This is a genomic window from Campylobacter hominis ATCC BAA-381, from assembly GCF_000017585.1.
Lineage (GTDB): Bacteria > Campylobacterota > Campylobacteria > Campylobacterales > Campylobacteraceae > Campylobacter_B > Campylobacter_B hominis.
This window is the reverse complement of record NC_009714.1, coordinates 692,059-807,401: the sequence shown is the minus strand read 5'-3', so window position 1 is coordinate 807,401 and position 115,343 is coordinate 692,059. Positions and strand designations below refer to the sequence as shown.

Here is a 115,343-nt window from a genome sequence, read left to right as displayed (position 1 = left end):
CCTTAAAATCAAGTCTAACACCTTTTTCTCCGTTAAAAAGCAACGCATTTTGCAGCAAAATTTCAGCACTTTTACCATATAAAATTTGCGCGCAAATTTCGAAAATCGTGTAAAAATTTGGCGTATCATCAGCAATTTCACCTTTTGGAAAATCAAAATCAGCGCTAAAATTTTGAAATAATTTCTTGCCGGTTTCACTTGAAACAATTTTTTCTTTGATGGCTTCAAAATTTTTAGGAATAGATATTTTTAAGAAAGATTTCTCGCTATTTTCATCGTAAATTAAAATTTTATCCGCATTTTTTTTACTTAAAAAAACGCGTAAGATTTTTCTATCAAGAGCACCCAATTCCGCACTTTTCAGTCCAAAAAGAGCAAGATTTTTATCGTTTTTGCCGTTTATAAAATCGACGTTGCTTTTGCTTAAAAATTTTCCGTGATTTATAATAATCTGCGAAGTTTTTGTAAGTGCAATCTTAAAAATTTCACTGTCAAAATTTGCGCATAAAAAGAAAATATCATCATTATAAAGTTTCGCACAAAGTGCATAAGTAAAGATATCTTCAGGTAATTTTACATCAAAAAAACAAGGCGCTTCGCTGTGGTTTTTGCGAAAAATCGCGTTTAATTTTAGATTTACAACCGGCTTTTCGTAACTTGCAAGCGCATTTAAACTTGATTCGTCCGGAGCAAACATTTTAGAAATACTAAGAGGATTTGTAGGAATTATAACGCGCGATTTATTAAAGTTTATATCGGCGCTTAGTGCGATTTCATCATCATTGTATTTTATTATTACGCTTTGATAATGTGATAAATGTTTATACGCAAAAGTTAAAATTTCTGTAAAATTATCCTTATTTACAGCTACAAATTTTCCGCTATAAAAAATAGAAACTTGGCTTAAAATTCCAAACTCATTTTCAATTAAAGCGCCTTTATTATCCGCAAAATTATAAACTACGCTCGGTGTTATATTTGGAAATTTTACACCGCTGCTTTTAAAATTATTTTTATGCATTTTTTCTACGACTTTTACGCTTGGTTGCTTTAAAAATACGGAAGTCGGAATATATTTCATATAATTATCGGCAAAATTAAGACACTCTTTTTCTTCGCCTTCTATAAAAAGAGTAATTTTTTTTCCATCATCAAATATGCTGAATTTCATACCGCTTTTAAGCGCATAAATTTCTAAAAAATCACCTAAAATTCGGTTTTTATGCATATAAATAAACTCAAAACTAACAATCATTTTTTACCTTTTTTATCAAATTCATCAGCGATATCCTGTAAAGTTAAATTAGGTTCAACAATTTTATATTCAAATCCAAGATCATGTAAAAATGAAACTGCCTTTTTTTCCATTGTTTTACTTGCTTTTAAAATTTCATCGCTTAATTTAAAATTCATAGGCACAATTCTTTTTGGTATAACACCTAAAATTTGTGTTAAAGGACGATCTCCTGAAAGATCCAACATTTGAAGTGTTTGAAGCATCTCTATTTCGTGAGCCGAACCGCTCCAGGAAATTGATTTCGGCATAACTTCATAATTGAAAAAATAAACATCTCCGACTGCTCCGTTAGATGCATCCAAACAATCAATAAGCAAAATTTGGTCGTATTCTACCATAATGTGCATAAGATACATAGCAAGTGTCCCGCCATCCATAAAATCAACACTATGCTCGTTACTTTTGAATTTATATTTTTGTGAAAGTAATTTTACGAGATGAACTCCGACACCTTCGTCGGAGAACATCACATTTCCAATTCCAAGAACCAGAATTTTCAACTATACTTCTTTTGGAAATTTATAACCGCTGACAATAGCATCAAGTGCACCTTCTTTTCCTTTTATAGCATTAAATACAGCCATATAAACATGAATAGGTACAAAAACAATGATACAATCAGTACAAATATGATGTATCATTCTAACTTCACTAAGACCGCCCATATAAACTTCCAACGGTCTTAAAATGTCATAAACAAAACCGCCAAGTCCTTCGTGATAAACATGCATATATAAAATCATACCTGTAATTAAAATAAAAGCAAGTATGAGATAAAACGCGATATATGCCGCGAATTGCAACGGATTATAAACTCCACGAAGCTTTGGGTGCTTGCCTAAAAATAAATAATATTTTATTTGTTCAAACCATATTTTCGGACTCAAGAAATCAGCTACACTAATAAGCTCTTTACGACTTTTCTTATCGAATATAAAAAGGTAACATTTAAAAATAGTAGCACCTATCAAAAGAAATCCCGTAACCAAATGCACAAAACGAATCTTAGCTTGCAAAAAGACGTTCGGTTCACTGCTTGGCTCCGGAGCTATAAATACATAAGCTATATAGTATCCGGTTATAACAAGTGCAAAAATACACAATGCTCTTATCCAGTGAGTAAGCCTTAGTCCAATAGAAAATTCATATTCAGTAGATCTTTTCATATCTTATCCTTTTTTGATTTTCAACAATAACTTGGATTAACTCTATATTCACTGAGATCATTGCCTTTTGTATCCATTACATGAACAGCACAAGCGATACAAGGATCATATGAGTGAATTTTTCTAATTATTTCAAGAGGTTGTTTCAAATCAGCAATTTTAAGACCGATAATACATGCTTCATAGCTTCCCATTTGACCTTTGTTATCTTTTGGAGACGCATTCCATGTTGATGGAACTACACATTGATAATTTTCAACTATACCATTTTTAATTCTTATCCAGTGGCTAAGAGCACCACGAGGAACGTGCCCCATATAACGACCTTTATACTCTTTATTTTTATCAATTGTGTATTTTGCGCATGTTTCAGTGTCGCCCGATTTTATATTTGCAACCAAATTATTTAATGCCATTAAAGCATTATCAGCAATAACTTTTGCTTCTATCATACGGCAAGCTGTTCTTCCAAGTGTAGAAAGTACAGCAGTTAAAGGCAATCCGGTATCTTTTAAAACTTTTTCTACTACAGGAACTACAAATTTATTACCTTTTGCATAATTTACAACGACATTAGCCAAAGGTCCTACTTGAAGCGGCATACCTTTATATCTAGGAGCTTTTATCCAGCTATATTTTCCTTTCGTATCCAAAACTTTTGAGTTTTCCATTTCACCTTTTGCGTTTAATGTCTGTTCATCTTTGAATCCTGTGTAATTTGGCTCTTGTTCGCCTTCATAAGGATGAAGCGGTTTATCATTTTTATACCAAGAGTGAGTTGCTTCTTCAGTAATTTGACTCTCATCTAAATCTTCAACTTTTGATATATCGCCGTTTAATATTACACCGCTATCAAATAAAAATTCATTTGATGAATACTGCATTTCTTTATGTGTCCAAAGATTTGCTACACCTAAGTCATTTAATACACTAGGTTCTGTTGCATAAGCTTTTCCTGCCATAATAATATCAGGATAATATGCTCTATTTACGAAGTCAGCAACTTCTTTAAATTTAGACACATATTCGCCAAGTCTAGAAGGATTTAATATATCCATTACGCAAGTTACACCGCCAACTACCAAGCTTTGCGGATGTGGTTGTTTACCACCGAAAATTGCCATTAGTTGCGCTGCTGTTCGTTGAACGCGTAAACATTCCAAATAGTGGCTGAGAGCGATTAAATTTTGTTCCGGTGTAAAATGATATGTAGGATGTCCGTAATATGCATTTGCAAACGGTCCAAGTGCGCCTTTATTTACAAAAGCGGTTACTTTGTCTTTTACGGCTTTTAAATGATCCGCTCCGCATGCATAAGGAGTTTCACAATATTTAAAAGATTCTTCTTCAGCTGCTCTTACATCTGCACTTAATGCACTTACAATATCCACAAAATCAAGTGCATGTAATTGATAGAAATGAACCGGATGGTCGTGTAAAAAAAGCGCTGCATTCATTAAAGTTCTTGTTAAAATTGCATTTAACGGAGGTGTAATACCAAGAGCATCTTCAATTGCTATTGTGCCTGCTCTATAGTGTGAACTTGTGCAAACTCCACAAATTCTTTGTACAAAAAAAGGTACATCTCTCGGATCTCTTCCTTTTACTATTGTTTCAATTCCGCGCCAAAGCGTAGAACTTGCATAAGCATCCGTTACTACATTATTATCATCAACTATAACTTCTAATCTTAAATGCCCTTCTATTCTTGTTATAGGATCGACTATTATTTTTTGTGCCATTTTTATTCTCCTTTCTTAACAGAAGCTATTGTGGCGTGAGCTGCGATAGCAACACCTGTTAAAGCTAAAATTCCAAGACCTATCTTATCTGCAGTTGCGTCAGCGCCAGCTCCTTTAAAAACACTATTATAAAGTCTATCAGTCAATGGTTCCTCAAACGGTCCCATATTATCCCAAAAATCAGGTTCAGAACAACCTATACAACCATGACCCGCTTGTATTGGCCAGCTTGTATGCGAATTAAATCTCTCTCTTGAGCAATTGTTAAATGTATAAGGACCTTTACAACCCACTTTATAAAGGCAATAGCCGTTTTTAGCACCTTCATCACCAAAACTTTGGACAAACTCACCGGCATCAAAGCGTCCGCGTCTTTCACAAAGATCGTGTATACGAAGTCCATAAGCCCATTTTGGACGGTTATATTTATCAACAGGCGGAAGTGTTCCAAAAAGTATAAAATGAAGTACATTTCCAACGATATTTTTTTCACTAGGAGGGCAGCCCGGAACATTTATTACAGGTTTATTTGTAATTTTACTAAGAGATTTTGAATTTGTAGGATTTGGAGCTGCCGCCTGAACACCGCCAAAACTTGAACAGGTTCCTATTGCAAAAATCGCCATAGCTCCATCACAGGCTTTTTTTACAGTTTTTGCACCAGGTGTTCCATGAGGTCCGACAGTAAGATAAAATTCACTCTCTCCACTTGGAATTCCGCCTTCTACCATAAGTATATATTTTCCGTTGTATTTTTTTATGGATTCTTGAAGTGTATCTTCTGCTTGCCAACCGCTTGCCGCCATAATTGTTTCGTGATATTCAAGACTGATATAATCAAAAATCAAGCTATCTATCGTAGGTGTTTCCGATCTTAGCAAACTTTCGCTACAACCTGTACATTCCGCCATATGAAGCCAAATTACAGGAAGTCTGTCCGTTAATTCGGCAGCTTTTGCAACACTTGGAATCATCGTGCTTGGAAGCCCGATCATAGCAGTCATCATTCCTGCCCACTTCATAAAATCACGCCTTGAAATGCCTTTTTTTGTGAGCATATCGGCAATAGAGTCATTTTTCATCTTAGGAAGTTTAGCAACACTTTCTAACCTCGCACTTATTTTGGCTAAAATTTCATTTTTTGCCATTTCTACTCCTTAATAGAAACTAATATTAAATATTTATTTTACATTTTAATCGATTAAAATCGCTTTAAAATAGATATTTACTTTCTTTTTAAAGAAATGTTTAAATTTTATTTATTCTTTTAAAATTCCTGCTTAAATTTTAACTTATTGAGCCTGAAAAGTGCATTTTCTTGTGCGATTTTTAATTTATTTACATATTTTTGATTATTTTCGCTTGCAGTTAAAATACCATCTTTTAAATCCTTAACGGCTCTTTTTATAAACGCACCGTTTCCCAAAAAATCGTTTTCAAACTCATAATAGTGCAAATTATTCAGCAAAGCGTTGTTAAAATCATCAAATTTCGGATAATAAAGCGAATATGCAAGACTGTCGCTTTTATAATCACTCAAAGATTTTTGAATTTTATTTGAAATAAAATCCGCTGTCAAAATAATTGCATTTTCATAATTTGTAATAATTTTGATTAAAATTTTTTCGAAAAAAAGACGTGTTTTTTGACAAAATTCAAAAAATTCAATCTCGTAATTTTTTAAAAACAGCTCATAAACTTCGCCTGCAATTTTATTTAATTGCGAACTTTCTTCTATGGAAAACATTTCATTATCGCGCGTAAAACTTTCATACCTGCCCTTAAAAAGCATCATTTCGTTTTGCATTTTAAGATATGTAGAGTTTGCGTCAAAAATGATTGAATTTTCAAATTTTGTAAGAGCATTTTTAAAACTGCGAAAATTGTCGCTTAATTTATTATCATCGTAAATCAGCTTTGAAAGCGCCTCATCCTTATTGAATTCAGGAGCTTCAAAGTCTATTTTTTCAAAATTTTCACCGGTAAAAAATCCTTTTTTCTTGCGAAAATACGACTCGGTTTTGCTTTTTACGGAATTCATAAAAATTTCACAAATATTGTTTGACATCTCTTTGATTCTAGCATAAAATTTTTCAAAATCAGCGCTGTATGCGCTTAAATTCTGCTCAAAAGATGTAAAAATTTCTGCATTGTTTTCTATGATATTTTGCAAATTTTCATAAATTTTTATATAATTTTCCCGCTCACTTTTTAACGCTTCCAAAATTTCGCCAAGTTTCATTTTTGCATAATTTTGACGCGATTTTTGAATATTTTTTAAAAATTCTTTAATAGGTGTAAAACCGCCGTCCATTCCGCTTTTTTCAAGTTTGGATGAAACTGCTGAAATTTTAGAAAAATATTTACCTAAAGTTTTATTTGAATGTTCTAAAACGCGCAAAATTTCATCATCTTTTAATTTATCTTTTTGGCTAAGCAGCATAATTGAATTTTTTCTTAAAATAGACGGTAAAAGCTCTATTTGCGCTTTTTCACTGGCGCGCGCGGCATTGTCTATCAAACTTATCCAAAGCACACCGAAAGCCTCTTTTAAAATTCTTAAAGTCTCTTTTGTATCGGCGCTGCTTCTTGAATTAAGTCCAGGCGTATCTATAAAAGTTATATATTTTAAAATTTCATTTGAGCTGTAAATTGTAATACTTTTGATTTTTTGTAAATCTTTTCTTTGATCTACAAAATTCCCAAGTTCGCTAACGCCTAAAATTTCGCTTCTTCCGTCGCTGTAAATTACATTCAAAAACTCATGTGGCGCATATTTGATATATGTCACCTTTGCTGTAACAGGAACAACTCCTGTTGGCAAAATTTCACTTTTTAAAAGCGTATTTAAAAGAGTGGATTTTCCGCTGCTGAATTGCCCTATTACAGCAATTTTAAGCGGTTCGTTTTCAAGAGCCGAAAACTCGCTTAAAATGGCTTTTAATCTCATTGAAGGATGAAAAGTAGGATCTTTCAGTGTTTCACAAATTGCCTCTATTTCGCCCCAAAATCCGCTTTTAAAATTTTGTGAAAATTTTTCTTTATACTCTTTTATAAAATTTTTTAGAAGCACTTTAGAATCCTTTCTTTTACAGCGTTTAATTTTTCAATTTTTTCTTTTAAATTTTTTCTTTGAAGTCCGATATTTTCGTCATTTATTCCACTTTGCAAAAGTGCTTCCTTTAAAATTTTTTCTTTTGTATCCAATTCATTTTTTTCAGTTTTAAAATTTTCGTTTATACTTTGCAAAAAGTTATCCGTGCATGATACGGCGATTTTTTCAAACTCATTTTTCAAATTTAAATCTTTTAAAAAAGCGGTAAAAAATTTATCAAACTCGCTTGAAAATTTAACCAAGTCACCGAATTTGTTTATCAGCTCTGTAAATTTTATATCAAATCCCATAAAATTCGGCTTTTTAAAACTTTCATTCATAAATTTTTGCGTATCGAAGCTGAAATTTGAAATTTCTCCGAATTTTTCACCCAAAATCATTTTGTAATTTTGGATATCTTTTGAAATTCTTTGTGAAAATGTACGGAAAATATCAGTTATAGCATCATTTATTCCACTTTGTGCGATTATTTTGAGACGATTTAAATCAAGATTTTCTCTGTATTTTTTAGCATATTTCATATCGCTTATTATTCTGTCTTTTATAATTATTCCGGCCGATTTTAATGCGCTGAAATCATAAAAATCGCTGTAATCGAATTTCGTTTTTATTTCGGCAAGCAAAACTTGAAGCTCTTCTGAATTGTGCTTTAGAACTTCAATTTTTTCTAAAATTTCAGCATTTTGCACTTTTAATTCATTTTTGTTTCCTAAAAGATTAAGAGATTTAAATTCGCATTCTTTTAGCGCCCCGTCGCAAACTAAAGCCAAATTTTTCGCGTAAGAGTTCAAAATAGCGTTTGCCTTTTTGGAATTTGCGCCGAAAAAACTTTCATAAAGAAAATTTTTAAGATCATTTATGCCGTTTTTACTTATGCTGTCGATACAAAAGAAATTTACATTTGAACTTAAATCTTGTGAAAAACCAAAATTTTCAAGCTCTTCTTTTATGCTTTTTTGCGCGTATTTAAGCGCATCCAAAAGATCTTCTTTGCTTAGCATATCAGCATGAGTAAGCACAATGATAAGTTCGCTGTTTTTTGAATTTGCTAAAGTTTCAACGATAAAACTCATATCTTTTTTAGTGGAACTTTGAGCTGCATTCATAAGATGGATAATCGCATCACTTTGGCCCATAAAGCTTTTTGTAAGCTCTTCGCGCAAAACTACGGCATCATCAAGTCCCGGGGTGTCAACGATTTTAATATTATCTTTTAAAATTCCGGCTTCCACGCCAAGCTCGACCATTTTTATGAATTTTGAAATTTCATTTTTAGCCGAAGTATAATTTATAAGTTCGTCAGGCGAAATTTCGATATCGCTGTAATTTTCATGAAATCCTAAAATTTTCATCTCATCGGGCGTATAAAATTTCACTTTCGCATATGGAGTTTCGGAAAACTTTAAAAGCGTAAGATTGGCGGTTTCAGGGATATTTGAAGTGCCTAAAACTGACGCATTTAAAAAAGCGTTCAGCATACTTGATTTGCCGGCATTTATAACGCCGGTTACAGAAATAACGAACTCATTTTCATTAGCACTTTTTTTAGATTTTTGTATATTTTCAGCACTTTGCGGCGCAAGAGTTATAAGCTCGTCGGCACATTTATTTAACGTCTCAAGATTCTTGCCGAAAGTAAAGCTTAAAGCACTGAAATCTTTATCTTTTCTCTCTTCTCCGTCATTTAATGTTTGAATAAATGATACGATTTTACTTAGTTCCGCTTCATTTATAATTTTAGCTTCTTTTAATGTCTGCAAATTTAAAATCAGTGAAAATTTTGAAATTTTATGTTTTATAAGCGCGTTTATAATTCCTGTTTGAAGTGCTTGAATGCCGTAAATTTGAGCTTTCAGACCAAAATTTGCAAAAATTTCCTTAAAGCTTTCGATATTTATAAATTTCTCAAAATTTTTTTCATTGGCACTCATTACAACGGCTGAAATTTCAGCGTCCGGTGTGAAAAGCAAATTTTTATCTATATAAAGTCTATGAATTCCCCAAATTTCATTTAAAAATTCATCCATTCTTTGCCTTTTATAAAAAATAATATTTAAGTTTATCGAAATTTCATTTAAAGATTTCGAAATTTTAAAAGTTAAGTTCTGAAATTTCGATAGTTTTTATTTATTATTTTCATCTTTTTAAAATAAGTTATTTATACTTTTAAAAGAGATTTTTTAATTAAAAATATATAAACGCAAATGTCTAAAAATTTAAGTTAAATGCAAAAAATTTTTAATTTTAAATTGATAGTTGAAATTTAAAAACTATATGGTTTTAAAAATGAAAAAATATACAAAGCGGCGCACTTTTAAATTTTAGTTGAACGTTTAGTGTTATAAATTTTTTGATGAAATTTTAGTTTGAATTAAAAGTAAGCGGGAAAAATTCCCGCTTATTATTATTTTTTATTGCCGTTTGCAGTAGCAAGTTTGCGACGGACGTAAGCGATTTTACTTTGAAGAGGAAGGTGTTTAGGACAATTGTCTTCACAACCCAATAAACTCATGCAGCCAAATACGCCGTTATCATCACCGACCAATTCGTAAAAATCATCGTCGGTTCTTTGATCGTGCGCATCGACTTTGAATCTTGCAATTCTATTTAAGCCTACAGCGCCTACAAAATCTTTTCTCATTACAGCAGTTCCGCAACTTGCCACGCAGATACCGCACTCTATGCAGCGATCAAGTTCAAAAGTTTCTTCAGCTGAACTCGGTTCAACAGGCTCTTCTATTCGCGAAATATCCACTTTTTTATCCGAATGAACCCAGCTTTCAACTCTTTCGTTCATATGTGCCATCCACTCACCTGTATTTACGCTCAAATCTTTTATAAGTTTAAAAACAGGAAGAGGCATAAGCTCGATTACGCCATCAGGATAATCTTTAGTAAGTGTACGACACGCAAGTTTCGGTGTGCCGTTTATCACCATAGCGCAACTTCCGCAAATTCCGGCCCTACATACAAAATCAAAACTCAAACTTGGATCCAAATGTTCTCTTATATAATTAAGTGCAATAAAAATAGTCATTCCGTCAGTTTCTTCAAGCTCATAAGTAGCAAAATGCGGTTTTGAAATTTTGCTGAGCGGATTATATTTAAATGCTTTTATTGTAATTTTTCTACTCATCACCAACTCCTACTCTTTGATTTGGTTTTTTATATTCAGGTTGAAGTTCATAATGCATTAAAGCGTCTTGAATTTCATATCTTGATTTGTTTTCGCTTTGCATTTTCTCACGAATTTCATCAACTTCTTTTTGGCGAATTTCGCTTTTCGGATTTTCTATTGTGTTTCCTTTAGCACCATATCCGCGGAATGCAGGCGGCATTTCCATTTGCATTATATCAAGATCTTCATAAATGATAGTAGGCAATGTATCGCCCTCATGCCACTCTGCAAGTGTTCTTTTTAGCCAATTTGCATCATCTCTTTTCGGGAAATCTTCACGATAATGAGCGCCTCTGCTCTCTTTTCTTAAAAGAGCGCCGTAAGCCACGCAAAGTGCAATTTTAATCATTTTTGGTGTGCGATATGCATCTTCAAGTTCAGGATTGCCGAATTTCTCTTTATTTTCAACTTTGATATTTTTGCACTCGTTAAGAAGTTTTTCAAGTTCGTCAACAGCTTTTTGCAAACCTTCTCCGGTACGGAAAATAGCTACGTGTTCCCACATAATCTCTTTCATTTTATTTTTAATTTCATAAACATTATATTTTCCGTCTTTTGCTAAAATTTCATCTATATATTTTTCTTCTTTTTCTACAAATTTTTTAATAAGCTCTGTTTCAATATCCAATTCGTGAGATTTGCAATAATCAGCAAAATAATTTCCCACAATCATTCCGCTGACAGCCGTTTCGCCGCATGAGTTTCCGCCAAGTCTGTTAAAACCGTGCAAATCCCAGCAAGCAGCTTCACCACAACTAAATAAACCTGAAAGTTTTTGACTTTCGCCTGTAGGTTTAACGCGAATTCCGCCCATTGAATAGTGTTGCATAGGAAGAACAGGCGCCCAACCTTTCGGACCTTCATCAGCAGGATCTATACCGTTGAATGTTTTACAGATATCTTGAACATCACGTAAATTTTTCTCGATATGTTCTCTTCCTAAAATAGAAATATCAAGCCAAACGTGCTCACCATAAGGGCTTTTTACGCCTTTTCCATTTCTTATGTGTTCCATTATACGACGACTTACAACATCACGGCTTGCAAGTTCTTTTTTTTCAGGCTCGTAATCCGGCATAAAGCGGTATCCATCAACATCTCTTAAAATTCCGCCATCTCCACGACATCCTTCAGTAAGTAAAATTCCACTTGGAACGATTGGTGTAGGGTGAAATTGAACAGCTTCCATATTTCCAAGTTGTGCCACGCCTGTTTCAAGCGCTATTGCAGCTCCGGTTCCTTCACAATTTACGGCATTTGTTGTATGTTTGTAAATTCTACCATATCCGCCTGTTGCTATAAGTGTGCCTCTTGCAACGTAAGCCGATATACTTCCATCAATCAAATCACGCACAATTGCACCGTAACATCGATTGTTTTTATGAATTAAAGCAATTGCTTCTTTTCTATCTCTAACATCCACATGCCTTTTAGCGCACTCATTTGCTACACCGTAAAGTATAACGTGACCTGTAACATCAGCTGAAAAACAGGTTCTCCATTTTTTTGTTCCACCGAAATTTCTGCTATTGATTAAACCGTGAGTTTCATCTCTTTCTACAATTTTTGTTTTTTGAGCATTTATTACAACAGTTCGCTCGCCTTTTGTGATTCTAGTCCAAGGAACGCCGAAACTTGCAAGCTCTCTTACAGCTTTTGGTGCTACTTGACAATACATTCTGGCTACTTTTTGGTCACAACCCCAATCGCTTCCTTTTACCGTATCCGCAAAATGCACATCCTCATTATCGCCCTTGCCCATTATAGGATTGGCAAGACTTGCTTGCATACCGCCTTGTGCAGCGGCTGAATGCGAACGACGAACCGGGCATAAACTTAAAACTATTGTGCTGTTTCCTTTATCTGCAGCAGCCATAGCGGCCCTTAAGCCGGCAATTCCGCCACCGATAATCAATGAATCGCAATATATTATATTCATATTTCATTACCCCTTAAATTTATAAACTTATCCATTTTATATCTGCAATTATAGATAAAATAAATAAAATACCCCAAACTGCAAAAATAATCTTTTTAACGGTTTGTCTTTTTGCTTTTCTTTCATCCTCTTTTCCGTCTATACTTATCCATTTAACATAAAGTCTATAACAGCCTATGCTTGCGTGCGTAACAACAAAAATAAGCAAAACAAAATAAAACAGATGAAGATCGGCAAATCTTGTTATTGAAAGATCGGCTGAAATTTTATCTCCAAAAACGATAGCTATAATGTGGGCACTGGCGAAGAAAAACAACAAAAATCCTGTCCAGAATTGAAACCACCAAAGTGTTGTATCGCAATGCTTCATACGAATTTTGTGAGCTTTAAAAGCTAAATAAGCTTTATAGTTGCTTGGAAATTTTCTCATCGCCAAAAAGCCGTGAATCATAAAAATAATCAAAATAACAAACGCGACAATATTTGTTATTTGGTGAATGCCAAACGGTTCGGCAAAACTTACAACTCCTTCATAAGCGTCTTTACCTATAAGAATACTACCGGTAAATAGCATATGGCATACCATAAACAGCGCTAAAATTAAGCCGGTTATGCTTTGCCATCTATCTTGCAACGCAGGAATCTTACTCTTTTTGACATCTGAACTGACGCCCAAAAAACCTTCAATTCGATCAACCATTAGGTCCTCCATATATTGAATTTTAGTTTTTTTCAAACAAGTAATTTTAAAATGATTTAGCTTTTGTTTTGGTTAAATTTTTGTTCAGTTTGAGAATTTTTTAATAATTTAATATAAGCCGAAAAACCAAGAATAAGCATAAAAACAGACAGAATTTGCCCCAAACTTAAACCAAAACTAAAATATCCTATTTGTACATCAGCTTCTCTTAAGAATTCTGTCAAAAATCTAAATATAGCATATAAAATCACATAAACGCAAATAAGCTCACCGTCAAATTTTTTATATTTTCTATAAAAATACAGTATCAAAAATATTGTAATTCCTTCAAGACAAGCTTCATAAAGTTGGCTTGGATGACGAAGTTCGCCATTTACCAAAATTCCCCAGGAAACGTCTGTTATGCGCCCAAAAAGTTCTTGATTTAAAAAATTTCCGATTCGTCCGAAAAAATATCCTAAAGGAATACTTAAGGCACATAAATCAAGCAAAGACCATAAATTTTGTCTCTTTTTGCGACAAAATAAAATAGTAGCAATTATGAAACCGATAACGGCGCCGTGATAACTCATACCGCTAATTCCTACGAATTTTCCATTATAAAAAGGATTAAAAATTTCCCAAGGATGCGTTAAATAAAAAATTTGTGCATTTGAATATATCAAAATATAACCGAATCTTGCACCCAAAATAACGCCGATTTCAACCCAGATAAAATAATTTTCAAGCACTTGATTACTGAATTTCAAGCGGTCTTTTTTAACGAAAAATTTCGCCATATAAAGTGCAACCAGAAGCGCAAGCACATACATAAGCCCATACCAATGCACTTTAAGTCCAAAAATGCTGAAAGCTACGGGATCAAAATGCGCGTAAATTTCATTCCAAAACGTCAAATTTTAAGTCCTAAACTATCTTTTATCATTTTATTAAAATCAGCTAAAAACCAGCCGAATGCTTTATAATAATCGCTTTTTGCCTCAGTTTGCAAAGTGTTTGCGAGCGCTCTAAATGACGGCATATAAAATTTCGTCAAATAAAGACCGAGCAGATTATGCGTTTTTTCATCATTATCGTGTTTTAAAACAGCTGCCAGAAATGCAAGCATATTCGCAGCGTGACAAGCTTTTAAATTTGCAAAAGGTCTTTTGTATCTGAACTTTTCAAAAAAAAGCGTAATATCCGTTTCGCTGATAAGTTTAAAAGTATCAATATCGAAACTCGGCTTTAAAAGCTCAAAATCAGCACCGATTTTTTTTAAAGTTTCATCTGAATTTTTATCTCTGTTTTCTAAAAATTTAGCCCAAAACTCGTGACCTGTTTTATTTTGCGGATTTTGGTTGACTACAACCCAATTTTTCGCAAGTTTATCAAAATGCTCCTTATCAATTACGCCTTTAAAATTTGACGCAAATATAATACAAACAACACTATATAGTTCTTTTAATTTCATTTTTCTACCTTATAAAATTTGTTAATTTTCCGATATTTTCTATTTCACATTCGATTTTATCACCGGATTTTAAGAATTTTGGCGGTGTAAAACCCATTCCGACACCACTTGGCGTCCCCATAGAAATAACGCTTCCAGCTTTTAAAGTAATTCCTGCACTAAGCTCAGAGATGACAAAATTTTTATCAAAAATCATATTTGAAGTATTTGAATTTTGGCGAAGTTCGCCGTTTACAAAGCATTTTATAACTAAATTTTCAGTATCTATTTCATCTGATGTTACTATGCAAGGGCCGATTGCCGTAAATGTATCAAGGCTTTTGCCGAAATACCATTGTTTGTGATTGTTTTGTAAATCTCTTGCAGAAAAATCATTTAAAATAGTGTAACCGAAAATGTAATTTTCAGCTTCATCGGCACTTACGTTTTTTGCATCTTTGCCGATAATTACGGCAAGTTCAGCTTCATAATCAAGCTTTTGCGTCAAATCAAAATGTGGTTCAATCTTGCCGAAATCGCCTGTCGCTTCATTTACGCGTTTGCTAAAATAAACGGCATATTCGCGCTTTCCGTCAAATTTAATGTTTTTAAATTTATATGATTCAATTGCGTGCTCCAAATAATTTATTCCCAAGCAAATGACATCTTGTCTTGGCGTGATAGATGGACATTTACTGCTGTTTTTCAACTTCAATCCGCCGCTTTTTTTGGAGAATTTTTTCAATTTTTTTAAATCGCTTTTTTTATGTTTGACGATAAATTCATGCATATCGGCAAAATTTAATCCCGCCAAACTAAAATCAAAAACCGTGTCGTCACATCCTAAAACTCCTAAAGAACGATTTTTGCCGTTTTTATAAGTTATCAGTTTCATTTATTGCTCTTTGATTACTCTTTTTTTAAGATTATCAGCAATTAAAAATGCAAGTTCCAAAGCTTGATCTGCATTTAAGCGCGGATCGCATTGTGTTTCATAACGCTTTTTAAGCGTTTCTTCAGTAACATTAAATGCTCCACCCGTGCATTCTGTAACATCAAGACCGGTCATTTCAAGATGAATTCCGCCTGCATAAACGCTTTCGGCTTCGCAAATTTCAAAAAAGCTTTTAACTTCGCTTAAAATTTGATTAAATTTACGTGTTTTATAGTTATTTGCGGTTTTAATCGTATTTCCGTGCATAGGATCTATACTGAATAAAATTGCCCTATTTTCCTTTTTTAATTCGCGTAAAATTTTTGGAAGTCTATCGCCGATTTTGTCGGCTCCCATACGAATTATAATATTCATTTTACCGATTTCATTGTTTGGATTTATTTTATCGCAAAGCGCCAAAATTTCAGAAGCGGTACCGTTCGGTCCTATTTTTATACCGACAGGATTTTTAATTCCGCTAATAAAATTCACATGCGCATCGTTTATTCCGCGTGTGCGCTCGCCTATCCAAAGCATATGCGCAGAGCAGTCATAAGGATCGCCCGTTAAACTGTCAATTCTTGTCAAACACTCTTCATAATGAAGTAAAAGCGCTTCATGGGATGTATAAAGCACTGTTTCTCTTAAATTTTGTGTATTAGCCGAATTTATTCCGCAAGCTTCCATGAAATTCAAAGTTCGGGTAATTTCATTTGCTAAATTTTGAAATTTTTTGGCAAGCTCGCCGCGTTTTAAAAATCCAAGATTCCATTTATGGACTTCATGTAAATCAGCCAAACCGCCGCGAGAAAAAGCACGCAAAAGATTTAGCGTAGAAGTGCTTTGATTATATGCTTCAATCATTCTGTTCGGATCAGGTTTTCTTGCCTCTTTTGTAAATTCAAAACCGTTTATTATATCGCCTCTGTAACTTGGCAACTCAACACCGTCAATTTCTTCAAAATCACTGCTTCTAGGTTTTGCAAACTGTCCTGCTATACGACCTATTTTTACAACAGGTACACCTCCTGCAAATGTAAGAATAATTGCCATTTGAAGCATAAGCTTAAACATATCTCTGATATTGTTCGCACTGAAATTTGAAAAACTTTCAGCACAATCTCCACCTTGAAGTAAAAAAGATTTACCTAAAGTTGCACTTTTAAGTTCATCTTTCAAAGCTCTTACTTCACCTGCAAAAACGAGCGGTGGAAGCTTTTTTAATTGATTTTTACAAGATTGCAATTTATCCGAATTTTCATAAATCGGTTGTTGGAGTATATTAAAATTTTGCCAACTTTCTCTATTCCACTGCATTTTAGTCCTTTCCTTTTTGTGTTAGAATTTTGTAATTCTACCAAAAATAATCTTTTATTAAACAAAAAAAAATATAATTTCAAGAAAAATTAACTTATAAATGGCGGTAAAATGCAAAAAAATCCGAACACATTGGCTCTAATTACCGGTATAGCTACATTTATGATGTGGGGACTTTTTCCGATTTATTTTAAATTACTTGAAAATGTCCCTGCTATTGAAGTTTTAGCGCACCGCGTAGTTTGGTCGTTATTATTTTTATTTATGATAATTGCATATAGGAAAAGAATTAAAAATATTATTCGCTATACCGGCAATAAAAAACTTATGAGAGCTCTTTTTTTAACAGGGGTATTAATTGCTTCAAACTGGGGAATTTATATTTATGCTGTAAGCACAGATCGAATACTTTATGCAAGCCTTGGTTATCTTATAAATCCGTTGTTTTCAATACTTTTGGGAGCTATATTTTTAAAAGAAAAACTTAGCAGACCTACTAAAATTTCAATTTGTTTAGTCGTAGCGGCAATAGCAAATGAGATGTATGCACTTGGAGAAATTCCGTTTATTTCATTGCTTTTACCTGGAACTTTCGCAATTTACGGACTTTTAAAAAAACAAATTCAAATCGCTGCCATAGACGGACTTTTTTTTGAAACTATGCTGATTTTTCCACTTGCAATTATTTATCTTTCATTCTTGGGAATTAGCGGCAACGGCGCGTTCAGCTTCTCCAAAACAGGTTTTCTTTTGGCTTTTAGCGGTATAGTTACCGTTTTACCGCTTATCACATTTAACTTTGCTGCTGTGCATTTAAAATTGCAAACAATCGGTTTTTTACAATATATCAGCCCTATAATTGCGGTTTTGCTTGCGGTTTTTGTTTATGGAGAACACCTTGAAATGCATAAAATTATAAGTTTCGCCATTATTTTAGCCGGTCTTGCGATTGTCAGTTTAAGCGGAATTTTAAGGAGAAAAGATGATTAATTATACTTTGATGTTTGTTGTAGCCTGCATTGTAGGCTTTATATTGTATAGACAAATCCAAAAAATAAGCGATAGAGCGGACGAAGAGGAAATAATGCGAAATGATCCGGCACGTTACGTAAAATTTTGCGACACGATAGATAGAAATTTGCGAAATTTAAGCGACTCTATAAAAAACGAAGATGTTCTTGAACAAAATGCAAATGAAGATGAAATTTTAAACCAAATAGCAAATTTCAGCCGTGAAATCACGTTTATACAAACTTCTCATTCAACAAATGAAAACCCCAAAATTTGGGAAAATAAATTGTTTGAATTTTTAAATAAAGTAGATAATTTTATTTCTCAAAATTTTAAAAATGGCGATGAGGTAGCAGACAAATTTCGTCAAAATTTAATGAATGAATTTCAAAATTTGTAAAATTTTATAGAATATTTTAAATTTTGTTTTTTAAAAATTCTCTTGCTTTATCAGCGATATAAATTTAAAAATTTTAAATATCAAAAATTTTTAAATTTATAGATGTTTTTCGTAAAAAAGCGTGAAATCATAAAAATTTCACGCTTGAAAAATTATTTCTCCACTGAAATTTCGATTTTTTCACCATTTGAGTCTATTTTTATATTATCGCCGCTTTTTATTTCGTCGCTTAAAATCATATCTGCGATTTTATCTTCAACCAAATCATAAAGTGCGCGTCTTAACGGTCTTGCACCATATTGGATATCAAATCCGGCGCTTGCTATGAATTTTTCGGCATTTTGCGTTAAAACTGCTGAAATTCCACGATTTTGCAATGTTTTTGATAACTTTTTAAACATAATTCCAACGATTTCAATAAGATTATTTTTATTTAAAGGGTTAAAAACTACAATATCATCCAAACGGTTTAAAAACTCGGGCTTAAAATACTTTTTTAACTCCGATTTTATAGCGCTTTCTCTATTTTTTTCATCCAAATTCATAATTATATCGGAGCCTATATTTGAAGTTAAAATAATAATGGTATTTTTAAAATCGACTGTAACGCCTTTGTTATCGGTAGCTCTGCCGTCATCTAAAATTCCAAGTAGGATATTAAAAACATCTTTGTGAGCTTTTTCTATTTCATCAAAAAGCAGCACCGAATACGGCTTTCTTCTGACCGCTTCTGTTAATTGTCCACCCTCTTCATATCCGACGTATCCAGGAGCCGCTCCAAGAAGCCTTGAAACGTTGATTTTTTCCATATATTCACTCATATCAAATCTTATAAGAGCTTTTTCGTCGTCAAAAAGAAACTTCGCTAAAGCTTTGGCGCTTTCGGTTTTACCGACTCCTGTAGGTCCTAAAAATAAAAAACTTCCTATCGGACGATTTTCGCTGTTAAGCCCTGCACGATTTCGTTTTACCGCTTTTGCAATTGCCCCGAGAGCCATATCTTGTCCTACTACACTTTCTTTTAAATGGTTTTCTATATTTAGGTATTTTTCTTTTTCGCTTGTTAGCATTTTTGATACTTGGATTCCTGTCCATTTGCTTAAAATTCCTGCGACCATCTCCTCGTCAACTTGATTTTTCAAAAGTACACCGGCTTCTTTCATATTTTCCCATTTTTGTTCCAACTGCGTTACTTTTGCACTTTGAGCCGGAATTTTTCCGTATTCTATTTCGGCAGCTTTATTTAATTCACCGTTTCTTTTTGCGTTATTGGCTTCATTTTTAAGGCTCTCTATATTTTTTTTAGCCTCGCTGATTGCATTAAATACACTTTTTTCATTTTCAAATTTAGCTTGTAAATCTTTTTGTTTTTCAGTTAAATTTTCTATTTCTTTATCAATTTCTTCGAGTCTTGGTTTATTTTTATCGTTTTCTTCCATTTTTAATGCTTCACGTTCGACTTGAAGAGTAATTATGTCGCGTTTTGCTTTTGCAAGTTCAAACGGTTCGCTTTCTATTTGCATTTTAAGCTCCGCCGCAGCTTCGTCAATCAAATCAATTGCTTTATCAGGCAAAAATCTGTCTGAAATATATCTGTCACTTAGCTTAGCAGCCGCCACAAGAGCACTATCAGTAATCGTTACATTATGATGAACTTCAAGCTTTTCTTTTATTCCGCGCAAAATTTGTAAAGCTTCAGCTACACTTGGCTCAGGCACATTTATCGGTTGAAAACGCCTTCCCAATGCTGAATCTTTTTCAAAATATTTTCTATACTCTTTTAAAGTAGTAGCTCCTATAGTATGAAGTTCACCACGTGCAAGAGCCGGTTTTAAGATATTTGCCGCATCCATACTTCCTTCACTTGCTCCGGCTCCTACAATAGTATGAATTTCATCAATAAAAAGTATAACGTTTCCGGCTTGTTTTACCTCTTTAATAACGGCTTTAAGACGATCTTCGAATTCTCCTCGATACTTTGCACCGGCAATCAATGCACTCATATCAAGTGCCACTACGCGGTAATTTTGAAGACTTGTAGGAACTTCTTTTTTTGCGATAAGTTCGGCCAAACCTTCTACAACGGCAGTTTTACCGACACCTGGTTCTCCTATAAGAATAGGATTGTTTTTTGTTTTGCGAATTAAAATTTGCATAAGTCTGGTTATAATTTCATCTCTGCCTATTACCGGATCCAATTCTCCGTTTATGGCTTTTGCAGTTAAATCAATTCCAAATTTCGACAAACTTTCAAGTGTTTCATCGCCTGTTTTAGAATCTATTTTTTTGCCAGATCTTAAATTTTCGAGCTCTTTTTTAAATTCCAAAATATCGCAAAATTTACTCAAAATTTCCTTAATTTCAGCGTTTTCAAGATTAGCTGAAATCCATGTATCAACGGCTATAAATTTATCTCCTGTAGCGCTCATCAACCCTTTTGCATTTTCCAAAGAATTTGCAAGTTCGTTTGAAATTTTGATATTTTCTTTACTTACATTTGAACTTGTGGGTAAATTTGAAATTTTACTTTTTATTTCAAGCTCGACGGCTTTTGCATTTATATCGAATTTATTAAAAATTTGATTTAAAATCGAACTGCTATCGACGGTAAGTGCCCAAAGCAAGTGTAAATTTCTTATTTCACTATTTTTGCTATGAATAGCTAAAGACGCGCTGCTTTCAATCAGCCCGGTCATTTTATCTGTTAAAATTTCCATTATACTTTGCATTTTTTCCTCCAAAGTTAAATTTTATATATTATATTATTTTAGTCTATCTATGTCAAGTTTATTGCAAGAAATTTTTTAATTTAAAAATTTATATGAATTTAGTGCAAAATTTTGAAATTTTTACCTAATTTTTAGGCAAAAAATTATAGAATTAGAGCCATTTTATTTTGAGGTCAAAAGTGAAAAAAAAATTTCTTATTATTTTTACAATTTTTTGCGTATTCGCTAATGTATTAAATGCAAAAGACAGCGAAAAAAGTAGACTTGAGGCACTTGCAAAATTAACCAAAACAATGGCAATAGTTGAAAATAACTATGTTGATGAACTGAGTTTTTCTCAAATCGTAGATAAAGCCATAAGCGGGCTTATGAGTAATCTTGACGCACATTCTAGTTTCATGGATGAACAAGCTTTTAATGACACCAAAATTCAAACTGAAGGTGAATTCGGCGGACTTGGAATAACAGTCGGAATGAAAGACGGCGCATTAACAGTAATCGCACCGATTGAAGGCACACCTGCCGATAAAGCCGGACTTAAAGCAAATGACGTAATTTTAAGAATTGATAATAACGCCACTTTTGGAATTTCAATAGATGAAGCCGTTAAAAAAATGCGCGGCAAACCAAAAACTTCAATAAACTTGACAATCGTTCGAAAAGGCGAAATGAAGCCATTTGATGTAAAAATAGTCCGCGATATGATAAAAGTGGAATCCGTATATGCTAAAATGATTGAAAAAGATGATATATTATATCTTAGAGTTACAAATTTTGACCAACATGTAACGAATGACGCCAAAAAATTCATACAGGAAAATGCAAAAGCAAAAGGCATAATTTTGGATCTTAGAAATAATCCTGGCGGACTTTTGGAGCAAGCTATCGGTCTTGCAAATCTATTTATAGGAAAAGGCACAATCGTATCTCAAAAAGGTCGAAATAAAAATGAAAATATATCTTACGAAGCGGATCCTAAGAAAAAAATTACAAACTTGCCTTTGGCTGTTTTGATAAACTCAGGAAGTGCAAGTGCAAGTGAAATCGTAAGCGGAGCTTTGCAAGATACTAAAAGAGGTATCATTATCGGAGAAAATAGCTTTGGAAAAGGCAGCGTGCAAGTAATTTTGCCTATTGAAGACAAAGAGGCTCTTCGCCTGACAATTGCAAAATACTATTTGCCAAGTGGTAGAACTATACAAGCTGTCGGTGTCGCTCCGGATTTAGTAGTATTTCCCGGAAAAGTTCCTGCCGATCAAAATGAATTTTCAATAAAAGAAGCCGATCTTAAAAAACATTTGGAGGGCGAACTTGCCAAAATAGAACCGGTTAAATCTGATAGTAAAAATGATGATAAAATAATAACTCAAAAACAAGTAAATGATGATATACAATTAAAAACAGCTATTGATACAATAAAGGTTTTAAATATACATTAACAAATTTCTAATAAGGGAGAGAGAATGAAAGTTACAAAAAAAGATATGATTTATGAAGGCAAAGGCAAAAAAATGTGGTCTGTTGCCGAAGATGAAAATCTTTTGATTGCTGAATTTAAAGATGATTTAACCGCTTTTAACGGAATCAAAAAATCAAGTGAAAAAGGAAAAGGAGCGCTAAATAATAAAATTTCAACTCAACTTTTCCATCTTTTGGAAAAAAACGGTATAAAAACCGATTTGGTTGAAACTATCAACGATACAGAGCAAGTTGTAAAAAAAGTTAAAATTTTTCCACTTGAAGTAATTGCAAGAAATATTGCCACAGGCTCACTTACAAAGCGACTTGGCATAAAAGACGGCACTGTTTTACCTTTTACTTTAGTTGAGTTTTGCTACAAAGACGACGATTTGGGAGATCCTATTTTAAATGACGATCATGCACTACTTTTAGGCGCTGTAAAAGACAAAAATGAGCTTGAAAATTTAAGACAAACAGCAATTAAAATAAATAAAATTTTAAAAGAATTTTTCGCAACAAAAAATTTAAAACTTGTTGATTTTAAAATTGAGCTTGGCAAAGACAAAGACGGAAATATCTTGCTTGCCGATGAAATAAGCCCTGACAGCTGCAGATTTTGGGACGCTAAAACAAACGAAAAACTAGATAAAGACAGATTTCGCCAAAGTATAGGCAACGTAAAAGTAGCGTATGAGGAAGTTTTAAGACGAATCTTATCGTAAAAGGCAAAAAATGAAAGTAATTGTAAATGTAAAACTGAAAAACGGTGTGCTTGATCCTCAAGGAAAGGCGGTTAAGCACGCCTTAAATTCTCTTGGTTTTGATGAAGTCGGCAATGTGCGAATCGGAAAACAAATCGTGCTTGATATTGCAGGAGACGATAAAGAAAAAATCAAAGCAGACACTCAAAAAATGTGTGAAGAGTTATTAGCAAATCCTGTTATAGAAGATTTTGAGATAATTTTATGAAAGTAGCAATTATAAATTTTCCAGGCACAAACTGTGAACGCGACACAAAATTCGCTTTTGATTTACTTAAAGCCGAAACTAAAATTATTTGGCACAAGGATGATAGCGAAATTTGTGCCGATTTGGTTGTGCTTCCGGGCGGTTTCAGTTATGGAGATTATTTACGCACTGCCGCAATTGCAAAATTCAGTCCTGCTATGAAATCTGTAGTCAACTTTGCAAAAAAAGGCGGATACATATTAGGTATTTGCAATGGCTTTCAAATGTTGCTTGAATTAGGTCTTTTAGATGGAGCTATGAATAAAAATATGAGTTTAAGTTTTATTTCAAAATTTCACTATCTAAAAGTAATTTCAAATGATAATAAATTTTTACACCTTTGCAAAAAGGATGAAATTTTAGAAATTCCGATAGCGCACGGTGAAGGAAATTATTATGCCGATGAGAACGTTTTAAAAAAACTTTATGATAATGAGCAAATTATTTTAAAATATTGCGATAAAGATGGAAATTCGTTAAATCCGAACGGTTCTATTGACGATATTGCAGGTATTTGCGATAAAAATCACAAAATTTTCGGTCTTATGCCTCATCCCGAACGCGCAATGCAAAAAATCTTAGGCTCTGATGATGGAGTAAAAATGCTTAAAGGCTTTTTTTGCTAAGATTTTTTACTATTTTATTTCTTATTTTTTCATTTTTAAACGCAGAAGAAGTAAATGTAAATTCCATTGATGATATTTTAAAATATGCACCTAAAAATGAAAAACCTGCCGGTAAAATTTCAAATAACAAAAGAGTTCCGGTAAGACTTAGCACAGGCGAGCTGGAAAAAAAGACAAACTTAAGTTTGGACGATCTTTCGGCTCTTGCGCCAAGCGATGAATCGGAATTAAAAGCCGGTGAAAAACTCTATGAAGAAACACGTGTAAAACAATTAACTATAAAAATTACTAATATACCGAAAATCGTATATGAAAATGAACTTTTTAAAGTTGATTTCAAAGCCGATATCGGTCAAGATATTTTTGCCGAACCGAATCTTGAAATTATAACAAACGACAAAATAAAATGGATAAATAAAGAAAAAATAAATTGGATAAAAGGAAACGGAATTTTTGAAACTCCGCTTTATTTCGAAGCTCTGCAAGGTGCCGATTTAGAAAATATCACAATGCGACTGACAAGAAACGACGAAGTTTTTGCCGAAGCGAATGCAAGCATAAAACTACCTGCTATTAAGCCTTTAAATGCAAAGGATAATTTTTCAAACATTGTAGCGGACAGTTTTGAATTAAAAAGCTATAAAACATCAAAATTTGATGACAATACAAATCTCATGACGCTGAATTTAAGCGTAAAAAATGCGAATCTAGGCTCATTTCATATAGATAACAAATCAATAATCAAGCAAGGCGTAGATTCGGCTCACGGAGATTTTACAAATCAAAACGGTTTTTATTTTGCCGTGATAGACAATAAAGTTAAATCGTTAAATTTCAGTTATTTTAATCTTAAAACCAAAAAATTTGAAAATTTTGTTCTTAATATAAATGTGGAACCGGAAGATCTTAGCACACAAACAGGATTAAATCCAAAAGAGAGTAAATTTAAAGTTTATAAAAATATATTTATTTATGCTCTTGCAGCATTTTTGCTCGTATTATTTATTGCAAGCAAGAATATAACGCCTTTAATTATAGCAGTTATAATACTGATATCAAATTTTTTACTCCAAAAACCTTACGGCAACGGCACTTTATCGCAAAATGCAGTAATTAGAATTTTGCCTGTTGGAAATTCAAGCGTTTTTTATGTTTCAAAAGGCAGTGAAAATGTCGAAATTTTGAACGCAACCGATAAATATTTTAAAATTTTACTGAAAAACGGCAGAATCGGTTGGGTTGAAAAAGATAAATTAAAACGGGACTAGGAGTTATTTTTTTGGGAAAAATAAAAGCAATTATTTATTATATTTATTTTGTTTTAAGCGTTTTTGTAGTCGTATTTTTTATGGCTATAAAAAACAGTTCTCATCGCCATTTTAGACGTATTTGGGCCAAATTTCAAAGATACTTTTTGAGATATAAAATCGAAATTATAGGCACACCTGATGAAAATGCTAATATGGTAATTTTAAATCATCAAAGTATAATTGATATAGTAGTAATGGAAGAAATTCATAAAGCAAATTTGAGTTGGATTGCAAAAAAAGAGATTGCCAGAATACCGATAATAGGCAAAATTATAACTCTTCCAAAAATGATAGCAATTGATCGTTCAAATCCAAGAGATTTGGTTAGAGTACTTCACGAGGTAAAAGATCGCATTGAAAACAACCGCGTAATTGCAATGTTTCCGGAAGGCACAAGAAGAAAAGGTGATAAACTGTTAAAATTTCAGACAGGTGCAAAAGTAATAACTGAAAAATTAAAACTTAAAGTCCAACCTGTTGTGCTTTTAGGAACAAGAGAAATTTTGGATTCGCATAATTTCTGTGCCAATTTCTTCGGTAATGTCAAAGTTGTTTATCTTCCATTAGTGGATACTACGGATAAAGATTGGCTTGAAAAAACTCGTTCTAAAATGCAAGAAATTTTGGATGAAAATTTACATGAAGATTCAAATGAATTACCGGACACAAACGAAAATTTAAATGAAACAAAAACGGATAAAATTTCAGAAAAATGATTAAAACATTTGGTGAATGGCATAAACAAAGTGCTCTTTTTGTAGCGCTTCCACATGAAAATACGGACTGGAAAGCTTATTTGGACGAAATTTCACTTAGTTATAGAAAATTTATAAAAGCTGTATCGAAATTTCAAAAAGTCATCACAATAGCTCCAAATTTTACTGATTTTGAAAGAATTTGCTCCGATTTACAAAATGTGGAGTTTGTCAAAATAGATACTAACGACACATGGATTCGTGATTTTGGAGCTATAGATATAAAAGAAAACGGCGAAATCGTAGGATTAAATTTTATTTTTAACGCGTGGGGCGACAAATTTCAAAGCAGTAAAGATAATGCCGTAAATAAAACGCTTTTTAAAAAAATCGGCGGAAATTTAAAAGATATAAACTTGATTTTAGAAGGCGGTAGTATCGATTTTAACGGCAACGGATATATGCTTACGACAAAAACCTGCCTTTTAAATAAAAATAGAAATAATCTTACTCAAGACGAACTTGATCAACGTTTGCGCGAAATTTTCGGACTCAAAAAAATTTTTTGGCTGAATCACGGCTTTATACAAGGCGACGATACAGATTCTCATATCGATACGTTAGCAAGATTTATAGATAAAAACATAATTGCATTCTCTGTTTGCGAAGATAAAAACGATCCGCATTATGATGAGCTGAATAAAATGAAAGATGAAATTTTAAGTTTCGGTTTTGACTGCGTAGAGCTTCCGATTCCAAAGCCGATTTTTTATGAAAATATGCGTTTACCTGCTACTTATGCAAATTTTGTATTTGTAAATGACGCTCTAATCGTGCCGACATACAATGATAAAAATGATAAAATAGTGCTGAATAGTTTGCAAAAAGCTTTGCCAAATCGCGAAATTATAGGAGTTGACGCAAGAGTTTTTATTCGCCAACATGGAAGTTTACACTGCTCGTGCCAAAATCATTTTGAAATTTAGAATTTTAAAAAACAAGTAAAAATACAAAATTTAAAATATTTCTTAAAAATTTAAATAAATTATAAAATAAGGAAAAATATGCAGACCGAAACAACACCGAAAGCCAAAAAGCAACGTGAAGGCGGAATTGAGCTGCTTAGAATTTTTGCGATTTTTCTAATAACTTGCGTTCATATGTTAAATTTCGGAGGATTTTTAGGACATGCCGCAAGCGATTTTGAACTCTCTATATTGCGCCTTTTATATGCTTTTTTTATGATTGCCGTAAATATTTTTGTAATAATTACCGGATTTTTTATGATACATTCGAAATTCCGTCCCGCAAAACTTATTCCGCTTTGGTTTAGCGTCCTGTTTTATGGATTTTTCTTGGAAGCGGTGGCTGTTTTTTATTTTGGAGCCGATCTTAAATTTTATGATTTTTTAGTTACATTTTTTCCGATTACAAGCAACAGATATTGGTTTTTTACAAGCTATGCACTTCTGTTTTTAATTTCACCGCTTTTAAATTTAATTTTACTAAATTCAAGTAAAAGACAACTGAACTGCATTCTTATCGGTGTTTTTATATTTTCATATGCCGCAAAACGCTTCAATGTTGATGAAATTACGCAACTTGTAGGTGGATATAATCTGATATGGTTTATATGCTTATACTTCGTCGGCGGATATTTAAGCCTGAATGCACCTCGTTATAAAAAATGGCAAAGTGTCGGCATATATCTGCTTGCAACGTTTGCACTTTGGGGATGTTTTTATATTAGAGATATTTCGTGGTTTATAGATAAATTTATTGTAAACAAATGCGAATATACAGCTCCTCTTGCGCTAATTGCCAGCATTGCAATATTTTTAAGCGTAAAAGGAATAATTTTTAGTGAAAAAACAACAAAAACAATTATGTTTTTCAGTTCCGCCGTTTTTGGAATTTATCTTTTCCAAGAGGCATTTTTATTTAAACCGTTTTTATACGGTGAAATTTTGCATACGAACGATTTTTGGGGCAGAGATGACAGCATTTTGTATCTTTTCAGATCTGTTTTTATCGTTTTCTTTTTAGGATTTTTTACGGATATGATTCGCCAAATTCTGTTTAAAATTTTTAAAGCTGAAATTTAGTCAAAAAAAGATATAATCCACACTTTATTTCACACGCATAAATCCTAAATTTCGGTTGCGAAATTTTTAAATTTTATAAAAAAATTTCGTTAATGTATGCGGAGGAATTAAACTAAATTTCGGGCTAACGCCCATAAGGAGAAACTCATGGTAACAATGAGAGATTTATTGGAATGCGGTGTGCATTTTGGCCACCAAACTCGCAGATGGAATCCAAAAATGAAGAAATTTATTTTTGGCGAGAGAAAAGGTATCTATATTATAGATTTGCAAAAAACAATCCGCTATTTTCGATATACTTACAATATCGTTCGCGATGCGGCCGCTGAAGGTAAAACAATACTTTTTGTAGGAACGAAAAAACAAGCTGGTGCAGCTATAAAAGAGTTTGCAGAAAAATGCGAAATGCCTTATGTAAATCACAGATGGCTTGGTGGAATGCTTACAAATTTCGACACAATAAAACAATCAATCAGAAAACTTGAAGTTATAGAACAAATGGAAACAGACGGTTCAATGGATCTTTTAACAAAAAAAGAAGCAGGAATGTTAAAAAGCAAAAAAGCAAAATTAGAGCTTTATCTTGGTGGAATTCGTAATATGAAAAACTTGCCTGATATGGTTTTTGTGATAGACTGCGTAAAAGAAAAAATTGCCGTAAAAGAAGCAAATCGTCTAGGTATGCCTGTAATAGCACCACTTGATACAAATTGTGATCCTGATGTTGTAGATTTCCCTATTCCAGGTAATGATGATGCGATTCGTTCAATTCAACTCTTCTGTCAAGAAATGTCTGAAGCTATAAATGAAGGAAAAGCATTAAGAGATCAAGATAGTGAAGAAGAAATTCAAAATAAAGAACAGGATGAAGTTTCACAAGAAGAAAAAGACGACATTTTAGACGAGGCAATGAACGAAGAAGATTTCGAAATTCCGGAGGATAAAGAATAATGCAAATAACAGCAAAAATGGTAAAAGATCTTCGGGAATCAACCGGAGCTGGAATGATGGATTGCAAAAAAGCCCTTGTTGAAGCTAATGGAGATATGGAGCAAGCGATTAAAGTTTTACACGAAAAAGGACTTGGTAAAGCTGCTAAAAAAGCGGACAGATTAGCTAGTGAAGGTTTAGTTTGTGTTTTAGTTAATTCAGATTTCAGCAAAGCTACAATCAGCGAAATAAACTCTGAAACGGATTTTGTAGCCAAAAATGATAAATTTATAAATTTTGTAAACAACACTACAAAACATATTCAAGATAGCAATATAACAAATGTAGAAGCTTTAAACAACAGCCTGATAAACGGTGAAAAATTCAGCGATTTTATTACAAATCAAATAGCGACAATAGGTGAAAATTTAGTAGTTCGCAGATTTAATACAATAAATGCAAACGGCGGAGTGTTAAATGGATATTTACACTCGAACTCACGCGTAGGCGTTATAATAAGTGCGACTTGCGAAAATGTCGATCGTAAAAAAGCGGCTGATTTTATATATCAACTTTGCATGCATGCAGCAGCAATGAAACCAAGCGTAATCAGCTACAAAGAATTTAATCCTGATTTTTTAAAAAGCGAGCTGACCGCGCTAAAAGCTGAACTTGAAAAAGAAAATGAAGAATTAAAACGACTTGGAAAACCGCTAAATCATATACCTGAATTTGCAAGCAGAGCTCAAATAAGCGATGAAATAATCGAAAAAGAAAAAGAAAAAATTAGAGCCGAACTAAAAAAAGAAGGCAAGCCTGAAAAAATTTGGGATAAAATAATACCTGGAAAACTGGAAAGATTTTTGGCGGATAATACCTTACTTGATCAACGTCTTACACTTCTAGGACAATTTTTTGTAATGGACGATAAAAAGACAATTGAACAGGTTATTGATGAAAAAAGCAAAGAATTTGGCGGTAAAATCACTATTACAAATTATATCCGTTATGAAGTAGGAGAAGGTTTGGAGAAAAAGTCAGAGGATTTCGCAGCTGAAGTCGCTGCTCAAATAGGCTAGAAATGGAACTTTTAAGGGGCGTAAATTTAACCCATGCGTTTGAATATACGCTCTTTGAAAATATAAATATCACTCTTCACAACCGCGAAAGTATAGCAATTCTTGGCGTCAGCGGTTGTGGAAAATCGACTATGCTTCATATTTTATCTACACTTTTAAAACCGAACTCAGGCGAAGTTTTTTATAATGAACGCGAAATATATTCACTCAGTTCTGATGAACGCCTTAAAATCAGAAGAAATGATTTTGGTATAATTTTTCAATCACATTACTTATTTAAAGGTTTTTCCGCCTACGAAAACATAGAGTTGGCTGCAAAACTTGTAAATAAAAAAATTGATAATGAAATTTTGGATAAACTTCAAATTTCACAAATTTTAAAGCAAAAAATCGGCGAACTTTCAGGCGGACAACAACAACGCATATCAATCGCAAGAGTGCTTCACAAAAACCCAAATATAATTTTTGCGGACGAACCGACCGGAAATCTTGATAAGGATACTGCAAATGATGTATTTGACGTATTGTTCGATTATATCAACAAAAAAGATGGCGGTTTGATTTTAGTTACTCATGATGAAAATTTGGCACAAAAATGCTCCAGCGTTTATCGCTTGGTTGACAAAAAGCTAATAAAAATCAGATAAATCTCTAAATTTCAATTAAAAAATATTTTGCATATCAAAAAAAACATAAATTTAATTTTTATAATAAACACCGATTTTTTTAAATTTATGAATTTTTAATTCACATAATGCGATATTTAAGCAAACTTTTAAAAAACTTTACGTTTATTGTGATAAAATACCCGAAAAATTTTATAAATTTGGAGTCTTGAATGATACGACAAGCAAAAATAGAAGACGCAAAAGCCGCAACAAAACTTTTGTATTTGGCAATGGACGATATGATATATGATCTCACTGGACAAAAAGATCTTAAAAGCGCTTTTTTAGTATATGAAGATTTTTTTAAAATGCAAAAAAATCGTTTAAGTTTTGAAAACACTTACGTATATGTGAAGAATAACGAAATAGTTGGAGCCATCGTCATTTATGACGGCAATGAAATTAAATCGTTGGATAGCACATTAAATGAAAATATACAAAAACTTGGTCTGAAATATAAAATTATTCCGGAATGCGACAGTAGCGATGTTTATTTGGATTCGCTTGCTGTAGACGAAAGATTTCGCGGACGTGGCATTGCAAAAGAACTTATAAATTTCGCATTTGAGATTGCTGTAAAAAGACATAAACCACTTTCGCTTTTAGTAGAACAAAATAATAAAACAGCACAAGCGGTTTATGATAAATTAGGTTTTAAATTTTCAAAAAATAAAATTTTATATTCTCACTTATATTTTTATTTGAAAAAAATAAATTAAAATTCTTTATTATCAAATTTTTTAAAGTTTCCGGCTTTCCAATTTTTTTCAATTGCTTCTGCACGGTTATCGCTGATAAAACCTGTTTCAGGCTGAACTGCAATCTGTATAGATCTGCCGCCCGAATCTGTAAAAGTTATTATACATGGTGTATGTAACACCTTATCGTAAGGATTCTTTGCATTTTGCGGCGCACCGTGCGGACGACCTTTACTGTCAAATGCAATAGTTTGACCTCCACAGTTTTTATCAAAATCTATTTTTTGTATATCATAGGTATTTTTTAGATTTAATTTTTTATTCATTTTCTTTGAATCTGTATTTGCCGAAAAACCGCTTGCTCCTGAAGTAAGAAATCTTTGTTCATTTTGCGGATCGCGAGCAACTTCTCTTTCGCTATTTAAATTTCCGCTATAACCAGGTAAATCTTTATAAACAGAATATTTCCAGCCATCCCCACCATCTGCCGAGTCGCTAAACTGAATTCTCCAATACCCTCTATACCAATGTTCATCAGAGCCGTCATATACATTATCCATCATTGCAAGTTGTTGAGTATATCGTATATGTGTAGTAACCTGATCGACAAGTTCAATCAAATTATCGCGATCAATCCTAGGAATCGCAACAGCTGCTAAAATTCCGACTACCACGATGATAAATATAAGTTCAATCATTGTAAAAGCTTTTTTCATTTTTTAAACCTTACTTATAAAATTTATTTTATCATTTTAACATAAAATTTTGCAATTCGCACATTATATTTTGAAATTTCAATTGTTTTATCAAAATTCTCTATAAATTTTTGTGAAATTTCAACTTTTTCACATTTGTTTATACCGTAAAATTTAAGCCTTAAATTTAATTCCTCATCGCCCGAATTTACGCAATTTACGTTTATATCTTGCAAGGATTTTGCCAAATCTTTTGCAACATCATATTTATAAATAAAATGTTTTTGCGGCTTTTGCGAAAAAAATATCATATATAATGATTGATTGAAAATTATAAGAGCAGAGCTGATAAGCAGTACCGATAAAGCCAAAATAGCAAAAAATTTGTGTGCTTTGCGAAATACAGGAAGCCGCACGCGATAAGAATTAAAAAACGCGCGAATAATCAAAGGTGTAGAAATAATGCAATATGGCAAAATCATTTCAAGAGCTGTTTTTTGACGAATAGATAGAAGAAGAGTCGCGCAGAATGTCGTAGTAGCTATAAAAAACAATAAATTTTTACTGTCTTTCAACCAAATTCTATAGATCGTATAGACAAAAAACAAAAATACTATAGGCGAAAAAGTCGCTGCAAAAACGCCTAAAGTATCCAAAAAATAGTCTTTCGGTTTTCCTTCAAATCCCAAATTATAAAAAGAAATCATAAACGCAAAAAGCCCTATTGAAACTATTGCCATAAAAGTTTTTTTATAGAAAAATGCATAAATAAAAAAGCAAAAATATAAAATAAAAAAGCTTTTATCTATAAATGCCGTTATAAAAAGTATTATATAAAATGGAATTTTTAAATTTTTTTCTTCAAAAAATATAAGTAAAAGTGTAAAAAATATAATGATTCCTGCCATATTTACCAAAATCGAACTGGCTAATGTTCCTGGTAAAATCATATAAAGCATTACACTGATAACGCGATCAAAACGGCGTTTTAGCAAATATTTACTCACTTTATAAAGTAAAATACAATTTATAAAATGCAAAATTATAAAAGGTGCTCTAACTGCATAATCATTTTGTCCAAAAAGTTTTGTAAAAGCCCTTGTTATAATGCCTACCAAAGAATCGCTTTCATAAAAAATTTCAGCCTCATAAAAACTGATGCTGAGATTACTGATCGCATATATCAGAAATAAAGCTTCAAAAGCGCACAAAATCGGTAAAACTATATATTCATTATGATAAAATTTCTCGTTTTTCATATTTTTTCAACTTATAAATACAAAATATAGCGCAAAACAGTACGACAGTTAATACACTCAAAAATAATCCCCAACCGCCGATTCCATAAAAAAATCCAGGCACAAATGTTCCAAGTGCGCCGCCTGCATAATAAAAACTTATATAAAGTCCATTGCAAATCGCCTTATGAGATAGCGCTCGTTTATTTATAAAGCCGTTTGCAACGGAATGTGCGATAAAACTGCCAAGGCAAAAAATAAGCATTCCAGTAAAAATTACGCCGTAATTTTCAATGCGTAAAATTTGAATCGAAACAGTAAAAATTATCGCGCCGACCATTATGGCTTTTATTTCGTTTCCAAAAAATTTGACAATTTTAGCCGCGTTAAATGAAACCAGAATTCCTATGATATATCCGAAATACATAAAACCGATTTTTGAGCCGCTAAAATTTCCGTCCAATCTTAAAAGTTCAAAAGGCATAATATTTAAAACGCCTTGAAACACAAAAAAGATGCAAAAAATGGCTAAATATGTATAAAAATTATGACGAATTTCAAAAATTTGTAAAATTGTCCTGAATTTCGGTTTTGAATATCCGGAAACCGCATCCCCTTTTATACGACAAAGCAAAAAAACAGCCAAAGCAAGCATAAGAGAAATAAAATAAAAAAATACTCTCCAGCCAAATAAATCGGAGCAAATTCCGCTTAAAAGTCTGCCAAAAAAACCGCCTAAAATAGTAATTCCTACATATGCACTGACTGCACTTGCGATTTTTTTCGAAGATGAGTTTTGCGAGATAAAACTGACAATTCCTGTCAGCGCCACAGGCACGATAAATCCCTGTAAAACACGAATACTAAGAAGCAAAGTATAACTTGAAGTGCTAGCAAATATAAACTCCAGCACCGAAAAAGCGCCAAAAGCGACAATAAGAGCCTTTTTAATCGTAATTTTTTCAAGTAAAAATCCGTAAAAAATTGATGCAAAAGCCAAAGGAATCAAAGTCGCCGTCATAAAAAGAGAAGCTTGAAATTTGCTGATTTGCAAAATTTCTTCAAAATGCGGTTGTAAAGGTTGCGTCGCATACATAACCGACATCGTAAGAACGACGCAGAAATACATTACAAAAAGCTCTTTTTTATCCATCATTCACACTCATAATTTTCCCAGAAAAAATTTATCCACTCATCCGTTTTATTAATTTTAAAATCAGGCTTAACCAGTGCACGAGATTTATAAAAAATAACCGCTGTTTTAAATGCAGTTTCAGGAAATTTCCGCTTTAAAATTTCAATAATCTCAGCTAAACTTTCGCCGCTATCTACGATATCATCAACAAGCAAAATTTTTCTGAATTTCGTTAAATCCGGAATATTAAAAACCTCAATGGTATCAAGTTTTTGATTTTCATTGTAATGGATGGAATTTATGCTGAAAATTGTGCGCAGATGGAGCGCGTTTGAAATCGCATGAGCGAAGCTAAGCCCGCCGCGCGCTATTCCAACGATAGCATCAGGCGAAAATTCATCTCTTATTTGCGTTGAAATTTTACGCACATCCTTATTAAACTCATCAAAACTATAAAATTTCATCAAAATGTCCTGATTTCATTATACATACTATCGCGCTCAACAGGAATAAATCCTGCATTTTTAATAAGCTCTATAAATTTATTTGCGCTGGTTCCGTTTGCACTTTTTGCTCCTGCACTGCTTTGAATGCTCTCTTTTTCAATTGTGCCGTCCATATCATCGCAACCGAATTCCTGAGCTGTAATTGCAAGCTTTAACGTAGTTGTCGGCCAATATGCTTTTATATGCGCGATATTATCCAAAAGCAGACGCGCTATCGCATAAGTTTTTAAAATTTCAACCGAACCGGGAGATTTTTCGATATGCAAAAAATTATTATAAATTTGATAAACACAAGGAATAAACGCATTAAAACCGCCCGTTTCATCCTGTAAATCACGCAAACGAAGCATATGATCGATTCTATGCTCTCTTTTTTCAATATGCCCGAAAAGCATATTTGCGTTACTTTTATGTCCCATTTTGTGCCAAATTTTGTGAATTTCAAACCACTCGTTTGATTTTACCTTTCCGTCACAGATTTTTTTTCGAATTTCTTCGTCAAAAATTTCAGCGCCTCCTCCAGGCATTGAATCGACGCCGTATTCTTCGATAAGTTTAAGAGTTTTTTCGTAAGTAAAGCCGAATTTTCTACTCAAAAAATCAACTTCTGCAGCCGTCATCGCTTTGATATGTAAAAACGGATATTTATCTTTTATCATTTTAAAAATTTCCAAATACCACTGCCAGCTTACATTAGGATTATGCGCCGATACGATGTGAATTTCCTTTACACCATGTTTTACGCTCTCATCTACGATGGACATTATCTCTTCGTGGCTCATAGTGTAAGCTTTTTCGTTTTTACGGTGCGCTGAAAATGCGCAAAACAGGCAAACATCACTACAAAGATTTGTAGGATTTATGTGGCGATTGACATTAAAAAAAACTTTTTTTCCGTGCATCTTTTCCCGTTTCGCATTTGCAAAAGTGCCTAGTTCAAACAGATCCATATCATACATTTTCACGCCATCGTTGAAATTCAGTCTATCACCGCTTTTTAACTTTTCTATCAAGCCCATCTTTAACCTTAAAATTTTAAAATATCTGCTATTATAATATTTTAGACTTAAATATAGGTTTTAAAATGGATTACAGCGAATTTAAAAGAGCTTTTAAAAGTGAAAATTTCGTAGAAAATTTAGAAGAATTTTGCGATGTGAAATATTTGCGAAATTTAGGAAATTTCAATGATTTTTTTGCAAATGCGGTATATTTTGATTTGTGCCAAAACAGCAAGGATTTGCTTAAAGTTTTGCTTATTTCAAAAGATGAAAACGAATTTATTAAATTTTGTAAAATTTTAGGAATTCGGAGCGAATTCGGTCTTAAAATTCTTAAAAACGAGAAAATTAGCTTTGAAAATAAAATTCAAATTAAAATTTTATATATTTACAAAACTGCACTTTTCCCACAAAATTATAAAAAAGAGCGCGAATTTTACGAAAATTTGATAAAAAATTTCGATTTATCAGTTTAAATTGCTATAATACAAAGTTAAAAAATATAAATTGAAATTACATGTGAAATTTTTTGAAATATAAAATAGTTAAAAAGGATAATAAATTTATGTGCGGAATCGTAGGCTATATAGGAAATAAAGAAAAAAAAGAGATTATATTAAATGGTTTAAAAGAGCTTGAATATCGTGGTTACGATAGCGCCGGAATCGCTGTAATGTGCGGCGAAGGCGGACGTGACATCCATTATTTTAAAGCAGTCGGTAAACTTGAAAATTTAAGAAATAAAACCAAAGACTTCACAAGCAGCGGTTTTGGCGTAGCCATAGGACACACCAGATGGGCGACGCACGGCAAACCTACTGAATTAAATGCTCATCCGCATCTTGGCGAATACAGTTTTGTTATACACAACGGAATCATCGAAAACTATGCAGAGATAAAAAAAGAGCTTGAAAATGACGGCGTAAAATTTCTTAGCCAAACAGATACCGAAGTAATCGTTCATCTATTTGAAAAAATAAATAAAAAAGAGAAAAATGCATTTAAAGCTTTTGGTGAAACCGTAAAAAAATTAAAAGGCTCTTTTGCAATTTTGCTTATCACAAAAGTTGCGCCTGAATGTATATTTTTCGCCAAAAACGCAGTTCCTTTGATAATCGGAAAAAATAGCGAAAATGAAGTGATTTTCAGCTCTTCTGACGCTCCTTTAATAGGAATAGCGCAAAATGTTACTTATCTTGACGACGGTGTTTACGGTGTGGCGAAGATGGGCGAAATCGAAATTTTTAACAACACAAAAAAAATTACACCTAATTTTATAGAACTCAAACAAGACCGAAGTTTCGCACAAAAAGAGGGATACCGCTTTTTTATGGAAAAAGAGATTTACGAGCAGTCACAAGTTATAAGCGAAACTTTAATGGGAAGAATAAGAGAAGACAAAATTTATTTTGAAGAGTTGAAAGACGCCGATTTCAGCGGTATAAACGAAATCATTTTATGTGCTTGCGGAACCAGCTATCACGCAGCTCTTACGGCAAGTTATATGCTTGAAAAAATTGCAGAAATTCGTGCAAAAGTTGAAATAGCAAGCGAATTCAGATACCGTAAACCTCTTATGAATAAAAATTCGCTTTTTATTGTAATAAGCCAAAGCGGCGAAACGGCAGATACTCTTGAAGCACTTAAAATCGCTAAAAAAGCTGGTGTAAAAACGCTTGCAATTTGTAATGTCGATAACAGTTCAATCGTTCGAACGGCAGATTTTACTATATTAACAAGAGCCGGAATTGAAAAAGGCGTAGCCTCTACAAAAGCTTTTGCAACGCAAGTTATGGTACTTTGGATGTTTTGCGTATATCTTGCAAATGAGCGCAAAGTTTTAAGTATGGAAGATAAAAACAGTGAAATTTTGGCAATGCGTAAAATTTCACAAATTTTAAACGTTGATCGAAAACTTCAAGATAAAATTTTTAGAATGTCAAAACACTATTTACACGGTCATGGCTTCTTTTTTATCGGACGGGACATTTTTTATCCTTTAGCGCTTGAGGGTGCTTTAAAACTGAAAGAAATAAGTTATCTTCACGCGGAAGGTTATCCAAGTGGCGAAATGAAACACGGTCCTATCGCGCTTGCCGATGAAAAACTTTTTACAATCGCACTTATGCCTAAAAACTCTCTTTATGATAAAACAAAAAGCAATGTAGAAGAGCTTGCGGCACGTGATAGTTATATTTTGGCAATTTCTCCGTTTGAGTTTGATTTAGCGGATGATTTTATAAAAACAAGAGATTTCAACCATCCTATGTGCGAATTTTTCGAGATGATGATAATTTTACAACTTTTAGCTTTAGAAATTTCAATCCGTCTTGGAAATGATGTGGATATGCCTAGAAATCTTGCAAAAAGTGTTACAGTGGAGTAAAAAATGGTTTTAACAGGGACAATAACAGCAGAAAATATAATTACATCAGGCGGAAAAGAGTATTTTTTCTCACCTCTTGATTTACTAAGTCCAAACGCTTCAATCGGCGATGAAGTCAGTTTTGAAATGGCGGGCGTAAAAGCGGTAGAGGTGCAAGTCACAAAAAGTAAAAACGAAAACCGGTTAAATAAATCAAAACAGCAAAATTTGAAAGCTGAATCTATCTCAAATGATAAAACTTCACAAATAAAAGAAAACAAAAAATCAAATTCATGGTTCAGCTTTGATATGCTTAAAACGGATAAACAAAAAGAGCAGGAAGCATACGAAGCCAAAAAAAAGGCTGAAGAAGAGGCGAAAAAAGCTGCCGAAGAAGAAGCACGAAAAAAAGCTGCACAAAAAGAGGCTGAAAGAAAGGCTGAAGAAGAACTTATAGCAGCTGCAAAACGGGCAGAATATGAATCAAAACACGCAAAAGATAATCTAGCTCGTTATTCTCTTAATTTCGGTAAAAACAAAAAAAGAAATGAAAATATTAAAAATCAGACTGGCGGTAGTGAAAAACAAAATTTTGAAAGTACTTCAAAAACAAAAATAGCCGAACTTTTTGCCCAAAAAAAAGCTCAAGAAGCAGATAAAAAAGAAACGGTTTCAACGCAAAACACGCAAAATTTGGAATCAAATAGAAATATAGCGCAAAATACATCAAATAATCAAAATTTTGCAGGCGCACAAAATTCCGGTTTTTCTCAAGATTTTAAAGCTGATACAGTCAAAAATACAAACGAACCGAAACATGAAATGTCGGACGTGGCTAAAAAATTTGAAGAAATGCGTAAAAAAATGCAGGCTAAAGCGGCTGAAAACGAAAAGTCGAAATATTCAGCATTTTCACATAATCCTAATGTCGCTTCAAACGAACAGATAAATCAGACAAAACCGAAATTTGACGCTAATGCATACTTTGCTAAAGCAAGAGAAAACTCAAAAAAATCATATCAATCTCAAAATGTTCCATCATCAAAAACAAACGGTATGAATAAACAAAATATGCCGCTTTTCGAGTTTGCCACAAATAGTGGTAAATCAAGTATAGAAACACAAATTTATGCAGGAAAAATTAGAAAAGCCGGAATTTTGGCTTATGCGTTACCGCTTATATTTTTTGGAATTTTCGGAATGCTTAAAATTTTCGCACCGCAAATTTTAAATCAAATAATTATATTTATTTTGAACTTGCCTTATGTAGATACAATAACTGCAAGCCCGCTTTATTCAGGACTTAGTTTGATTATTATAATAGGCGCTTTGGTCTATTTTTTACATATTTCACCGCTTTTAAAGGCATTTTATTTGGCTGCTACAGCTTCAAATCGCCCTACTCTTTTTAGAAATGCCAAACTATACGCCTGGTCATTATTTTTAATGATTTTATGTTTACTGTTTTTACTTTTTCCGCAAATTGGAACTTTTATTCCACTGAATGCAGATTTTTTTATGAAAGTCGCTTTAATTTTAATTTCAATATTTGGAATTTGCTGGCTTATTTTTGAAATTTTAATATATTTTACTCTATTTAAAATTTCAGGCGTCTGGCTATTTTTAGTTGCGGTTTTTGTACATATTGCCATCGCGATACTTAGTATATTTATAAGCATATCTCAGATTTTTTCACTTGCTTTTTATATACTGTTTATAATAGGTTTTGCACTTTTTAGAAAAATAAAATAATATTTAAAATCAGCGCAATTTATTAAAATAATTTAATAAATTTTTGTCTTATTTTTTATAAAAAATAGTGCTATTTAATAATAATTTAATATATTTACAAAATTTAAAAAATTCATTTTAAAGGTGATTTTATGAAAAATTTTCTGCAAGAGAGAGAAACAAAGGTCTTTTTATAATTTAATCTGTACTCAAAGCAATTCTTCCAAAAAAAACAATTAAAAGAGCGTAATATAAAAAATTTAAAATTTAATTATTTAGGCAATTCAATATTCAAAAAAAGTTTTATATCTATGAGTTTTATATTGGCACTTTTTAATAGTGCTGCTTTTGGATCAGAGAGTGAATTTAAAGTTATAAATCCACCATTTATGTTTCCTACATTTAATCATAATGCAGGAAATTTGTCGACCAAAGAAATAACTCTTGATAAAGTAAGCATAAAAGAAAATGTTGTCTATGCTGCAGGTGCAAATAGAAATAATGAAATAAAAGGCTATACTCTAAATGTAGAATTATCAGGTATTGCCACAAGTAACTATGTAGTAAATCTAATCGGTGGAATGTCTGAAAATAGTGATGCTTCATATAATAATATAAATATTACAAAAATGCCCAGTACAATAACAAGGGACATTCGTATATTTGGAGCAGATAGCTGGGAAGGAAATACAAATTTTAATAAAGTAAATATTGATTCTATTTCAACAAATATAAGTAAATTAACTATAGTAGGTGGAAGAACAATCAATGAAAACAAAGGAAATAGCTCAAATAATAGAATAAATATATCTTCATCAAAATTAATATCTGATAACAAAATTTTGGATTTTCAAATAATAGGTGGAACAGCACTAGGAAAAGCCCAAAACAATGAAGTAATAATAGATAAGTCAAACATAATCAACGCTACGATTATCTCCGGAGTAGCAGCATCAGACGAAGAACCTATAGTCACTGAAGAAAATATAGTAAAAATTACTTCATCAAATGTAAAAGGTACGATTATTGGCGGAGATTCATGGCTTTTTGGCTATGGTAATGATGCCAATAAAAATGAAGTAGAAATAATCTCATCAAAAATATCTAAACAAGATCATCCCTATATAGATTTTGCAATTGCCGGCGGAGCATCAACAAATAATGCAACTAATAATACCGTTTCAATAACTTCATCAAATATAGATGGTGATGTTTATGGTGGCTACTCAAATGAAAGCACTGCTATAAATAACACTGTAAATTTATTTCATAACTCAGCAAGAGATTTAGCTTTAGGTAAACACTTTTTTAGTTAAAGGTGTAATCCATGGTGGATTTTCAGATGGTGTTAATAAAGAAGCAATTTTAGGCAATACCTTAAATGTTACCGGTAAGGATCTGATAGCAGGAAATATTAAAAACTTTGATGAAGCAAATTTTAATCTTCCACAAGGTTTAAAAGCGGATGATATAGTGCTTCAATTAACAGAAGATGAAGATACAGTTTTAAACAGTGTAAAAGTAAATCCTTATGTAAAACAAGGAGAAAGTCAAGCTGTTATAAAAAATCTTAAACCAAAAGAAAAAATTTACATTATTAAAAAAGCTTCTATTGATGAAGATACTTTAGAAGAAAAACAAGCTATAGATAAAGACCTTGAAATAGAAAGTAAAGAGTTAACTAAAGTTACTAAATCAATTGTATCTGAAGTAGGAGCTAGTACAATTTATAATGTAGAGTTAAACAAAGATAAAAGTAATTTATATTTAGAAGTTGGAGAAATTGAATCAACAACTCCAACTCCAACACCAGAGCCTAGTAAGCCTATCACTCCTAAAGTTAACCCTAAGATAAATCATACATTAATACCGAATTCGGTAAGTTCTCATGTTGTAAATCAAATGAGTGATTTAATGAGTGATAATATATCAAACATAGCAATGCTTGATAATAACGTATCTGCAAATACCGATAATATCATAAGCTTTGGATATGTAAAAGGATATAAAAGTAATATCGGTAAAAGCGATACTGATGTAAATGGAGCAATTATAGATGTAGGTGTTGCAAGTAGAGCTGATAATGCATTAATGGGTGGATTTTTTGAATAATCTTATGCAGATTATGATGGAAGTATAAACTCTTATAAAAATGATGGTAAAATAAAAGCTTATGCAGTAGGAGCATTGGCAAGATTTGATTTAAGAAATAACTTCTTTATAGACTCTTATACAAAAATAGGTAAGTTAAATAACAAATATACCTTAAAAGGCTACGATAATCTAAATATTAATAAAGACTCTACATTTTACTCTCTTGGAGCATTTTTAGGACATGATTCTTACTTTGATAGATTTATGCTAACAAATAGACTTGGCTATGCTTATTCAAATGTTGATGGTTATGATTTAGACATAAATGGTGAAACTTTAAATATCAAAGATGTCTCATCAAAAAGAATTAAATTTGATAGTATAGCTTACTATAAGACAAATACAGATACAAATCTATATGCAAGAGCAAGACTTGTATATGAGCTTGATGGCAAAAGTAGTACCTATGCACCTAATATAAATAAAACTATAGAAAGTACAAATAAAGGCTTTAGTGGTGGAGGTGAACTTGGTGTTATTTATAGCATAAAACCTCTATCAAATATAAGCTTTGGTGTTGGAGCAATGGGCGGTAAGATAGATGAACTTAGTGCAAATCTTAGATTTGTATGGATGGTAAAAATTTGCACTCCACATTTACTTTTAAATGTTGTCTGTTTTTTGATTATATTTTAAACGTTTCTTACTTCAATGTTTAAAATTTTCAAACATTTCCCCTTAAAATTAAGGGGAAATGTTTATTTTAATTGTTTAAAATTTCAACTTTTTTCTTTTTTTGTTATTTTTTTAATTTAAATTAAAAAAATTATTTATCTTTTTTAAATTTTTAAAATTCTTAAATTTTAAACTGTAATAAAACGAAATGTGAAATTATCTTTTATTTACAAATACAGCGTCTAAAAACAAAAAATAAAAATTTATAATAATTCACAGGCGAATTCTTATAAATAAACCGAAATTCTATAAGCTTTACAAACTTTATTCAAGAGCGGATAAGTATCAAACAAACATTGGCAATTTAAAAACAGCATTTAATCATAAAAATCATTTTACAGTTTAAAATCATTAAAATTTCAAACTGTAAAATCGAAATTTAAATTTTAAAAAAGTTTAAAATTTCTTTTAGTTCAAAAACAAAATTCAGTTTGAAATTTTTTAAATTTAACACCTCAAATTTAAAGAAAATATCCGAAATACCTTATAAAAATTTAAATATTTTTTGCGACCATTCGTTTATCAAATCATCAAGCGAAACTCTAGCATTTGCGCTGCTTGTGGAATTTAGAAGCATTAGCCTTTTATCATTGTTTAAAACTTTTTTAGCAACTTCATAAGATTTTTTACCATTTGCAAAAATGGCTTTAATATCTGCTATTTCTAAAATTTCATCCAAATCATTTGCTCTGTAATTTTTAATTGAAGCGTCCGCTGATCCTTTTATATCGGCGCTTTTTACAGTATCATAAAGTGCGATTTTTTCACGTAGCAAAAAGTCGATTTTATATTTTATATGCACATTTATTTTTCCGTTTATTGCAAATTTCGCATAAATTTCGCTGTTTTTAGACTCTGTTTGTTTAAAATTTTGTTGTGCCGAAAATTCAGTACTTTGCAAATCCAAAATCATAATTTGCTCCAAATTTCGCGATCCCAGAAGTTTATCATCAAAAATTGCAGCCAAAGTTTTCCAAAATCTGTTATTTTTATGCCCGTAATAAAATCCGAATTTTATAGAAGCTATCGAAGGCATACTTCCAAGAATCAAAATTTTTGAGTTTTTATCAAAAATAGGCGCAAAGCCCCTTTTTATCATTATTTACCTTTTTTTTAATATTTCAAAATATTAAATTATAAAAATCAATTTATATTTTTTGAAGTGTTATTAAATTTTACTTATTTTTAATTTTTTCAATCCACTCATTTAGAGTTTTTTCAAAGCCTATTCCTTTACTTTCATAAAATTTTACAGGTTTGCTTGTATAATTTTGTTTGACCCAACCGCCAAAATCATGTGGATAAAGATAGTTTTCACGCTCTTTGGAAGTATTTATCAAATAGCTTGGAACAGCAAAATTTTCGTTATTTCTAACAAAATCAATCGCGCCGTTTATCGCTTTATAGCTTGAGTTTGATTTAGGCGAACTTGCCAAATAAACCACGCATTGAGCCAGAATAATTCCGGCTTCCGGCATACCTATTTTTGAAACAGCGAAAAGCGTGCTTGCAGCTATATTTAAAGCATGTGGATTTGCATTGCCGACGTCTTCTGCGGAAAGTATCATAAGCCTGCGCGCTATAAAATCAGGACTCTCTCCATTTTCAAGCATACGGGCCAAATAATAAATCGCAGCGTCTATATCACTTCCTCTGATACTTTTTATAAAAGCGCTGATTATTTGATAATGCGTATCATCGCTGTTTGCGCCTTCAGCAATACTATTTGCACGAAGAGTTTTTAATGTCTTTAAGCTTATATTTTCATCAATTAAAAGTGCAAAATCAAGCAAATTAAACATAGCTCTTGCATCGCCGCCGCTTGAAGAGATCAAATAATTTTTCGCCTCTTTATCGATGGTAAAATTTAAAGATTTCTGCACCTTTTCAAAAAGTTCGCACAAATCGGCATTTGTAAGCGCCTTGAACTCAAAAAACATACAGCGCGAGCGAATACCGCTTGTTAAAACAAATTGCGGATTTTCAGTGGTAGCGCCTATAATCACGGCTTTTTGATTTTCAAGTGGAATAAGCAAAATTTCTTGTTGGTTTTTACTTAAGCGATGAATTTCATCAATAAAAATCAGCGGCTTGTAAAGACTATTTTCATGCATATTTAAAATTTTACGAATATCTTCAACTTTCAAATTTGACGCATCAAGTTCATAAAATGTATAATTAAGCTCATTAGCCAGAACCTTGGCAAGAGTGGTTTTACCACTTCCGGCAGGTCCAAAAAAAATAGAGTTCGGTATTTTTTCCTTTTTTATAAATTCTCTAAAAATTGCTTTAATTTCGTGTTGTCCTGATATATCGTCAATTTTATCCGGTCTGTAATCTAAAGCTAAACTCATAAAATTTTCCTTTTTTAATATTTTTAGAGAAATTTAAATTATGTTTAAAAAATAATTTTTTATAAAATTTTCGCTTTTGCACTCAGTTCATAAATTTTAAATTCGTAAATATTTATTTTACTTAGCGCAGGAATTGCGGCAGTTGCGAAAAAATCCATATATTTTGGTGTATATTTTTCGCAAAGAAGTTTTAAAATTTCAATTTTTTTATTTTCGTTTTTTATTTTATATACTTTTGTTTTTGCTACTACACTTTTATATTCTGTTGTAAAAACTTCACCAGCAAGTCTTTTATAATCTTTTTTTATATCTTGAAGATAAGAAATATCGTGTTCAGGAACATGCGCATAACTAACACAAACAAAACTAACAGGAGTGTTATCTTTAAAAATTTCAGCTTTGCTTCCAAGTTTCGCACCGTGAACAAAGATACTTTTGCCTCTTCTAACGATTAAAATCGGAATTGTAAAAATTTCAGGTTCATTTCTGAAATCAAAACATGAAAGTACTGCAAATTGAGATTTATCTATAATTTCAAAAGCTTCAATATCAGTTAAATTTCTATCTTGTCGTCTCATTTTAACTCGCAAAATTTCAGCCCGTAAAGAGCTGAAATTTTATAATTTTTAATCCATTCTATTTCGTGTATAAGCAGGCTCTCTATCCATCTCATCATAATCATCGCTTGTAAAATCACTACCGCTTGCAGCTCTCATTTTTTTTATAAAATCTTTTCTGAAATCATGCGGCTCTTCTTTGCCTCCGTCATCTTTTTCGCCTGCTTTAGGAGGTTCAAAACCTGTAGCAATCAAAGTAACCTCTACGCGGTTATTTTCAATACTTTCATCCGTTGTAGTTCCAAATATAATATCCGCTTCATCGCTTGCAGCGGCTTGAACCATAGTCATAGCTTTGCTTATTTCCAAAAGAGAACATTTAGTGTTAATTCTAAAATGTACTAAAACACCCATTGCGCCGTCAATTGAAATATCATCCAAAAGAGGTGATTGAAGAGCATCTTTTAACGCTTCATTTACAGCTTCATCTCCTTCACTTACGCCTACACCCATTATAGCGATACCGCGATGTGACATTACTGTTTTTACATCTGCAAAATCTACATTTACGTCACTTTTACCTGAATTCATAATGACCGAAACCATACCGTTAACGGCTCTCATCAATACATTATCTACGAGTTTAAAGCAATCCTTTATTCCTGCTTCTTTCGGGTTAACCAGGCTTAAAAGTTTTTCATTAGGTATTACTATTATAGAATCACACTCTTTTTTAAGTTCTTCAATACCAGCTTTGGCTTGTTTCATACGTTTTAAGCCTTCAAAAGCGAAAGGAGTTGTTACAATGCCGATTGTTAGAGATTTATTTTCTTTAGCAGCTCGTGCTACAACAGGAGCCGCGCCGGTGCCTGTTCCACCACCAAAACCTGAACCGATAAACACAATATCCGCATAATCAAGTTGATTTTTAATTTCATCATAGCTTTCTTCAGCAGATTCTTTTCCAACTTCAGGCTTTCCGCCTGCTCCAAGACCTTTGACTTTTGTTTCGCCTAATTGAATTCTTGTTTTTGCTTCTGATTTATCAAGTGCTTGAGCATCAGTATTTGCAACGATAAGCTCTACTTTATCATAAACAAAACCTTCGCGAATCATATGGTTTATCATATTTCCGCCGCCGCCGCCTACACCGATTACTTTCATCTTAGCACCATAAACACTGCTATTTTCTTCCACGCTAAAACCTTTCATTTAAATTTCTCCTAACAATACAAACTTTTTATATAATTCCAAATTCGCTTTACCGTATTAGGTCTATCCTGTTTATCAGGCAATGACAGTTTCGAATTTTCTTTTGTATTTTCATCACTTTTACTATCATTTAAAGCACCGTTCAACTCATTTTCCACATCGTTTCCAAAAAGTATTTTATTATCACCTTTAAATTTCAAATCTCCATTTGAATCAATTTCATAAGGTGTAAAATTTCCGCTTCCATAAAGACAAAGTCCTATAACGCAAGAATTTGATAGATCTTGAGAAATTTCATGCAAACCTTCTAAATTACGCGGTTTTGCCACACGAATTGAAAATCCGCTAAAAATCTCTCTTGTCAACTCTTTTACATCAGGCAGTTTTGCCATACCGCCGGTTAAAACAATACCGGCACCGATTTTGTTTTCATAACTGCTTGCTGATATTTTTTTATAAATTTCCACCAACATCTCTTGAATGCGAGAAAATAAAATTTGAGTTATAACTTCCAAACTGACATTTCTTGTTTGTCCGTTTTCACCAAGCTCAGGTAAGTTTATATCGCTTTGTCCGTTGACTGAGAGATCGTCAAAGTTAAGTTTAATCTTTTCAGCATAATCAAGAGAAGTATGAATTCCGCTTGATAAATCGCTTGTAATATTAGCTGAACCGAATGGCAAAATGTCATTATACATAAGCGAATTGCCCAAATGTACGACTATATCACAAACAGCTCCACCCATATCTATTAAAGCAACTCCCAACTCTTTTTCATCTTCATTTAACGTCGCAATTGCTGAAGCATAACCTGAAAGAACTATATTATCAATATTTATTCCGGCCATCTCGACCGATTTTGTAAGATTTTTTATGGAATTTTCAGGCACTATAATAACGTGAGTGCTAACTTCAAGTCTCATTCCACTCATTCCAAGCGGATCTTCTATACCGTCTTGTTCGTCAACTTTGAATTTATAAGGTAAAATTTGAAGCTTTACATAATTATTCGGAACATTAGCAGTATCTTTCGCCACTTCCATAGCTCGTCTTATTTCATTTATACTGATTTCATTATCAGGCACTGTTATAACGCCTTGAGATTTTACACTTTTTGTATAAGCTCCGGAAATAGAAACTACAACTTTATCGTAGTGTCTTCCAGCCGTATTTGTAGCATCAAAAACAGCTTTTCTTATACAGTTTGAGGCTTGTTCTATATTTGTTATAACGCCTTTTTTGACACCGGTTGTTTTCGCTAAGCCGAAACCGCAAATTGACAATCCGTTTGTATCGGATTTGGCAATTACGGCTTTTATATCAATAGAACCGATATCAAGCCCAAGAATATAACTACTCAACGCCGCCACCTTTATAATATCTTTGTATTTCGTATCGTTTTTGTAAAACGGAAATAAGATCTTCTTGTAATTTTGTATTGATTAGTTTTGAAAGTGAACTTTCAAGCGCACTGATATATTTTGCACTCATAGGATTATCAAGCGTTTGGCTCGTGATTTTATAAATAAGAGCTTTATTATCATATAACACATATCCATCTTGTTTATCGCTTGCAAAGAGTGAACCAATAAATTTTGCAAATTCTTCGTTGCTTAGAATTCCGTTGGTTGTATTTTCGCTTGCTTTTGAAACAAAACCGATATCTTTCATCGCAACTTTTCCTAAGCTGTTTTCTGCTAATTTTTTTAAATCTTCAGCTTTTTTAGCTTTAAATAAATCACTACCTGCTAATTTTTTAGCTGCATCAAACTCCATAATTTGCGGCTCATTTATTTTTGTAAGTTTTGTTATTAAATTTCCATTTTTATATTTTACAGGTTTATTAAACTCCCCTATTTTCATATTTTGCAAATTTTTTATAATTTCATCGTTATCGTTTAAGACTAACTTCTCGTTAGTAAAAATTTTGCCTTTTTTTACATCTAAATATTTTTTAATAGCTTCGTCTTTATTAAAATCTGTCAAATAATCATTTAAAACGCTTGCATTAGCTTCTTCAAAACTCATAAGCTTATCATTTTCGTTTCTGTATAAATCACGATTTTTTTCAAAAAATTCACGCAAAGTTTTTTCATCAACATTTTTATTTTCCGGTTCTACAAAATAAGCGTCCATTTCGTAAGTTTTTTGCGTTAAATATTTACTTTTATTTTTTTCCCAAAAATCTTTAAGTTCATCATCGTTAAAAGTTATTGTGCTTACATTTTGATCCACAATAGCGATTTCTACTTTATCTTGCATAAATTCGCTTGCTGTCAGCATTTCTATATCATCGGCATTAGGTTTTATACTGATTGCTTTTTTAAGTTTATCTAAAATAATTACTTTTTTAAGCTCTTTTTCATACTCATTTTGGCTTAATCCGGCATTTTTCATAGCGTTTTCATAAAGTTTTTTGCTGAATTTGCCGTCTGTTTTAAAATTATCAGAATTTATAATCTCGCGCGCAACTTCTTCGTCACTCGCATTTATGCCTAAATCTTTTGCAAAATTTAACAAAATCGCATCTTGTATTAAAGCATTTATTGCCATTTCATCAAGATGCATTTTTTTGGCTTGTTCATCCGTAAATTTTCCGTCACTGATACTTTTTAAATAATTATATACTTCACTATATTTATTTTGAAATTCTTTTATACTAATTGCCGTATCGCCGACTTTTGCTACTGAAGTTGAACGGCTTTTATTTAAATCATAAGCACCCCAACCGACAAATCCCGCACCTACGAAAGCTATCGTGCTGATCCAGACGGTAGGAATTAAGGATTTTTTGTGCTTTTGCATCCAATTTATCATTATAATTACCTTTTAATAACAAAATCGCTGATATTATACTAACAAAAAACTTAAATTTTCCTTGAAAACACCAGCATTTCAGCATTTTTTACTAACAATTTTTAAATTTTTGTTAGCAAAAAATTTAAATTTATTTAAAAATTTTCTAAATTTAAAATATAACAGCTATTTTCAATTATTGCTATTTTTTTTGCAAGTTCGCCTAAATTTCTTGCATAAGCGTAAATTCCATAGCCTTTTATTACCATTACATCAGTATTTTCTTCAAACATATAGTGAGAAATTTCACTTGGAGCGCGCTCATACCAATCATCAAATTTTTTAATATCATAAATTTCGACTTTTCCGAATTCTGCAAAACCGAAATAATCTTTCGGAATTACAAAATCATGTTTAAGCGTATAAGCAACTGTTTGAGGTGGCATAGCATAACAAACACATTTAGCTTCCTTTATAGTTTTATATATGTTCAAATGTATGTCGCTATCGATACTGGCGTCATTCCAGCGATAGTCTTTTTTTGTGTATAGCAGCACCATATCATCTTTTGAAAAATTATCAAAAATAGCATTTTTTTTATTTATTAAAAATTGATTATCCGAAATTTTTGCAGAAATAGAGCCATGAAAAATACCAAAAAAACTTTTTCTAAACATAGAAAGAGAAATTTTTTGCATCTTTTCCGCGTAATAATCAATATTCATTTTTGACCTTTTTTACAAGAAATTTTGATATTATACTAAAAATAAAATTAAAAAGGATGAAAATTTGGAAATTCCGCATATTCCTGTTTTAAGGAATGAAGTTGTAGATATTTTTAAAGATTTGCAAGGTTTATTGATTGATTGTACATTGGGTTTTGCAGGGCATAGCAGCGCGATTTTATCCGCAAATGAAAACATACGGATTTTTGCTTGCGATAAAGATGACGAGGCTTTAGATTTCAGTAAAAAAAGAGTTGAAATTTTTAAAAATAGAATTAAAATTTTTAAATCAGGCTTTTCAAATTTTTTACCTTTTTTGGAAACAAATGAAATTTTGAATTTATCAAATGTCGTTGGAATTTTAGCCGATATCGGCGTTTCAAGTCTTCAGATCGATAATAACGATCGCGGATTCAGTTTGAAAAGCGATGCGCTTGATATGAGAATGGATAAAAATGCGAGCCTTGATGCGAAATTTGTAGTAAATCATTACAGCAGGTCAGATTTAGAACGTATATTTTATGAGTTTGCAGAACTAACAAACGCAAAACAAATTGCTGCCAAAATAGCGAATTATCGAGCTGACAAAGAGATAACAAGCGCAAAAGAGCTTGCAACAATAATCGGAACATCAAACTTTAAAAATCGCAGTATAAGCACAGCTACACTTGCATTTCAAGCAATCCGCATAGAAGTAAATAAAGAGCTTGACGAGTTAAATAAATTATTGGATTCAATAGAAAATTCAGCGATACAAAATGCAAAAATAGCTATAATCACTTTTCATTCACTTGAAGATAAAATTGTAAAAAACAGGTTTAAAAAATGGGCGCAAAGCTGCATTTGTCCGCCATTTTTTGAGCGTTGCGAGTGTGGAAATAATCACGCAATAGGAAAAATTTTGACTAAAAAACCAATTACGGCAAGCGCTGATGAGCTAAAACAAAATTCTCGCGCAAAAAGCGCCAAATTACGCGTCTTTGAAATAAAAAGGTAAAAATGCAAGCAAATAGCGAAATTTTAGAAAATATTGACAAGGCAAGAAAAAAACAAAAAAATCTTACATTTTTTGAGCTGATAAATGCATATTTAATTGCCGGTGTAATTTTTTTGATTACACTTCCTACGATTTACATTAGAAATGAAATTTATTATTTAAGCCGTGATATAGGAGATTTGCATATCAAACACGATGTTCTTACGGAAGAAAACGGAGCATTGAAAAATAAACTTGAATTTTTACGCTACAAACATGAAATTCTGGATCCTTTTAAACTTAAAAACGTATTACCGAAAGATGAAATTTTGCCTGAAAAATTCTCGCAAAAAGGCAAAATGGTGGTAAAAACCGACGCAAAAAGCAAGAAACAGTAAAAATGCAAAATTTAATTTATATTATTTTAGCTTTACTTATTTTAATTTTAATTATTTTCGCCATTTTTATATTTTTACAAAAAGAGCAGATAAATAGACAAAATATCGCGTTAAATTCTATGTTTTTAAACTTAAATAAAAATCTAAATCAGATAATTTCTCAAAATAGTCAAAATTTAAATTTTAACTTAAAAACAATAAATCAAAATTTTATAGATATGACGCAAAAAGTCGCCAAAATAGATACTTTTACGCAAATAAGCGAAAATTTACAAAAAGAAATTGTAAATTTTAATAAAATAATCAATAATCAAAAACTTCGTGGAAATTTTGGAGAGTTCAGACTTGAAAATGTCATAAAAATCGCTTACGGAGAAAACAGCTCATTTTACGAAATGCAAAAAAAACTTCCGACAGGCGTAATTTGCGATTGTGCTTTCAAAATTTCAAACACAAAAATTCTTGCAATTGATTCAAAATTTCCGCTAAGCGGCTACGAAAAAATAATAACGGCTAAAGATGAAAACGAGCTGAAAAAAGGACAAAATGAGTTAATTAAAAATATGAAAAAACATATCGACGATATATCTTCAAAATACATTTTGCCACCTCTTACTGCAGAATACGCGGTTTTATTTTTACCGAGCGAAGCTATTTTCGTTTATGTTTGTGAAAATTTTACAGAAATTTTAGAATATGCAAACGCTAAAGCCGTATTTTTGAGCTCGCCGACAACGCTGCTTGCAATGCTTTTTAATATAAAATTATTTTTAAAAGACGAAATGATAAGTCAAAATTTAAATGAAATAAAAAATGCAATTACCACTCTTTCGTCGTAATTTACAATGCAAAACGAATTAATAAATAAACTTGTGAAAATTTCGCAAAATTTCAACGATATATCAAATAAAATCGCTCAAAATTCCGCAAAAATCAAAGCGAATTTCGACAAAATAAGCGAAATTTAAAAAACTTTAATAAATACAACCGCATTATATTGTTAATAAAAAAGTATCTGTCTTTATAGTATTGGGGGTTTAAAAATTAAAGCCTGATTTTCACATCGTTAATAAAAGTTTTAGATTTATTTTAAAAACATTTTTCCAAACTCGCACTGCTAAAATATTTGTGAATTTGTGTTACCTATATTTTCACATCAAATACATTTGCGTTAGTTATCGTTTTCAAATCGTTAAATGTAAAGCTTCTAAAAATTGCAGCTAAATACCATCAAAAAAGCTCTATTGTCTTTTAAAATTTATAACAATTTTTTATGGTTTCGTATCTATAGAAATCTTTTTTTGCCGTCTGTTAAGAAAATCATTTTTACAAAAAAAACAAAAAATCTTTATTTATTACAGCCTGATTTATTTTATATCCAAACCGCCAAATTTGAAAAATTGTATACCATAAACGGCTAAGATAAATTTTAAACTATTTCATCTTATATGTGTAGCATTAATTATTATTGATAATTTGTGAATATTTTTATGCAAATGGCGTTTATCATTAATTTCTGTTATAGATATTAATGATAAGCCGCCTTGCTGTAAAATTTAAATTCTTTTTATCGAACTTTTGTGTGTTTTAAAAAAGCATCTATAAATTTTATAAGAAAAATTTATAGATGTCGTCCAGTAAAAAGTATTTTTTATCGGCTAAACCATGATAAAATGTATTTATTTGATTATCAAAAAGCTTTTTAAAATATTCTTCTTTACTCAATTTTATAAGTTCATCATTAACTACATTTAAAAGTTCTTTATTTCCTTTTTGTACACCGATACCAAGAAAATCACTTGCACCCAAATTTTTAACATTTACTTCAACGCTTTTGTCTATCACGGCATATGCAAGTGCTACTGTAACGTCATCTGCAAAACCTATGGCGTTTGGAGTTTGCTTTAAAAGTTTATAGCAACCTGCAGCTCCGTTGTCGCAAGTCATTACATTAAAACCCAAATTTTTAAAATAATCCTCGGCAGTTCCGCCTTTTTGGGTAATTATAATTTTATTTTTTAATTGGGAAAATTCTTTTATTTCATCATCTTTACGCGTCAAAACCCCAATATTTACAGCAAAATAAGGATTTGAGAAATCTACCAGTTTTGCCCGTTCATCAGTGATTGTTAATGTAGCTATGACTAAATCAACGCTATTATCTTGCAGGAATTTTATCCTATCGTTTGCTGATACAGCTTTAAATTCGACATTTCCACCGCTTTCTCCGAAAATACCTTTTGCAATCTCTTTTGCAAAACCGATTTCAAATCCTTCAAACTCACCGCTACTTTTTAATTGTGAAAAAGGCGGTTGAGCATCATAAACGCCAACACGTAATGTTTTACTTGATCTGATTTCATTAAGTGAGTTGGCGTTTAATAAACTAAACGCAAGAACCAAAAAAATTAAGAATTTTTTCATTTTTTATCCTTATCAAAAATTTTTAAAAATGTATTGTATCACAAAAAATTATTTATAGCAAACATTTAAAAAGCGTCTTAAAATACCTTAAAACAGTAATTATAAGATTTTATTTTTTATAAAATAATCTATTTTTAAGTTATATTTTTACACTATTTTTCTATAAAATTATAAAATTTTGATACTTGGCTGTAAAAATATAATTCAATATTTATCTTAACAGACAAAATTTTAACTGCTTTTCTACAAACTTTGGAATTTTACAAAAATTTTATAAAAAATTTATAAATTTTATCATTTATTTTTACAAAAATACATTTTTTCACAATAAATAAAAATTTTTGCAATTTTAAAAATATAAAAATTCATTAAATTTTTATATTTGAAAGAAAAAATGAAATTCACATAAATTATTTTTGCAAAACGGAAGTTATTTAAAAATTTTATCATCGCACATAATGCGAATGAAATAAAATTTAAATTTTAACCCTTACATATACACGTTTTGGCGCAGGATAACCTTCTATAGTGCGCGTTTTATCAAACGGATCTAAAAAATCGCCCAAACTTTGTCCGTAAATCCAATCGGTTTTTCTTTGTTCATTTTCGTCCGTCGCTTTTACGGCTAAAATTTCAAAATCTTTAAATTTCGCCCTTTCACACCAGTTTTGCAAAGTCCTGATAGTCGGCAAAAAATAAATATTTGAAATTTTTGCGTAACTTAAACGTGGAAAAAGACAAATTTCGTCGTCGCCATCTATAAACATAGTATCCAAAAATACTTCGCCACCGCTATTTAACGAACTTTTAAGTTCTTTTAACGCACGCACCGGATCGCTTCTATGATAAAGCACACCAAGACAAAAAATGCTGTCAAATTTCTCACCGTAATCAGGCAAATTTTCAACGCCTAAAAGCTCGTAAATCACACCGCTTTTTAAAAAATGTTCCAAAAAACGAAACTGCAAAAAAGTCCGCACGCCCGGATCAAATCCTATAAGCTTTTTTGCTCCTAAATTAGACATTCTAAAAAGATAATAACCGTTATTACAACCGATATCGGCTACTTTTTTTCCTTGTAAATCCATAAAAGGCTTTAAAAGATTAAATTTCATAAAACTTTGCCACTCGCTATCAATGAAAGTTTCTAAAATTTCAAATGGTCCTTTTCGCCACGGACGCAAATTTAGAGCTATTTGTCGCACTTTAAATTTTAATTCGTCATTTATCTTATAATCCGCAAAAGCTCGCACAATATCGCCAAAATCGCATTTACAATCAACATTCGGCAAACATTCAATATCACTTAAAAGTTTTTTTTCATTTTCGTTCATAAAATTTCCTTTTTGCGTTATACTATCATTTTAAAAATTTTAAAAGGATAAATAATGAATGTAATTGATTATTTTCTTAAAATTTGCAAAATCCCGCATGCCAGCCGAAATACAAAAGAGCTTGCAAAATGGCTGATTGACGAATGTAAAAAAAGAAATTTTATAACACAGATTGATAAGAGCGGAAATATTTATGCAAAAAAAGGCGAACCCGAAATTTGCATTCAAAGCCACTACGATATGGTAAAAGTCGGCTCAGAAAATACGGTAAAAGTTATATTCGAAGATGATTTCATAAAAGCAGAAAACTCAAGCCTCGGTGCAGATGACGGAATCGGCGTAGCAATAAGTTTAAAAATGATGGATGAGTTTGAAAATCTTGAAGTAATTTTCACAAATGACGAAGAAGTCGGACTTTGGGGCGTGCAAAATTTTGATTATAAAATCAAAAGTGACAAAATTTTAAATCTTGACAGTGAAAATGATGAACAAGTATGCGTAGGATGTGCAGGTGGAGTTGATATTTTGGCATTTTGCGATACTTACCGTAAATTAAAAAAAGGTTTTTGCTACGAATTTAAAACAAAAAATTTTCCGGGCGGACACAGCGGAAGCGAAATAGATAAAAACTTACCGAATGCAATAAAATCTTTGGCTAAGTTTATCCGCGAAAATAGCGGAAGCATAGTAAATTTTAAAGGCGGTGAAAGAATAAATTCAATTCCTGTAAATGCAATGTGTAAAGCAGTTTTTGATAACGAAATTTCAAAAGTACCTGAATTTTTAGAAGCGGAATTTTTCGATTTTGACGAATATGAAATTTATGAAAAAAGTACTGAAATCTTAGATTTTATCTGCATTTTTTCTCAAGGCGTTCGCGCTTGGAACAATACATTAAACATACCGGAAAGTAGCGCAAATATCGCACTTTGCGAAGAAATAAAAAGACAATTTAAAATTTCAATTTTCGCAAGAGCTATGAATGAACTTGAAAATTTACAGTTTGAAACAAAAATTTTAGGTGAAAGACTTGGTTTTAAAGTATGTTTTGAAAATTTTTCAAAACCTTGGAAACCGCAAATTAACGATTTTTCGCATTTAGTTTTGAAAAATTTACAAAAATTTTCGCCTAATGCGAAATTTTATGCGATTCACGCAGGACTTGAATGTGGCGTATTTATCACAAAAAATAGAAATCTTAAAGTAGCTTCCATAGGTCCGAATATCTTTGGTGCGCACAGTATAAATGAAAAAGTGCAAATAAGCTCAATCAAAAAAATAGAAAATACAGTACGAGAAATAATCAAAAATATCTAATTTTTCGTTAAAAGAAAATTTTAATGCAAAATTGAAATTTTCTTTTGATAAATCTTTAATAAATAGAACCGAGCGATAAACTTTGTAAAAATGCAGTTCCTATTATAAAAAATATCTATTAAAAAACTTTATAAGAAAAACATTTAATAACGGTGGAAAAAAGATTAAAAATATGAATTTAAATTTCACTTTATAACATTTTTATATAAATTTTATAATTTAAATTATAGTTTTTAAAGAAACAAAATTTTTTGTTAAAATAAAAATATTTTAACAAAAATGCCTTTAAACCATATTTTGTAGATATTTATATTTTATTTAAATATCAAAAAATTCACAAAAATACATTTCAAATTTTTAAAATTTTAAACAAAATTTAAAAATTTAATTTAAATAATATTATTAAGTGTTTTAAATTCAAAAAAATGTATAATAACGAAAATTTTGAAAGGAGTTAAATTGAGTGAAATAATCGAAAAGCCTGTAGATCCGAATGCACAACTAAGCGATATGCAATCGTTTCCGCTTCGTGGTGTGATTATTATTTTGATTGCTGCAGTGCTTTCTTTTGGACTTTTTTACGTGCTGCCTTATGAGGCTAACACAAATAAAGGTCTTTGTATGCTATTTTTTATAGCGATTTTATGGGTCAGCGAAGCCGTTCACATCACAATTACAGCACTTATGGTGCCGATAATTGCGATTTTAATCGGCATAGGCTCATATGCCAAAGACGGAAGCTTTAAAGCTTTAAGCTTCAAAGATGCACTTGCCGGTTTTTCAAGCCCTACGATTTATCTATTTTTCGGTGGTTTTGCATTAGCTACTGCTTTGCACATCCAAAAATTGGACAAAAAAATCGCCGTTAAAATAATATCGCTTGCCGGAAACAATCTTGGAATTGCCGTAATTTCGCTTTGTGTTGTAACTGCACTTTTATCAATGTGGGTTTCAAATACTGGCGTAGCGGCAATGATGCTTCCACTTGCACTTGGACTTTTAGGCGCGGTTGACAAAGAAAAAGACAGAAGTACATTTGTATTTGTGCTTTTGGGCGTAGCATATTCTGCAAGTATAGGAGGACTTGGCACTATGGTCGGTTCACCGCCAAATGCTTTGGCAGGACAAGCTTTAAATTTTACATTTGTTGATTGGATGAAAATCGGACTTCCTATGGTAATAATATTTATGCCGCTTATGTTTATTATTTTGTATTTCGTGCTTAGACCTAATCTAAACCGCAAAATAGAATTTGAAGCGGAATATATTCCATGGAACAGAGCCCGAATTTTAACCACAATCGTATTTGTATGTACAGCGTTGCTTTGGCTTTTAGCTAAACCTATTTCAGGGCTTGTCGGCTTTAAAATAGCTGATGGATTGGTTGCGCTTTTAGCGGCTGCATTTATAGTAGTTTTAGGATTAGCTACTTGGAGAGACATCGCTGAAAATACAGACTGGGGCGTATTGCTACTTTTCGGTGGCGGTTTAGCGCTAAGTGCGATACTTGAGATGTCAGGTGCTTCTAAAGTACTTGGAGAAACTGTAGCTGGCGTAGTTGCAGGTCTTCCAAAAATAATTATAATTTTTATAGTTGCAATTTTTGTAATTGCACTTACCGAATTTACAAGTAATACCGCAAGTGCGGCACTTTTGTTACCTGTTTTTGCATCGGTTGCCGCAGAAGTCGGACTTCCGAAAGAAACATTGACTATTATCATTGGAATTGGCGCAAGCTGCGCATTTATGATGCCGGTAGCTACACCGCCGAATGCGATAGTCTTTGGAACAGGACACATAAAACAAATAGAAATGATTAAGTGTGGAGTAGCGCTTTGTCTTTCATGCGCTGTCATTTTGACACTTGTCACTTATCTTTTTTATGCGTAGTCTATAAGATGTGTGCTTTTTGCGCACATCTTTTTGCAAGTTTTTTAATGTTTATATTTAAAATATATTGCAAAAAATACTTTTTAAAAATTAAATTTCATTGTAAAACTATAAAATTTTATCATCAAATATGAAAAGTTGAAATTTTATTATGTCAGGATATTTTGAAATTTCATAATAAATTTATTTTATATGAAATTTGTAAATTACAGTGTAGAATTTAAAATTTCATCTCATCATTTTGTGAAATTTTAAATTTTTTAAGACGTTCTTTTGCTTTCAGTGCGATATCTTCATCGTAATCGAAATAGTTAAATGTTTCGCCGTGTTGAATTGTGCCGTCAAGTAAATCTCCGGCCTGACGATTTTTTAAATCGATTTCCGCTACTTTAAATCCATCAAGCGTTGCTGCAAATTCTTTCAGACGTTCAGGAATACTTTCTAATTTAGTATAAAGATAACAATATCCGATGCCGCCATTTCGTCCTACACGACCGCGAAGCTGATGAAGTGAAGCAAGTCCCATTTTTTCAGCTCCTACAATTACAATAATACTAAGGCGTGGAAGTGAAATTCCTACTTCCACTACAGTAGTAGTCAAAAGTAAACTTCCGCTATCTCTGAAAATTTCAAGTTTTTTGTCTTATACAGCAAAATATAAAATTTTTTATTTAATAGGATAATTTAAATTTTATGTATTAGATTGTTACAATTTTTAATTTTCAAAAACTGTGAATTATAATTCCAGACTAAACAATGTAATAATTTTAATTATACAATTTATAAAAATTGGTAAAATATCGCAACTCTCAGAGCTATACATATGAAAGTTTAATTTAAAAATTTTAAATGCTTTAATATAATATGAGTAAAATTTTATATATTTTTAAAATGCAAGTATATAATAAAATAATATAAGTTTGACTTATAGGAGATTTGAACTCCTGTTGCCGGCGTGAGAGGCCAGTGTCCTAACCACTAGACGAATAAGCCACGCTTTTGCGCTGAAAATAACGCAATCTCGCAATTTTCGTTTAAATTTTAAAACGAAAATAAATGGTAATTATACGAATTTTAACTTATTTGCTGCTTAAAAATTTTAATTTTTCAAATATCTTTTATAATCAATTTAGATATTTTTGCATTACTAAAATATCAATAAAAGTAACGAATGACAAAGATAAAAAATTTATATCCAAAATTTTTTTGACAATAAATAAAACATTATTTCAAATTTACTTTTAAAATTTTAAATCAATAAAATAATAATAAAAAATTCAAAAAAAGTTTTTAAATAATTCGCTTCGCGTTTTAAAATAATGTTACAAAATTATGTATTCTACCTGCACTTTTTTTAAGAAGAAAATGAAGAAGTTTTACAGAATGCATTAAAATATAAATTTATATGCAAAAAATTTAGAAATTCATAATAAAATTAAAAATTTAACTAAAAACTCAAAAAAATCTCTCTAACTAAAATTTTTATATTTTTTGTGACAGAAACTAATTTTTATTTTCATCAATATCTTCGATTTTTTCAGCTGTTGAATTTGTAGTTTCAGCTTCTTTTATTGTTTCAAAATTTTCATTTTTGTTACCGGAAGTTTTTAAAATTCTCCAACCGATAAAAGCTGCTAAAAATGAAGCTATTAAAATAGCTAATTTATCAGCATAAGCAAACTGATCACTATCCATAAATGCTATAGAATCGATAAATAAACTCATACTGGCGCCAATTCCCGTCAAAAATCCAAGCCCTAAAAATTGCTTAAAATTTGATCCAGTAGGAAGCGAACATAATTTAAATTTTATCGCCACATAAGAAAAAATAAAAACTCCGAAAGGTTTGCCGATTAGTAGTCCCAAAATTATACCGATTGAAACAGGATGAAGCAAATTTGAAAAAGCATCACTGTTTAAGGCGATTCCGGCATTTACAAAGGCAAAAATCGGCATAATAAGATATGTAATAAACCCTTCTAATTTATGCTTTACATCGTCAAGCATACAATAGCCTTTTATCGGCTTTAAAGGTATAAAAAATGATGCTACGATTCCTGCAATTGTAGAGTGAATTCCTGATTCCAAAAAACTGACCCATAAAAAACTTCCGGCGGCAATAAAAAATGAAATTTTATTTACTTTTAAAATATTTAAAACTAAAAAAATCAAAATTCCAATTCCTGCCATAAAAATTGCAAAATTCGAAAGCTCGCTTGTATAAAAAAATGCCACGATTACAACCGCGCAAATATCGTCAATTATCGCCAAAAGTAGTAAAAATATCTTCAAAGATGACGGAACCTTGCTTCCTAAAAGCAGCAAAATCCCAACAGCAAAAGCCGTATCACTAACAGTGGTAATCGCCCAACCGCGTCTTGCAAACTCATCGCCAAAATTTACAGCCAAAAACAAAAGTGCAGGAATTACTACGCCGCCGATACCGCCAATTACCGGCAAAGCAACTTTTTTAGGCGAACTTAATTCGCCGATTAAAATTTCTTTTTTTACTTCAAGACCGATAAAAAAGAAAAAAACCGCCATAAGTCCGTCATTTACCCATAAAATTATCGGTTTTATTATTTTATATTCACCAAAAATAATGCCTGATTCTATACGCAAAAAATGGTTGTAAAAGTCCGTTAAAATCATATTTTGACAAATTAATGCAAGAATCGTTGCGATAATAATTAAAATTCCGCCGCTTGCTTCGTGGTTTAAATAAAATTTAAGTTTTTGCATAGATGATTTACCTTGGGAAAATTACAGAATTATAATAAAATTTTGCTTATTAAAGGCTTTTGAAATTATAAATTTATCTAAAATCAAAAATACACACATTAAATAACCAGCGATTATTTACTTTACAGTGAAGTTATAACGCAAAATTTTAAGGTATAATTACGACAAACGATTTTTAAAAATTTTACATAAAGTAAAGCGTTGTAGTGCATTTTATGCAATGATAATTCATATCGAATTCTGCAATTTGATGAATTATAAACCGTTATCATATATATTTTACTAAATGAGTTTTTTAAAAAATATAAAAAAATTAATTACTCCAAATATAAAAAATTTCATCTTGTCGAAATAATAAATAATCAATACTCTTAAAGTTTATTGTAATTTATATTAGCAATATAATACTGAAGTTATCTTAAATTGAAAAATATGCACCTATATACTTTTATACAAAATTTTACGACGTTAATGAAACTCCTATAAAATCCAAAAAACTCCACATTTTAAGCAAAAAATATAAAACCGATAAATTCAGATAAATTTTTAACGACACCGACCATAGAATAAATTTTATTATATTAAAATAACAGCTTTAAAATAATATAATCAGCGCTTACGAACAATATAAATATTTGTGAAAATGGTATGTAAAAATTTATGATTTTGGAGTTAATAAGAATTTTTATGAGCATATAGACTGTTTTATTTCAGCGATACCACTGAAATAAAAGAAATCAAAAAAACAACTGAAATTTTAAAAATCAGTCTATTTGATTTATAAATCAAATAGACTTTTATTTTTTAATATTTTATTTAAAAACATCATTAAAATTTGAGCTTTGTTCTTTTTGACAATCTATTTTTAATTTTTCCATTTTTTGTCTTGCATCCATTACTTCATCTATCAAATCCTGATTATAAATTTTTTCAGGAATTTTAAAAGAAGCTGCAGAATATTTATGGCTTATGCCGCTAAGTCCTACACCGTAAATTTTTTTAATTTTTTCATTAACATTTATTATGTCGCTGTTTTTAGAACAATGCAAACCCATTCTCGATATGCAATAACAATCTTCAACTTTATAACTATAAGGAAGTCTTTTATCATCCGAATAAAAAATTTCGCCATCTTTTTTATCATACAATACACGACTATCTTTATTAAAAACTATAAATGCTAATTTATTATCATAAGGATTTAAAATTTGAAAATCAGCACTATTGTAAGATGATAAAAGTAACAAAACAGGCTTTTTATATTTTTGATCCAAATTAAGAACAATTTTTCTATCAAATTCGCTGCTTTCATAAACAGAAACGCTGAAAATTTCAAAATTTTTCCATTTTTTATTAATTTTTTCCGCAATATCGTTTTGAGAAAAATATTTCACCATATCTCGCAATGCGAAATAAAAATCAACCGTATGCCAATGGTTCATCATTTCTATTTCTATTGTATGATTGCCTTTTGTAAAGTTATATGTAAGATCTTTTTTGCTCATATTTTCAGTGCTGTCAAATATAATATTTCCATCTATAAAAATTCTCAAATCTTTCACAGAATCGTTAAAAACCAATCTTTTTAAAGTGTCTTCCTTAAATTCAAACTCACCTGCCCAAAATGCCGCAAATTTAGAAGAATCAATGCCTTTAAATTCATTAAAAGCATAACGAACAGTAACATCTTTCACACTTTGAATATATACTTTATCAGGCGAATCGGTGCTGAAATAAAAAGCTGCATATTCATTAAGCGGCGGTTTTTTGCCTTTTAGTAAATGTTCACCCCAACTTTTTGTTTTTTGTACTTCAAATCTCTCTTGCGAAGAACTGTTACTTTCAAAATTTTCGCAAAAAGCCGACAAACAAAAAGCAATTAAAACAATAAATATTCTCATTAATTTCCTCCAATTATATCAATTATCAATCTTTTTAATATTTTCGCCTTTTATATAAGCTAAAAATTCATTTTGCAGGCGCTTTTCACGTGATGTGATACTCTCTTTTTGTAAATCGAATTCGCTTTTAAACTCAACTTTTTCATCTTCGCTGATATCGAAATTTTCAAGTTTAGTAACCTGCGATTTTGTTTTTTTCGGCTTTTTATCTTTTTCAAGCTCTTTTTTTATATCTTTTAAACTGTCAAAAAAATCATTCATTATTTTTTCTCATTTATCATTTGCATTACCGCGGAAACGGCAGCTACTACTTCATCATCTTTTTTTTGCGGATTCATCGGATCGTTCGTTGCGTCAAGTATTTTTTGTAAATTCGACTCCACATAACTTGTATCAAAAAAACCGCGTCTGAACTCTCTGCTTTTGCTGATAGCAAGCAAAAACGGAATAATTGTTTGTACGCCTTCGATTTTAAATTCTTTAAGTGCACGCTCCAGCTTATTTACAACCAAATCATATCCTGTACTTTTTACGATAAGTTTTGCAAGAAGTGAATCATAAAACGGCGGAATTTTATAATCTTTATAAATATGACTATCAACTCGCACTGATGGACCAAGAGCCGGATAATATCCTGTTATCGTTCCTGGAGTAGGAATAAAATTTTTCCAAACATTTTCAGCTGTTATACGAGCTTCTATCGCAAATCCGTGCGGTTTGATATCACTTTGTTCAAGTTCCAAAATTTCACCGCTTGCAATTCTTATTTGTCTTACAACCAAATCTGTTCCGGTAATTTCTTCGGTTACACCATGTTCTACTTGAATTCTTGTATTCATTTCCATAAAATAAAAATCGTTATTATCATCAAGCAAAAATTCAACTGTTCCTGCATTTGAGTATCCCACGGCTTTTGCAGCGGCCACGGCGGTTACACCCATTACTTTTCTTAGATTATCGCTTATACTTGGGCAAGGCGCAATTTCAATTATTTTTTGATGTCGTCTTTGTATAGAGCAGTCACGCTCGCAAAGGTGAATTATATTTCCGTAATTATCACCTAATATTTGAAATTCTATATGGCGAGGTTTTACGATAAGTTTTTCCATAAAAACTTCATCATTATTAAAAAATGTTTTGGCTTCTCTTTTACAAGCTTCAAAAGAACTTTCCATATCCTTTTCATCCCAAACTTCACGAATTCCGCGACCACCACCGCCGCCGCTTGCCTTTAAAATAACAGGATAACCGATTTTACGAGCATACTCTTTTATTTTATCCATAGTTTCATTATTTAATTTTTCAGTTCCCGGAACTATCGGAATTCCATTTTTTCTCATCAAATATCTTGCTATATTTTTATTTCCCATTTTGCGAATTACATCGGGTCTTGGACCTATAAAAGTAAGTCCTGCATCTTCAACCTCTTTTGCAAAATCGTAATTTTCGCTCAAAAATCCATATCCCGGATGAATCGCATCGGCTCCACATTTTTTTGCTGTTTCTACGATGATTTTAGGATCTAGATAACCTTTCAATGGTTCCGCACCGACTTCATAAGCTTCATCTGCAATTTTTACATGCAGACAGTCAGCATCCGGTTTTGTGTAAATAGCTACACTTTTTAAGTGCAGATCTCTACACGCTCTAATAACTCTAACCGCGATTTCACCGCGATTTGCGATAAGAATTTTATGGATCATTTCAGCCCTTTTCTAAAAATTTTAATGTAATGATAATATAATTCTAGTTATGAAAAGTTTAAATTTAAAAAAATTTATATTTTTGCTTATTTTAAGGAAAACTTGTGTAGAATGCACATTTTATTTTGTGCGCTCGTAGCTCAGCTGGATAGAGCATTTGATTGCGGTTCAAAAGGCCGGGGATTCGAATTCCTCCGGGCGCACCACTTTTTTGGAAAATCTTATGAAGATTCTTTTCAGTCCGGCGGAAGATAAAATTTCTCTTTCCGACTTGCCACCTATAAATTATAAAAATTTTATTTTTAATGAACTTTATAAAAAACGCTTTGAAATTTTAAAACTTTATGATAATTTTGTGCAAAATGCCGCTATAACAGAACTTTCACGTGTTTTTGGCTTAAAAAAAGAAACTGAAATTTTGCACTACAAAAATGAAATTTTTAAATTAGGCACGATAAAAGCGATTTTGCGCTATAACGGTGTAGCTTATAAAGCTCTGCAATATCGCTCTTTAAATAAACAAGCACAAAATTTCATAGATAAAAACGTAATAATTTTTTCAAATCTTTTCGGCCCGATTCTTGCCGAAAATGCCATACCGAACTATAAACTTAAACAAGGTGAAAAATTTTGCGATATAAATATAGAAAATTTTTATAAACAAAATTTTAGCGAAAACATTGATAAATTTATCGAAAATGATGATATACTTGATTTAAGAGCAGGATTTTATAATAAATTTTATGATATTAAAAAAGAGTATTTAACTATGAAATTTATTAAAAATGGAAAGGTAATCAGCCATTTTGCAAAATATTTCAGAGGTAAAATTTTAAAAGAAATCGCACAAAATCAACTCGATAACAATAAAAAAATTATAGCTTTTAATTTTACGGATTTAAAACTTATAGAAATTCATAAAATACAGAACCGAACCGAAATATTATATAAAATTATATAAATTTATAAAATTTTAAGCTGAAATTTCACCAAATTTAATAAAATTTTGTAAAATTTATTATAAAAGTGCGAATTTCAGGCAAAAAAGTATTGTTTTTTTGTTAAAAATATTTTATAATGGCATTACAAAACTTTAATACAAAGGATTTAGAATGAAAAAAGCAGAATTCATTCAAGCAGTAGCCGAGAAAACCGGCTCAACAAAAAAAGTTGCAACAGAAGTTGTAGATTCAGCATTGGAAGTTATTTCAGATGTTCTTGTGAAAGGTGATTCTATCAGTTTCATCGGTTTCGGCTCTTTCGGCTTGGCTGAGCGTGCAGCAAGAGAAGGTAAAGTTCCAGGTACAAACAGAACTTACAAATCACCTGCTACAAAAGTTGTAAAATTTAAAGTTGGTAAACAACTTAAAGAAGCTGTTGCTGAAGCTGCAAAAGGTAGCAAATCTTGCAAAAGCGGAAAATGCAAAAAGAAATAATCTTTTAAAATTATTATTGCCCCAAAATTTTGGGGCTTTTTTTATTTTAATCAAATTTTAAAATTTTTTAGTTATAATTCCATCTTTTAACAAAATTTTATATGATTTATTGCGCCCGGGTGGTGAAATTGGTAGACGCACCAGACTCAAAATCTGGCGAAGGCAACTTCGTGCCGGTTCAATTCCGGCTCCGGGCACCACTACATATTTTAATACATCAGCTATAAAAATTAAAATAATCAAAAAAAAATTACCTACACTACTTTAAAAATATCAGCGTTTAAATTTACATTACCTGATTAAAATCATTACAACTAAATTTTAAATATCCAAGAAAATAATCTTAAACTATGAGTTAATAAATTAAAAAATTTTAATGTATTTTAAATTTACAAAAGCTAACAATATATAATAATTAAAAAATACTGATTAAATATTTAAACTAATTTAAAAATTATAAGTTTTTCAGTTAAATAAAAATAATTATAAAATTTTATAATTCATTAAATTTCATTAAAATAAATAAAAAACTAACTTATATAAAAAAATTATTTACAAAAATTTTTAGTTACAAAAGTTATTTTTTAAAAAATTTTATGGTATTATATGAAAAAAATAAGGAGTTATTTTTTATGAGAAAAATTTTATCTATGATGATAAGCATTTGCGCTGCAAATGCTTTGTTTGCAAGCAGTTTATATACCATACGAGATGGTAAATTATTTGAAGTTGAAAGAACTTACTCTGGAACATATAGAACTAAAATTGGTTATAATCCAGTAAATGAGTCTGAAATCTTAGTATTATCAAATTTTAATGATATAAGCATAGCATTTGGAGATGGTGCATATGCTGATGATACAAAGCCAGGTGGGGGTGGCATTGCTATAGGAGTACGTGCTCGGGCTAAGCGAGATCCAAGCGTATCTGGTCCTGGAGAGGGAAATATTGCTATTGGAAATGATGCACGAGCGACTGGACACATGGCTATAGCTTTAGGTAGCAACTCAAAGGCAGAACGACAGCACTCTATTGCTATAGGATTTGGTGCAGATTCTTCAGGAAAAGACCACTCAGTAGCAGTTGGACAAAACTCAAAAGCTACAGGGTTAGAATCTTCTGCTTTTGGAAGTTTTGCAAAAGCGCTTGGTGAACATAGTGTTGGTATTGGATATGGGGCAACAGCAGAGGGGCGAGTTAGTATCGCATTAGGACAAGGTGCTAAAGTCACAGGAAGTGAGCAAGGATCCACTGCTATAGGTTGGGAAGCAATAGCCTCTGGAGAATTTGCTAATGCTATAGGAAAAAAGGCTAATGCTAGTACGCATTCCAATGCTATAGGATTTGGGGCACAATCTTTAAACCAATCCAGTGCCATAGGCGAAGCTGCATATTCTAAAGGAAGGTATTCAAGCGCTATAGGTCATCAGGCTAGAAGTTACGCTAATGATTCAGTAGCTATTGGAAGTAACGCAGTTACATACGGCAGAGATAAAAATACATATACCTCTGCATATAGCTCTATATCAATAGGAGAGTTTGCAAGAGCTGGCTTAAGTGAAAAGCTAACCCAGTCAGAGTATGATGAGTTAGATGGCAGATTACAAAAGAATTATTATGTAAAAGATGGAAACGGGTATAAACTAAAACCTTTTGATATTGAAAGTGATCGAGGCAATATAGCTATAGGTACCTACTCATTAGCAACTTCTATTAGATCTGTTGCTATAGGAATTGGTGCAGAATCTATGAGTTCTAATGCAGTTTCTTTAGGTTATGGTTCTAAGGCTCTTTGGAATGATTCCACAGCCCTAGGAAGCAAGGCGAAAGCCATGGCTAACTATAGCACTGCCGTAGGATATGGAGCTTTGGCACGCTCAGAAAGATCAGTCTCAGTAGGATATGAGGCTAAAGCACGCTCAGAAAAATCAGTCTCAGTAGGATATGAGGCTAAAGCAGGTCTTGAAGAAGAGCTTGATGAGAGTAGATATAACTCATTAGCTGATACTTATAAACAATACTACAAAAAAGATAATGGAAAATATAAGCTTAAAAATTCAAACCAAAATAATATCGCTATAGGATATAATTCTGAATCCTTAGGTTCAAGCTCTTTAGCTTTAGGATATGGATCTATGGCAGCCAAGGACCATGCAATATCACTTGGGACAAAATCAAATACTCAAGGAAGTTATGGCATATCAGTAGGACATGAGGCTAAAGCTTCAAATGACAATTCTATAGCTTTGGGCTATCAAGCCAGTGCGCAAGAAAATAACTCTGTTGCACTTGGTGCAAGATCAGTAGCGAGCACAGGTCGTGGAGTTACAGGCCTTGACTTTGCAACTAACAATCCAAGCAAAGAAACAGACTCTGCTTGGAGAAGCACAGCAGGAGCGGTATCTGTAGGTGATAAAGCCAACAATATTACTCGTCAAATCACAAATGTCGCAGCAGGAACTAATGATACCGATGCAGTCAATGTCGCTCAAATCAAGTCTTTAGCCAATCAAGGCTTTCATACACGAGCTAATTATAATGCTACAGATATAACAAAGGGAAATGATGTTTCTCATAAACTTGGTGGAATTATAAAAGTAGGTGGCGGCTTTAAACTTACAGGTAGCAATAAGAACTTAAATGATTTTCTAAGCAGCGAAAACTTAGCCACTTCAATTAACAAAGATGGAAGTATAAATTTACTTATGGCTAAAACTCCAACATTTAATGATATTAATATCTCAAAAGATGGCAAAGGTGGAGACTATACAAGTTTAACTCAATGGATTAAAGGCATAGAAAATTCAAGCTCTACAAATAGTAATATAAAATATTTCTCTGTAAAATCAAAAGAAGATAAAGGAAATTTTGATAATAAGGGTGCCACAGGTGATTATGCCATAGCCATTGGACCAGATACTACAGCAAAAGGTAATTCAGCAATTGCTGTAGGCAATAATGCAAACGCAGATTCTATAAATTCAATAAGTATAGGAGAAAAAGCAAAAGCTATAGGAAACAATTCAATATCTATGGGTTATCAAGCAGAAGCATATGATAAATCTATGTCTATAGGTTATTTTTCAAAAGCAAAAGGACTTGACTCAATAGCAATAGGTGGTAATGCAGAAGCTAGTGGATTAGATGGAAGCGGCAAATTTTCAAGAAGCGTCGCTATAGGTCAAAGTGCAAAAGCAACAGGTTATGAATCAAATGCCTTAGGACATTCAGCAGAAGCTTCAAAAGATGAAGCAACAGCTATTGGAGTAGAAGCAACAGCAACAGAAAAACACTCTACAGCTTTAGGTGCTAGAGCTAGAGCTCTTGGCGAAAAGTCAATCGCAATAGGCAATCAAAACTATTCTAGAGCATACTCATCTATAGCAATAGGTCATCATACAGATGCTAAAGGAAATTTATCAATTGCTTTAGGGGAAAAGTCAAAAGCGCAAGCTGATTTTTCAACCGCAATCGGCTCTCATTCAATAGCAAAAGAGAAAAATTCTCTAGCCTTAGGCGTTGGATCACAAGCAAATATAAACAACTCTGTAGCTTTAGGTGCACTTTCTATAGCAGATACTGAAGCAGGTAAAGAGGGCAAATATTTTGGAGTTGGTAAAAATGATGATAAAGATACTGCTGCTTGGACAAGTAGGCTAGGAGCAGTATCGGTTGGTAGAGCTAAAGGATATAAGGATAATAAAGGTAATGATTTGTCAGAATTAACTCGTCAAATCACAAATGTTGCAGCAGGAACTAATGATACCGATGCAGTCAATGTCGCTCAACTTAAATCTTTAAAAGATTATAGTGATAAAACTTTTGCAAAACAAACCGATCTAGAAAAAATACAAAAAAATCTAAATGGTAAAATTTTTGATATAAAAGGAGACAATAAAAACATAGTAGTTGAACAAGAAGGTACTACTAGTAACTCTAAAAAAATAAGTCTAGCTAAAGACCTTAAAGATTTACAAAGTGCTGAATTTAATAAATATGATAAAAATGGTAATGCTGTAGCAGATAAAACTACTATAAATAATGAAACAATAGAAATTGGAGATGATAAAATAAAAGCTAAAATTTCAAAAAATGAAATAGTTTTATCAAATGAAAATAACAATAAAAGCATTACTATTAAAAATGATGATAAAGGACAGCATATAGTAGGTCTTAGCAATACAAAGTGGAATGGAACAACCGATGATGTAAGTAGAGCTGCTACAGAGGGTCAGCTTAAAGAACTTCAAGAAAACTTTACAACAAATTTAAATGGCACAGTAAATCAAACACTAGGAAAATACAAACTTAAAGGAGATGAGGGAAAGCATAATATTTATGGCAACGAAACTTTAACTATAAAAGGTGATAAAAACATTAAAACAAAAGCTACAGAAGATGGAAATTTAGATATAAAGCTTTCAAAAAATTTAGATCTAAAAGATGGTTCTATAACACTTAATAACGCAAAACTTGATGAAGACGGTTTAAAAGTTGGAGATGATGTTAAAATCACAAAAGATACTATTCAAAATGGTGATGTTAAACTTACCAAAGATGGTCTTAATAATGGTGGTAATAAAATAACAAAAGTAGCCGATGGAGAAGCTGATGATGATGCTGCTACTGTGGGACAATTAAAAAATATAGCTGTTGGTGCTAGTGGAGTAAAAGAAAGTGATAAAAAAGATGACTGGGCTAAAGAAAAACCAAAAGCAACTGGTAAAAACTCAGTTTCTATAGCCGGTGGATCGAAAGATAATGGTAGAAGCAACACAGTATCAGTAGGAGCTCCTGGACATGAAAGAACTATAAGCAATGTCGCTCCTGGTGTTCTAAACTCAGACGCAGCTACTGTAGGACAACTCAAAGCGGGACTAAACAATGTTTACGGAAAGCTTGACGAATACAAAAAAGATTCTCGCGCAGGAACAGCCTCAGCTATGGCTATAGGAAATCTTCCACAATCTACAATTCCGGGAAAAGGAATGGTCAGTTTAGGAGGCGGTTTTTATGACGGTGAGTCGGCTATGGCAATCGGCTTATCAAAAATGAGTGATGATGGAAAATGGGTAGTAAAAGGCAGTGCAAGTTATGATTCACAAGAAAATGCAGGAGCCGCAGTATCTGTCGGCTTCCATTTTTAATTAAAAATAAAGAACGTTTGGTTCTTTATTTTAAAATTTTATAAAAGGATAGAATATGAAAAAATTTTCATTAGTAGTTTTAGCAGTTTTAGGAGTATTTATTTTACAGGGATGTACCACAAAATCAAGCGAAAAAGTGCCAAGAAACGGCATAATGAGTGAAAATGAAATTACTTTTCCAAAACCTGAAAAAAGTATTTACAACAAAGCTTTGAGCGTAAATTTGGAAAACATAAGAAAAATCGAAACAGGAATGAGTAAAGATGAGATAAGAAAACTTATCGGAACTCCGCATTTTGCAGCAGGACTTGCTTATGTCGTAGAGTGGGATTATCTTTTTAATCTTAAAGAAAAAGCCGCCGATAAAGATATGATATGCCAATATAAAATAGTTTATGATTTCGACACTTACAAAGCGGCAAGTATTTTTTGGAATACACAGGAATGCAAAGACTTCGTAAATAAAAAATAAAGTGTCCGCAAATCGTCAAATAAAATATTTCTTTTAATCTGCATTTGCAGATTAAAAGAAAACATCAGAAGTAAAATTTAAATTTTAATAAATACATCAAAAACATAAAAAATATTTTATCTTATATCTTAAAAAACTTAATTAAAAGCGAAAAATAAAATTTTATTCTTCGGTTGAAAAAAATTTTTTATGATTTCTGTTTTTTCTCTTTTTAATTTACTTTTACTAATTTTGCCGAATTTTATTTAATAACAGTTGATAATAAATCAAAAAAATAAGCTATAAACTTATGCAAGCTTGATAAAATTATAGCAACATCGAAATATTAACTTAAAATCAATAATTTTAATATATTTTTATTATTTTAATGCTAATATTTTATCTATTAAATTTCTTAATTTTATAAAAAATTTCAATAAAAATTTTGTCAGGAATTTAATAAAATTGCAAAGTTATAAAATTTTATAAAAATAAGAATGTTTGTAAAAATTTGAAGTCTTAAAAAAGTTTTTGAGAATGGTAAAAAGGTTGAAAATACCGAAATCGCAGTCAGAAAAAGACGAATTTTCTCTTTAACCGAATGACTTTAAAGTTTGATTGGTTTTTGGCTGTTGAAGTGATTTTATGAATGAAGCGTGATATGTTTTTGGAAAATATTATAATTCAGATAATGAATAAAAGCCATAAAACAAAAAACGCTGCACAAAAAAACTTCCTGTAAAATTAAAAAGTTATTATAAATAATTTTATTCAAAGGAGAAAAAATGACCATATCAGAAATTTGTCAAAAATTTGACATAGACGGCGTTAATGAAAGGTTTCAAAAATCTTTAGAAGACAAGATAGAAATTGGTTTTTTAGGTGAGTTTTCAAGCGGAAAATCAAGTCTTATAAATTCTTTATTAGATAGAAATTTATTAAGTATAAACTCACTTCCTACGACAAAAACGGTGGTTGAGATAAATTTCAGCAACAAAGATGAGTTTTTTAAAAAAGATGGCGATACAATAAGTGAAATTTCAGAAGATGAGTTTGCAAATTTACAAACAAAAGATGGAAAATTTCATCTAATTGCAAATATTTCAGCCGCCACCGAGAGAGAGAGAGAGAGAGAGAGAGAGTAAATAACTCCGATTTTGTCTTTATAGATACTCCAGGAGTTTCAAGTCTAGATAAAAGTGATTTTGATATAACGCTTGGTTATCTACCACGACTTGAATGCGCTATTATATGCCAAGATATAAATCAAGGCGGACTTACAAAATCAGTAATTGATTTTATCTCACAAAACTTAGATATAAAAAATAACCTTATATTTTGCCTTACAAAAAGCGATTTAAAACCACAAAACACAAGAGAAAATATCAAAAAATCAGTTTTAGAGCAACTAAAAGATTTAAATATTGAAAATTTAGAAGACAAAATAGTTTTTACAAGCACAAAAGAGCCAAATACTGAACTTTTAAACTTAATAAATGACAATTTTTACTCTAAATTCACAAAAATTAAAAAACAAAAAATAGCCAAAAATACGAAAATATTTTCAAAGGAATTATCTCAAATTTTAAAACAAAGAGTTGAGTTGATTGATTTTAACACAGACGAGCTTGATGAAAAACTAAAAAACATCAAAAAAGAAGAAGATAAAATCCAAGATGAAATTCAAAACCAATATTTAAAACTTGATAAATTTATACAAAGTTTGGAAACTAAAATTTATTCACAATGCTTAAACGATATAGATCTTCTTAAAGATGGAAAAACACAGGAATTTTTTGAAAGTATGATAAAAATCATAGAAGAAAATACAAAAAATTATTTTAATGAGTATTTTACATTTAATGTGGAAAATGTAGATATAAGTAATTTTAAAAATATGCAAAAAGACCTTAATTTAAATGAGAATATTAAAAAATTTTTGATGGATACTATTCCTTATATAGCTAACAAAATAATTTTCGTTCTTAGCGAAAAACTTAGCGAAAAATTGCCAAAACCTGTCGTAGCAATTATTATAACAATATTACAAAAATTTGAAATCGCCAGTAAATTCATAATAAGACAATTGGAAAAACTTTTTACAAAAAATAAACCAGAGGTTGCAAAAGCTGCATCTGCAGTGGTTATAAATCTAACAAAAGAATATATCAATAAAGTCTCAAACGAGCAAATTTTTGAGCCTTTAAAAAACAAACTTCAAACTACAAAAGACAGTATAAGCGACACAATTGCTCTAAAAAGTAAAAAAATAGACGAGATAAAAAAGACTAGAAATGATATGAAAGAAACTATAATCGAGCTTGAAAATTTTATAAATTCATAAGCCTAAAGGGTAAAAAATGGAAAATTTAAGCGAAAATTTAGAGAGATACATTGATTGTATCTCTTTTTTATATGATTTATCAGATGATGTAAAGGCTGATGAGGTTAAAAATTTACTTGAAAATTTGATAAATGAAGCAAAAGATATAATTGCAAAAGAAATTTCTCATTTGAAAAATACAGCCAAAAATTTGGAGCTGGAAAAAGAAAAATTCTTAGAAAAATTAAGCGTATGTTTAGATATCATAGCCGATGATATAGACAAACAAAAATATGATAACCATGAAAAAAAATTATTGAATTGCTTGGAAGATAAAGACTTAAAAGAATTTTTGCCTGATTTTGAAGATCAGGCAAAAATAATTTGCAATGATCCTGATATCCAAATCGATAAAATTTACACCGATGAAGATAATTTTTTAGAAAATTACACATTTTATTTAAAAACGGAAAAGTTTGATACCGAATTTGAAAAATTTCAAGAACTTATAATAGATTTAATAAAAAATAAAAACAAAGGCATTGACATAAATGAAGAGATTTTATCCATTTGCTCTACACAGCATTTAAAATATTATGAAATGGATACATTAGCTATATTAAACAGATATGCAAGACAAATACCTGGTTTGGATAGTTATCCGCAAGATGAAAAAGAAAAAATCATAGAAGCCGTAAAAGAAAATTATGTTGATTATTTTATGTCAGAGACAAATTTTTTACAAATGCGTATAAATCACTCGATCATTGACTATAATACGATAATTTCAAAATATATAGATGAAATTCACAGCGAACTTGATTATAAATTATTAAAAATTGCTTTTTTTATTTTAGATAACGAAAAACTGACTTTAATGCCAAGTTATTTAGCTCTAAGCCTATCTTACAAAAAACTGCTTTTCGAGCCGATTAGAAAAGACGGCAAAGATATGATACTTAATAAAAAATATCATGCAAAATGTGTTTTTGAAGTTTCAAAAAGAATTTTAAAAGATTACTCTTATGATGAAAAAATATTAAAACAATGTATAGAAAATTTTTTAAAAGATTTAAGAAAAGAAACCGAAGAAAACCCTACAAATGATCCGGATAAATTTTATTCACTCATTTTTTATAGAAGTCTTACGGATTTTAGATATATACTTAAAAATGAATTCAAATTTAAGAAAAATATAACAAGGAATCAAATATGATAATTTTAAGCGATGATTTTAAAAAATATATCGATTATATTTCATTTTTACATGATCTATCAAATGATGCCGGTGTTGGTAATCAATCTGAATTAATTGAAATGTTAAAAAATGACGCAAAAAAATTAATCGCAAAAGAAGTAATCCACTCAAACCAAATAGCAAAAGCGGAAGTTGCCGTCATAGGTGACTTCTCATCCGGAAAATCAAGCTTCATAAACTCAATTATCGGTAAAGAATTATGCCCTGAGGGAAATGACCCGACGACTTCATTGATTACTGCATTTTACTACTCAGATGAAGTTAAAATTTTAATAAATGGGGATGAAATTTCTCAAAGCGAATATGAAAATTTAGCCCAACATAAAGATCAAAACACAAAAAGCAAAGCTTATGATATAAAATATTTTTATCCATTTGAAAGTTTTAGAAATGTGATTCTTTATGATACTCCAGGATTTGAAAATGCAAAAAATCCGGGCGATACAGAACTTACTATGGAAAAAGCAAAAGCTGTTGATGTGCTTTTAGTAGTTATTGATATAAATCAAGGCTCAACTAGACATGAACTTGAAAAAAAACTTTTAGAAATAAAAAATCAAAATAAAGACGCGTATTTTATAGCTGTTTTAAATAGGGCTAATAAAAAATCGCCAACAGCAAGAAAAAAAATAAAAGAAGAAATTCTCAAAAACTTCGAATACAAAGAAATTTTCGTTTATGACAGTAAAAAATTAGACAAAGATGAATTTATAAATGAAAAAAATAAAATACTTTCATTTTTTAACCAAATCAGCAAAAATAAAGACAAATTTATAAAAGATCGTTTTAAAAATGAAAAACAGGAATTTAATACAAATTTAGACATTAGCTTACAGTCATTAATCCAAACTATAAAAAATGATATAACAAAAAATATCCAAAGCAAGCTTCATATAAAAAATATGGAAAATTTAAATTTTATATATAAAACGCTTATAAATAGAATAACTGATAGCCTAGATATACAAGATAAAGAAACAGCTAAGGAAATTGGCTTTTTTAGCGATACTATTTATAAAACAAGGTTTTATTTTTTAGATGAAAAGAGATTTTATGCAGAAATAGAAAAAGTTATAAACTCATTAGCAGGTGAAATTTTAGAACAAAATAGAGATATAAATGTAAATATAGATGAATTAAAAGAAAAACTGAATGACAATTTACACTATTTTGCTTCTGAAACTTTAAATCAATTAAATAAAGAATTTTATTTTGAACCGATGCAAAAAATTAATAATAAAAATGATGAGCTTGAATATGAAAAAAATGCAAAAACATACTATAGAGACAAAATGTTAGTAAAAAAAGAAAAAGAATATATCAATCATTACAAAAAAATCTTTTATGAAAAAATTCAAAACTCAGTAAAAGATTACAACGATAGCTATGAAAAATTAATCACTAAAGAAACAGATGAGTTACACAAAACGATTGATAAAATAGTTTCATTTCAAAATAATTATTTAAACACTGAATTTAAAGCAAATGAATTTGAAAAAATCGTAAAAGATTTGCTTAAAAATTTAGACTATAAAATACATAATAAAAAAATTGTAAAATCAAAAGCCGAAGAAATTTGCAATAAAATAAAATACTATGCCCTAACAAATGAACTTAAAATTAATATTGATAATTTTAAAAGAAATTTGATTAAAGAATATAACAACATTTCCAAACAAAACAAAGAAACATTTGCCAAATTTATTTTTGATAAATACATAAAAAAAGTTAAAACCAAAAATTTGATAAATCTTAGACGAAAGGACTGAAAATGCTTGAAATTTTTGAAAAAAGCAAAGACGAATTAGTTGAAATTTACGGCGAACTTGTTGAAAATAAAGCCATAAATTTAAATAATGTAAACGAAGAAACTCTTAAAGAAAAATCTTCAAATTTACAAAAAGAGGAATTTATCCTAGCCGTTGCAGGTCAGATAAAAGCCGGTAAATCAACACTTTTAAATGCATTGATTTTTGGTAATGACATACTCCCAAGTGATGATACGCCATACACTGCTAAAATCACAGAGATAAGATATGGAAGTGATAAAAAACTAAAAGCTATCTTTTATACAAAAGATGAGTGGCAAGAGCTAAAAAACGAAATTACCGAAATTGATGATAAAAAGGTAAATTATTTTAAAAATTTTATAGAACCTGATATTAAAAACAGCTCTTATATAAAATTTCTAAATCAGACAAAAGAAGATGACATATCAAATTTAAAAGAATATGTCGCAAAAGGCGGAGTTTATACACCATTTGTAAAAAGCGTGGAAATTTACTATCCGGCTGAAATTTTAAAAAGCTTAGTTGTGGTTGATACCCCGGGGACAAATGATCCAAATATCTTTAGAAGTAAAATTACACTTGATTGGATAAAAAGATGTGATGCTGCTATATATGCAACATATGCCGGAAGAGCATTTGATGAAAGTGATATAAAATTTATAAATGAATATCTACTAAGTCTTGAAAACTCAAAAAGAATAGTTGCTATAAACAAAATAGATGTTTTAAGAAATTTTGATGAGGCAAAAGAACTGCTTGAAAATAATAAAAAAAATGAAACTTATCAAAAAACGGTATTTAATAAAGCCAGTTCATTTGTCTTTACCGCCGGACTTTACGCACTTTTAGATGAAAAAGAAAAAAATGGATTTTTGCTAAATGAAGATGAGCTTTGGTATAAAGATGAAGCAAATCCTGAGTTTTGGAAAAATAACGGGCTTAATGAGCTGAAAAATTTAGTAAGCGATAAGATCATTCAAAATAAAGGTAAAGATTTACTCATCTCAAATATAAACTTTATAAAAGATGCATTTGAGAAAAAAGAGGTATTTTTAAATACAGAAATAAACGCTCTTGAAACGAAAATATCTCAAAATCAAAAAAGCAAAGATGAGACAAGTAAAGCACTTGCTGAAGTAACAAATTTTAGAAAAAAACTTACTAAAATGCAAGATAATTTTAAAAATAATATTGACGATAATTTAGCTCAAAAAATTAAAAATTTAAATAAAGATATAGATAGAGAATTTAATGACATTAAAAATACTATAGCCTCAAAAACCAATAACTACAGAAGAATTACAGAATTAAAAAACAATATCAAATGGGATATTAAAAATGCTCTTGAAAGTGAAAAGTTAAAAATGGATGACCTAGTAAGTCAAGCAATGGAAGATATAAAACAATATACAAAAAATGAAACTGAAGAATTTATAAATGAGATGAGTAAATTTGAAGCTTTTGACTCGGAGTCTTTAAGACAAACTCTTAGATATGATACTTTTGATATCTATAGAGATTTTAGTAAGTTTTTTGACGCTGATTTTATAAATAGAGATATTTTAGAGGATATTGCTTTTGAAAATTTTAATTTATTAAAAAGAGTTGTCTTTCAGGGAGCTAGAACCTACATACCAAAAGTTAGAGATTTTGCAATTGAAATGGTTGATGAAAGCAAAAAAGAATTACAAGAAAAAATTTTAAACAATATTAATAGTTTTGGAGAAAAATTATGTGCACAAGTGCCTAATTCTATAAAAACTGTATTGTTTAACAATCAAAAGGACTTAGAAAATATAAAAGAAAAAGGAACTTTAAATGAAAAAGAGCTAAACGAACTTATCACAAATTTAAATGAAAAAGAAAATAACATAAATAATTTTAAAGAAATTAAAGAAAATTTTATGAAAAAACTTGAAAATATGGAAGGAGAAATTTATGGAAAATAGTCAAATAGCCACAACACTTTTAATCTGTGCAGTTGTAGTAGGTGTAGTTATATACTTTCAAAAAAAACAAAAAGCAAAAGAAAATCTTTTTAAAAAAGATGATATAAAACCATCAAATTTAAAAGAGTTAAGCGACAAATTCAAAGATGATTATTTCAATGAAAAATTAAGCGATTTTGCATTAACAAAAAATATAAATTTTGAAAAAGTAAAAGAAATTTATCCTAAATTTCAGCATACAAATTTAATGGCACAAATAGACTGGAGCACTTTTACAGGAAGACATAAAGAGCTAGAAGATATCATAAAAAACTGGGATAAATATCAAAATTTAACCATCTTGGATAGATATATCCGTTTTTTAAAAGAAAGTTATGAAAATGAATTAAATTCTATAAAAGCTAAAATAAAGGAGTTAAAATGATAGCCTATGTGTCACTTCAAGGTCAAACTTTAAGAGTTTATGGAGCTGGTGGTAGACTTCTATACTCCCGTCCGGTAAGTGGAGCATTGTCAGTCAGCAATACCTCCACAACAGTTACCGTAAGAACAAGAACCATGATATATACTTATGATGAAAAAGGTCGTCAAATTTCAGTAAGACCTGCTTAATTAAAAGCCGAATATTTTAAACTGATATTCGGCTTTTTGCAGATAACGCATATATGCAAAAACGGCTCGTAGATTGATAAAATTTACAGCAAAAATTGGAATTTCACATAAATAAGATAGAAAAAAAATACAAACTATGGAATTTTACTGATTCACATCACACAAAATATTCATTTAAATATATACTTTTATGTTTAATCTTGCATTTTCAAGCAGCGATTTAATAAATATTTTAATCTATTTTATCTGTTTTAAGTTTAATGTAAAATTATATTTTTTACCATTAAATCTATTTAAGTTTTTATCCGATTAATATGATTTTTGCATTTATAAACTCATCTTTATAGTATTTTTATTAAATCAACTAAAAAATATAAATTGTTTATCATTTAAGTAAATTACTCCATTGTCGCCAATTCATTTAAAATAATCAATTTTTTTAATTTTAACACTAAAATCTTTAAAATTATAGTCCTACATAAACTTTTTTTCTAAAATTTTTGTAAATTCGGATATTTTAACAGATTTAATATTTATTCACAAATGCTTTAAAATTTTTCTAAATTTAACATATGAAATTTCAAAATGATATATATTTTTGTCTGTGAAATGTTTAAAATAATTTGACGGAACTTAAATTTTATCTATTTAAAATAATTTTATATTTATCAATAAAAACAATATGTTTGAGAATTTATGTATCAAAATTTAAATAAGCTGCTGATTTTTTAGTATAAAATTTAAAAATTTACTAAATTAAAATGATTTTGTCTGAAAAATGACCCCGTGCGTGGCATACAAAAATTAAAAAATTTATTAAATCAAATAAAGGGCTTAAAAAATAAGCCCTTAAACTACAAATTTTACGCTTTCTTTTCCCATTCAAGAGCTGATTTTATAATTAATTTCAAATCATTTTTAACGGGTTTCCAATCAGTTAAAGTTTTTAGTTTATCACTGTTTGCTATCAAACAAGCAGGATCCCCTTCTCTTCTGGCACCGATTTCGACTTTAAAATCCACACCGCTCACCTCTTTTGCCGCAGCTACAACCTCTTTTACGCTAAAACCTGTGCCGTATCCTACGTTAAAAATATTGCTGTCATTGTTTTGCAAATAACGAAGTACTGACAAATGCGCGCTTGCAAGATCTTCAATGTGAATATAATCTCTTATGCAGCTTCCATCTTTTGTATCATAGTCATCACCGAAAATTACCATTTTTTCACGTTTTCCTAAAATTGTCTGAGTGGCAACTTTAATTAAATGCGTGGCATTTGGATAATTTTGTCCTAAAAGTCCATCAGAACTTGCTCCTGCCACATTAAAATATCTTAAAATCGCATATTTGAAATTCGGATTTGCCAAAGCGGCATCTTTCAAAACCCATTCCGTCATCAATTTACTTTTTCCATACGGATTTATCGGATTTTGTAAGCTTTGCTCGGTAACTTGAGAAGTTTCCGGCTCGCCGTAAGTAGCTGCAGTAGAGCTGAAAATAAACTTTCCGACGCCGTATTTTTCACACAAAGCGATTAAATTCATAGCGTTTGCGGTATTATTCAGATAATACTTCAGCGGTTTTTGAGTGCTTTCAAAAACCTCGATATATGCAGCAAAATGTATAACCGCGTCAAATTTATGGGTAGCAAAAACCTCTTCAATTTTACTTATATTTTCAAGATCGGTTTGAATAAGTTCAAACTCACTGATTTTTCTTAGGGCGTCAATCGCCTTTTCTGAACCTTTTACAAAATTATCAATGATTGTAATTTCGTGTTTATTTTCTTCCAATAGCGCCTTAACAACGTGGCTTCCAATATATCCGGCACCACCTGTCACTAAAATATTCATTTTTTCTCCTTATTAGATTTTACTGAAAATCATCTCTTATACGTAAAAAAACCGGAAATCGCGGTTTGCCGTTTTTGGTTAAATTTTGAAATTTGTATGTTACGATATCGCCTATTTTTGGCGGATTTTCCCTTAATTTGTCATCAAAACCTGAGCCGATTTTAAAAACAGCACCGTTTTTTAGATTTTTACAACTCAAAGAGCCCATTTTACCGCTATACTTGCCGTTTCCCATATTTATTTTTATGACTTCGCATTCGTCGTCGTGGAATTGTTTCAGTTTTAAAATTTTATTGCTGCGTTTATTTACATACGGCTCTTTAGGATCGCGCACAACAACGCCCTCACCGCCTTTTTGAATTACATCATTAAAATATTTTTTAACATCTTTATTTGAATTTACAGAAATTTGCTTAATAATTTTAATAAAATTATTCGGATTTTTATCCAAAAAATCTTTTAAAACTTCAAGACGTGAAAAAAGATCTCCTTTGGCATCGGGCACATCAAAAATCATAAATTTTACATTATTCCACTCTTTATCCGGAATTTTATCTCTTACAATAGAGCTTAAATTTTCAAAATCATTTCGCGCTGTCCAAAGTTCGCCATCTATTTTAAAATTCGGAAAATTCTCAAGCCAAAATTTTGGTGCATTAAATTTTTTACCGCTTCTGCTGATTAAATTTTTACCGTCCCAAACGGCGCGAATTCCGTCATATTTTTCGCTTACAACCCAACCTTTTACGTCAATGCCTTCTTTATATTCACCAAGAAGCATTAAATTTTCGCCATTTAGAATTGAAAAAAAAGATAGTAAAATTATTAAAATTTTATAAATTTTCAAAATTTATAAGCTCCTTTTCCAAAAAATCATTAAACGGCTTGAAATAACCCATTTGCTCACAATTTTCACATAAATATTTTTTCATAATTGAAATACAATCGGCATAATCGGATAAAATTAAATTTCCGCGCAAAAGCTCTGTTTTTATAAAAAGCAAATATGTATTTAACACATCGCTTTGGCAATATTCGCTGATTTTGTCCAATTTGTTATCATAAAAAAGCTCCAAAACCTGATCTCCATGAACGTCGTATTTGCCTGGAAGTCCTAAAGTTTTGCATATATTATCAAGATTTAATCCGCCTCTTGCAGAACCGAAATCATTTACAAAATCAAGCAGATCCATATTAAATCGCTCGTTGTATCGGTAGCGATAATTCTCCCATTTATTTTTATTAAGTTCACCGTTTGCCGTTTCAAAATATGCATGGCAAGTAAGATTATAACGCATTGCTCTAAGCATAATCATCGGCAGGTCAAAGCCGCGTCCGTTATAACTTATAAGGCGCGGATTGTGCTTTTCAATCATATTTAGAAAAAACTCGATTTGCTCTTTTTCACTTTTGCCGTATTCAAGCGTTTCAACTTTTAAAAATTTGCCGAATTCATCAGCTAAAACTGCACTTATACAGACAATTTTATGAAAACAAATCGGTAGAAATTCGCTTCCTGTTTTTTCTTTTTGTAATTTTTGAGCGGCAAGCGAAATTTTTTTATGATTTAATTTTTTTTCGCTTTTTAACTTGCTTTTATTTGTTTTTGTAAGTTTTGAAAGCTCTTTTTCATCTAAAATTTCACATTTTTCATCATAAAAAACCTCATCGTAGCATTCGCTTTTTTGATCGTCCGTCAAAATTTCAGCCAAAACATCGGCATCAGGAATTGTTTCGCAATCAAAAACGCAAATATAGTTTTTCATTTAGCATCGTCCCATGCCAAAACTGTTTCGCCGTCGCTATTTTTTACGGCATCCGCCATACCCATAAAATTATAACCGCAATCAACGTAATGAATTTCTCCGGTAACTGCGCTTGCATAATCACTAAAAAGATAAGCCGCGCTCTTTCCTATTTCAAAAATAGCGACATTTCGTTTAAGCGGCGCGTTCAGCTCATTCCATTTTAAAATCATTCTGAAATCGCCTATTCCGCTTGCTGCAAGAGTTTTTACAGGACCTGCGCTTATGGCATTTACTCTAATTTTTTTAGTTCCTAAATCGTGTGCCAAATATCTGACAGAACTTTCAAGCGCCGCCTTTGCTACGCCCATTACATTGTAATGCGGTACGAATTTTGCTCCGCCAAGATAAGTCAAAGTAAGAATCGAGCCGTTTTCATTCATAAGCGGCAAAACAGCCCTTGTAAGAGAAATCAACGAATAAACGGAAGTTTGCATTGCTACGTTAAAAGCATCTTTTTGTGTGCTTAAAAAATCATTTTCCAGCGCTTCTTTTGGTGCAAAAGCAACAGCGTGCAGCACAAAATCAATCTTGCCGAAATCTTTTTGCAATTTTGCGCCAAGATTTTTCAGATGTTCATCGTTATTTACGTCAAGTTCATAAATTTTATCGCTTCCAAGCTCATTTGCAATCGGCTCCACTCGCTTTTTTAACGCATCGTTTAAAAATGTAAAAGCAAGTTGCGCTCCTTCTTCACGGCACATTTTTGCTATGCCGTAAGCTATTGATCTATTGTTTGCGACGCCGACTATAAGCCCTTTTTTACCTTTTAAAATCATTGCAATTCCTTTAACAAATTAATGAAATTTTCAGCTTCCCAGCTTGCGCTTCCTATTAAAACGCCGCTGCAATGAGGAAGTTTTGAAATTTGAGAAATATTTTTAAGATTTACACTTCCACCATATAAAAGCGGCGCTTCGGTTTTTTCTGCAAGAAATTCCAGCACTTCTTCTATCTGCTCATTTTTAGCGCTTTTTCCGGTACCGATTGCCCAAATCGGCTCATAAGCAATGATTAAATTTTCATAATCCAAATCTATTTCGCTGAGTTGATCACTTAAAACTTCTCTGTAATTTCCATTCATTCGCACAATGTCGCTCTCGCCGACACAAAAAATAATGCGCCAACCGCGCTTTTTGGCAAATTTAAACTTTTCAAGCACCATTCTATCACTTTCACTAAAAATCACACGCCTTTCGCTGTGTCCAATAAGTACTGATTTTATACCGAACTCGTTTAACATATCAGCGCCGATTTCACCTGTAAAACTTCCGTTTTCACAAGGAAAAAAGTTTTGCGCCCCTTGAGTAAAATTTGAAATTTGATCACAAAATGCCGTATTTGGTGGAAAAATTAAAATTTCATTCTTTTTAAAATTTGAAGCTTCGCCGCTTAAAAAATTGTCTAATTTTTTTGTAAAATTTAAAAAACTTGCTCTTGTATGATTACATTTTAAATTTGCTGCAACTATCATTAACACTCCATTTCATCGTTTTTTATCGTTAAAACCCTAACTCCAGGAAGTTCTTTTCCTTCAATAAGTTCCAAACTTGCGCCGCCTCCGGTTGAGATAAATGTCATTTCATCGCTGTTTCCGGCTCTTTCTACTACATCTGCCGTATCGCCTCCACCTACAACTGTAGTCGCGTTACTTTCAGCGATTGCATGGCTCATTCTAAGACTTCCGCGTGCAAATTTATCAATTTCGAAAACACCCATCGGTCCGTTCCACCAAATGGTTTGCGCATCTGATAAAGCTTCTCTAAAAAGCGCAATTGTGGCAGGTCCTATATCAAGTCCCATCCAACCTGCCGGAATTTCTTGAACGGTAACATTTTTCATAACCGAATCCTGTGATATAGCAGGCGCCACGATTGCATCGACAGGAATATAAATTTTTACACCGAGTCTTTTTCCTTCGCGCAAAATATTTAACGCCTCTTCAACCAAATCTTCTTCAAGCAAAGAATTTCCTATTTCATAACCTATAGCTTTAAGAAATGTAAAAGCCATACCGCCTCCGATTATGAGTTTATCGACTTTTGGAAGTAGATTTTTAAGAGCTTGAAGCTTACCGCTTACTTTACTTCCGCCAGCTACCGCCACAAATGGTCGAACAGGACGCTTTGTAAGATTGGCTGCGAAATTTACCTCTTTTATAAGTAAAAATCCGGCAGCCTTGTGTTTGTTATCGTAAAATTTAGTAATCGCTTCAACCGAAGCATGAGCTCTATGACAAACGCCGAAAGCGTCATTTATATAGTAATTTGCATAACTTGCAAGTTTTTGAGCGAATTCCGGATCGTTTTTCGTCTCGCCCTTTTCAAAACGCAAGTTATCTAAAAGCAAAACTTCGTTTTCTTTCAAATTCTTTACAGCTTCAACCGCTTCTTTACCTATTACGTCATTTACAAATTTTATCTCACGATTCATTCTTCTGGCTAATCTTTTTGCTACAGGTTCAAGTGAAAATTTTGCTTCATAACCATTTTTAGGACGTCCTAAATGGCTTGCTAAAATTACGCTGCAGCCCTCATCCAAACAGTATCTTATAGTAGGAATGGCAGCTCTTATTCGTCTATCGTCCGTGATATTTAAAAACTCATCCATCGGAACATTAAAATCACACCTTATAAAAACTTTCTCGCCTTTTTTAAATTTTATATCTTTTACGGATAAAATTTCGCCCATTTCAGTCCTTTTTTTTTAATGTTTCATCGCATAAACAGCAAGGTCGATTAGACGGTTAGAATATCCCCATTCATTATCATACCAGCTCATAACTTTTATCATATTGCCGCAAATTACTTGTGTAAGATCACCTGCTACGATACTTGAATAAGGATTCGTGCAAAAATCACTTGAAACTCTTTCATCATCATCAACAAACAAAATACCTTTCATATCACCGTTTTGATATGTTCTGAAAATTTCGTTAAGCTCATCTTTTGTAGTTTCTTTTTTTGTAAGCACATTCAAATCAACCATAGAAACATTCGGAACTGGCACCCTAACGCTTTGTCCATGCATTTTGCCTTTAAGTTGCGGAAGCACCAAATTTATAGCTTTTGCAGCACCGGTGCTTGTTGGAATAATATTGCAAGCAGCCGCCCTACTTCTTCTAAAATCTCGTCCTTTTACATCAACCAGACTTTGTCCGTGCGTATAAGCGTGAATTGTTGTCATCAATCCTTTTTCAATTCCAAGTTCGTCATCAAGTATTTTTGCCACAGGCCCCAAACAGTTTGTTGTACAGCTTGCATTTGATATAATATCTTGACCTGCGTAAGTTTTTTCATTTACGCCCATTACGAAAGTTGGCGTATCATCTTTAGCCGGCGCACTCATTACTACTTTTTTTATGCCGTTATTTATATAAACTTGCGATTTTTCAGTAGTGAGAAAAGCGCCTGTACACTCAAGCACAACCTCAGCACCGAGATCTGCAAATTTAAGTTCACCGGGTTCTCTTGTGCTGAAAACTCTTATTTTTTTGCCATCAACGCTGATATAATCGTCATTTATAACTTCTACTTTTTTACCGAATTCGCCATGAACCGTATCGTATTGAAGCAGATATCTTGTAAGATCCCTTTTTGCCGTGTCATTTATCGCTATAAGTTCGACATCATCTCTGTTTAATGCGATTCTGGCTGCGCATCTGCCTATTCTACCAAATCCGTTAATTGCAATTTTAATCATAGCTTTCCTTTAATTTTGGATATAATAATGCCAATTTTACTAAATTTTGGGTTAAAAATCGTTAAATGAAAAAAGAAATTTCAAAAATTGCACTTTTTGGCGGAAGTTTTGATCCGCCCCATAGCGCGCATGATAAAATTGTTCATGAAATTTTGCGAAACTTAAATATAGATTTGCTTATTATTATGCCGACATTTATCAATCCTTTTAAAAAAGATTTTTCAGCTCCGCCTGTTTTGCGCCTGAAATGGTGTAAAATTTTATGGCAAGATTTGCCGAAAACCGAAATTTGTGATTTTGAAGTTTTACATGGAAGGCCGATAGCCACGATAGAAAGCGTTAAATTTCTAAAATCAAAATTTCCAAAAATCAAAAAATTTTATCTTATAATAGGCGCTGATAATTTAAAAGATTTGAAAAAATGGCAAAATTACGAAGAACTTCAAAATTTAACGGAATTTATAGTTGCTACACGAAATGACAAAAAAGTGTCAAAACACTTGCAAAAAATCAATATAAATGATAATATTTCATCTTCGCTTATAAGAGCCGGAAAATTTGAAAATATACCGGAAAAGATAAAATCAGAAGTTATTAAATTTTATAAAGGAAAAATAATGGTGGAAAGAGCCGAAAGAATCGCCAAAATTTTAGAAGATAAAAAAGCTGAAAATGTCGAAATAATCGATATGAGCAATCGCGATTATATAGCGAAATTTGTTGTTATCGCTACAACGCTTGCCGCAAAGCATGGAGAAACACTGATTGAGGAGCTTAAAACAGAATTAAAACCGTTTAACGAAAAGTTTTTAGGCATAGAAAGCAGCGATGAATGGAGTGTAATTGATTTTGGAGATATTATCGTTCATCTAATGAGCGAAACGTATCGCCAAAAATACAATATAGAAGAATTTTTGGAGAAATTAAAAAAAGAACAGACCTCTAAACTTTGAAATTTTAAAAAGCTTGAAAAATTACCGCCACAGTAAAGCATAAAATAGAAAAATACACTAAACGTTATAAATCCTAATTTTCTGTAAGCTTGCAGTGACAAAATTTTAAATTTAAAAATAAATTATAAAAAAATAAGGATTTGAAAAGTGAGACAAACTTGGACAAATAAATTAACTTATATACTTACAGTTGCCGGTGCAACCATAGGTTTCGGCTGCACATGGCGTTTTCCGTATTTAGTCGGAGAAAATGGCGGCGGAGCTTATGTTTTGGTATTTTGCATAGCAATGATTATACTTGGAATTCCGATGATTCTGGTAGAAAACGTAATCGGTAGACGGGCGCTCAAAAATTCGGTAGATGCGTTTATACATCCTAAAAAAGACGGCACGAAAATTTCAAAAAAATGGAAAATCGTAGGATATATGGGTCTTGTCGGCTCATTTGGAATTTTGGCTTATTATATGGTTCTTGGCGGCTGGGTAATGACATATATTTCAAATATAATAACAGGAAATTTTGATTTATCATCTAAAATAACCGAAGCTGCCTACACAAGCAATTTTTATAAAAGTCATATTGAACAAAATGCTTTAACGGTCGGATTTTATACGGCGCTTTTTGTTCTTATTAATTGGTATATCCTAAAAAAAGGAATAATTGACGGAATAGAAAAATTCGTTAAATTTTTAATGCCTGCACTTTTTTTATGTTTTTTAGCGGTAATCATCAGTAACTTGACACTGGACGGCGCAGCCGAAGGAATAAAATTTTATCTTAGCGTGGATTTTAGCAAAATCACTCCAAAACTTTTAATTGACGTTCTCGGACAAGTCTTTTTCGCACTTTCTCTTGGTTTTGGCGTAATGATTACACTTTCAAGTTTTTTGGATAAAAGTGAAAAATTAGTCCAAACTGCTACTATTACAGTTGTTTTAAATACAGTTATAGCGGTTTTAGCCGGTTTTATGATTTTCCCAACTCTTTTTAGTGCCGGAATTGAACCGAGCAGCGGTCCATCACTGGTTTTTAAAAGCCTACCGATAGCATTTTCAAATATACCTTTCGGAAATTTTGTGGCAATTGCATTTTTTGCTATTTTACTTATAGCTGCAATCACAACTTCAATTACGATTTATCAGGTTATAATAAATTACATAGAGGAAAATTTTAAAATTTCGCATGTCGGCGCCACAAATTTAACGCTCATTTCAATTTTTATTTTAGGAAATATCCCTTGTATTTTAAGCAGTAACGCTCTTTCTGATGTAAGTATTTTAGGAAAAAGTGTTTTTGATGCATTCGATTTTGTAAGCGCAAATATATTTTTCGTCCTAACGGCGCTATTTTCATGCATTTATGTAGGTTTTGTATTAAAAAATGAAGCGATAGATGAAATAACAAATAATGGAAGTTTAAATAATAAATCGTTGGCAAAATTCTGGTTTTATTACGTTAAATTTTTCTTGCCGATTGTAATTGCAATCATATTTTTGTATGGAATTATATAAATTTATTGTTGTGAGAAAATCACAACAATAAATTAAATTTTATTTTTTATCCATTTTTTTAGCATCCAAAATTTTAATTTTACCATGAAGCGTTAAAAATCTACTTTTGTTATTATCGTAAAACTCACTTGAAATATCGTTTGTCTTAGTGTTTATATGAGTTTTTATACTCATCAAAGACAACATTACATTGTAAAGCAGATCGTTTGTAAAAAATTCATCTTTGTTTTTATTTAAACGTGCGTAAATATCACTATTTTGCAAGCTGTCATTAAAATATATAAAAAACGGAATTTGACACATTCCATAAACAAAATTTACAGCATCGTGCGAAGCTTTTACAGGATTTTCGCCGTGATCGCTCATATAAACAAGCGCTTTGAAGTTTTTAAAATTTTTAGAAATTTCTATTATACGTCTTAAAATTTCATCATTATAAAAAATTGAGTTTTCATATGCTTCAAGACGACTTGTGCCGAATTTTTCATAATTTTTAGGATAACGTCTTTTATAAGTACTGTGTGAACCGAGCAAATGTACGATTATTAAAGATTTTTTAGCTAAATTTAACGATTTTAACGGTTCTAATAAGGATTCATCAAATTTTTCTTTATCGTCAAAGTCGCTGGTAAAAATTTTTTCATCTGCAGGAATTGAAATTTTTGATACATTTTCACCGAAAGCGCCGAATTTTACCTGATTTGAAAGCCAATATACGCTAAATCCGGCAGCTTTAGCTGTTTCAATTAAAGTAGGCGCCAGATCTTCATCCATATTTTCATATTGATTTTTAGCGCTCAATGCATAAATTAAAACAGGGACAGTATGAGTATAATTTGAGTGAGCCTCACTAAAAAATATAGCGTTTTTACTATTTTTTAACCTATTTAAATAAGGAGTAGTCGGCTTTTGATACCCATATACACTCATAAAATTTTTATTTTCGCTCTCTCCAATAACAAGCACAAAAACTCCATCATCGTTTGATGATACAGAGTCTTTTAACAAGTCCATTCTTTTTTGTGCGTTTTTTGCATAATTTTCCTGCATACGAATTTGTGCTTTTATCTCATCGATAAAAAAAGGCTCTTTAAGCAACCAACACTCTTTATAACTATTAAAAACAGCAATTATTAAAATAAAAACAGTAAGAATTTTTCCGTTTTTAAATGAAAATTCCGCTTTTTTGCAAAATTTTACAAATAAAAATGAAACCATTAAAACAAAAACAACAGATACATACGTCCAAATATTTTTATTATCCATAAAATACTCGAATGCTTCATTTTTATTTGTTTCAAGCATCGCAAACAAAGCCGGCTGATTGAAAGGTTTTAAAGCAAAAGAAAAATACCCGAGATAAATTAAGGGCAAAACCGCACTTAAAATAACAATAAAAACAGCTGAAATTTTAGATTTTGAGCCTGCTAATGTCAAAACAAGAGCCACACAAAGAACTGAAAATTGCGTATTATAAAACTGTTTTGTCTTAAAAACAGCATCAAAAAATGTAAAAAAATACGGAATGAAAAGTAATATAAAAAGTGATAGAACTGCTATAAAATAGCTAATTTTATTCTTAAAAAGCTTGCTTGCAAAAAGTAAAATTAAAGCTGAAAACGCGCAATATTTTAAACTGTGAATAAGATATTCCATGCTTATTTTTGGAGATAAAATAAAAAATATCAGCACAAAAAATATAAAAATTACGAATTTATTCATCAACTTCCTTTTTTAAAAATCTTTATTATAATTAAAATTTACTTTTATGTAAAGCAAATTTTGTGTAATATTCTTAGTTTTAAGGAGTAAAAAATGATTTCAGATTTTGAAAACAGACACCCAAAAATAGATAAAAGTGCATTTATAGCGCAAAATGCGACAATAATCGGCGAAGTTGAAATTGCAAGAAATGCAAGCGTCTGGTTTGGCGCAGTAATCAGGGGAGATGTGAATTTTATAAAAATCGGTGAAAACTCAAATATTCAAGATCTTGCCTGCTTACATGTTTGGCATCGTGAAATTGACGAAACCGGTAAAATAACCGATACCGGATATCCATGCATTATAGAAAAAAATGTCACAATCGGGCACAGTGCAATAATTCATGCTTGTCACATCGGCTCAAACTGTTTAATCGGTATGGGCGCAATAATAATGGACGGTGCGGTTATAGGTAAAAATTCCATCGTGGGCGCAGGAAGTTTAATCACAAAAGGTAAAAAATTCCCGCCGAATTCGCTAATAATCGGCTCGCCTGCGAAATTTGTGCGAAAACTTACAAATGATGAAATAAACACTATAACGCTTTCTGCAAAAAATTATGTGAAATTTAAAGATACATATAAATAAGATTTTACGTATAATAAAAATTTATTTCAGTAAAAAAAATACTTTTTCATACAGACTATAATAAATTGTATTCTATAAAATTTACGAAGAAATTTTAAAAGATTTCAAATGATTAGATTTAAACTGTTTAGTGCAAAAAATAATGTAGAAACAAAATATGCTAAAAAAATTTTTTATCTTCTTACACTTAAAAATTCGATTTTAAAGCTTTAATTTGACAATTATCTAAATCTACAAATGAAAATTTAATTAATTAAGCCATATTAGAGCTGATTTGCAACTTAAAATTTTCTTATTTATATTCTATAAAATTAAAAATTTTTACGATTTATAAATAATAAAAAAGCGTTTTAAAATTTTAAAAATAAAGCACGAAAAATTTAATATCCAATTTTAAAAATCATTAAAATTTTATATTCCGATCACTACGAGCGGTAATCCGCGTTGATTTTTACATAATCATAACTCAAATCGCAACCGTAAGCTGTAAAACAAGCATTTCCGATACTTAAATCGCATGAAATTTTAAACTCATCTTTTTGCATGATTTTATGAGCTTTTTCTTCTCGTTCATCGTCAAGTTCGGGGTGATTTATATCATAAACAATCACATCATCATATTTTATAACAAGTTTTTCTTCATCGCAAATCACGCCGCTTGCGCCGATTGTTGAAGCGATTCTTCCCCAGTTGGGATCTTCGCCGAAAATCGCAGTTTTTACCAAAGGCGAATTTGCCAAAGCTTTAGCCGCTTTTTCAGCTTCATTAATATTTGCCGCACCACTGACTTCAAAAGCCACAAGTTTATGTGAGCCTTCGCCGTCTTTTACTAAAAGTAAAGAAAGCTCTTTTGTTATTAAATTTAAAGCTGTCTCAAATGCGTTTTTATCATATGCACGCGTGCAAGAACTTAAAATCATAACAGTGTCATTTGTAGATGTATCTCCATCCACACTGACGCAATTAAAGCTTTGATTGACAGCTTTTTTAAGCAGTTCATCGGCATCTGATTGCGAAATTTCAGCGTCCGTAAGTATATAACAAAGCATAGTGGCAAGCGCAGGATTTATCATTCCGGCACCTTTACAAATCGCAGCTATATTAAAATGTTCGCCATTATCCAAATCAATGCGAAAAGCAAGCTCCTTTTTTATTGTATCGGTTGTCATTATGGAAGTAGCCGCTCCATTTGAATTGCGAGCCGTAAAATCAAAATTTTCAGTCGCTTTTAAAATTTTATCTTTTTTTAGACGATAACCGATTACTCCTGTCGAACTCATTATCGGATTTATTAAACTGATTTTTTGTCCAAGCTTTGCAAAAATTTCATCTATATCATCAATACCTTTTTTACCGGTCATAGAATTTGCATTTTTAGAATTTAAAAGAATAAAATTTGATTTGAAACCGCATTCATATCGCATAAAATGTCTTATCGGCGCGGCTTTAAATTTATTACTCGTAAAAATAGCACTCACTAAAAACGGTTTATCCGAACGAATAAAACCAAGATCATTTCCATTTTTCTTAAATCCGGAGTTTATTCCGTCAAAATAAAATCCTTCAACATTTTCAAGTCCGTTTTTAAGTGGAATAATATCAAACATAATAAATCTCCTGAGGCTTGTATTTGCTATTTATAAGTCGTTTTGTCTGACGGATACCTTCTGCAGTGCCAATTACCAGCAAATGCATATTTGAACCGATAAGAAAATCTCCATTTGGCATAGGTGTAAATTTTCCATTTTGATCTTTTGCACCTACTATATCGGCATTTACCATTTCTCGTAAATGCGTTTCTTTGAGCCTTTTAAATCTGACCCAGGAATAATCATCAACTAAAATTTCTTCTATATCAATCGGCGAATCTTTTTTATAAAGAAACTGCTCCAATATATTTTCCATATCCGGACGCACGCTTACGGCAGTTAGACGTTGAGCGGTAAGTTTTGAAGGAAGCACAACGGAATCCGCACCAAGTTTTTTTAATTTTTGCGCATCGGCATCGCAATTCGCATTTGTCATCAAATAATAAGGTTTATCTCTTCCAAGTTCTTTTTCATAAAGTCTTACAAGAGAAATAATAGCAATATTATCAGCTAAATTCGGACTTAAAGTTATAACTCCTTTTGCGCTTGAAATATGTGCTTTTAAAAGCGAAGTTTCCAAATGAGGTTCTCCGATAAAAAAATACGGATAATGATTTGTTTCCGCTATTTTATCAAGATTCGGATCATTATCAATTATAACAAACGGTATATGATTTTCACGAAATTGATGCGAAAGCTCAAGCGAATATTCGTTATTATAACAAATTATAAAATGATTTTTCAATCTGGCTGTTTTGTAAATCATATTTGTCTCCCTTATAAGATGCAAAAGAGCACCTTTTTTTATAACTTCCACAACAACACCAAGACAAAATGAAAAAGTACCAAAGCCCATTAAAACAAACACTAGCGTAAAAACTCGGCCGGCAGGCGGAATTGGCGCCACTTCCGTAAAACCCAATGTCGTATAAGTCATACCTGCTTGATAAAATGCATCTACAAGTGAAAAATCTGCAATATAAACATAACCGAATGTGCCTATTAATTGCATCAGGACAATGAAAATCAGAGGAAGTCTGAAAGGTGTAAGTTGTTTGTAAATTTCTGAATTGAAATTTATGTCCGGTTTGGAACTGCCGGACCAGTTGAAGAATTTTTTTAATTTGTCTAAAAAAGACACTTTTTGCTCGTCAAATAATTATTTTGACGCTTTTTTCATCGTTCGTAAAGTTGAAGCTGCGACTTTAATTTTTGTTGTAGAGCCATCCTCCAACTTAATGCGAATTGTGCGTAGATTTACGCCAAATTTCTTTTTTGTTTTGTTGTTTGCATGGCTGACACTATGGCCATTCATCGCAGACTTTCCGGTAATTGCACATCTTCTTGACATTATGTAATCCTTAAATTTAAATTAAACGATGATTATATCTAAAAAAACTTCAAATATTACTTAAAATTTTACTTTTCTTTATCTCTTTTTTGATAGAATTTTGAAATTTTAAAATTTAAGGAAATTTTGATGTATGTAGCACCAAGTATTCTGTCGGCCGATTTTGGAAAACTGAATGATGAAATTACAGCAGTTTGCGAAGCAGGAGCCGATCTTATTCACGTAGATGTTATGGATGGACATTTTGTGCCAAATCTTACAATCGGACCTGTTGTCGTAAAAAGTGTAGCAAAAATTGCAACAAAACCGCTTGATATTCATCTTATGGTTGATGACAATACGTTTTTTACAAATCTTTTTATACCTTTAAAACCAAAATTTCTAAGTTTTCATATAGAAAGCGAAAATCATCCTTTGCGCCTTATAGATCATATTCGCAAAAACGGTATCAGCCCTGGAATTGTACTAAATCCTCATACCGAAATTTCAACTTTAAAATATATTATAAAAGAAGTGGATCTTGTGCTTTTAATGAGCGTAAATCCGGGCTTCGGCGGTCAGAAATTTATCCCTTCGATAATTGAAAAATCGCGTGAACTTAGAGAACTTATATATAAAACCGATGCAAAATGTTTAATTGAAGTCGATGGCGGCGTAAATGGTCTAAATGTAGCCGAACTTGATGAAGCTGGAGTTGATATCGTAGTAGCCGGAAATTATGTATTTTCATCTCAAAGTTACAAAGCCGCCATAACTTCGCTTAAACTTTAAGGCCAAATTTTGAAAAAGAGCAAAACACAAAATTTAATTGATTTAATAGCTAAAAAAAGCATAAATTATCACGATTTCATCGCACTTGCTATGGAATGCGAAAGAGCCGGAGAAATTGACTTCGATCCGAAAGATTTTTCAATGTGGCAACTTTTAGGAATAAAAATAATCAAACTTGACAACGGAAAAATTACGCTGAAAAGTAGAGAAATTTCACTTGATGAAGCCGATTTCTGTTTTGTAGATATTGAGACAAACGGCGGAATCGATAAAGGTCAAATCATCGAAATCGGCGCAATAAAAGTACGTGCAAAAGAAATTTTAAACACATTTAAAACATTCGTATACGCAAGCAATATCCCTGAAAATATAGTAGAACTTACAGGAATTCACACAAACGATTTGAAAAACGCTCCGCATCTTTCAAATGTGCTTGAAAATTTCAGACTTTTTTTGGGCGATAGCGTTTTTGTAGCGCACAATGTGAAATTTGATTACGGTTTTATAAGTGAAAGCCTGCAAAAAATCGGCTTTGGCGGACTTTTAAACCGCAGAATCGATACTATTGATCTTGCAAAACGCACTATTGCCGCGCAAAAATATGGCTTAAGCTCTTTAAAAGAGCTTCTTGGTATAGAAAATGAACATCATAGAGCTTTTAGCGATGCACTGTCATGTTATGAAATTTTTAAATTTTGCACACAAAAACTTCCTTGGTATGTCCAAACTATCGAAGATCTGATAGAATTCAGCAAAACCGCAAAAAGTTTGGCTTTACCAAAAACAAATAAAATTTAAACAAAATTTCACACCATTTTCGGTAAAATAAAAATTTTATTAAAAAGGGTAAAATTTGGAAAATATACGAAATTTCAGCATTATAGCTCATATAGATCACGGAAAAAGTACATTGGCCGATCGTCTAATCAGTGAATGCAACGCAGTAGAAGATAGGCAAATGAGCTCACAAGTTATGGATACTATGGATATAGAACGCGAACGAGGAATTACAATAAAAGCGCAATCGGTTCGTCTTGAATACAAAATGAACGACAAAAAATATATACTAAATCTTATAGATACTCCAGGTCACGTTGATTTCAGTTATGAAGTAAGCAGAAGCCTGGCAAGCTGCGAAGGTGCGATATTGGTAGTCGATGCAAGTCAAGGCGTTCAGGCTCAAACAATTGCAAATGTCTATATAGCAATAGAACATAATCTGGAAATTATTCCTGTATTAAATAAAATCGATTTACCGAATGCGGACCCCGATCGTGTAAAAAATGAAATTGAACACATTATCGGTATAGATTGCACCGATGCGATTGAAGTCAGTGCAAAAACAGGCATCGGCATAAAAGATTTAATAGAAGCTATAATAAAACGAATCCCCGCTCCGAAAATAGAACCAAAAAAGCCTTTAAAAGCTATTATTTACGATAGCTGGTTTGATAATTATCTTGGTGCACTCGCACTTATTCGTGTTTATGACGGCGAAATTCATAAAAACGATGAAGTTTTCATAATGGGAACTGAAAAAAAGCATATTGTACTTGATCTTATGTATCCAAATCCGATATCACCTATTAAAACAGAAAAAATAAGCAGCGGCGAAATAGGAATTGTGGTGCTTGGTCTAAAAAATGTAAGTGACGTAAGTGTAGGAGATACGATTACTTTATCAAACAATAAAGCCAACACGCCTATTGGTGGATTTGAACGTGCAAAGCCGTTTGTGTTTGCAGGAATTTATCCGATAGAAACGGATAAATTCGAAGATTTACGCGATGCGCTTAATAAATTAAAATTGAATGACAGTTCTATAAGCTATGAACCGGAAACTTCTTTGGCACTAGGATTTGGCTTTCGTGTAGGATTTTTGGGGCTTTTGCATATGGAAGTCATAAAAGAACGTTTGGAACGAGAGTTTAACCTAAATTTAATAGCTACAGCGCCAACTGTAACATACGAAATTTATCTTACAAACGGAGAAATGCTGAAAATTCACAATCCAAGTGAACTTCCGCCTATAAGCAATATACAAATGATAAAAGAGCCGTATTCACACGCTACAATTATCACGCCGGCAGAGTTTTTAGGAAATCTGATAACCTTACTGAATTCTCGCCGCGGTATCCAAACAAAAATGGATTATATAACAAGCGATAGAGTTTTGCTTGAATACGATATTCCTACAAATGAAATAATAATGGATTTTTACGATAAATTAAAAAGCGGCACAAAAGGATACGCAAGCTTTGATTATGAACCGATCGATTATAAACAGGGTGATTTGATAAAACTTGATATAAAAGTCGCAGGCGAAAATGTAGATGCTCTTTCTATAATAGTTCCACGCGATAAAGCGCTTCAAAAAGGTAGAGATCTGGTAAAAGCCATGAAAGAAATCGTGCCGAGACAACTTTTTGAAGTTGCTATTCAAGCAAGTATAGGAAATAAAATCATAGCGCGCGAAAATGTCCGAGCAATGGGCAAAAATGTAACCGCCAAATGCTACGGCGGCGATATAACCAGAAAGCGAAAACTTCTCGAAAAACAAAAAGAAGGCAAAAAACGGATGAAATCAATCGGAAAGGTAAATTTGCCGAGCGAAGCATTTTTAAGCGTCTTAAAAATAGACTGAAATTCAGCAAATTTCGTAGAAAATACGAAATTTGCAAATGAATTTTACGCTTAATAGAAAATAAAAATTTAAGCAGCCAAGTAAAACTGAAATTCAAACATTTCTTAAAATTTAAAAATCACTTAAAAATGCGATTATTACCGTCTTTTTTTATATCATCAAAAAGATCCAGATATTCCAAATATGCAATCAGAAATTTACGACTGATACCAAGTTCATCTTTCAGTACGCTGACATTTACAAAGCCACGTGAAGCAATAATTGAGCGCATTTTTTTGATTAGTTTCTGCAAATTTTGATCGGTTAAAAATACATTGTGCGTAATTCGCACGATTTTACCGGCTTTTGTAAGTTTCTTCATCGCATTGTCGCCACAGGTTCTATCTATTTCAAGCTCGTCGTAAATATTGTAAGGTGCAATCGGCGCGATACCGCCGCAACTTAAAATTTCAAAAATTTTATTTTCCAGACTTTGCGTAATTTCATCAAAATCGGCTCCGAATTTTATAAAAAGATTTCCGTTTTTTTGTAAAATTTTATCTTTTATAAGTTCGTTTAAAGTTAAATCACACAAAAACGGACTTGCCCATGAAATTTTTAAAGCTAAACTTTGTGCCGAAATAACCGCCCTATCATTCTTTGAAACGATAAAATTTATAAAATCCTTTAAATCGCCTACAGCGGCGCTTTTATCATAAATACAAAGCGAGCTTTCATCCGTTATGGCGTTTTTTAAATTTCGTGCGATTTTCAAAGCATTTTCATGCGTCATATCAAAGCGCTGAAATGACGAAATAAGACCAAATCCATGTTTGTGAGAAGATGATAAAATTTCAAAAACCTTAATGAAATTTTTATCTTTCAGCTCACATAAAAGAGCAATTTTTTGCGATTTTTTAAGCGGCTCGGTAACAGGATTTAGAATATCTCCTCCACCTATTACGCGAGAAGACGCTAAAACTACGAAATGTTCGTTAAATTTTACAAAAATTTCTTTTTCAAACTTAAAAGTTATAAATTTTTCATTTCCATTTTCGCTTAAAATAAGTGCTGTTGCAGCTATTTGACGCGAACCGACACAAAAAATGACATTTTGTTTATGAGAAATTTCACCGTAAAAAACGCAATCACACTCATTAAATCCGCGAAAAAAACCTTTTTTACTAAAAATCTGTCCTTTTTCAAGCTCCGAGGTTTTGGCATCCAAATTTATTGCTACACGGTTTGGTGAGCTTGCAATTTCGACATTTTCATCATGAATTTGAAGATTTTTTACAATAAAACTTTTATCCAAATCGCAGTTGTATATTTTCTCATTTTTTCGCAAAATTCCGCTTATAAGGCTTCCGGTAACAATTGTTCCGAAACCTTTTAAAGAAAAAACTCTATCTATATAATAATGCAAAATTTCGCTATCGACGCGTTTTATAGGTTCAATGGTAAATAAAAATTCGCGCAAACCGGAAACGCCGGACAAATCTTTAATACTTATAAAAAAACTTTTTAAAATCGTAAGATTTTTAAAATTTTTAACAAAATTTCTAACTTCATTTTCGACGTATTTTTGACGCACTGTATCCGTTAAATCGCATTTTGTAATACATAGCACAATTCTTGAAACCCCAAGAATTGATAAAATTTGCAAATGTTCTTTTGTTTGAGGCATAATTCCGTCATCGCTTGCTACGACTAAAAGCGTCGCATCAAACGCATAGGCCCCCGAAATCATTGTTTTGACCAAATTTTCGTGTCCTGGAACATCTATAAAAGCGATATTTTTATTTTTATTTTGTAAATGCGAAAAACTAAGATCTATAGTAATTTTGCGAACTTTTTCATTTGGATTTTGATCGCCTTCAAAACCGTTTAAAGCTTTTATTAAAGCTGTTTTTCCATGATCAATATGACCTGCTGTACCGATTATCAGACTATTCATGGAAAATATCCAAAATTTTATTTGCTAAAATTTTCAAATCTTTTTTAAAAATACTTCTAAAATCAAGTAAAAATTTTTCATTTTCGATTCTTCCTATAACGCCGTTTTTGCGAAATTTTTCTTCCAAAATTTCAGGTTTTATGCCGCCGAATGCAATCGCTACGCTTGGATAAGTTCTGCAAGCAAGACTCCCGCCGCCAACGAACGTTTCGGTTTTACAAATTTCAAATGAAATTTTATTTTCGCTTAAGATATGAGCCACAACTTCGACATTTTTGCGCAAATTCTGCTCACTTTCGTTTATCATGGAAATTGTAGGAATGAGCTCAAATTCTTTATTTATATAAGCTTTTATCGTCTCTGCCAAGAGTGAAAGAGTGATTTTATCAACTCTAAGCATTCTAAGAAGCTGATTTTTACGAAGTTTTGAAATAAGCTCGCGTGATCCTAAAATAATTCCTGCCTGTACCCCGCCAAAAAGTTTGTCTCCGCTAAAACTTATTAAACTAACTCCAGCGCGCAAAAGATCTGAAATTTTAGGCTCATCTTTTGTGAGATTGAAATTCAAATCATAGACAAAACCGCTTCCGATATCAAAATAATCTATAAGTCCGCGCTTTTTGGCAAGTTTTGAAATTTCATTCATATAAACATCGCCAGTAAAACCGCTGATAGCGAAATTTGAACGATGAACTTTCATCAAAAGCGCTGTATTTTCGCAAATCGCATTTTCATAATCCTGCAATTTTGTTTTGTTTGTAGTGCCTATTTCATGCAAGATGGCGCCCGAGTTTATCATAACTTCAGGAATTCGAAAACTTCCGCCGATTTCCACAAGCTCGCCGCGACTGACAACGCATTCTTTATTTTTACAAAAAGTATTAAGCACCAAAAATACAGCAGCTGCATTATTATTTACGACAAGTGCGTCAGGTGCGTCAAAAAGAAGTGAAAAAAGTTTTGCCGTATAATCATATCGATTGCCACGCTTACCGATATTTTGATCATATTCCAGATTTGTATAATTTTCCAAATTTTTACCGGCTCGATCTAAAATTTCAGGTGAAATCACGCTTCTTCCAAAATTTGTATGAATTACGATACCTGTGGCGTTTATTAAAGATTTTAACTCTAAATTTTTAAAATTTTCATACTCACGTGAAATTTCATCAAAAATTTCACTTTCATTTAAAAACTTTTCGCCTTTAATTGCTTTTTTTCGCTCTCTTTCTATGATTTCACGCGAAATTCGTAAAATTTCAGGTCTGAAACATTCACCGAATTTGTCCGAAATTTTATCTATTTTAGGGAATTTTATCATTACATTTTCCGTTTTTTTGGCGCTATTATAACAAAATTTTATTACTACTGATTTAATAAATTATTAAGATTATTATGATAAAATTGCAATTTCATTTTTAAATATGCGGATGTGGTGAAATTGGCAGACACGCCAGACTTAGGATCTGGTGCTTCACGGCGTGAAGGTTCAAGTCCTTTCATCCGCACCATTTTGTTCCGGATTAGCTCAGCGGTAGAGTAGGCGGCTGTTAACCGCTTGGTCGCTGGTTCGAATCCAGCATCCGGAGCCACTAAGAAAACTTTAAATCTACTTTCCCTATATATTATTATTCTACTAATCAAAATCTTTAAGAATTAGCTCCCTAATATTCCTAATAATTTTTATCAATAAGGAATATCTAATGACTAATAAAGATATTAAGAACATAGTTATATCAACTAAAGAACAAAGAATTAAATTATCTAATAACTTGATCTTAAGAGTTATAAAGTATAAAGATTTTTATCTGGGAACAACTGGGAAGATTACTAAAAAATTAGGCAGATTTCCTGATATGTCTTTAGATGAAGCTTTATACATAGCTAATAATTATGATTTATCATTAGCTAATATCTACTTTAAATATTTACAAACATACTCTACAACATTATCTAAAAAGACTATTAGTATTAAAAATAATCTTTTCTCATATCTTAAATCAATTTCTCATATACCTATTGATAAAATCACTAGATCTAATCTCATAAAAACATTATCTACTCCATACTCTCAAGGAAAATATGAAATAGTTAAAAGAAGTTATAATTTAATTAAAACCTTACATGATTATGCTAACATTCAAGGATTAATAGATTCTCCTAATCCTTTTACTATACCTATCTCTAAAATCTACTCTTTTCCTAAGACAATAGGATATTCTTGGATAGATGATATAGACTCATTAAAAGCCTTAATTGACTATATAATTACTAAACCTAACCTATCTATCGAAGTTCATTCTAGACTTGTTTTAAACCTATTCTTAGGCTTAAGAGCTATAAATATTTCCTCTTTAACTTCTAATCATCTCATTAGTAAAAATACTTTATACTTTAAAGCTAATGAGATGAAAACTAATAAAGATTTTTATCTAGGTATTACTCCTTTACTAGCTAAAGCAGTATCTAATTTACCTATTAAAACAATCTCTACAGAAAGTATTAATAAAGCTCTTAAAGATTTTAAACCTAAGAATATTAAAGGAAGTTTTAGATTTACTAATCACTCATTTAGAAAAGTATTAGCAACATTTTGTAGAAATTATGGTAAGTTTTCAGTAGATTATATAGATGCAACTTTATCTCATAAAGTAGGTAGTGTAATAACTAGAACTTATATGAAATCTAATGATATTAATATAACTAGAGAAGTTATTAGTTGGTATCAGGATTTCTTATTTAGTTTAGATAGTAGGTTAAAAGATTTACTTGTTAAAATATACTAAATAATATCATCTTCAGTAATTCTCTTAGTTATTGCAAAATCTTTATCATCTATTCTAACTATATAACTATTGTCATAGTTATCTTTATGTAATTGTTGATTATAATCAACTTTACACCAAGGTAATCCAGCTATTATACAGCTTCTCATTATCTTTTTCATCTACAAATAATATATTATCACTCCATTCCATTTCTTCAAATCTAGTCAATAGTTCTTTAAATGTCATTTTTTACTACTCCTTTATTTTATATCCACCATTTTTCATATACTTTAAATATTCAATAGCTTTATCATATTGTTTCTTTCTTAAAGAATATAATGCCATATCTAATAAGATACTCATAGCATCTTTTTCATTATCAAATTCATCCAAATCTTCTTTATTCCATATCTTATCAAAGATAGGATTTGCTTGCTAGAAAACCAAAAGATTTAAATGATGATATTGTAAAAAAATTTATGTTTGAAAAGGTGGTTTTGGTAACAGGAGCTGGTGGAACGATAGGAAGTGAAATTTGCAAACAATGTTTGAAATTTGGTGTAAAGCGTCTTATTATGCTTGATCACAGTGAATTTAACCTTTATAAAATAAATGAAATCACCAAAAGCAATAAGAAAAATGTTTTAAAGCTTTTAAGTGTTATTAATTTAAAAGATATTGAAGACGAAGTTTTTAAAGAGTTTGATATTGATATTGTTATTCATGCAGCAGCCTATAAGCATGTGCCTCTTTGTGAGTTTAACATAAAATCAGCCGTTAAAAACAATATTCTTGGTACAAAAAATATGATAGATTTAAGTAATAAATATAATATCAAGCGATTTGTTTTAATTTCAACAGATAAAGCCGTTCGTCCAACAAGTATAATGGGTACAACAAAGCGAATTTGTGAGCTTTATGCGCTAAATCAAAACTCAAAAACCGAATTTGTTGCAGTAAGATTTGGTAATGTTTTGGGAAGCAGTGGAAGTGTGATACCAAAATTTAAAGAACAAATTAAAAATGGTGAGAATTTAACTGTTACTCATCCTGATATAGTAAGATATTTTATGCTTGTAAGCGAGGCTTGTCAGCTTGTGCTTCAAGCCGCAAGTATTGCAAAAGGTGGTGAGCTTTTTGTTTTAGATATGGGAAAACAGGTTAAAATAGCTGATCTTGCTAAAAAGATGCTTGAACTTGCAAACAGAACTGATCTAAAGGTTGTATTTACAGGTCTTAGACCTGGTGAAAAACTCTATGAAGAACTTTTAATTGATGAAAATGACAAGCAGACCAAATTCGAATCTATTTTTGTAACAAATTCTAAAAAATATGACCTAAATTTATTGAATTTGCAAATTAATGAACTTTTAAATTTGGATGAAAAAGATATAGAGTCTAAACTTTGCGAAATAGTTCCTGAATTTTCTCACGCACTTAATAAAAAGGATTAGTATTTGATAATTAGAGAAATTGAAGAATTTAAACTAACAAAGTCTAAAATAAAAGCTTATCTTAGTTATATTTTCAGTCAAAATTTACCAAATTTTAGTGAAGATATAGATGAAGAAAAAATCTTAAAAAGTTGTAAAGATATCTCAGATGAACTTATGGGATATGATACTTTTTATATTTTAGATAAAAATGGCTATCAAATAAGTGATAATTTAGTTTTTTCTGTTAAGGGTGTAAAAAACACTTTTAAAGGTGAAGATAAAAGCACTAAGTCATATTATAAAAAGCTGTAAAAGAAAAAAAAGCTTATCTTTGTGAGCCATATCCTGACACTTTTGATAGCAAGCTTAAAGTTACTATGGCAGTTCCTATTTATTCGCAAAATAAGGAGCTTTTATACGTTGTTTGTTGTGATATTTTGCTTGAAGATATTTTATGAAGCAGCACAGCTTTTAAAAAACAGAAATGATCTTAAATTTATCTTTGTGGGAAATACTTACGAGGGAAATAAAAGCAGTGCCGATAAAAAATTTTTGGAAAATAAAAATTTGTGGAATTTATAGATAAAACATTTATAAAAGTTTATTATAATTTTGGCTTTAACTTAAAATTTAGGAGAAATGATGGGAGTATATGAATACGCTAAGATTGTTCATCTATTTTGTGCGATAATTTTCGTGGGATATCTATTTTTTGATGTTGTTGTTTTTAAAATGGCTTTAAAAAAAGTTGATAATCAAACTGGTGAAAAAATGAAAAAAGCTATCACTTCAAGTGGAGTGAAAATAATGCCATTTTGTGTTTTACTGCTACTTTTAACTGGTGGACTTATGATGACAAGATGGGTTGGAAGCAATGCTGGTGGATACTTTAACTCAAATTTACAGATATTTTTTATGATAAAAGTGCTTTTAGCATTTGTTATTTTTATCGCAGTTGCTACAAATTTAAGCTTTAAATTCATCCTTAAGCGCCCTAGCCCACTTGGAGATATACATCCTTTAGCGCTTATTTTATCGGCATTTATTGTTTTTTTAGCTGTATATTTTCAATATGCCGGATAAAAATTTGATGAGTTTTAAATTTAGATGCGAGTTTTATTAATTTTAATTCTCGTCACAGTTATATTTGGTCTTTTTTTGTTTTATTTTGTGTCTTTTAGGAAAGTAAAAGGCACAAAGTTAATTTTTTATCCAATAAAAATTTTCTCTTATTCACTTTCGCTTTTTATTTTTATACTTTTTACCTATGCTATTTATGATACAATCACTGAACCTCCTAGAATTTATCATGATAAATATATAAAATTAATTTTAGAAACACAAAAATACCAATTTTATGGTGCAACACTTAGAAATTTAGACTCAAAACATGGCAGAATTTACTCATACGAGGGTGAAATACAAATAAAATGTCTAGACAAAAATGATCCAAAATGCGAAAATGGATTTTTAAAACTAACGCCCGAAAAAGAAGAAGGCAAAAGATTTATTAAAGTTATTATACTCATAGGGGTAATGTTTTTCCCAATTTCACTTTTAGCGAATAAAGAAATAACTATTTATAATGGTAAAATTACGAAAAGCATGGAGTTTGGATTTTACAAAAAAAATTACACTATGAATTTAAAAGATATAACCATAAAAAAAGTAAAATCATGGTATGAGTTAATAGACAACTCAAATAACATGAAAATAACTATTTCAGTACCATATTCTAAAAAAGATTTAGATAAAATAGTTGGAATTATTCAAAGATTTCAAAATATTAAAAAATAAAATAAATCTCCAATTTTAGCCTATTTAAATCAAAATTTCGATAAAATATCGATTTTATGGAGAATAACTATGATAAATTTAAAACTAATAGAAACAAATTTTGATGAGTTTAATAAAAAACTCATCGCAAAAAAAGTAAGCAAAGAGGCATTAAAAGAGCTTTTAGCTGTTTATAACGACTTAAAAGCAAAAAAACTTGAGTTGGAAAATCTTCAAGCACTTCAAAACACAAAAAGTAAAGAAGTTGGCATAAAAGCAAGAAATGGTGAAGATATAACTGAACTTAAAAGTGAGCTTGAAGAAAATAAACAAAATATTCAAAAATTGCAAGAGATAGTAAATTCTATTCAAGAAAATCTAGATCAAAAAGCATCTCACATCCCAAACATAATAGATGATGATGTGCCTTTTGGAGAAGATGAAAACGAAAATGTTGAACTTAAAAAAGTTTTAGAAGTTCCTAATTTTACTTTTACTCCAAAACCTCATTATGAGCTTGGGGAAAAAAACAATAAAAGTAGATATAGAGGAATTTAAAAAGATATTTCCAGATATTAAAGAAATACTTTCAACTACTGAAACTAATCCATTCTTAGAAAAAAAAGTTATATTATCTCTTGCTTTAAAAGAATATAATTTTAATTATGATAAATTTACTTTTATAAAAGATGACATAGTTTATTTAGTAGATTTAGATAGATATAAAGCTGTTGCTTTAAATAGAGTACCTAATAATACTACACCTAACTCTCCTAATGGATCACTTACACCACCTATAGAACCTGCTCAATTAGATTTAAAGAAAGATTTAAATATTGACTTAGATGTTAATAATGTAATGGAAGAAACTATTTTTAAACCTTTGAGAGATAATTTAAAAGAAAAATATGATGTAGATTATTATGATAAAAATAAAAAAGTAGATGAAGAACAATTACACATAGATATTATAGATAAAGAAAAAGATTCTACAACTATTAAAGTAAGTGCTAAATATACTTGGATAGGTATGATGAAAACTGAAGAGGAAATTCAAAAAGAATTTTGGAGTAGCTTTTCAAGTAATAATATTCCTAAAAATATTGTCGAAAGTCTTCAAAATACTATTAAAGAAGCGTTATCTACTCCAATAGAAAAACATGATAGAGAATTTAGAATGAAATTCTATAAATATGCTCAATCTATGATAACTATAAAAGTACCTACTTATTTAATTACATATCTACAAAGAAAAGAAAAAGATCCTAATGGAATATACATAGAATATAAAGATATTTTAGGAATTAAAAAATTAGCTTATGTAGCTGATAAATACACTATAACAAGTGAAAAACTATTAGAAAGATTAAGTGCTGTATATCCTATAAAAGGATCTGAAATACCTAATGGTACTAAAAAACTAGGTGTAAAAGAACCTAAAGAGCATAAATATTGGAGATTAGCTTTAGAAAGAGCTAAATATAAGAGAAAATGGAAATTAAAATATTCTAAGAAAGAAAAAGAAGATAAAGATATTATAGAGCAACTTAATGATAGTGAAAATACTAAATATGCAGAGATTTATCAATGTGTTAATCTTCTTGGAGCTACTATAAAAGCTAATAGAAGTAATAGATTTTATGTACAGTATTTAAAAGCTGTTTTAAAGTATTTTGATAAATTATGTGATGGATTTAAACCATATAATGAAATTGAACCAGTTTATGGTGTAAGGAAACTGACAGAAGCAGAAAAAGCAGTTTATGAAAGATCTGGCACTTTACCAAATGGAGCATATCTTATAGGATATAAAACTTGTTACTATAGAGGGAGAACATAGAACTAGGTATGAGTATAGACCTATTTATGGAGTTAATTATTTAAAAGGATATAGAACTAAGTTTAAAACATTTAATACTCCATTATCAGCTAAAGAATATAAAAATAGACCTAATATAGCTTTTAGAATAGCTGGAGTAAAGAGATATGTAGCTAATAAAACATTTACAAAAGAATGTTTTACTGGAGTAGAACCTAATGCAAGTGGTTTATATCTTTATGTAAATGTTAAAGATTTTTCTAAATCTACTGTAGAAGAACAAAATCAAGGAATATATCACGGATATATTCAATATGGACTTAATCTAAGTATATTCTTTGAAGAATATAACTCTATTAATAAAAAACTTAAATTAGCTGGAATGAAAGTATTCGCTAGAACTACTACTTATTATTCTTTTTCTGATCCTTCTCCTATAATGCTTAGATTAGATATAAAAAAATATGAAAAAGAAAATGGTCATCAATGGTTTAATGATGGGAATATGACTATTAATGCTAGTTCTTTTGAATATACAAATACTAAAACTACTATAGAATGTATTAGGTAAAATATTAAATATTCTTTCTGATAGAGATATTAAAAAACAAAGTAATGATATGAATATGTTAGCTTCATTAGAATATGTTACTTATGAAATAGCTAGAGTAAACAATAATATGAATGCTAAAGATTCTAAAATTAAATTAGCAATGCAATCATTTATGGATAATGTTTTAAAACCTATTAATGATAAATGGTATGATAAAATAGGTAAATTATTTGCAGATTATAAAATATCTAAAGGTAAAACTTTTCAAGAAATCGATCCTAAAAAAGTAGGACATATTACATCATTAAAGAATATATTTAAAAATCTCTTTTTAATGTACAATGATAAAGATGCTCTAAATATATGGAGAGATTTAATGGCTGAAATATATCCTAATATATGGAGATATGGTGGTTCTATTCAGTCATTAATAGATGATTTTACAAAACCAGATGAATTTCAACGAAAAGCTCAAGAATTACAAGCTAAAAGTTCAAGAATAGATGCTTATAGAAATACTTTAAAATATCAACATAGCCAAGCTTTAAAAGAGATAATGAGTAAAGAATATTCTAAAGAAGAAGCTCAATCTTTTGGAAGAAGTATATTAGATACTGATCTAAGTGTTTTATCTATGGAAGAATTAAAAGAAGCTTTACAAGATCCTAAAGCTATGAGAGAAGCTTTATTTGATAAAGTAATTAAAGAAGCTAAAGAAACTTATAAAATAATTCCAGAAATGACTAAACATATAGATAAATATTTATCAATTAAAGCTATGGAATTAGCAGAATTTATGCTAACTGGTAAAAGTTTAGGTAATGGAATAGCTTTAAATGCTTACAGTATTTTAAATTTTGATGGATTAGATAAAGATAAAGTAATTACTTCTGGTTTTGATATATCTCAATCATTAATAGAAAATTATGATAAGTATATTACTTTACTAGCTTTAGAGAATATAAATAAAGGAGATTTTAATTTTCTAAAAGATACTTTTAATGATAGAAACGATGATGTAAAATATCTATTGAATACTCTTAAAAAGTATAAAGAACAATCAAGAGAAACTATTTTTAAATATAATCCTAGAAATGAATTAAAAGGATATTCTGCTGAAAACTATGAATCACAAGTTGATTTAAAAATAGATTATGTTAAAAATGCTGATAAATTAGCTTCTGAAGGATATATACTTGTAAATGAAAAATTAGACGATGGTAGAGGAATATTTCTTAATACTTGGAGTCCAGAAGTAAGTTACAATAGAACAGCTACAAGACTTATAAATAGTAATAGTAGAGGAACTACTTTTAAAGAAATATTAGAAATGGATATTGATAATTTCGGAGTAGATGAAGCTTCTCAAAGATTTAATGAGAAAACTGATAAGTTTAAAAATCAAGTATTTAAACAAAATTATGATTTATTATTTAAAGGAATAGATTATAGAAATAGAAATACTTTAGAATTAAATAACAATAATGAAAGTATAGTTCCTATTTATGCAGATTATGGTTATATTGATGATTTTAGATATGTAATGTCTAAAAAAAGTAAAGAAAAATACCTAGGTTTAGATAGAGATATTTTTGATACAGTAGGTTCAATGTATGGTATTATGGCTGATAAAGTATATTCTCAAGCACATAATAAACAAATTGCAGATTTAATCATTGAAGAATATGATAAAAGCTTTGATAAAACTAAACCACAAAGACCTATAGTTAGACTTTCTCCTAATTCTAAAGATCCTAAAATAAGAACTTTATATAGAATGATACCTTATGAAATGAGAGAAGAATTAAAAGCTTATTTTAAGAAAAATGATCCATTAAATGATAAAGAAAAAATAGAAATTCCTATTAGAGAAGATATGCTTGTTAGATTGTTTGGATTTAAGTCTTTAAGTATTACTAATAGTGAATTATATAAAAGCAGTAGAAATAGAGCAATGAAATTTACTTCTCAAATAGCAGAAGAAATATTAAAACTAGTTGCAATGAAAGATAAAGCTAAAATAGTTATTAAAACTCCAGCAGTATTTATGGGAAATATTATATCTAATGTTATGCAATGTGTTGTTCTTGGAGTTAATCCAATAGATAGTGTTAAGATGCAATTACAAGGTGTTAGATTTTTAAAAGATTATAGAAATGAAAGGGGTAAATTAATTAAATTGCAAATTAAAAAAGAAGCTGGGTATAATGTACAAGAAAGTATAGATGTAATAAAAGAGAATTTAAAAAAGAATCCAGTAACACCATTAATAGATGCTGGATTTTTACAAATATTGTTGAAGATCTGGAAACTAATGAAGATTCTAAATTAGAGAAATTTATTTTAAATAATACTTATGATAAGATGCCTTCAATACTACAAGATGTAATAGATATAACTAATATTAATAAAGGTACTAAAGCTTTTAAAGTATTACATGATATAACTCAATATTCAGATTTTGTAGCTAGATGGTGTGTATATCAAAATATGCTTAATCAAGGAATGAAATCAGAAGATATTATTCCAGTTCTTAGAGATAATTTTATAGACTATGATTTACCTACAAGTAAATGGATGAAGTTTTTACAAGATATAGGTGTATTTTATTTTATTAAATTTCCTACTAGAATGCAAAGAGTATTAAAAGAAAACTTAGAAAAACATCCATTAAATGTATTGCTTATGTTAGGAAGTACTGAATTAGCAGATCAAGCTTTTAACTTAGATATAGATAACTCTTATGAAGCTTTCTTACCTAGAAAAGCTGCTAATGGAGTTTTAGGAGCTTATGTAAATAATCCTATAGAACTTCTTGAAAATATGATGAATTTAGCATTTATGCCAGATGGTTTAGAGATATTAAGTGGTAAGGAAATTAAACTTTAATTATAAAAGACTAGATTTCATATCTAGTCTTTAAAATCCATCTAATTTATCTCTTATCCATTCATATACTCCATAAATGAATATAACTAATATTATAAAACCTAATAATATCTGCTTAGTGAATAAACTAAGTAATATTATTAAACCTATTCCAGTAAATCCTAGAAGTATTGCAATAATTGCTAAAAATATTTGTAACATTTAAGCCTTTTTTTAATTAATTTTTTGTATTGTAAAGTAGTTTAAGAACTACATAAGATGGTTTTTGGGAAAATTTAAGGAACATAAATTTTGAACCTTAAAGAGATGATTAGTAGTCTAAAACACTGATATATAGGCATTTAAGTAACCGCTTGGTCGCTGGTTCGAATCCAGCATCCGGAGCCACTGTTTTTTCAACACAATCAAATTTTAATCAATCATAAAAATATCAATAAAATACTTTCGAAATACATTTTAATACGCATTAAAGTAAAAATATTTATCTTTTTTGACTAAAATCATAACAAATTTTATTTTAAGGAGAAATAATGAGTAAAATTTTAGTGTCTTATGCTACAAAAGGTGGTGATACAAAGGAAGTTGCAGAGTTTATTGCCGATATTTTAAAAGCGGATGTAATTGAGGCGAAAAATCTTAATGAAAATGATTTAAACTCACATGATGGCTTTATTTTTGCCGCCTCTACACATGGTGACGGACAAATTTTTGCAAATTTTGACGATAAATTAGGACTTTTAAATCAAACCGATTTTAATGGAAGAAAAGTGGCTCTTGTCGGTGTAGGAAATCAAGAAAGACACGGAAATGACTTTTGTAGCGGGCTTAGCGCATTTTTGCCGGTGTTAAAAAAAGCAAAAATTATAGGTGCGACAGATGCAAACGGATATAAATTTAATTTTTCCCGTTCATTTATAAATGACAAATTTATCGGTCTTGTTGTTGATTTTAAAGGCGACAGCGATTGGAAAAGTCGTGCTGAAAAATGGGCCGAAAGCCTAAATTTCTAATTATTCTAATTAAAAATGGTGCTTTTGCACCATTTAAATATTTTTTGATACAATAACGAGATTTTTAATTAGAGAATTTTTTATGACTGCAAATAGAATAAAAAGTTAGAAATTTTATCTGTACAATTTACAGTTATTTTCAGTTTGACAATTACCGTATTAAATTTCAGCTTTTTTAATTATATTTATCAAAATTCGAATTTTATTTTTACTACAAAAATATTTATAGTATTTTTTACAATTTTACTTTTTGTTTTTAATCCATTTTTAACAAAAATTTTAGCAATTTTACTGCTGTTTTGTGGTACTGTTTGTGTATATTTTATGCAAAGTTATAATATTGTCATAGATGAAATAATAGTTGCAAGTGTCATAAATACGGATTTTACTGAAATAAAAAGCTTTTTAAATTTTAAAATAGTTTTGTTTAAATTTATTAAAATATTAACACAGATTAATACAAAATTTATGCAAAAAATTTTGTAAATCAACTCAAAATTTTAAGTTGTAAATTTAAAAATTTTATAAAAATAATAAGCCAAATCGTATAAAAAAATGCATAAAAATTTTCACCGCGTAGAGAATAATTTCAAATATTTACAAATTTTTTAATGATTGAAAATTTATGCCTTAAATTAAAATTTTTAAAATTTCAAGTATATTTTTAAAAAATCGGCAAGTTTTTAATATTTTTTTGACGTTGTTATATTTTATAAAAACAGTATTTTTGTTATTAAAATATAATCAAGCAACTTGATAATTAAATTTTGGCTTAAAATATTTTTATACTAAACTTATAGCAAAAATAGCGGGTTTTGGAAGTTTTTTTATACTTTCCTTTAAATTTAAATTTTCTTTTGCACCGACAATTTTTAAATTAAAATTATTATAGTTCAGAGCAAAAATTTTATCACTATTTTCATTAAGAATTCTCGCAAATTCAAGCAAAAAACTAAGCCAAATTACAATTTTCTCGCCTGGCAAAAGTTTTTTTATATCATTAAATTCCACGCCAAGCTCTTTTTTACCGTGAAGCGCTATAATTGCCGCTATAAGCACTTTTTCGTCATGTTTAAACCCATAATTTAAAGCATTCAATGCAAGATAACTTGCATGCAGATGTTTGGCATAAAATCCTACCTTAAGCCCTATTTCGCAAATTTTAGCGGCATTCGTAAGCAAATATTTGTATTTTTCATCAAGTTTATGCAGCGGACTTAAAATTTCAAATAAATTTTTAGCATATTTGGCGATATTATTGCTATTTTTTACGCTAAATCTATCTTGCAGACTTTTAAGGCTTGGGTTAAAATTCTCCGGCAAACGCGTGCCACGCCCTAAAATAGAGCTTAAAAACACTCCTTCTCGAACACCTGCTCCGCTTGTAATAATTTTTTTAGCGCCCAAAAAATCAGCTATTTGCCTAAAAATAAATACACCCTCACGAATAGTATCATATCGATCTTTTTTAATAGGAAATCTGTTTAAATCAATCGCTTTTGATCTTATAATCTGACTCATAAAATTTCTATAAGTATTATAATCATAAATAAAATTATGCACGATTTTTAGCGGATATTCCTGTAAATTCATAATGGCATTACTTAGTGCGCGTCCGCTTCCGCCGATTGCTATAAGATTTTCATTTTTAAAGTCAGTTGGAATTTTATCGATAAGCTCTTTAACAAAATCTTCAAGTCCGCTTAAATCTCTTTTATCAAAAAACAGCTCTTTTAAGCGGACAGTTCCTATATTTAATGAAATTTTATCTACTATTTTTTTATTTTTTATGCAAGCAAGTTCACTGGAACCTCCGCCTATGTCAAGCGTAGTGGCATCTGTAAAATTTGCAAGCAAATTTAACGCTGCAATAGCTCCGAAATTCGCTTCACTGGTGCCATCAATCACTCTTATGGAGATATTTGCGGCTTTTTTTACCATATTTATAAAAACGTTTTTATTCGGCGCGTCTCTTAACGCGGAAGTTCCGACACAAAGCACACGATTTGCGCGGTAGCTTTTTATAAGACTTTTAAACTCCAAAAATGCCTCCAAAGCATTTTGCATAGCAGGCATTTGAAGCATTCCGCCATTTTCATAAGCACCGTTTGCAAGACGAATTTTAAGTTTATGCTCGGCAAGAATATAAAATCCGAACCTGCTTGTGCGCTCAAAAATCGCAAGCCTCATGGAATTAGAACCAAGATCGATTACAGCAACTCTTTTAGGCATTATTTTCCCGCAAAATGGTCGTATTTATATTTCAGCTCTTCAAGCGTTTCGACATTA

General features: G+C 31.0%; 102 protein-coding genes, 5 tRNA genes and 5 pseudogenes (2 of these 112 only partly in view). 61 read left to right on the top strand and 51 right to left on the bottom strand.

Going from position 1 to position 115,343, the window contains the following annotated elements; translation table 11 throughout:
- The 14 genes from CHAB381_RS04080 to CHAB381_RS04015 form a co-directional block, all read right to left on the bottom strand.
- On the bottom strand, positions 1–1,255 hold the 5' portion of the coding sequence (locus CHAB381_RS04080; protein WP_012108720.1) for a hypothetical protein. Its footprint begins 278 nt before the window's first position; 1,255 of the gene's 1,533 nt are visible here — the first part of the coding sequence; its start codon is at positions 1,253–1,255; the stop codon falls past the left edge of the window.
- A complete protein-coding gene (locus tag CHAB381_RS04075; RefSeq protein ID WP_012108719.1) occupies positions 1,252–1,797 on the bottom strand; it encodes a HyaD/HybD family hydrogenase maturation endopeptidase in 546 nt (181 codons plus the stop codon). The genes CHAB381_RS04080 and CHAB381_RS04075 overlap by 4 nt, the downstream gene beginning before the upstream one ends.
- Positions 1,798–2,463, bottom strand: coding sequence for a Ni/Fe-hydrogenase, b-type cytochrome subunit (gene cybH / locus CHAB381_RS04070; protein ID WP_012108718.1), 666 nt, complete (start codon positions 2,461–2,463; stop codon positions 1,798–1,800).
- Between the two features lie 20 nt (positions 2,464–2,483).
- Positions 2,484–4,205: a nickel-dependent hydrogenase large subunit gene (locus CHAB381_RS04065; protein WP_012108717.1), complete on the bottom strand. Its 1,722-nt coding sequence runs from the start codon at positions 4,203–4,205 to the stop codon at positions 2,484–2,486.
- A gap of 2 nt (positions 4,206–4,207) precedes the next feature.
- The gene (locus tag CHAB381_RS04060) at positions 4,208–5,353 is read right to left on the bottom strand and encodes a hydrogenase small subunit (protein ID WP_012108716.1); all 1,146 of its coding nucleotides are present in this window, start codon (positions 5,351–5,353) and stop codon (positions 4,208–4,210) included.
- Between the two features lie 119 nt (positions 5,354–5,472).
- Positions 5,473–7,278, bottom strand: a complete 1,806-nt coding sequence (locus CHAB381_RS04055; protein WP_012108715.1) for a dynamin family protein — start codon at positions 7,276–7,278, stop codon at positions 5,473–5,475.
- On the bottom strand, positions 7,269–9,347 hold the full coding sequence (locus CHAB381_RS04050) for a dynamin family protein (RefSeq protein WP_012108714.1): 2,079 nt from the start codon (positions 9,345–9,347) through the stop codon (positions 7,269–7,271). Before CHAB381_RS04050 ends, CHAB381_RS04055 begins: the two co-directional genes overlap by 10 nt.
- A 377-nt stretch (positions 9,348–9,724) precedes the next feature.
- A complete protein-coding gene (locus tag CHAB381_RS04045; protein WP_012108713.1) occupies positions 9,725–10,456 on the bottom strand; it encodes a fumarate reductase iron-sulfur subunit in 732 nt (243 codons plus the stop codon).
- Entirely contained in the window at positions 10,449–12,437 is a 1,989-nt protein-coding gene (locus CHAB381_RS04040) for a fumarate reductase flavoprotein subunit (protein WP_012108712.1), read from the bottom strand. The genes CHAB381_RS04045 and CHAB381_RS04040 overlap by 8 nt, the downstream gene beginning before the upstream one ends.
- A gap of 19 nt (positions 12,438–12,456) precedes the next feature.
- Entirely contained in the window at positions 12,457–13,137 is a 681-nt protein-coding gene (locus CHAB381_RS04035; protein ID WP_012108711.1) for a fumarate reductase cytochrome b subunit, read from the bottom strand.
- A gap of 56 nt (positions 13,138–13,193) precedes the next feature.
- Positions 13,194–14,033, bottom strand: coding sequence for a prolipoprotein diacylglyceryl transferase (gene lgt, locus CHAB381_RS04030; RefSeq protein ID WP_012108710.1), 840 nt, complete (start codon positions 14,031–14,033; stop codon positions 13,194–13,196).
- On the bottom strand, positions 14,030–14,590 hold the full coding sequence (locus CHAB381_RS04025; RefSeq protein ID WP_012108709.1) for a hypothetical protein: 561 nt from the start codon (positions 14,588–14,590) through the stop codon (positions 14,030–14,032). Before CHAB381_RS04025 ends, lgt begins: the two co-directional genes overlap by 4 nt.
- A 4-nt stretch (positions 14,591–14,594) precedes the next feature.
- Positions 14,595–15,464, bottom strand: a complete 870-nt coding sequence (locus tag CHAB381_RS04020) for a fumarylacetoacetate hydrolase family protein (RefSeq protein WP_012108708.1) — start codon at positions 15,462–15,464, stop codon at positions 14,595–14,597.
- A complete protein-coding gene (locus tag CHAB381_RS04015) occupies positions 15,465–16,820 on the bottom strand; it encodes a class II 3-deoxy-7-phosphoheptulonate synthase (RefSeq protein WP_012108707.1) in 1,356 nt (451 codons plus the stop codon).
- A 111-nt stretch (positions 16,821–16,931) separates the two neighbouring features.
- Here CHAB381_RS04015 and rarD point away from each other — a divergent pair, with 111 nt between their 5' ends.
- Together rarD and CHAB381_RS04005 are read left to right on the top strand one after the other, a co-directional pair.
- Positions 16,932–17,810 carry an EamA family transporter RarD gene (gene rarD / locus CHAB381_RS04010; RefSeq protein WP_012108705.1) on the top strand — a complete coding sequence of 293 codons (879 nt, stop codon included), beginning with the start codon at positions 16,932–16,934 and terminating at the stop codon, positions 17,808–17,810.
- Positions 17,803–18,231, top strand: a complete 429-nt coding sequence (locus CHAB381_RS04005; protein WP_012108703.1) for a hypothetical protein — start codon at positions 17,803–17,805, stop codon at positions 18,229–18,231. The genes rarD and CHAB381_RS04005 overlap by 8 nt, the downstream gene beginning before the upstream one ends.
- A gap of 152 nt (positions 18,232–18,383) precedes the next feature.
- On the opposite strand, the gene CHAB381_RS04000 is transcribed toward CHAB381_RS04005, so the two are convergent.
- On the bottom strand, positions 18,384–20,960 hold the full coding sequence (locus tag CHAB381_RS04000) for an ATP-dependent Clp protease ATP-binding subunit (protein ID WP_012108702.1): 2,577 nt from the start codon (positions 20,958–20,960) through the stop codon (positions 18,384–18,386).
- A 179-nt stretch (positions 20,961–21,139) separates the two neighbouring features.
- Here CHAB381_RS04000 and CHAB381_RS03995 point away from each other — a divergent pair, with 179 nt between their 5' ends.
- The 12 genes from CHAB381_RS03995 (at position 21,140) to CHAB381_RS03940 (ending at position 31,561) form a co-directional block, all read left to right on the top strand.
- Positions 21,140–22,399: a S41 family peptidase gene (locus CHAB381_RS03995; protein ID WP_012108701.1), complete on the top strand. Its 1,260-nt coding sequence runs from the start codon at positions 21,140–21,142 to the stop codon at positions 22,397–22,399.
- Positions 22,400–22,423: 24 nt separating this feature from the next.
- Positions 22,424–23,143 carry a phosphoribosylaminoimidazolesuccinocarboxamide synthase gene (purC, locus tag CHAB381_RS03990; RefSeq protein WP_012108700.1) on the top strand — a complete coding sequence of 240 codons (720 nt, stop codon included), beginning with the start codon at positions 22,424–22,426 and terminating at the stop codon, positions 23,141–23,143.
- A 10-nt stretch (positions 23,144–23,153) separates the two neighbouring features.
- Positions 23,154–23,390 carry a phosphoribosylformylglycinamidine synthase subunit PurS gene (purS, locus tag CHAB381_RS03985; RefSeq protein WP_012108699.1) on the top strand — a complete coding sequence of 79 codons (237 nt, stop codon included), beginning with the start codon at positions 23,154–23,156 and terminating at the stop codon, positions 23,388–23,390.
- The gene (gene purQ, locus CHAB381_RS03980; RefSeq protein WP_012108698.1) at positions 23,387–24,055 is read left to right on the top strand and encodes a phosphoribosylformylglycinamidine synthase I; all 669 of its coding nucleotides are present in this window, start codon (positions 23,387–23,389) and stop codon (positions 24,053–24,055) included. The genes purS and purQ overlap by 4 nt, the downstream gene beginning before the upstream one ends.
- Positions 24,049–25,323 carry an SH3 domain-containing protein gene (locus tag CHAB381_RS03975; RefSeq protein ID WP_012108697.1) on the top strand — a complete coding sequence of 425 codons (1,275 nt, stop codon included), beginning with the start codon at positions 24,049–24,051 and terminating at the stop codon, positions 25,321–25,323. The genes purQ and CHAB381_RS03975 overlap by 7 nt, the downstream gene beginning before the upstream one ends.
- A gap of 5 nt (positions 25,324–25,328) precedes the next feature.
- Positions 25,329–26,081 (top strand): lysophospholipid acyltransferase family protein, encoded by a 753-nt coding sequence (locus tag CHAB381_RS03970; RefSeq protein WP_115587283.1) that lies wholly within the window; start codon positions 25,329–25,331, stop codon positions 26,079–26,081.
- Positions 26,078–27,046, top strand: a complete 969-nt coding sequence (locus tag CHAB381_RS03965; protein WP_012108695.1) for an agmatine deiminase family protein — start codon at positions 26,078–26,080, stop codon at positions 27,044–27,046. Before CHAB381_RS03970 ends, CHAB381_RS03965 begins: the two co-directional genes overlap by 4 nt.
- A 78-nt stretch (positions 27,047–27,124) precedes the next feature.
- Positions 27,125–28,165 (top strand): acyltransferase family protein, encoded by a 1,041-nt coding sequence (locus CHAB381_RS03960; protein WP_012108694.1) that lies wholly within the window; start codon positions 27,125–27,127, stop codon positions 28,163–28,165.
- A gap of 147 nt (positions 28,166–28,312) precedes the next feature.
- Entirely contained in the window at positions 28,313–29,116 is an 804-nt protein-coding gene (gene rpsB / locus CHAB381_RS03955) for a 30S ribosomal protein S2 (protein WP_012108693.1), read from the top strand.
- Positions 29,116–30,174 (top strand): translation elongation factor Ts, encoded by a 1,059-nt coding sequence (gene tsf, locus CHAB381_RS03950; protein WP_012108692.1) that lies wholly within the window; start codon positions 29,116–29,118, stop codon positions 30,172–30,174. The genes rpsB and tsf overlap by 1 nt, the downstream gene beginning before the upstream one ends.
- Positions 30,175–30,176: 2 nt before the next feature.
- Entirely contained in the window at positions 30,177–30,821 is a 645-nt protein-coding gene (locus CHAB381_RS03945; protein ID WP_012108691.1) for an ABC transporter ATP-binding protein, read from the top strand.
- Between the two features lie 191 nt (positions 30,822–31,012).
- Positions 31,013–31,561: a GNAT family N-acetyltransferase gene (locus tag CHAB381_RS03940; protein WP_012108690.1), complete on the top strand. Its 549-nt coding sequence runs from the start codon at positions 31,013–31,015 to the stop codon at positions 31,559–31,561.
- On the opposite strand, the gene CHAB381_RS03935 is transcribed toward CHAB381_RS03940, so the two are convergent.
- The 5 genes from CHAB381_RS03935 to mqnE are packed head-to-tail and all read right to left on the bottom strand — an operon-like array spanning position 31,558 to position 36,133.
- Entirely contained in the window at positions 31,558–32,256 is a 699-nt protein-coding gene (locus CHAB381_RS03935) for a pilus assembly FimT family protein (protein ID WP_012108689.1), read from the bottom strand. The two genes, CHAB381_RS03940 and CHAB381_RS03935, sit on opposite strands and share 4 nt — an antisense overlap.
- A 23-nt stretch (positions 32,257–32,279) precedes the next feature.
- A complete protein-coding gene (locus CHAB381_RS03930; protein WP_012108688.1) occupies positions 32,280–33,494 on the bottom strand; it encodes an ArnT family glycosyltransferase in 1,215 nt (404 codons plus the stop codon).
- A complete protein-coding gene (locus CHAB381_RS03925) occupies positions 33,469–34,629 on the bottom strand; it encodes an MFS transporter (RefSeq protein WP_223429420.1) in 1,161 nt (386 codons plus the stop codon). The genes CHAB381_RS03930 and CHAB381_RS03925 overlap by 26 nt, the downstream gene beginning before the upstream one ends.
- Entirely contained in the window at positions 34,626–35,072 is a 447-nt protein-coding gene (locus tag CHAB381_RS03920; protein ID WP_012108686.1) for a phosphoribosyltransferase, read from the bottom strand. Before CHAB381_RS03920 ends, CHAB381_RS03925 begins: the two co-directional genes overlap by 4 nt.
- Positions 35,072–36,133, bottom strand: a complete 1,062-nt coding sequence (gene mqnE / locus CHAB381_RS03915; protein ID WP_012108685.1) for an aminofutalosine synthase MqnE — start codon at positions 36,131–36,133, stop codon at positions 35,072–35,074. Before mqnE ends, CHAB381_RS03920 begins: the two co-directional genes overlap by 1 nt.
- Positions 36,134–36,198: 65 nt before the next feature.
- On the opposite strand from mqnE, the gene CHAB381_RS03910 reads away from it, so the two are divergent.
- The 6 genes from CHAB381_RS03910 to CHAB381_RS08990 all read left to right on the top strand — a co-directional run bounded on the left by CHAB381_RS03910 (position 36,199) and on the right by CHAB381_RS08990 (position 43,001).
- On the top strand, positions 36,199–36,591 hold the full coding sequence (locus CHAB381_RS03910; protein ID WP_012108684.1) for a hypothetical protein: 393 nt from the start codon (positions 36,199–36,201) through the stop codon (positions 36,589–36,591).
- An 89-nt stretch (positions 36,592–36,680) separates the two neighbouring features.
- Positions 36,681–38,501 carry a glutamine--fructose-6-phosphate transaminase (isomerizing) gene (glmS, locus tag CHAB381_RS03905; protein ID WP_012108683.1) on the top strand — a complete coding sequence of 607 codons (1,821 nt, stop codon included), beginning with the start codon at positions 36,681–36,683 and terminating at the stop codon, positions 38,499–38,501.
- A 3-nt stretch (positions 38,502–38,504) separates the two neighbouring features.
- Positions 38,505–40,232 (top strand): hypothetical protein, encoded by a 1,728-nt coding sequence (locus CHAB381_RS08880; protein ID WP_012108682.1) that lies wholly within the window; start codon positions 38,505–38,507, stop codon positions 40,230–40,232.
- Between the two features lie 302 nt (positions 40,233–40,534).
- Positions 40,535–41,527, top strand: coding sequence for a hypothetical protein (locus CHAB381_RS09000; protein WP_232215075.1), 993 nt, complete (start codon positions 40,535–40,537; stop codon positions 41,525–41,527).
- Between the two features lie 157 nt (positions 41,528–41,684).
- Complete coding sequence (locus CHAB381_RS08995) at positions 41,685–42,323, top strand: hypothetical protein (protein WP_012108681.1); 639 nt, start codon at positions 41,685–41,687, stop codon at positions 42,321–42,323.
- A 24-nt stretch (positions 42,324–42,347) separates the two neighbouring features.
- Positions 42,348–43,001 carry an autotransporter outer membrane beta-barrel domain-containing protein gene (locus CHAB381_RS08990; RefSeq protein ID WP_223429431.1) on the top strand — a complete coding sequence of 218 codons (654 nt, stop codon included), beginning with the start codon at positions 42,348–42,350 and terminating at the stop codon, positions 42,999–43,001.
- Positions 43,002–43,524: 523 nt separating this feature from the next.
- Here the strand turns inward: CHAB381_RS08990 and CHAB381_RS08445 are convergent.
- The 7 genes from CHAB381_RS08445 to CHAB381_RS03850 form a co-directional block, all read right to left on the bottom strand.
- Positions 43,525–44,139, bottom strand: coding sequence for a uracil-DNA glycosylase family protein (locus tag CHAB381_RS08445; RefSeq protein ID WP_012108680.1), 615 nt, complete (start codon positions 44,137–44,139; stop codon positions 43,525–43,527).
- Between the two features lie 76 nt (positions 44,140–44,215).
- Positions 44,216–45,394: a replication-associated recombination protein A gene (locus CHAB381_RS03875; protein ID WP_012108679.1), complete on the bottom strand. Its 1,179-nt coding sequence runs from the start codon at positions 45,392–45,394 to the stop codon at positions 44,216–44,218.
- Positions 45,395–45,453: 59 nt separating this feature from the next.
- Positions 45,454–45,972 (bottom strand): pyridoxamine 5'-phosphate oxidase family protein, encoded by a 519-nt coding sequence (locus tag CHAB381_RS03870; RefSeq protein WP_012108678.1) that lies wholly within the window; start codon positions 45,970–45,972, stop codon positions 45,454–45,456.
- A gap of 48 nt (positions 45,973–46,020) precedes the next feature.
- Positions 46,021–47,163: a cell division protein FtsZ gene (gene ftsZ / locus CHAB381_RS03865; protein ID WP_012108677.1), complete on the bottom strand. Its 1,143-nt coding sequence runs from the start codon at positions 47,161–47,163 to the stop codon at positions 46,021–46,023.
- A gap of 11 nt (positions 47,164–47,174) precedes the next feature.
- Positions 47,175–48,524: a cell division protein FtsA gene (gene ftsA, locus CHAB381_RS03860; RefSeq protein WP_012108676.1), complete on the bottom strand. Its 1,350-nt coding sequence runs from the start codon at positions 48,522–48,524 to the stop codon at positions 47,175–47,177.
- Positions 48,517–49,980, bottom strand: a complete 1,464-nt coding sequence (locus CHAB381_RS03855) for a peptidylprolyl isomerase (RefSeq protein ID WP_012108675.1) — start codon at positions 49,978–49,980, stop codon at positions 48,517–48,519. Before CHAB381_RS03855 ends, ftsA begins: the two co-directional genes overlap by 8 nt.
- 134 nt (positions 49,981–50,114) lie before the next feature.
- On the bottom strand, positions 50,115–50,684 hold the full coding sequence (locus tag CHAB381_RS03850; RefSeq protein WP_012108674.1) for a class II aldolase and adducin N-terminal domain-containing protein: 570 nt from the start codon (positions 50,682–50,684) through the stop codon (positions 50,115–50,117).
- Between the two features lie 64 nt (positions 50,685–50,748).
- Between CHAB381_RS03850 and rsmH the strand changes: the two genes are divergently transcribed.
- The 4 genes from rsmH to CHAB381_RS09115 are packed head-to-tail and all read left to right on the top strand — an operon-like array spanning position 50,749 to position 53,026.
- Positions 50,749–51,681, top strand: coding sequence for a 16S rRNA (cytosine(1402)-N(4))-methyltransferase RsmH (rsmH, locus tag CHAB381_RS03845; protein ID WP_012108673.1), 933 nt, complete (start codon positions 50,749–50,751; stop codon positions 51,679–51,681).
- Between the two features lie 2 nt (positions 51,682–51,683).
- Complete coding sequence (locus CHAB381_RS03840; RefSeq protein WP_012108672.1) at positions 51,684–52,058, top strand: hypothetical protein; 375 nt, start codon at positions 51,684–51,686, stop codon at positions 52,056–52,058.
- A 2-nt stretch (positions 52,059–52,060) separates the two neighbouring features.
- Complete coding sequence (gene rmuC / locus CHAB381_RS03835) at positions 52,061–52,897, top strand: DNA recombination protein RmuC (RefSeq protein ID WP_049752830.1); 837 nt, start codon at positions 52,061–52,063, stop codon at positions 52,895–52,897.
- 6 nt (positions 52,898–52,903) lie between these two features.
- A complete protein-coding gene (locus tag CHAB381_RS09115) occupies positions 52,904–53,026 on the top strand; it encodes a hypothetical protein (RefSeq protein WP_012108671.1) in 123 nt (40 codons plus the stop codon).
- A gap of 640 nt (positions 53,027–53,666) precedes the next feature.
- On the opposite strand, the gene CHAB381_RS03830 is transcribed toward CHAB381_RS09115, so the two are convergent.
- Both CHAB381_RS03830 and cmoB read right to left on the bottom strand, forming a co-directional pair.
- Positions 53,667–54,482, bottom strand: a complete 816-nt coding sequence (locus CHAB381_RS03830; protein WP_012108669.1) for a transporter substrate-binding domain-containing protein — start codon at positions 54,480–54,482, stop codon at positions 53,667–53,669.
- Between the two features lie 476 nt (positions 54,483–54,958).
- Positions 54,959–55,816, bottom strand: a complete 858-nt coding sequence (gene cmoB, locus CHAB381_RS03825) for a tRNA 5-methoxyuridine(34)/uridine 5-oxyacetic acid(34) synthase CmoB (RefSeq protein WP_012108667.1) — start codon at positions 55,814–55,816, stop codon at positions 54,959–54,961.
- A gap of 54 nt (positions 55,817–55,870) precedes the next feature.
- Here cmoB and CHAB381_RS03820 point away from each other — a divergent pair, with 54 nt between their 5' ends.
- Positions 55,871–57,133, top strand: coding sequence for a M28 family peptidase (locus CHAB381_RS03820; RefSeq protein ID WP_012108666.1), 1,263 nt, complete (start codon positions 55,871–55,873; stop codon positions 57,131–57,133).
- A gap of 510 nt (positions 57,134–57,643) precedes the next feature.
- Positions 57,644–59,023: an SLC13 family permease gene (locus tag CHAB381_RS03815; RefSeq protein WP_041570604.1), complete on the top strand. Its 1,380-nt coding sequence runs from the start codon at positions 57,644–57,646 to the stop codon at positions 59,021–59,023.
- A gap of 220 nt (positions 59,024–59,243) precedes the next feature.
- On the opposite strand, the pseudogene CHAB381_RS03810 reads toward CHAB381_RS03815, so the two are convergent.
- The 6 genes and pseudogenes from CHAB381_RS03810 to CHAB381_RS03780 all read right to left on the bottom strand — a co-directional run.
- A pseudogene (locus CHAB381_RS03810) lies at positions 59,244–59,666 on the bottom strand (helicase-related protein); the annotation flags it as partial.
- 278 nt (positions 59,667–59,944) lie between these two features.
- Positions 59,945–60,016: transfer RNA gene (locus CHAB381_RS03805), tRNA-Glu, on the bottom strand.
- A gap of 510 nt (positions 60,017–60,526) precedes the next feature.
- The gene (nhaA, locus tag CHAB381_RS03795) at positions 60,527–61,765 is read right to left on the bottom strand and encodes a Na+/H+ antiporter NhaA (protein ID WP_012108661.1); all 1,239 of its coding nucleotides are present in this window, start codon (positions 61,763–61,765) and stop codon (positions 60,527–60,529) included.
- An 812-nt stretch (positions 61,766–62,577) separates the two neighbouring features.
- On the bottom strand, positions 62,578–63,666 hold the full coding sequence (locus tag CHAB381_RS03790; protein WP_012108660.1) for a hypothetical protein: 1,089 nt from the start codon (positions 63,664–63,666) through the stop codon (positions 62,578–62,580).
- Between the two features lie 18 nt (positions 63,667–63,684).
- On the bottom strand, positions 63,685–63,927 hold the full coding sequence (locus tag CHAB381_RS03785) for a hypothetical protein (protein WP_012108659.1): 243 nt from the start codon (positions 63,925–63,927) through the stop codon (positions 63,685–63,687).
- Entirely contained in the window at positions 63,927–65,369 is a 1,443-nt protein-coding gene (locus CHAB381_RS03780) for an acetyl-CoA carboxylase subunit A (RefSeq protein ID WP_012108658.1), read from the bottom strand. The genes CHAB381_RS03785 and CHAB381_RS03780 overlap by 1 nt, the downstream gene beginning before the upstream one ends.
- Before the next feature lie 129 nt (positions 65,370–65,498).
- On the opposite strand from CHAB381_RS03780, the gene CHAB381_RS03775 reads away from it, so the two are divergent.
- From CHAB381_RS03775 to CHAB381_RS03715, 14 genes and pseudogenes are all read left to right on the top strand, one after another.
- A tRNA-Arg gene (locus CHAB381_RS03775) sits at positions 65,499–65,575 on the top strand.
- 17 nt (positions 65,576–65,592) lie between these two features.
- Complete coding sequence (locus tag CHAB381_RS03770) at positions 65,593–66,330, top strand: YaaA family protein (RefSeq protein WP_012108657.1); 738 nt, start codon at positions 65,593–65,595, stop codon at positions 66,328–66,330.
- Positions 66,331–66,481: 151 nt separating this feature from the next.
- Positions 66,482–66,805 carry an HU family DNA-binding protein gene (locus CHAB381_RS03765; protein ID WP_012108656.1) on the top strand — a complete coding sequence of 108 codons (324 nt, stop codon included), beginning with the start codon at positions 66,482–66,484 and terminating at the stop codon, positions 66,803–66,805.
- 113 nt (positions 66,806–66,918) lie between these two features.
- Positions 66,919–67,005 (top strand) — tRNA-Leu (locus tag CHAB381_RS03760).
- Positions 67,006–67,401: 396 nt separating this feature from the next.
- Positions 67,402–68,244: pseudogene (locus CHAB381_RS09225) on the top strand (hypothetical protein); the annotation flags it as partial.
- A gap of 309 nt (positions 68,245–68,553) precedes the next feature.
- Entirely contained in the window at positions 68,554–71,952 is a 3,399-nt protein-coding gene (locus tag CHAB381_RS03755) for a YadA-like family protein (protein WP_223429432.1), read from the top strand.
- Between the two features lie 55 nt (positions 71,953–72,007).
- Complete coding sequence (locus tag CHAB381_RS03750) at positions 72,008–72,424, top strand: outer membrane protein assembly factor BamE (protein WP_012108653.1); 417 nt, start codon at positions 72,008–72,010, stop codon at positions 72,422–72,424.
- Positions 72,425–73,188: 764 nt separating this feature from the next.
- Positions 73,189–73,548, top strand: a complete 360-nt coding sequence (locus CHAB381_RS03745; protein ID WP_041570483.1) for a dynamin family protein — start codon at positions 73,189–73,191, stop codon at positions 73,546–73,548.
- Positions 73,549–74,006: 458 nt separating this feature from the next.
- Positions 74,007–74,747: a hypothetical protein gene (locus CHAB381_RS08875; RefSeq protein ID WP_041570482.1), complete on the top strand. Its 741-nt coding sequence runs from the start codon at positions 74,007–74,009 to the stop codon at positions 74,745–74,747.
- Between the two features lie 16 nt (positions 74,748–74,763).
- Positions 74,764–75,942 carry a hypothetical protein gene (locus CHAB381_RS03735; RefSeq protein ID WP_012108651.1) on the top strand — a complete coding sequence of 393 codons (1,179 nt, stop codon included), beginning with the start codon at positions 74,764–74,766 and terminating at the stop codon, positions 75,940–75,942.
- Positions 75,939–77,753, top strand: a complete 1,815-nt coding sequence (locus CHAB381_RS03730) for a dynamin family protein (RefSeq protein WP_041570481.1) — start codon at positions 75,939–75,941, stop codon at positions 77,751–77,753. The genes CHAB381_RS03735 and CHAB381_RS03730 overlap by 4 nt, the downstream gene beginning before the upstream one ends.
- A gap of 2 nt (positions 77,754–77,755) precedes the next feature.
- Complete coding sequence (locus CHAB381_RS03725) at positions 77,756–79,723, top strand: dynamin family protein (RefSeq protein ID WP_012108650.1); 1,968 nt, start codon at positions 77,756–77,758, stop codon at positions 79,721–79,723.
- Complete coding sequence (locus CHAB381_RS03720; protein ID WP_012108649.1) at positions 79,713–80,147, top strand: hypothetical protein; 435 nt, start codon at positions 79,713–79,715, stop codon at positions 80,145–80,147. The genes CHAB381_RS03725 and CHAB381_RS03720 overlap by 11 nt, the downstream gene beginning before the upstream one ends.
- The gene (locus CHAB381_RS03715) at positions 80,144–80,335 is read left to right on the top strand and encodes a hypothetical protein (RefSeq protein ID WP_012108648.1); all 192 of its coding nucleotides are present in this window, start codon (positions 80,144–80,146) and stop codon (positions 80,333–80,335) included. The genes CHAB381_RS03720 and CHAB381_RS03715 overlap by 4 nt, the downstream gene beginning before the upstream one ends.
- A gap of 863 nt (positions 80,336–81,198) precedes the next feature.
- On the opposite strand, the gene galE is transcribed toward CHAB381_RS03715, so the two are convergent.
- The 7 genes from galE to gap are packed head-to-tail and all read right to left on the bottom strand — an operon-like array spanning position 81,199 to position 87,695.
- The gene (galE, locus tag CHAB381_RS03710) at positions 81,199–82,188 is read right to left on the bottom strand and encodes a UDP-glucose 4-epimerase GalE (protein WP_012108646.1); all 990 of its coding nucleotides are present in this window, start codon (positions 82,186–82,188) and stop codon (positions 81,199–81,201) included.
- A gap of 19 nt (positions 82,189–82,207) precedes the next feature.
- A complete protein-coding gene (locus CHAB381_RS03705; RefSeq protein WP_012108645.1) occupies positions 82,208–83,035 on the bottom strand; it encodes a DNA ligase in 828 nt (275 codons plus the stop codon).
- Positions 83,022–83,954: a 3'-5' exonuclease gene (locus CHAB381_RS03700; RefSeq protein ID WP_012108644.1), complete on the bottom strand. Its 933-nt coding sequence runs from the start codon at positions 83,952–83,954 to the stop codon at positions 83,022–83,024. Before CHAB381_RS03700 ends, CHAB381_RS03705 begins: the two co-directional genes overlap by 14 nt.
- Positions 83,951–84,772 (bottom strand): enoyl-ACP reductase FabI, encoded by an 822-nt coding sequence (gene fabI / locus CHAB381_RS03695; RefSeq protein ID WP_012108643.1) that lies wholly within the window; start codon positions 84,770–84,772, stop codon positions 83,951–83,953. Before fabI ends, CHAB381_RS03700 begins: the two co-directional genes overlap by 4 nt.
- Positions 84,769–85,467 carry a triose-phosphate isomerase gene (locus CHAB381_RS03690; protein WP_012108642.1) on the bottom strand — a complete coding sequence of 233 codons (699 nt, stop codon included), beginning with the start codon at positions 85,465–85,467 and terminating at the stop codon, positions 84,769–84,771. The genes fabI and CHAB381_RS03690 overlap by 4 nt, the downstream gene beginning before the upstream one ends.
- Complete coding sequence (locus tag CHAB381_RS03685) at positions 85,467–86,684, bottom strand: phosphoglycerate kinase (protein ID WP_012108641.1); 1,218 nt, start codon at positions 86,682–86,684, stop codon at positions 85,467–85,469. The genes CHAB381_RS03690 and CHAB381_RS03685 overlap by 1 nt, the downstream gene beginning before the upstream one ends.
- 15 nt (positions 86,685–86,699) lie before the next feature.
- On the bottom strand, positions 86,700–87,695 hold the full coding sequence (gene gap, locus CHAB381_RS03680; protein WP_012108640.1) for a type I glyceraldehyde-3-phosphate dehydrogenase: 996 nt from the start codon (positions 87,693–87,695) through the stop codon (positions 86,700–86,702).
- A 65-nt stretch (positions 87,696–87,760) separates the two neighbouring features.
- On the opposite strand from gap, the gene nadD reads away from it, so the two are divergent.
- On the top strand, positions 87,761–88,648 hold the full coding sequence (nadD, locus tag CHAB381_RS03675; protein ID WP_012108639.1) for a nicotinate (nicotinamide) nucleotide adenylyltransferase: 888 nt from the start codon (positions 87,761–87,763) through the stop codon (positions 88,646–88,648).
- Between the two features lie 147 nt (positions 88,649–88,795).
- Positions 88,796–90,160: a sodium-dependent transporter gene (locus CHAB381_RS03670; protein WP_012108637.1), complete on the top strand. Its 1,365-nt coding sequence runs from the start codon at positions 88,796–88,798 to the stop codon at positions 90,158–90,160.
- Between the two features lie 39 nt (positions 90,161–90,199).
- Here the strand turns inward: CHAB381_RS03670 and CHAB381_RS03665 are convergent, their stop codons facing one another.
- On the bottom strand, positions 90,200–91,882 hold the full coding sequence (locus CHAB381_RS03665) for a phosphoethanolamine transferase (RefSeq protein WP_012108636.1): 1,683 nt from the start codon (positions 91,880–91,882) through the stop codon (positions 90,200–90,202).
- Between the two features lie 93 nt (positions 91,883–91,975).
- Between CHAB381_RS03665 and CHAB381_RS03660 the strand changes: the two genes are divergently transcribed.
- A complete protein-coding gene (locus CHAB381_RS03660) occupies positions 91,976–92,512 on the top strand; it encodes a gamma carbonic anhydrase family protein (protein WP_012108635.1) in 537 nt (178 codons plus the stop codon).
- 425 nt (positions 92,513–92,937) lie between these two features.
- Here the strand turns inward: CHAB381_RS03660 and argJ are convergent, their stop codons facing one another.
- The 3 genes from argJ to rpmB are packed head-to-tail and all read right to left on the bottom strand — an operon-like array spanning position 92,938 to position 95,452.
- Positions 92,938–94,119 carry a bifunctional glutamate N-acetyltransferase/amino-acid acetyltransferase ArgJ gene (argJ, locus tag CHAB381_RS03655; RefSeq protein ID WP_012108634.1) on the bottom strand — a complete coding sequence of 394 codons (1,182 nt, stop codon included), beginning with the start codon at positions 94,117–94,119 and terminating at the stop codon, positions 92,938–92,940.
- The gene (locus tag CHAB381_RS03650; RefSeq protein ID WP_012108633.1) at positions 94,112–95,242 is read right to left on the bottom strand and encodes a potassium channel family protein; all 1,131 of its coding nucleotides are present in this window, start codon (positions 95,240–95,242) and stop codon (positions 94,112–94,114) included. The genes argJ and CHAB381_RS03650 overlap by 8 nt, the downstream gene beginning before the upstream one ends.
- A gap of 18 nt (positions 95,243–95,260) precedes the next feature.
- Positions 95,261–95,452: a 50S ribosomal protein L28 gene (gene rpmB, locus CHAB381_RS03645; RefSeq protein WP_012108632.1), complete on the bottom strand. Its 192-nt coding sequence runs from the start codon at positions 95,450–95,452 to the stop codon at positions 95,261–95,263.
- A gap of 129 nt (positions 95,453–95,581) precedes the next feature.
- Here rpmB and rpe point away from each other — a divergent pair, with 129 nt between their 5' ends.
- Genes rpe through lepA form a run of 3 tightly spaced genes read left to right on the top strand, consistent with a single transcriptional unit; the run spans position 95,582 to position 98,867 of the window.
- The gene (rpe, locus tag CHAB381_RS03640; protein WP_012108631.1) at positions 95,582–96,223 is read left to right on the top strand and encodes a ribulose-phosphate 3-epimerase; all 642 of its coding nucleotides are present in this window, start codon (positions 95,582–95,584) and stop codon (positions 96,221–96,223) included.
- 9 nt (positions 96,224–96,232) lie between these two features.
- The gene (locus tag CHAB381_RS03635; protein WP_012108630.1) at positions 96,233–97,021 is read left to right on the top strand and encodes a 3'-5' exonuclease; all 789 of its coding nucleotides are present in this window, start codon (positions 96,233–96,235) and stop codon (positions 97,019–97,021) included.
- Between the two features lie 55 nt (positions 97,022–97,076).
- Positions 97,077–98,867 carry a translation elongation factor 4 gene (gene lepA / locus CHAB381_RS03630; RefSeq protein WP_012108629.1) on the top strand — a complete coding sequence of 597 codons (1,791 nt, stop codon included), beginning with the start codon at positions 97,077–97,079 and terminating at the stop codon, positions 98,865–98,867.
- Positions 98,868–98,985: 118 nt separating this feature from the next.
- On the opposite strand, the gene selB is transcribed toward lepA, so the two are convergent.
- Both selB and selA read right to left on the bottom strand, forming a co-directional pair.
- Complete coding sequence (selB, locus tag CHAB381_RS03625) at positions 98,986–100,803, bottom strand: selenocysteine-specific translation elongation factor (RefSeq protein ID WP_012108628.1); 1,818 nt, start codon at positions 100,801–100,803, stop codon at positions 98,986–98,988.
- Entirely contained in the window at positions 100,796–102,124 is a 1,329-nt protein-coding gene (gene selA / locus CHAB381_RS03620) for an L-seryl-tRNA(Sec) selenium transferase (protein WP_012108627.1), read from the bottom strand. The genes selB and selA overlap by 8 nt, the downstream gene beginning before the upstream one ends.
- A gap of 105 nt (positions 102,125–102,229) precedes the next feature.
- Here selA and CHAB381_RS03615 point away from each other — a divergent pair.
- From CHAB381_RS03615 to CHAB381_RS03605, 3 genes are all read left to right on the top strand, one after another.
- Positions 102,230–102,314: transfer RNA gene (locus CHAB381_RS03615), tRNA-Leu, on the top strand.
- 6 nt (positions 102,315–102,320) lie between these two features.
- Positions 102,321–102,395: transfer RNA gene (locus tag CHAB381_RS03610), tRNA-Asn, on the top strand.
- A gap of 111 nt (positions 102,396–102,506) precedes the next feature.
- Positions 102,507–103,589 (top strand): site-specific integrase, encoded by a 1,083-nt coding sequence (locus tag CHAB381_RS03605; protein ID WP_012108626.1) that lies wholly within the window; start codon positions 102,507–102,509, stop codon positions 103,587–103,589.
- Positions 103,590–103,823: 234 nt separating this feature from the next.
- Here CHAB381_RS03605 and CHAB381_RS08705 read toward each other — a convergent pair whose 3' ends face one another.
- Positions 103,824–103,964: a hypothetical protein gene (locus CHAB381_RS08705; protein ID WP_012108625.1), complete on the bottom strand. Its 141-nt coding sequence runs from the start codon at positions 103,962–103,964 to the stop codon at positions 103,824–103,826.
- A gap of 32 nt (positions 103,965–103,996) precedes the next feature.
- Here CHAB381_RS08705 and pglF point away from each other — a divergent pair.
- From pglF to CHAB381_RS09215, 12 genes and pseudogenes are all read left to right on the top strand, one after another.
- Positions 103,997–105,025, top strand: a pseudogene (pglF, locus tag CHAB381_RS03600) (UDP-N-acetylglucosamine 4,6-dehydratase (configuration-retaining)); the annotation flags it as partial.
- Positions 105,026–105,028: 3 nt separating this feature from the next.
- On the top strand, positions 105,029–105,319 hold the full coding sequence (locus CHAB381_RS03595) for a hypothetical protein (protein WP_223429423.1): 291 nt from the start codon (positions 105,029–105,031) through the stop codon (positions 105,317–105,319).
- Positions 105,320–105,369: 50 nt separating this feature from the next.
- Positions 105,370–105,465 (top strand): annotated as a pseudogene (locus tag CHAB381_RS09220) (PDC sensor domain-containing protein); the annotation flags it as partial.
- Positions 105,428–105,589 (top strand): galactosyltransferase, encoded by a 162-nt coding sequence (locus CHAB381_RS08700; RefSeq protein ID WP_012108623.1) that lies wholly within the window; start codon positions 105,428–105,430, stop codon positions 105,587–105,589. The pseudogene CHAB381_RS09220 and the gene CHAB381_RS08700, both read left to right, overlap by 38 nt.
- A gap of 57 nt (positions 105,590–105,646) precedes the next feature.
- On the top strand, positions 105,647–106,090 hold the full coding sequence (locus CHAB381_RS03590) for a copper resistance protein CopD (protein ID WP_041570479.1): 444 nt from the start codon (positions 105,647–105,649) through the stop codon (positions 106,088–106,090).
- Positions 106,091–106,165: 75 nt separating this feature from the next.
- Positions 106,166–106,804 carry a hypothetical protein gene (locus CHAB381_RS03585; RefSeq protein ID WP_172462799.1) on the top strand — a complete coding sequence of 213 codons (639 nt, stop codon included), beginning with the start codon at positions 106,166–106,168 and terminating at the stop codon, positions 106,802–106,804.
- 69 nt (positions 106,805–106,873) lie between these two features.
- A pseudogene (locus CHAB381_RS03580) lies at positions 106,874–107,308 on the top strand (serine--tRNA ligase); the annotation flags it as partial.
- Positions 107,295–108,623 carry a hypothetical protein gene (locus tag CHAB381_RS03575; protein ID WP_147519022.1) on the top strand — a complete coding sequence of 443 codons (1,329 nt, stop codon included), beginning with the start codon at positions 107,295–107,297 and terminating at the stop codon, positions 108,621–108,623. The pseudogene CHAB381_RS03580 and the gene CHAB381_RS03575, both read left to right, overlap by 14 nt.
- A gap of 599 nt (positions 108,624–109,222) precedes the next feature.
- Positions 109,223–111,487, top strand: coding sequence for a hypothetical protein (locus tag CHAB381_RS03565; RefSeq protein ID WP_041570478.1), 2,265 nt, complete (start codon positions 109,223–109,225; stop codon positions 111,485–111,487).
- Between the two features lie 32 nt (positions 111,488–111,519).
- Positions 111,520–112,044 carry a hypothetical protein gene (locus CHAB381_RS03560; protein ID WP_041570477.1) on the top strand — a complete coding sequence of 175 codons (525 nt, stop codon included), beginning with the start codon at positions 111,520–111,522 and terminating at the stop codon, positions 112,042–112,044.
- Positions 112,045–112,574: 530 nt separating this feature from the next.
- A complete protein-coding gene (locus CHAB381_RS03555; RefSeq protein WP_012108615.1) occupies positions 112,575–113,054 on the top strand; it encodes a flavodoxin domain-containing protein in 480 nt (159 codons plus the stop codon).
- Positions 113,055–113,198: 144 nt separating this feature from the next.
- Complete coding sequence (locus CHAB381_RS09215) at positions 113,199–113,540, top strand: phosphoethanolamine transferase domain-containing protein (RefSeq protein ID WP_012108614.1); 342 nt, start codon at positions 113,199–113,201, stop codon at positions 113,538–113,540.
- A 297-nt stretch (positions 113,541–113,837) separates the two neighbouring features.
- Here CHAB381_RS09215 and CHAB381_RS03545 read toward each other — a convergent pair whose 3' ends face one another.
- Both CHAB381_RS03545 and CHAB381_RS03540 read right to left on the bottom strand, forming a co-directional pair.
- Positions 113,838–115,286 carry a Ppx/GppA phosphatase family protein gene (locus CHAB381_RS03545; RefSeq protein ID WP_012108613.1) on the bottom strand — a complete coding sequence of 483 codons (1,449 nt, stop codon included), beginning with the start codon at positions 115,284–115,286 and terminating at the stop codon, positions 113,838–113,840.
- A protein-coding gene (locus CHAB381_RS03540; RefSeq protein ID WP_012108612.1) for a YfhL family 4Fe-4S dicluster ferredoxin crosses the window boundary here: on the bottom strand, positions 115,286–115,343 show its end. It continues 191 nt past the right edge of the window; the window shows 58 of its 249 coding nt (coding positions 192–249); the start codon falls outside the window, past its right edge; it ends in the stop codon at positions 115,286–115,288. The genes CHAB381_RS03545 and CHAB381_RS03540 overlap by 1 nt, the downstream gene beginning before the upstream one ends.

Excerpts from the sequence above, each read along its gene's own strand:
- cybH (WP_012108718.1), bottom strand. The coding sequence starts at position 2,463 with ATGAAAAGATCTACTGAATATGAATTTTCTATTGGACTAAGGCTTACT.
- CHAB381_RS04065 (WP_012108717.1), bottom strand. The coding sequence starts at position 4,205 with ATGGCACAAAAAATAATAGTCGATCCTATAACAAGAATAGAAGGGCAT.
- CHAB381_RS04060 (WP_012108716.1), bottom strand. The coding sequence starts at position 5,353 with ATGGCAAAAAATGAAATTTTAGCCAAAATAAGTGCGAGGTTAGAAAGT.
- CHAB381_RS04050 (WP_012108714.1), bottom strand. The coding sequence starts at position 9,347 with ATGGATGAATTTTTAAATGAAATTTGGGGAATTCATAGACTTTATATA.
- CHAB381_RS04045 (WP_012108713.1), bottom strand. The coding sequence starts at position 10,456 with ATGAGTAGAAAAATTACAATAAAAGCATTTAAATATAATCCGCTCAGC.
- CHAB381_RS04040 (WP_012108712.1), bottom strand. The coding sequence starts at position 12,437 with ATGAATATAATATATTGCGATTCATTGATTATCGGTGGCGGAATTGCC.
- CHAB381_RS04035 (WP_012108711.1), bottom strand. The coding sequence starts at position 13,137 with ATGGTTGATCGAATTGAAGGTTTTTTGGGCGTCAGTTCAGATGTCAAA.
- CHAB381_RS04025 (WP_012108709.1), bottom strand. The coding sequence starts at position 14,590 with ATGAAATTAAAAGAACTATATAGTGTTGTTTGTATTATATTTGCGTCA.
- CHAB381_RS04020 (WP_012108708.1), bottom strand. The coding sequence starts at position 15,464 with ATGAAACTGATAACTTATAAAAACGGCAAAAATCGTTCTTTAGGAGTT.
- CHAB381_RS04015 (WP_012108707.1), bottom strand. The coding sequence starts at position 16,820 with ATGCAGTGGAATAGAGAAAGTTGGCAAAATTTTAATATACTCCAACAA.
- rarD (WP_012108705.1), top strand. The coding sequence starts at position 16,932 with ATGCAAAAAAATCCGAACACATTGGCTCTAATTACCGGTATAGCTACA.
- CHAB381_RS04005 (WP_012108703.1), top strand. The coding sequence starts at position 17,803 with ATGATTAATTATACTTTGATGTTTGTTGTAGCCTGCATTGTAGGCTTT.
- CHAB381_RS04000 (WP_012108702.1), bottom strand. The coding sequence starts at position 20,960 with ATGCAAAGTATAATGGAAATTTTAACAGATAAAATGACCGGGCTGATT.
- purC (WP_012108700.1), top strand. The coding sequence starts at position 22,424 with ATGAAAGTTACAAAAAAAGATATGATTTATGAAGGCAAAGGCAAAAAA.
- purS (WP_012108699.1), top strand. The coding sequence starts at position 23,154 with ATGAAAGTAATTGTAAATGTAAAACTGAAAAACGGTGTGCTTGATCCT.
- purQ (WP_012108698.1), top strand. The coding sequence starts at position 23,387 with ATGAAAGTAGCAATTATAAATTTTCCAGGCACAAACTGTGAACGCGAC.
- CHAB381_RS03965 (WP_012108695.1), top strand. The coding sequence starts at position 26,078 with ATGATTAAAACATTTGGTGAATGGCATAAACAAAGTGCTCTTTTTGTA.
- CHAB381_RS03960 (WP_012108694.1), top strand. The coding sequence starts at position 27,125 with ATGCAGACCGAAACAACACCGAAAGCCAAAAAGCAACGTGAAGGCGGA.
- rpsB (WP_012108693.1), top strand. The coding sequence starts at position 28,313 with ATGGTAACAATGAGAGATTTATTGGAATGCGGTGTGCATTTTGGCCAC.
- tsf (WP_012108692.1), top strand. The coding sequence starts at position 29,116 with ATGCAAATAACAGCAAAAATGGTAAAAGATCTTCGGGAATCAACCGGA.
- CHAB381_RS03945 (WP_012108691.1), top strand. The coding sequence starts at position 30,177 with ATGGAACTTTTAAGGGGCGTAAATTTAACCCATGCGTTTGAATATACG.
- CHAB381_RS03940 (WP_012108690.1), top strand. The coding sequence starts at position 31,013 with ATGATACGACAAGCAAAAATAGAAGACGCAAAAGCCGCAACAAAACTT.
- CHAB381_RS03935 (WP_012108689.1), bottom strand. The coding sequence starts at position 32,256 with ATGAAAAAAGCTTTTACAATGATTGAACTTATATTTATCATCGTGGTA.
- CHAB381_RS03930 (WP_012108688.1), bottom strand. The coding sequence starts at position 33,494 with ATGAAAAACGAGAAATTTTATCATAATGAATATATAGTTTTACCGATT.
- CHAB381_RS03925 (WP_223429420.1), bottom strand. The coding sequence starts at position 34,629 with ATGATGGATAAAAAAGAGCTTTTTGTAATGTATTTCTGCGTCGTTCTT.
- CHAB381_RS03920 (WP_012108686.1), bottom strand. The coding sequence starts at position 35,072 with ATGAAATTTTATAGTTTTGATGAGTTTAATAAGGATGTGCGTAAAATT.
- mqnE (WP_012108685.1), bottom strand. The coding sequence starts at position 36,133 with ATGGGCTTGATAGAAAAGTTAAAAAGCGGTGATAGACTGAATTTCAAC.
- CHAB381_RS03910 (WP_012108684.1), top strand. The coding sequence starts at position 36,199 with ATGGATTACAGCGAATTTAAAAGAGCTTTTAAAAGTGAAAATTTCGTA.
- glmS (WP_012108683.1), top strand. The coding sequence starts at position 36,681 with ATGTGCGGAATCGTAGGCTATATAGGAAATAAAGAAAAAAAAGAGATT.
- CHAB381_RS08880 (WP_012108682.1), top strand. The coding sequence starts at position 38,505 with ATGGTTTTAACAGGGACAATAACAGCAGAAAATATAATTACATCAGGC.
- CHAB381_RS08445 (WP_012108680.1), bottom strand. The coding sequence starts at position 44,139 with ATGATAAAAAGGGGCTTTGCGCCTATTTTTGATAAAAACTCAAAAATT.
- CHAB381_RS03875 (WP_012108679.1), bottom strand. The coding sequence starts at position 45,394 with ATGAGTTTAGCTTTAGATTACAGACCGGATAAAATTGACGATATATCA.
- CHAB381_RS03870 (WP_012108678.1), bottom strand. The coding sequence starts at position 45,972 with ATGAGACGACAAGATAGAAATTTAACTGATATTGAAGCTTTTGAAATT.
- ftsZ (WP_012108677.1), bottom strand. The coding sequence starts at position 47,163 with ATGAAAGGTTTTAGCGTGGAAGAAAATAGCAGTGTTTATGGTGCTAAG.
- CHAB381_RS03855 (WP_012108675.1), bottom strand. The coding sequence starts at position 49,980 with ATGATAAATTGGATGCAAAAGCACAAAAAATCCTTAATTCCTACCGTC.
- CHAB381_RS03850 (WP_012108674.1), bottom strand. The coding sequence starts at position 50,684 with ATGAATATTGATTATTACGCGGAAAAGATGCAAAAAATTTCTCTTTCT.
- CHAB381_RS03840 (WP_012108672.1), top strand. The coding sequence starts at position 51,684 with ATGCAAGCAAATAGCGAAATTTTAGAAAATATTGACAAGGCAAGAAAA.
- rmuC (WP_049752830.1), top strand. The coding sequence starts at position 52,061 with ATGCAAAATTTAATTTATATTATTTTAGCTTTACTTATTTTAATTTTA.
- CHAB381_RS09115 (WP_012108671.1), top strand. The coding sequence starts at position 52,904 with ATGCAAAACGAATTAATAAATAAACTTGTGAAAATTTCGCAAAATTTC.
- CHAB381_RS03830 (WP_012108669.1), bottom strand. The coding sequence starts at position 54,482 with ATGAAAAAATTCTTAATTTTTTTGGTTCTTGCGTTTAGTTTATTAAAC.
- cmoB (WP_012108667.1), bottom strand. The coding sequence starts at position 55,816 with ATGAACGAAAATGAAAAAAAACTTTTAAGTGATATTGAATGTTTGCCG.
- CHAB381_RS03820 (WP_012108666.1), top strand. The coding sequence starts at position 55,871 with ATGAATGTAATTGATTATTTTCTTAAAATTTGCAAAATCCCGCATGCC.
- CHAB381_RS03815 (WP_041570604.1), top strand. The coding sequence starts at position 57,644 with ATGCAATCGTTTCCGCTTCGTGGTGTGATTATTATTTTGATTGCTGCA.
- nhaA (WP_012108661.1), bottom strand. The coding sequence starts at position 61,765 with ATGCAAAAACTTAAATTTTATTTAAACCACGAAGCAAGCGGCGGAATT.
- CHAB381_RS03790 (WP_012108660.1), bottom strand. The coding sequence starts at position 63,666 with ATGAGAATATTTATTGTTTTAATTGCTTTTTGTTTGTCGGCTTTTTGC.
- CHAB381_RS03785 (WP_012108659.1), bottom strand. The coding sequence starts at position 63,927 with ATGAATGATTTTTTTGACAGTTTAAAAGATATAAAAAAAGAGCTTGAA.
- CHAB381_RS03780 (WP_012108658.1), bottom strand. The coding sequence starts at position 65,369 with ATGATCCATAAAATTCTTATCGCAAATCGCGGTGAAATCGCGGTTAGA.
- CHAB381_RS03770 (WP_012108657.1), top strand. The coding sequence starts at position 65,593 with ATGAAGATTCTTTTCAGTCCGGCGGAAGATAAAATTTCTCTTTCCGAC.
- CHAB381_RS03765 (WP_012108656.1), top strand. The coding sequence starts at position 66,482 with ATGAAAAAAGCAGAATTCATTCAAGCAGTAGCCGAGAAAACCGGCTCA.
- CHAB381_RS03755 (WP_223429432.1), top strand. The coding sequence starts at position 68,554 with ATGAGTTCTAATGCAGTTTCTTTAGGTTATGGTTCTAAGGCTCTTTGG.
- CHAB381_RS03750 (WP_012108653.1), top strand. The coding sequence starts at position 72,008 with ATGAAAAAATTTTCATTAGTAGTTTTAGCAGTTTTAGGAGTATTTATT.
- CHAB381_RS03745 (WP_041570483.1), top strand. The coding sequence starts at position 73,189 with ATGACCATATCAGAAATTTGTCAAAAATTTGACATAGACGGCGTTAAT.
- CHAB381_RS03735 (WP_012108651.1), top strand. The coding sequence starts at position 74,764 with ATGGAAAATTTAAGCGAAAATTTAGAGAGATACATTGATTGTATCTCT.
- CHAB381_RS03730 (WP_041570481.1), top strand. The coding sequence starts at position 75,939 with ATGATAATTTTAAGCGATGATTTTAAAAAATATATCGATTATATTTCA.
- CHAB381_RS03725 (WP_012108650.1), top strand. The coding sequence starts at position 77,756 with ATGCTTGAAATTTTTGAAAAAAGCAAAGACGAATTAGTTGAAATTTAC.
- CHAB381_RS03720 (WP_012108649.1), top strand. The coding sequence starts at position 79,713 with ATGGAAAATAGTCAAATAGCCACAACACTTTTAATCTGTGCAGTTGTA.
- CHAB381_RS03715 (WP_012108648.1), top strand. The coding sequence starts at position 80,144 with ATGATAGCCTATGTGTCACTTCAAGGTCAAACTTTAAGAGTTTATGGA.
- galE (WP_012108646.1), bottom strand. The coding sequence starts at position 82,188 with ATGAATATTTTAGTGACAGGTGGTGCCGGATATATTGGAAGCCACGTT.
- CHAB381_RS03700 (WP_012108644.1), bottom strand. The coding sequence starts at position 83,954 with ATGAAAAACTATATTTGCGTTTTTGATTGCGAAACAATTCCTGATGCC.
- fabI (WP_012108643.1), bottom strand. The coding sequence starts at position 84,772 with ATGATTTTAAAAGGTAAAAAAGGGCTTATAGTCGGCGTCGCAAACAAT.
- CHAB381_RS03690 (WP_012108642.1), bottom strand. The coding sequence starts at position 85,467 with ATGATAGTTGCAGCAAATTTAAAATGTAATCATACAAGAGCAAGTTTT.
- CHAB381_RS03685 (WP_012108641.1), bottom strand. The coding sequence starts at position 86,684 with ATGGGCGAAATTTTATCCGTAAAAGATATAAAATTTAAAAAAGGCGAG.
- gap (WP_012108640.1), bottom strand. The coding sequence starts at position 87,695 with ATGATTAAAATTGCAATTAACGGATTTGGTAGAATAGGCAGATGCGCA.
- nadD (WP_012108639.1), top strand. The coding sequence starts at position 87,761 with ATGAAAAAAGAAATTTCAAAAATTGCACTTTTTGGCGGAAGTTTTGAT.
- CHAB381_RS03665 (WP_012108636.1), bottom strand. The coding sequence starts at position 91,882 with ATGAATAAATTCGTAATTTTTATATTTTTTGTGCTGATATTTTTTATT.
- CHAB381_RS03660 (WP_012108635.1), top strand. The coding sequence starts at position 91,976 with ATGATTTCAGATTTTGAAAACAGACACCCAAAAATAGATAAAAGTGCA.
- argJ (WP_012108634.1), bottom strand. The coding sequence starts at position 94,119 with ATGTTTGATATTATTCCACTTAAAAACGGACTTGAAAATGTTGAAGGA.
- rpmB (WP_012108632.1), bottom strand. The coding sequence starts at position 95,452 with ATGTCAAGAAGATGTGCAATTACCGGAAAGTCTGCGATGAATGGCCAT.
- rpe (WP_012108631.1), top strand. The coding sequence starts at position 95,582 with ATGTATGTAGCACCAAGTATTCTGTCGGCCGATTTTGGAAAACTGAAT.
- selB (WP_012108628.1), bottom strand. The coding sequence starts at position 100,803 with ATGAATAGTCTGATAATCGGTACAGCAGGTCATATTGATCATGGAAAA.
- selA (WP_012108627.1), bottom strand. The coding sequence starts at position 102,124 with ATGATAAAATTCCCTAAAATAGATAAAATTTCGGACAAATTCGGTGAA.
- CHAB381_RS03605 (WP_012108626.1), top strand. The coding sequence starts at position 102,507 with ATGACTAATAAAGATATTAAGAACATAGTTATATCAACTAAAGAACAA.
- CHAB381_RS03590 (WP_041570479.1), top strand. The coding sequence starts at position 105,647 with ATGATGGGAGTATATGAATACGCTAAGATTGTTCATCTATTTTGTGCG.
- CHAB381_RS03575 (WP_147519022.1), top strand. The coding sequence starts at position 107,295 with ATGAGCTTGGGGAAAAAAACAATAAAAGTAGATATAGAGGAATTTAAA.
- CHAB381_RS03565 (WP_041570478.1), top strand. The coding sequence starts at position 109,223 with ATGAATATGTTAGCTTCATTAGAATATGTTACTTATGAAATAGCTAGA.
- CHAB381_RS03560 (WP_041570477.1), top strand. The coding sequence starts at position 111,520 with ATGCCTTCAATACTACAAGATGTAATAGATATAACTAATATTAATAAA.
- CHAB381_RS03555 (WP_012108615.1), top strand. The coding sequence starts at position 112,575 with ATGAGTAAAATTTTAGTGTCTTATGCTACAAAAGGTGGTGATACAAAG.
- CHAB381_RS03545 (WP_012108613.1), bottom strand. The coding sequence starts at position 115,286 with ATGCCTAAAAGAGTTGCTGTAATCGATCTTGGTTCTAATTCCATGAGG.